This is a genomic window from Acidisoma sibiricum (assembly GCF_057837225.1).
In genome coordinates this window covers 973336-1084088 of sequence record NZ_CM174445.1, presented here as the reverse complement: position 1 = coordinate 1084088, position 110753 = coordinate 973336, and the positions used below count along the sequence as shown (strand labels likewise).

Sequence of the window (110753 nt, the reverse complement as noted above, 5' to 3'; positions counted from 1 at the left end):
AGCGCCCTGGCCCATACGGTCGATGTCAGTGACGCTGAGGCGGTTGAAGCCATGGCCGAGGCCTGCAACGCAGCTTTCGGTGATTGCACGCTCCTGGTCAATAATGCCGGCTTCGTGCAGGAGAGTCCGTTCGAGACCCTTTCCGTCGCCGACTGGGACCGCATGATCGCGGTCCATCTGCGCGGCACCTTTCTTTGCACGCGGGCGGTGATCGGCCCGATGCTGGCAGCGGGTGATGGCGTCATCATCAATATGGCGAGCCAGCTCGGCCAGATTGGCGGTATCGATCTCTGCCACTATGCCGCCGCCAAGGCAGGCATCATCGGCCTCACCAAATCCCTCGCCCGCGAGGTCAGCGCGCGCGGCGTGCGGGTGAATGCGGTGGCACCGGGACCGATCGCGACCGATCTCTCCATGGCCCTGTCGGAGGAGTGGCGCCGCAAGAAGACTTTGGAACTGCCGCTCGGACGCTTCGGCCAGCCGGAGGACGTAGCTGAGACCGTGGCCTTCCTCGCCTCGCCCGCCGCGCAAATCTATGTCGGCCAAACGCTCGGCCCCAATTCGGGAGATGTGATGCTGTGACGAAGACGGTTCTGATCACGGGCGGTGGCATCGGCATCGGCCGGGCCACGGCGCAGGCTTTCGGCCGCACCGGCGCGCATGTGCTGGTGACAGATGTGCTTGCGACCGAAGGTGAGGCAGTCGCCGCCAGCATTCGCGCGGCCGGTGGCAGCGCCAGCTTTCATTATCTCGACGTGAAGGATACCGCGGCGGTCGATGCGCTGTTCGCCCTGGCGGAAGACAAGCACGGCGGCGTCGATAGTGTCATCGCCAATGCCGGCATCGCCCATCGCGTGCCGCTGGACAAGATGACGGATGCCTTGTGGGATCATACGCTGGATATCGATCTCAAAGGCGTCATGCGCGTTTTTCGCCGGGCCGTCCCCGTCATGCGCGCGAAGGGCTCGGGCAGCATGGTGGCACTCTCCTCCATCATGGGCATTGCCTATGGCTGGGACGAGCATGTGCATTACTCCGCCGCCAAGGCAGGCGTGGTCGGTCTGGTGCGCGCCATGGCGGTGGAACTCGCCTCCCAAGGTATTCGCGTCAACGGCGTGGCACCCGGCTATATCCGCACGGCACAGCTTCTGTCCGAGGAACATTCGCTTGGTGCCGCAGGCGCCGAGCAGGCCCCCGCCTTCATCCCCATGGGCCGCCTTGGCGAGCCCGAGGATATCGCGGATGTCATTCTCTTCCTGGCGTCCGAGGCTGCCCGTTATGTGACCGGTCAAGTGATTGTGGCAGATGGCGGCCTGCTCGTCGGCCGCTACTGAATACCGCCAGAAACCGTCGATGAGCGAACAGAACGCGGCACGACCCAGACAAGAGAAAGAATGAGATCATGGCGAAGGACATTCTCTGCGGCTTCGGTATCGACGTCGATGCGGTGGCGGGCTGGCTCGGCTCCTATGGCGGCGAGGACAGCCCGGACGACATCAGCCGCGGTCTTTTCGCGGGTGAGGTCGGCAGCCCGCGTCTGCTCAAGATGTTCGACCGCATGGGCGTCAAGACCACCTGGTTCATCCCCGGACATTCGATCGAAACCTTCCCCGAGCAGATGAAGGCCGTGGCCGATGCCGGGCACGAGATCGGCATTCATGGCTATAGCCATGAAAATCCGATCGCGATGACGCGGGAGCAGGAACGCGCGGTGCTCGACAAAAGCATCGACCTCGTCGGCAAGCTCGCGGGCCGCGCGCCCACGGGCTATGTCGCCCCCTGGTGGGAGTTCAGCCCCGTCACCAATGAGTTGCTCATCGAGCGCGGCATCAAATACGACCACAGCCTGATGCATAACGACTTCCACCCCTATTACGTGCGGGTGGGCGATGAGTGGACCCGCATCGACTATTCCGCCCAGCCGGAAAGCTGGATGAAGCCGCTGAAGCGTGGCCAGGAGACCGGCCTCATCGAAATTCCGGCCAATTGGTATCTTGATGATCTGCCACCGATGATGTTCATCAAGAAGGCACCGAACAGCCATGGTTTCGTTAATCCGCGCGATATTGAGCAGATGTGGCGGGACCAGTTCGACTGGGTCTATCGCGAGATGGACTATGCGGTTTTCCCGATCACCATTCATCCTGACGTCTCCGGCCGGCCGCAGGTGCTGCTGATGCTGGAGCGGCTGTTCGCCTACATCAAGGGGCATGAGGGCGTGCGCTTCTGCACGATGGACGAAATGGCGGATGACTTCGCCCGCCGCTTCCCGCGCAAGGCCTGAACCATGTGCGGGCTCTGCGGCATCGTCGGCAATGCACCGCATTGGACGGACGGCGCACCCGCGCCGGCAGCCGCAGACACGCCCGCACGCCGCCGGGCGCGCACAGCCCGCGTCGCAGCCCTTCACCGCGTGCTGACACCACTGGGCCTGACTGTCAGCGACTGGCAGGCCCATGCCTATGTGGTGGCCACGCGGACCGGACGGCAGGAGATCGTGGACAGTATCCCCCATCTCTGGCAGGCGGCCGCGCGGCTGCGCGGCCAGGCCTGCGATCCGCTCGATCTGAGCTTGATCGCGCATCTCGAGGATGATCGGGATGGCTGAGCGTCTGCCCCTGCATCTGATCAGCGGCTTCCTCGGCAGCGGCAAGACAACGCTGCTGCGGCGCATGCTGGATATGCCGGCATTCGGCGACAGTGCTGTCCTTGTCAACGAAGTGGGCGAGATCGGCCTCGATCATCACCTTCTCCGCCATATCGACGGGGAGACGATTTTGCTGCGCAGCGGCTGCATCTGCTGCAGCATGCGCATCGATCTGGGCCAGGCGCTGCGCGACCTTTTGGACCGGCGGGACAGCGGTGCTATTCCACCCTTCAGCCGCGTCATCGTGGAAGCCACCGGCCTTGCCGATCCGGTGCCGATCCTCTCGACTGTGGTGACCGACCCGACGCTTCGCCATCACGTGCGTATCGGTCGCGTGGTGACCGTGGTCGATGCCGTGAACGCGTGCCTGCAATGGCGCGCGCAGCCGGAATTCGCGAAGCAGGTGGCGGTCGCGGACCGTATCCTGCTCAGCAAGACCGATCTCGCTGATCCCGATGCGGTGGCGGCCCTGCTGCCGCGGCTTGCCGCCATCAACCCGGGCGCCGACATCGCCACGCTCTCCGATCCTGATCTGGATATCGCGTCCCTCCTCACAGAACCGGTGGGAGAAGCCGCCCGGCAGCGAGAAGCGCTGGCCTGGACACGGCCGCCCGCCGCGCGCTTCACCGCCGATCGGCCGCATGCGGCTGCGGTGCAAAGCCTCTGCCTGGTCTTCGACCACGCGATTGACTGGGCACGCCTTGGCATCTGGCTCACCATGCTGCTCCATGCCCATGGCGAGCGCGTGTTGCGGGTCAAAGGCCTGCTCGCGGTGACAGGCACAGATCATCCGATTTTCATCAATGGTGTGCAGCACATCATGCATCCGCCGCTGCATCTGGATGCCTGGCCGGACGCTGATCGGCGCTCGCGCCTGGTCTTCATCATCCGCGACCTACAACCCGATCTGGTGGAACGGTCGGCGCGAGCCTTTCTCGCCCCCGCGGTCACCCCCGTTCCCGCCTTCGCCTGAGGGAGAATAGTGATGCCGAGCCTGCTCAATTGCGACATGGGAGAGTCCTACGGACTCTACAAGCTTGGCGATGATGCGGCGATGATGCCGCTGATCGATGTCGCCAATGTCGCCTGCGGCTTCCATGCCTCCGACTTCAACCATATGCGCGCCACCGTCAGGCTCGCGAAGCAGCATGGGGTGAAAGTCGGCGCCCATCCGTCCCTGCCGGACCGGCAGGGTTTCGGCCGTCGCGAGATGGCGATGAAGCGCGAGGAAATGGCCAATTGCCTCATCTACCAAATCGGCGCGCTGAAGGGTTTTCTGCAAGCGGAGGGCATGGAGCTGAACCATATCAAGCCGCATGGCTCGCTCTTCGGCATGGCCGGACGGCTGGAGCATATTGCCGACGCCGTCTGCGATGCCGCCGACGTCTTCAAGGTGCCGCTTTTCGGGATGCTCGGTACGCTGCACGAAACCGTCTATCCAGCCCGCGGCATTCCGTTCCTCGCCGAGTATTACGCCGATCTGGACTATGATGATGACGGACGACTGATCATTACCCAGGTGCATGACGCGGTGGACCCTGGGCAGGCCGCCGCCGGCTGTATCCGCGCCATCCGCGAAGGCCTCACCCGGTCGGTGGGCGGCCGCGATATCCGCGTCGGCGCTGAGACCATCTGCGTCCATTCCGATACGCCCAATGCGGTCGAGATCGCGCGCGCCGTGCGCGCCGCGATTAGGGTGGCGTGATGCGCAAACTGCTGATCGCCAACCGCGGCGAAATCGCAGCCCGCATCATCCGCGCGGCGGACAGCCTCGGCATCGCGACCGTCGCTGTCCATTCCGAGGCCGATGCCACTGCACTGCATGTCTCCCTGGCCGGTGAGACAGTCGCGATAGGCCCGTCCCGCCCGGCGCAGAGCTATCTGTCGGTCGAGGCGATCCTGGCCGCCGCGAAGCAGACGGGCGCGGATGCGGTGCATCCCGGCTATGGGTTCCTGGCGGAGAACGCGGCATTCGCGGCGGCAGCGGAAGCGGCGGGTCTGACCTTTGTCGGTCCCGCACCGGACCAGATTGCGCTGATGGGAGACAAGGCCCGGGCGCGGGAGGCGGCTGAGGCCGCCGGCGTGCCGGTTCTGCCCGCCAGCCGCCGCATCGCGCCTGGTGCGCTGGACGGGCTTGACGCGATGGCGGCAGCCGTCGGTTTCCCGCTTCTGGTCAAGGCCGTGGCCGGTGGCGGCGGCATTGGCATGCGCCTGGTGCCGAAGCCTGGCGATCTGACGGCCGCAGTCGAAGCGCTGCAATCCATGGCGGCGCGCGCCTTCGGCGACGGCACCGCCTATCTGGAGCGCTACGTCGCTGCCGCCCGCCATGTCGAGGTGCAGGTCTTCGGCTTCGGTGATGGCACGGCGATCCATCTGTTCGAGCGCGAATGCTCCATCCAGCGGCGCTTTCAGAAAATCGTTGAGGAAAGCCCCTCGCCGGGCATCTCAGCCGAGACGCGCGCCGCCATGTGCGCCGCGGCCCAGGCTTTGGCCGCGCGCGTGGGCTATCGCTCGGCCGGCACAATCGAATTTGTGGTGGATGACGAAACCGGCGCCTTCTACTTCCTGGAGATGAACACGCGCATTCAGGTCGAGCATCCGGTGACGGAGATGATCACCGGCGTCGATCTCGTCGCCGCCCAGCTCCGCCTTGCCCGCGGTGACGCGATGGACGATCTGCGCCCCGGCGTCGCCGCGCGCGGACACGCCATCGAATGCCGCCTCTGCGCCGAGAACCCCGACAAGATGTTCCTGCCCTCGCCGGGCCGCATCACGCGCCTCGCCTTTCCCGCCGCCCCCTTCTTGCGCATTGATGCCGGCGTACGCGAGGGCGATACCGTGACCGCGTTTTATGATAGCCTTCTCGCCAAGATCATCGTCCATGCCGAAACGCGAGCCGAGGCGATCGCCGCCATGACCGCGGCGCTCGACGGATTGATCATCGACGGCATTGTCACCAATCGCGATTTTCTCCGCCGCCTGATGGCGCATGCCGCCTTCCAGTCCGGTGAGACGCTGACCGGCTTCATCGACACCCACCGGGCGACGCTCTTCCCGCCCCAAACCGGAGAGACCGCGGCATGATCTACCCAGAGCCACGCTACCTGCCCGGCGGAGACCGCTACATCCTCGTCGAATTCGGCAATGAGATGAATCTCGAGCTGAATTTCATGGCCCAGGGCCTGGCCGCCGCCATTGCCGAGGCACGCATCACGGGCGTGATTGAGACCGCACCCTGCTTCGCCTCCATGCTGGTGCATTACGAGCCCGAGCTGATCGGCTTCGACGATCTGGTAGTGGAACTGGGCCGGCTGGTCGCCGGCCTCGGCCCTTCGGATGCGCTCGAACTCGACAGCCGCCTTTGGTATCTGCCAGCCGTCTATCTCGATCCTTGGACGCGTGCCTGCGTCGAGGATTACATCGCCAAGATCGCGCCCAAAACGCCGGACCCGGAACTGATGGTGGAGCTGAACGGGCTGCGCGACGTGGACGACTTCGTGCGCGTCCATTCCGGCACGGAATACTGGGTGGCTTCCTTGGGCTTCTGGCCGGGCCTGCCCTTCATGATGGCGCTCGACCCGCGCGCCAAGATGACGGCCCCCAAATACAACCCGCCGCGCACCTGGACGCCCGGTGGCGCCATCGGCCTCGGCGGCGCATCGACCGCGATCTACCCCGAGGCGCTGCCCGGCGGGTATCAGATTTTCGCGCGCACGCCGGTGCCGATCTGGGATCGTACCCAGCGCTTCAGCGCCTTTGAGGGATCGATCTGCCTGTTCCGTCCCGGGGACCGGGTGCGCTTCGTGCCCTGCACGGTCGCGGAGTTCGAGGCGATCGAGCGCGAAGTGGCGGACGGCACCTATCAATACAACATGGTGGGCTACGGGAAATTCTCCGTCGCCCTCTACAAGAGTTGGACCGCATCGCTCGGCGCCGGGAGGGGGTCATGAGTTTCACCGTCATCAAGCCGGGTCTCGAAACCTCGGTGCAGGACTGGCCGGGCCGCTACGGCTTCTGGAACCAGGGTTTTCCGCCCTCGGGGCCGATGGATAGCTGGTCCTTCCGCCTCGCCAATCTTCTTGTGGGCAATGCGCCCGGCGCGGCCGCGCTTGAATGCCAGTATATGGGCCCAACGCTGAGCTTCGCGCAGGAGACGGTCTTCGCCGTGACCGGCGCAGATATGCAGGCGAGCCTGGACGGCGTGCCGGTGCCGCTGTGGCAAAGCCAGCGCGCGGCACCGGGTCAGGTGCTCAGCATGGCCTTCGCCAAGCTCGGTACGCGCGCCTATATCGCCTTCGCGGGCGGCATTGCGGTGGAGCCCTGGCTCGGCTCCATGGCGACCTTCCATAAGGCAGGCATCGGCGGTGTCGGTGGCCACGCGCTCAAGGCCGGGCAGACCGTGCCACTCGGCACCCCCACGGCGAACGCCCGGCCCGGCCGCGCGGTTCTGACCGGCGCCCGGCCGGTGATTGCGACCGCAAGGCGATGGGAGATCGAGGTCGTGCCCGGCCCGAATGATGACTGGATCGATGGCGCCGGGCATGAGCGGTTCCTGTCGACCGACTGGAAGCTCTCCGGCAAGTCCGACCGGACCGGCTTCCGGCTCGATGGGCCGGACTGGAGCTTTACGGAGAAGGCCATCACCAAGGCGCCGGAACACGGCTCCCTCCCCTCCAATATCATCGACCAGGGCTATCCGCTGGGCGCGATTAACCTCGCCGGGCAGACGCCCATCATCCTGGTCAATGACGGGCCGTCCATGGGTGGCTTCATCAACCCCTATACCGTGCCGCAGGCCGCCTTCTGGAAACTTGCCCAGTCCAAGCCGGGCGAGATCTACCGTTTCAAATCAATCAGCGTGGCTGAGGCGCAGGCCATGGCCCGCCAGCTCGGCAGCATTTGCAGCGACGCCTCCATCACCGGCTGAGGAAAGAGACATGGCAACCGAAGTGCGCACCCAGACGGCGGGCAATATATGGAAGGTGCTGGTCGCACCGGGGGATGTGGTGGCGGAAGGCGACACCCTCTTCATCATGGAAGTGATGAAAATGGAGGTGCCGCATACGGCGCCGGAAGCCGGCACCATCACCGCCGTCCATATCGTCAACGACCAGGAAGGCCTGGACGCCGACGCGCCCGCCATCGATATCGGCTGAGGGACCGGGCCTAGCCCGCCGCATCGTCGCTCTCAGCCTGCTGCTGGAAGACTATGCCCACGCATAAGATCTTCCAGCGTCCCATCAGGCGTTATAAGGTGCCGGACGGTGCCGGAACGCCGGTCAAGACCTCACCTCCCTTCGGGAAAACGATCGCTGACCGTGTCACCAGGGCTGACGCGGTCTAGCAGGTCGCTGCAGACGTTTTGAACCGGCTGATGTCGTTGTTTCCAGCGGCGGTACGGCGTTCAAGCTGCGCCCGCACCCGGTCTATCTCCGGGCCCGCGATGACGAGCGGTGCATAGCCAAGTGCTGCCCAGAGCAGCTGGGCATCAGATTCCGCCGGCGCAAAGCGCGGATGGACCTGGATAACCGTGCCGCCATTGGCGAAGGCCGCACGCTGTCCGGTTTCAAGATAGGTTTCGGCGGGCAGGTTTTCAGCAAAGATCACGTCATGCTCGCCAAGCTCCACATGATAATAGGTAACATGCGGACGAGCCACCTGAACGATGCTGTCTCCGTTGATGAGGTATTTCACCGGGATGAGCACGCCTTCCAGGAATAGCGCATGATCGGGCGACAGATAGAGATCGCGCGCCGGCTGGCCTGGGCCGAAGGCATGGGCTGCAACCCGAATGGGCATAATGCTGGCGGGGGCTGGATGGCTGCTGCAATCGACAGCACGATAGCCGACCCATTGCACGGGCTTTGTGGTGCCATCAACTGTTATCACAAGATCGCCGGCAACGAGCGTTTCTACGGCGCGCTCGCCCGCGGGCGAGCGGATGCGGGTGCCTTCCGCGAAACAGGCGATAACCTTGAAACCGATCACGCCATCGGCGAGATCGAACATGACACTGACACCCCAGAAGGCGTTGAGGCCGGTATTGACGTAGCCGACCGTATTGCCAATCGCATTGCCGTCGGAGATCGAAGCCGTGCCAGCGCTCTCCTCCAAGGCCCAGCCGGAGGTGATCGTTCCATTCACAGTAATGCTGGCGGCGGAGAGAGTCAGACGAGATGCGTTATTGACCGAGGATATAACGGATGAATTGACGACGGTACCGCTATGGATTTCAGTTGTCGCTGCACCCGTATCAAAAACGTAGTCGGTTGGAACCTCTAAAGTGCCGCTGAGATAGGAGTTGACGATCAGCATGCCTTCGGCCAGCAATTCCTGGTAGCTCGTTTCGCCGGAGCCGGCGAAGGTATCGAGCCCGTTCGCGCCTTGCATGGCGATGATCGTGGTATAGCTTGCAATGTCATCGGCTGTCAGCCCAACCTGCAGTGAGCCAATACCGCCTGCACCATCGGTTGATTCATTACCGACGGTGACAGCGAATCCGTTGCTGGCGCTTGAGGGAAACTGAGACAGAATATTGTCGATGCCGCTTTCGGCGGAGCTGAGCCCGACACCAAAATCGCCGTAGAAATAGTCTTGCAGCGGCGCGCTGGTGACGATGCCGGTCGTGTCGCTGTTCCAGCTCGTGGGCGTAAAACCTTTCCCGCTCGGATCATCGGCGGAGCTGATCAGCCCGACATTGGAGCTGACACCCACGTCACTGCCAGAACTGGTCTGGAAGGTGATCGTGGTCGATACGGTCTGCGCCGTATAGGTATTGCCGCTTGTATAGTAGAATACCGACGGGTCGTTGCTGACCGTGGTATAGGACGACCACCAGGTCGGATTATAGACGGCGTAAAGGCCGGTGCCGCCGGTGTCGAATTCATACATCTTATAGGTAGCACCGCCATCCAGGCTCAGCTCGATACCAATCTTGTATTGGTCACCAAAATTCAGAACATAGAGCGGGATGTCATAGGTGGTCGTGCTGCCGGCGGAGGATGTTATGCCGCTGTCTGATGAAGATGAGTAGGAGACCTCAAGCCCGCCTGTTTTCGTACTCGAGAGGACGAAGCTACTTGTATAGCTTGAGTCTCCATCCAGAACGACTGTCGCCGTTTGCTCGATGCTGCCACCCGAGAGAATGCCCGAGACAACCAGCGTATGGCCGTTGATCAAGGCGTAGCTGGCGCTGCCGCCGGAGATCATGTCAAAGAACAGATGGTCCGACTGCGCAAAACCACTCACGGTCACCGCGCTTGTCGGCGAGGCGGCGAAATCGAGCGCCCCCTCGATACCGGAGAAGGTCACATCGCCTGTCAATGTGGCCGCTGCATCGACGATCAGCGTGCCGCCCGCTTCGATGACGCTGTCCCGCGCGGTGCCGCCCGATTCAACCTCCAGGCTGCCGTAATTCTCGATAACCGCACCGCTGATGACGCCTCCGGCCAGCACATAGGCGGATGCCCCGCTGCTGACCACGAGCCCATCGGCCTGTGTACCGCTATAGGCGCTGATGGTGTTGGAACCGGCCAGAATAACGACATTGCTGGATATAACGGTGCCGCCGCTGAGGATGGGTGCTGCCGCTTCCGCCGCCCCGGACAGAAGAATGAGCGTGCCGCCCGAACTGACGATATCGCCGCTGCCCAGAATGGCGCCGCTTTCAAGCAGGACGATACCGCCCTGACCAATGGTGTCGCCGGTGATCTCTCCGGCGATCGTCATCGTGCCGCCCTCAACCAGAACGGTGCCCTGGATCAGGCTTCCTGACAGAAGTCCGCCTGCGCTGGTATAGGCATTGACAGAGGGCGTACTGCTTTCGACAACGGCGTAGCTGCCGCTTTCAAGATCGGCATCTGTCAGTGTGCCGAAAACATAGGCATTGCCCTCGGGCGTGACCGTCACGCCCGCGGCCACACCGCCGAAATCGATATCGAGATTGCCACCAGCCAGCACCGTCACGCTGCTGACATGGCCAGGCACAGTCGCGATGCCGCTTGTGATATCGCCGTCCACCACAAGGTTGCCGCCGCTCTGCACCGTGATCCGGCTGGCCGAGCCCGCGGCATCGACAGTGACGAAACCTTGGTCGCCGATGCTGAGCGCGGACGCCATGCCGCCGGAAAAGACGTAGAGGGCGCCGCCATCGGTGACGGTCCCGGAAAGAGCGGAACCACCCGAGGAAACCGTCTCCACGGCATTGTCAATTGTGACACTGCTCGTCGTGCCACCGGAATAGACGCGCAGTTGCGCGCCGGAGGCGGCGATACCGCTGAAGACGCCCCCTTGCAGCACGAAGCCTTGCTCCTGCGCCCCCAAACTGCTCGAGTCGGCAATGACCGCGACCCCGGCACTGGCAGGCAATGCGGAGATGACGACAAGACCACTGGACAGGATTGTCCCCGAACCGGAGAGACCCGTCGTGGCGCCATCGACGGCGATGACAGTGCCGCCATGATCGACTTTGCCGCTGATACTGGCGCCCCCCAGGGCGACCACGACGCCACCGGAGCTGACCGTCAGCGCCTCGATCGTCGCACCGGAACTGGCCACCGCCCAGGCGCCGTCGCTCAGGGTGAGGCCCGAGACCAGGCCCTGATCCAATACCGCCACCAGGCCGCCATCGGCGGTGACATCCTCGGCCTCGCCGGAGGCAGAGACGAACAGCGTTCCACCCGCGGACAGGGTCGTCCTGATGGCAAGCGCGGCGGAACTGATCAGTTCCATGCCGCCGGATGAGATCATCGTGTCCAGCGTGGTGCCCGCAGATCTGACGATCTGCTGGGCATTGTCCGAGATCGTGTCGCTGGTGGCGGTGCCCGCCGAGGACACGAATTCATAGGAATGATCCGTGAGCGTGCCATGGCTTTCCTTGCCCTGAACGACAAGAATCGCGCCGGAAACAAGGCTATCGACAGCCGTTCCGCCGCTCATCACCACCAGAGAGCCGCCCGAGATGACAGTGGTGTGGCTTGCATAGCCGCGCTCGGCGACGATTTCCGTGCCCGCAAATCCAATTGTGGTGGAAAGGCTGGTGCCGCCGGCAGAAACAGTCAGCACAGCATCGGTGGAGAGCGTGAGACTTTCTGTCTTGCCGCTGTCAAAGACGGTCACGCTGACGCCCGATGTCAGCAGGTCGCTGGTCAGATCCCCACCGCGCAGCACAAAGACCTGCTCGTCGCTGGAGGACAGGGTCAGGGCAGACAGGCTGGAGCCGGATGTCGTTTCGACCCAGCCATTGGACCCCACGGCTGACAAGACCGCGACTCCGCGGCTGATCACACTGCCGGAAATATTGCTGCTGCCCGACTCGACGGCAAGGACAAACCCACCCTCTGCTACCGTTCCGCCGGCATTCCGCGGATCGCTCAAGATGAGAAGGCCACCACCTTCGACGGTGAAATGCTGAAGGCTCGTATCGTCCGCGGCCTGCAGCAAGCCGCCAGCTGAAATGGTTGCACCCGTGATCGCGCCGCCGGAATAGATGAATTCAGAACCACCGGAGGTGATCATCACGCCGCTCGCCACACCACCGCTGCTGATAGAAGCTGTGCCCGCTGAAGCGACGACGGTATTGTTTGCCGTTCCGCCCGCGAAGACGATCTGCTCCCCCCCGAAGGAGATCGTGCTGCTCTCATCCAGGCCAAGCACATACTCGCTACCAAGGATGGTCGCGGAGATAAGGGCGCCACCGTCCTCCACCGTGATCGTGTCGGCTGAGCCAATCACATTGCCAGATGAAACAACGCCGCTTTCAACAAAAAGCTTTGTCACGATTCGGCCCTCTACCTACGAGATGTCTCTGTATCCCATGACGTTTCGCTGCGCGAGTCCTATCATGTTTGTAACAACATCGACGCAGTTGTATCGAACACATCACCAGCGCCTGGATTTGCGTGATCTGTTTTGTTATCGATTTGATCTGTCGCGCCGCCGACGGCGATGGGCGCCGTCTGCCCCCCCCACCTTCGGCCCAGCCCGGCGTGAATGAGATGCCGTCGCCCGGCAGACAGAGTCCACGCTCGCCTGGCGGCCGGTGATCCTGTTTGAAGTGACAGAACATCTGCCGGTTGTGACGATGGTGTCCGGCCATCGCACCCTTGAAGGCGCTGCCGGTCCAGGCGTGCCTGATAGACGTTGGGGTCATGGATATTGGCCGGATCGTAAAGGTATCGGTGATCGAGACAGAAAACCCCGTCGGCTTGCCATCCCGTATCTTATAGCCAGCCTCCGGGTCGGCGCGGCTGACCTTGGTCTCCTTCTCCAGAGGCGGCCGGGCTTTCGGCGTCATCGGCGCCTTGCCATCGGCCGCCAGGTCAGCCTCAATTGCTTCGTTCTGCGCCACGCTTGTGTCGTTGAGACGCCGCCGCCGGTTATGGCTCAAGGTCGAGGCATCGCACACCGGGTCGCTCAGTCTGAGCCGGCGGGGCAGCTTCACTGGTTTTATTGCGCCCCAAGGTCGATTGCCGGATCAGGCGCCAGACGTTATGGATGCGAACGAGCATATTATTCCGATCATTTAACGATAAGTGGCTCTGGAACTCTATCGGCAAGGGGAAGACGCGGTGTCTGACGGATCGCAGGGCCTGATTGTTCCGATCTATTACAATTCACCGGCCAATCAGCTGGAGATTTATGTCTCGCTGAATGGCGGTCCGGCTGAACCCTATAGTTTCGATACCGGCGCCCCCAATCTCTTCGCGACCTATGGCAGCTGGTGGCCTGGCACTTCGGAGACGGATACGGAAGGCAGCTCTGTCTTCACCTTCGCGCAGGAACCAACATTTTATTACAATACAGTGACGACGTCGGTCACTTTGTCCGATGTCACCGGCGCCACCCTTGCCACTGCAACCAAGGTCAATGTCGCCCAAATCACCAATGTCGCCGTCTATGGCAATGGCGTGACTGCAGCACAGGACTATCAGAATTGGGCGCTGTCGATTCTCGGCACGCCAACCCTCTCCAACGGCACTTTCGGTGATTTCGGCGCCGGCCTGTACGGCACCTCGACCCTCGGCACGGTCCTCGCCCAGATTCCGGTCTCCTCCGGCCTGGAAGCCGGCTTCATTGTCGAGGCGCCGCAAAGCGATGCCACCCCGGGGGCGGTGATCGTCGGCCTGTCGGGCGCCACCATCGCCGCGTGGAAGGCCGATCCCGACACCATTACGCTGACCATGACCTCCTCCGGCACCTTGCCCAATCCAGATGGGACCACGGCCTGGTCAAGCTATGGCAAGGCGCAGGCAAGCGATACGGTGGTGACGCTGACCAGCGGGTCAGAGACGATCAGCTTCGATATCGGTCTGGTTGTCGATACCGATGGTGGCCTCAGCAATAATATCTATACAACCGGCGATATCAGCCTGCCCGGCTGGGCCACCGGCGTGCTGGACGGGATTGGGTATACGCTGTCCTCCGTCTCCTCTGGCGGCAGTTCCAGCACGGTCCTCTCCTATACGACCTCCAGCGGCGCCCTGTATTTGAGTGGTAAGACGGAGGTTCTGGGCACCAAGACATCGGACACCGACCGCGATAACCCCGGCTACAATCTCTTCCTGAGCTATACCGTGATGTTTGATGTCGCGGATGGGACGCTGCTGCTCCGCCCCATTACGCATGAGGTGGTCAGTGGCGGCGGCGCCATCGTCAGCGGTGGCTCAGCCCTCAGCCAGAGCGACACGCTGCTGGTGGATCAAGGTGGGACCGCGGTCTCCTTCACCCTCAGCAGCGTTGCGGTCGCGACCGTCTCCGGCGTGCTGGAAGAGAGTGTGCTGGATGGCGGCTATGCCGTCATTCTATCGGGTGGCCTCGCGCAGGGCGGTCGCGTCGAAAGCGGCGGCAGCGAACTCGTGTCCAGCGGCGGCAGCGCCGAGGGCGCCCTGCTCTCGGCGGGCGGTTGGCAGATCATTGAAACCGGCGGCCGCACGACCGCAACAACGGTGGCCAACGGCGGCACAGAGCTGGTCTCTTCGGGGGGCACCAGCCTCGGCGCCACGGTCAGCAGCGGCGGCGCGCTGCTGGTGGATGCCGGCGGCACCGCCTCGGGGAGCGTGTTGAGCGCCGGCGGTTATGAGATCATCTCCAGCGGCGGCACGGCGCTTGCCACCACGGTTTCCTCTGGGGGCACGCTCCTCCTGGCCGATGGGGTAGCCAGTGGCACCGTGCTCTCCGGGGGGTCTGTCATCTCTACCGGCGTTGTTGAGGTCTCCGGCAGCAGCGTGACAGCCGAGGGCAATACGCTCTCGGGTGCAAGTCTCGTCGCGGGCGATACCGGCTTCATTTTGAGCGGCGGCACGCTCAGCGATTCAACGCTCAGCGGCGGTTCCGTGATCATTTTCGGGGATGCCCAGGGCAATATCCTTTCGGGCAATGCGCAGGAACAGGTTTTCGGGCGGAGCGAGCAGGAAACCCTCGTCACCGCTCGCCAATCCGTCCATGCCGGCGGCACCGCTGTCAGCGCCAGCCTGGTCTCAGGCGCGGTGCAGGCGGTGCTCTCGGGCGGCCATGCCAGCGCCAGCCAGGTTTCAAGCGGCGGCTATCTCCTTCTCTCTCGCGGCGGGGAGAGTGAGGCCGCGGTGCTGAGCACCGGCGGCGGCGCCATTGTCGCCAGCGGCGGCACGGCGGACCAAACGATCGTGCTCTCCGGCGGTTTGGAAACCATCATGGCTCAGGGCTTGGCTTCAGCAAGCCAGATCAGCGCGGGCGGCGCCGAGGTCATTCTCGGCGGCACGGAAGCGGGCGGGCTGATCCGCGCCGGTGGTGCTGTGCTGGTCAGCACCGGCCTCTTCACGGGCGGCACCGTCGCAAGCGGTGGCTTGCTCGAGGTCGAAGGCGGTGGCGTGACGGAGAGCGGCACCATCGCCGCTGGCGGCTATGCCATCATCTCCGCGGGCGCGCTGGCCTCTGCCATCACGGTGGAGGAAGGCGGCGCGCTTATTCTGTTCGGTGGCAGCGAGTCAGGCATCACCGGTGCCGGATCGGTCATCTCCTCCGGCATAGTGCTTGAGACGTCGGGCGCCGCGGGTTTCGCGGTCAGTGTCTCGGGCGGCGGCCTTAGCGGTCTGGCGGTTGAGAGCGGCACGCAGGGCTTTGTGCTCGCCTCCACCACCATCAGCGATACCCATATCGAGGGCGGCATTCTCACCGTGGAAGGCGAGACCCTTTCAGGCCGCATCCTGGAGGGGGGCAGTGAAGTTATTCTCTCCGGCGGTGTCGCGAGCGGCATCTATGTCTCGGCCGGCGTGCAATCCATTCTGGCAGGCGGCCTGGCCTGGGGTACCATCCTTGGCAGCGCGGCCGGGTCTGGCAGTTCGGGCGGCTCCGGCAGTTCGGGAGGTTCCGGTGGCTCCGCCGGCACGGCGCTGGTGGGTTCCGGCGGCACCGCAATCTTTGCCAATATCGAGTCCGGGCTGCTTGTCGTCAGCTATGGCGGCCTTGCCTCCGGCACGGTCGTGCATGCCGGGTCGGATATCCTCATCTCCGGTGCCACCGCGGTTCTCACCCATATTGCGGGCGGCACCGAGGTGGTGAGCTATGGTGGCCAGTCCGAGGAAGCGGTCATCAATGGTGGTGAGCAGCTGGTGAGCTATGGCGGATTTACCTCAGACACCATTATCGACATCGGCTACCAGCTTATCAGCAATAACGGCATCGCCCGCGATACAATGATTTCCGGCGGCAGCCAGGTTGTGACCCAGGCTGGCATTGCGGGCCACACCACCATTCTGAGCGGCGGCACGCAGGTTGTGCAGGACTATGGCTCGGCGCTGGATACCACCATCTCCTCCGGCGGCACGCTGATCATCAGTGCCGGCGGCAGCGCGGTCAACAGTCTCGACTTTGCCGGCGATAGCGCGACGCTTGTGCTCGGCGGCAACACCGCCTCTGTCGCTGTCATCTCAGGCTTCACGGCAGGCGACAGCATTCTTCTCTCGGGCCTCACCTATACAAGCGCAGGTTCTGCCAGCTTCGCCGACGGCTCGCTGACCGTGGTTGAAAACGGCGATTCGGCGAGCCTGTCCTTTGCCGGTGACTATGCAAGCGCTGACTTCCTGCTGTCGGAGGCAGCCGGGGGGGCCGGCACGCTCATTTCCTTGGCCTGCTTCGCACAGGGCACGCGCATCATGACGGCGGCGGGGGACGTGGCGGTGGAAGATCTGCGCGCAGGAGATAGCGTGCGCACCGTGGCCGGCGACGATTGCCCCATCATCTGGCGCGGTGCGCGCCATGTGGATTGCACAGGCCATCCCGACCCGGCCAAGGTCTGGCCCGTCCGGGTAGCGGCAGGGGCCTTCGGCCCTGGCCTGCCCGTGCGCCCACTCTGGCTCTCCCCCGATCACGCGGTCTATGCCGAAGGGGTGCTCATTCCGATCAAGCATCTTATCAACGGCGCCAGCATCCGCCAGGACAAGGTTGCGCAGGTGACCTACCTCCATATCGAACTCGCCCAGCACGATGTCGTGCTGGCTGAGGGCCTGCCCGCCGAGACCTATCTCGACAGCGGGGACCGCCAGAGTTTCGCCGGCAGCGTGACCAGCCTTCACCCTGCCTGGGGCAGCGAGCACAGCGATGTCTCCCTCGTCTTCGACAGCCTGGGCTATGCGCCGCTCCGCGTCACCGGGCCAGAAGTGGAGCGCGTCCGCGCGGGGCTGGCGGCTCGGGCGAGCGAATCACCGCGTCATTTCACGGCGCCTGCAGTCATGCCGGCGATGAGGCGGCGCTGGAACAGAAAATAGACCAGGACAATGGGCACCAGGGTGATGACGGCGCCGGGCGGGAGCGGTATGCGGCGGCCGTACCCCCTCCCTCATTCCGCGGCGAGGGCGACGGCCTTGGCCTGCCAATGAGTCGTCACGGCGACGCCGCTGCGGCGGAAGAGCTGCGTCACTGGGCAGCGGCGTTCAACCTCGCTGCCGAAACGGGTGAACAGCTCCGGCGCGGCATCGGTCTCGACCGTCACATCCAAAGTCAGGCGCGTGAAATTGCTGACGCCCTCGGCGCCGGTCGCGAGCACCGTCGGGTCAAGCTTGGCATCCAGCGCTACGGTGAAATGGCCGAGCGACAGGCCCAGGTCCTTGGCCACGATCTGCGAGGTGACCTGCGTGCAGGAAGTCAGCGCGGACAGGGCATAGGCAAGCGGGCTAGGGGCGGAATCGGCGCCGCCGAAGGCCGGATGGGCATCGGCGCGGATGACATGCGGGCTGCCCTCCTCATGGATGGTCTGCGCGACGCCGGTGCCTTCGCCGGTCAGGCGGAAGGTAACGAGGGGAAGCGTGCTCATGGGGCGTTCCTGACGGTTGTGGTTCTGGGCTGGCCAGCCTAAAACGCAACCGCGACTCAACAAAGCGGAATCTTTGTTTTTACTATTTTAACAGGTGTTATCACCTTCCTCATCCACAATCCGCCACGCCCGGGTGAGCGGCGCGCCGGACGGGTCGATATCGGCCGTCGTGAGGCGGTCTCCGTCCCGCGCCGGCAGAAGGGACGCCCCTTCGCGATAGGGCAAGCTGGACCGAGCAATGACAAACCGGCCTTGCTCCATGGCGCCCAAAGCGATCTCGCAGTCGAGAAGATCCTGCGCGGCGGTCCTGTCCTGAGCCTCAGCCAGAAGATCGGCGAGCCTCGCGCCCTGCGGCAGAGAGACGCTGCGGGCGCGGGCAACCATGAAAGTGTCACCCACCACGACCAGCGCCCCCGCCACACCGGTTGTCTCCTCTACCAGGCTCAGCGCGGCTGACGCTTTGCCGGCCAGGTCATGATGCCAATGCTCGCGATAAGGACTGTCGCGCCCCTCCTCGATCATCATGCCGTCTTCCCGCCAGAGCCGCCCGGCGTCGGGCAGGGATGACGGCGGCTGAAAGTCAATGTCTCTTTCCCATTCAAAGAACTGTCCAGCCTGGATGAGACGTCCGGCGAAACCTTCCTGCGTCGCCATCCAGGCGAGATGGTCAGGCCCACAGTCCCGCAGACAGGCGATGCCCGCGAATGACGGACGGCCCCGGGGCTGGCGCAGATCCACGTATCGCGCCGCCCCCTGCAGCCAATGCACTTCGGTTGTGCGATCCTCCGACCCATCGGGCAGGCGGATAAGCGAGCGCCGCCATAGGCCGCCCAGCTGATCCAGGCGCATTACGCGACCGTGAAGCCATGCATGAAGGGGTCACGCGGATCGACGAAGATGGTGTTGATGCCGGTCATCCGCGCCCAGCCGGAAATGCTCGGGCGGATGGCCGCGAATTCGCCAACGCTGGCCAGGCTTTCGACACGCCCCTCGAACAGGCTGCCGATGATGCTTTCATGCACGAAGTCATCTCCCTCGCGCAGCTTGCCTTTGCCCGCGAGCTGCGCCATGCGCGCCGAGGTGCCGGTGCCGCAGGGTGACCGGTCAATCGCCTTCTCGCCATAGAAGACAGCGTTGCGGCCATGGGCGCGCGGATCGCGCGCAGCCCCCGTCCATTGCACATGGCGGATGCCGCTGATGGTGGCGTCCTCGGGATGGACCACATCGATCGCCTCATTGATCAGCACCCGCACGATGGGACTGAGGCGCAGAATCTCGCTCGCCGAGAGCGATTCAAGCCCGGCGAAATTCTTCTGCGGGTCGATGATGGCGTAGAAATTGCCGCCATAGGCGATATCGACGGCAATCTCCCCCAATCCCGGCACGTCGATCAAAATGCCTTCGGCCGCGAGATAGGAGGCGACGTTGTGGATGCGCACGCTATCGACGAAACGACCATTGCGCTTGTATTCGGCCACCACCCGGCCCGCCGGCGCATCCAGCGCCAGCTGGCCCTCCACCCGCGGGGTGGCCAGACCGTTTTCGATCGCCATGGTCACCGTGCCGATGGTGCCATGACCGCACATCGGCAGACATCCTGATGTCTCAATGAACAGAATGCCGATATCGCAATCGGCCCGCGTCGGCGGATAGAGAATGGAACCGCTCATCACATCATGGCCGCGCGGCTCAAACATCAGCGCCTTGCGCACCCAATCGAAGCGCGACAAAAAGTCCTGGCGCCGCTCGCTCATGCTGGCCCCCTGCAGCAGCGGACCGCCGCCCGAGACGAGGCGCACGGGATTGCCGCAGGTATGCCCGTCGAGACAGCTGAATGTATAGGTTTGGTCGGCGCTCATGGCTCAGTCCTCACTCAGATGGTCGCGCAGCGTGCGGCCCTTGTATTCGGTGCGGAAGCGCCCGCGGCGCTGCAGTTCCGGCACCAGAAGATCGACGATGCGGGTCAGGTCCGCCGGCACCGAGACGGTGTGGCCCAGCATGAAGCCGCCGCGGCTGCCGGTCGCCTCAAAGGCTTCTTCCAGGATATCCGCGACCTGTGCGGGTGACCCCGCAATCGTCTTGTCCCAGGCGGTCGCACTCTTGATGCCATGCTCGAAGAAGGTCTCGCGGGATATTTCGGTAGTCTCGCCGAGTTCGAGCCCCAGTTCATAGACGAAGCCGATAGGGGACGCATTGGCGGCGATGATCTTTTCCTGGATCTCGGCGAGCGTGAAGCGCTCCGGCAGCGTCGAAAAATCGTAGCCGTTATTATAGGACAGAAAAACGCCGACGGCTTCGGGCGGGATGGCCGTCAGCAGCCGGTCGCGCTGCGCCTGAGCTTCCGCTTCCGTCTCCGCCACCACGATCGGCGTCTGCCACAGAATGCCAACCTTTGCCGGGTCACGCCCGATATCGGTCAAAGCCTTATCCAGCGCCGCGCGATGCTTGACCTGCCGCGCCAGCGCCATATCGGGGCCGAAGACGTAATCGGCGACATAGGCGGAGGCCTGCACGCCGCGCGGCGATCCGCCGGCCTGAATCACGACGGGCCTTCCCTGGGGCGAGGGCGGTGTGTTCAGCGCGCCTTCAACCTTGAAGAATTTGCCGTCATGCTTGACGTGATGGACCTTCGCCGGATCGGTCACGCGGCCGGTCGCGAAATCCCACAGCATGCAGTCGGGCTCGGCGCTGTCCCACAGCTTGCGGCAGACATCGACGAATTCCTCCATCCGCTCATAGCGGCTGCTATGCTCCATCAATTCGTCGAAGCCGAAATTGGCGGCATCCGATTTGCGGGTCGAGGTGACGAGGTTCATGGCAATGCGCCCGCCGGTCACATGATCCAGCGAATTCATCAGCCGCGCCATGTAATAGGGATGCATGAAGGTGGAGGAATAGGTCAGGCCGAAGCCCAGGTGCCTGGTCACGCGGGACATCGCGACCATGATCGGGTTCAGGTCCTGCCGCGGCCAGCTGATGCCCCATTCGATGGCGCCATCGGGCTTGCCGTCCCAGGTATCGGGAATGCCTGTGCCGTCACCGGAAAAGACCATGTCCAGGCAACCGCGTTCCGCAATGCGGGCGATCTCCTCGAACATCTCGACATCGGGAAAGGTGCGATCAGGCCAGGCGCCCGGCATCCGCCAGCGGCCGCCCATATGCGAATAGGAGAAGTCGAAGCCAAGATGCATGCGGGCTTTGGCCAAACTGTCGTCTCCTGCGTCGCGGGCTTTGCAGCCTAGACAGGATCGGACGCCACGTCATCTCGTCAGGAAAATATCTTGCACGTCGCGCAGACAACAGGGGTGTCTGCCCGAGGGGGCTCGGCTGGCGCCATGGGCCATCACCGCATCCCGCCGCTGGCCGTAAGGCCAGCGCCTCTGAGCCCGTTCTCCGCGGGGCGATCAGGCGAGGCGGCGTCTGCAGCCCGCCCGATCGCCACAAGCCGGACAAGGCCCGCGACCCCGGAGGGTCGCCTTACGCTTCAGGCGGTCGTCTTAGCGGCGATAGGTGCCATTGATGATCGCCGGCAGGTCGCCACGGCTGAAGCCAAGCTCACCCAGTTCGGCGTCGGAATAGCTGTCCAGTTCGCGGGCCATCACCATGCGCTCAGCGCGTTCGGCGCGGCGTTCGGCGATGATCTGGCGGAGGGCGAAAACCTCACGCACGAAGGTCGTGACGCCGAGGAAGTCGAACGCGTCCTTGATGCCGCCGGGAGCGGTCTTCTGCTGCTGGAAATTGGAAACTGTCGTCATGGGAGCCTCCTGAGCTTTGTCCGTTGCTGCAGTGCACCATATCCAAGACAACGACGGATGTCTACCGAATAACGCCTGATATTCGCTCTAACGAACTTTATGGCTGCACTGCACCATATGCATGCATTTGTCTTATAGCGCGACAAATGTGTCTAAAGATCGGCCTTGCGTCCCCTTACGGAGGCCTTAGCCTGAGCGCGGCGCCCTTTCGGCGCTCTCAAACACGGAGCGGCAGCATGGCAACCTCAGACTCCAAGTTCGATCCCGATGATTTCGATGAAGAGGATGTCGAGAGCTATCTCGCCCTCGCCCGCGTCCACGGGGAAACCGCAGGCAGCGACGAATGGATTGTGGCGCTGGAAGATATCGTCCGCGTCGCCTGGCGGCTGATGTCGGAGGAGCAGAAGGAGACCTTCCGCGCGGAGCCCGAAATCCTGGCGCTGACCGATAATTTCGGCGATTTCGCCGACGACCAGAACGCCGATTTCTAAGGAGCCTCGCCTTGCCCCATGCTGAAACCGCCGGCCGCGCGATCGACGCCCTGCTGGACCGCGTCCTGGCCGAGCAGCGGTTGGTCGGTGCCGTTGTGCTCATCCATCAGGACGGCCGCCCCTTCTATAGCAAGGCGGTGGGCTTCGCCGACCGTGAGGCCGGGACGCCCATGCAGGCAGATACCGTTTTCCGGCTGGCCAGCATGACGAAGCCGATTGTCTCGGCCGCGGCCCTCGCCGCTGCCGAGGCCGGGCTCTTGTCGCTTGAAGATGACATCACCCGCTTCCTGCCCGATTTCCGGCCAAGAACGCCGGAAGGCGACGATGCGCGCATCACCGTCCGCCATCTGCTGACCCATACGTCCGGCCTCTCCTACGGGTTTCTGCAGCCGGGGGAGAGCGTCTATCACAAGGCGCAGATATCGGACGGGATCGACCGCCCTGGCATCGACTTGGCCGAAAACCTGCGCCGCCTGGCCAAGCTGCCGCTGAACTTCACCCCCGGCGCGGCCTGGCTCTATTCTCTAGGCACCGATGTGCTGGGCGCGGTGCTGGAAAAGGCGAGCGGTCAGTCTCTGCCCCAAGTGGTGCAGGATCGGATCACCCGTCCGCTCGGCATGGCGGATTCGGCCTTCCTGGCGCCCGCCCCTGAGCGTCTCGCGACACCCTATGCCGATCCGGCAGAGGCGGGCCGCGCACCGCGGCGCATGACCGAGCCTTTCGCACTGCCCCAGGCGGAGGCCGGCACGGTCTATTTCTCACCCGGCCGCGCAACGGACCCGAATGCCTATCCCTCAGGCGGCGCCGGCATGGTGGGCACGGCGGCGGATTACATCCGCTTCCTGGAGGCGATCCGCCTGGGCGGCGCGCCCATCCTGAGTGCTGATTCCGCGGCCGCCTTCATCGGCGATGCCATTCCGGGTCTCGATATCGATCTCGGCGATCCCGGCTGGGGCTTTGGTCTGGGTGTCTCGCATTTGCGCGATCCGGCGGCGGCGGCCACGCCGCAAAGTGCCGGCAGCTGGGCCTGGGGCGGCGTCTATGGCACGAGTTTCTGGGTCGATCCCGAGACGGGCATCAGCGCGGTGGCGCTCACCAATACATCCCTGGAAGGCTGCAACGGACTGTTCACCAAGGAAATCGTCGCCGCTGCCTATGCGGAGTGACGGTCCCATAAACGAAATGTGATGGGTCCCGGTTTCTGTCACATTTCGTGAGGCTCCCCATATCCGGTTTATCAGAGTTCTAAGGGAGTCAGGATATGACCAAAGCCATTCGTTTCGATTCTAGCCTGCTGCGCGCCGCCACGATCGGCCTCCTGCTCGCGGGCGCCACGCTCGGCCTCTCGGCCTGCAACACCGTCAATGGTGCCGGCAAGGACGTCTCCAGCGCGGGCGCCGCGACTTCGACCGCCGCGTCCTCGGTCCAGCAGAAGATGTAATCTGGCGTCACGCCAGACAAACCCGGCAAGCCGCAAGCTTGCCGGGTTTTTTTATGCCCTGAGCAGGCGCGTCAGCGCGATGGCGACCGTCGCCGTCGCCGCTCTGAGGTCAGCAAGCGCCAGATTCTCATCCGCGCGATGGCCGTTCGCCTCCAGCATGGTGCGGGGCCCGGCGCCATAGAGTACGGTCGGGATGCCGCGCTCGGTATAAAGCCGCGCATCGCAATAGATCGGCGTGCCCTCGGCGCCGATGGTCTCCCCCAGCACAATCTGAGCGGCTTCGGTCAGCGCCGCGACCAGACGCTCCTGGCCCGGCAGGCTTTCCATCGGGCGCACCACGAGGATCTGGGTCACATCGACGGTAATACCCGGCAAGCCAGCAGCAGCGGCGGCGATGAGGTCACGCAGTTCCTGTTCGACCGCGTCCGCGCGTTCCTCGGGGATCATGCGGCGGTCGATGCGGAAGCTCACCTTGTCCGGCACGACATTGGTATTGATGCCGCCGGAGATCAGCCCAACGTTGAGATTGGCGTGACCGATGCCCGGCACCGCCGAGACACGCTCGGCAAGGCCGCCACGGAAGGCATAAAGCGCGGTCAGAATCGTCGTCGTCGCCTGCAGCGCGTCATGCCCGGTTTCGGGCCGGGCGGCATGGGCCGACTTGCCGCGCACGGTCACGTCCAGATGCAGACAGCCGTTATGGGCGACCGTCACGTTATAGGCGAAGCCGGCGCTCAGCGCGTAGTCGGGCTTTGACAGGCCCTGCTCCATAATCCAGGCCGGCCCGATCAGCCCGCCGGTCTCCTCGTCATAGGTCAGATGCAGTTCCACGGTGCCGGCGAGTGGGGCGGCGACATCCTTCAGCGCCAGCAGCGCGAAGGCATAGGTCGCGAAATCGGATTTGGAGACGGCGGCCCCGCGACCATACATGCGGCCATCGTGAATCTCCGCGCCGTAAGGATCGGAACTCCAGCCCTCACCCGGCGCCACGACATCCCCATGGGCATTGAGTGCCACGACCGGGCCGGGACCGAAGCGATGGCGGATCAGGAGGTTGGTGGCGGAGATCATGCCCGTGGCGCGGACGATATCCTCGGGCACGGGATGGCGCTCTACCTCAAAACCCAGCGCCTCCAGCAAGGTCGCCGTCATGGCGGCATGGGGCGCGCAATCACCCGGCGGATTGTCGGATGGCGCGCGGACGAGGGCGGACAGGAACCCGACCTCCGCGTCGAAACGGCGGTCGACCGCCGCGCGGATCGCGGCGTCGGTGGTGGTTGCCACGGTCATGGCATCAGCCCCTGGGTTCTGACCAAACGTGCATAGATCCCGTCCTGCGCCAGCAGTTCGGCATGGGTGCCCCATTCCTGGGCGCGGCCCTCGGCCATGACGACGACCAGATCGGCGCTGCGCACGGTGGAGAGACGATGGGCGACGATGATGGTGGTGCGGCCGGCGCGCAGATGCGCGAGCGCCGACTGCACCGCCGCTTCGCTATCGGCATCCAGCGCGCTTGTCGCCTCATCCAGCAGCAGAATGCGGGGATTGCGGAGGAAGGCGCGGGCAAGGGCTACGCGCTGGCGCTGGCCGCCCGACAGCCGGTTACCGCTATGGCCGACGATGGTCTGGTCGCCTTCGGGCAGCGCCTGAATGAAATCGGCCGCGGCAGCCGCTTCGGCCGCGGCCAAAATCTCGGCCTCGGTCGCATCGGGCCGGCCCATGGCGATATTGGCCGCCACGGTATCGTCGAACAGCAGGGAATCCTGGCCGACATAGGCGATGGCATCGCGCAGCGTGCTCATTTTGGCCGCACGGATATCCATGCCATCGACCGTGATGACGCCCGATTCCACCTCATACAGCCGCGGGATCAAGGCGAGTGCCGTCGATTTGCCGGCGCCGGAGGCACCCACCAGGGCGACGGTCTGGCCCGGCGTGGCCTCGAAGCTCAGGCCCGTGAGACCGGCGCGGCCATCGGGGTAGGTGTAGCAGACATCGGTAAAGCGCAGCGCGCCCGGTCCGGCCGGCAGCGGTTGCGCGTCCGGGCGATCGGTAATGGCTGGCCGTTCGTCAGTGACGGAGAAGCAGCGGGCGAGACCGGCCAGCCCCTCCTGCACCGCCGCATTGAGCGAGCCGAGCGAGCGCAACGGGCGCGAGGCCAGCATCAGCGCCGCGACGAAGCCGGAGAAATTGCCGAGCGTCGCGGCCCCTGCGGCGGCGCGCCAGCCGACAAAGCCGATGACAAGGGCGACCGTGACCCCGCCCAGCACTTCCAGCACCGGATCGACACCGGAGCGGGTGCGCACCATGCGCAGCAGCGCGCGATACAGATGATCGAACATCTGATCGGCGCGGCGCCGCTCGGCCTCTTCCAGGCGATAGGCGCGCACGGTGCGGCTTTGGGCGAAGCTCTCATTGAGCATCATCGCCGTCTCACCCGTGCGTTCCTGCATATTGCCTGAGGCCCGGCGCACGCGCTTGCCGATGCGCTGCACCGGCACCGCCGCCAGAGGATAGAGTGCCAGGGCGAGCACGCTGAGCAGCCAGTCCATATAGAACATGGATGCGACGAGGCCCACGACCGTCATGGCGTCGGACACGCCGCTGACGGCGCGCGTCATCGCCTCGCGGATGGTCGCCGCATCGGTCGTGAAGCGGGCGGCGAGCTGGGCCGGCGCCTCGCGCTCCATCCGCTGCAGGTCGGAACTCACCAGATGGCTAAACATGCGGTTCTGCAGATCGCGGATGACGACAAGGACCAGATTCTGGGTCGCAACCGCCTGGCCGTATTGCACCGCCGCCTTGAAGCCGGTGACGATGAGCACGATGACCGGGATCTGATAGAGGATGCGCGGGTCCTTGCGCACGAACATGGTGAAGGCCTGGTCGATCACCGCCGGGTAAAGGGCGGTGGCACCAGCCACCAGCGCCGTCAGGATCGCGACGATAACCAGCCGCCCCTTGTAGATGTGCAGATGCTCGCGCCAGAGGCGCGCGACCAGGGCGCGGGTGGATTCGTCAGTCGGTAGGGTTTTCATGTCAGCGCGGCGTGTATCAAGAAGAGAGGCGCCCGACCACCCTTGCCAGTTCGGTCCGGCAGGCCTCTGCATCATCCGCGCAGCCACGGGCGATCCACCAGTCGCGCACAGCGCGCAAGGCCACGCCCAGCGCCGGGCCGGGTTGGAGCCCCAGCGCCAGGCCGTCCCGTCCTTGCAGCGGGAAGACCGGCGCTGCCATGGCCCGCAGGCGCGCCCTGAAAGCGCGCCCGGCCTCGCCCGGCTCGTGGCGCAGGAAGGACCGGCCGATGAGGATATCTTTCGATGTTTCCGCCAGAGCCTGGCGCAGCAGGGTGTCATCGGCATCGGCTGCCGGAAGCGTGCCGGAGAGAAATGCCGCCAATCTGTCACGCTCGGCATTGGAAAGTTTGAGCCGCCGTGCCGTCTGATCGGCCCTGGCCGCATCTGCAATCAGCGCCGCCAGCCGCAGCACCGGCTCGGCCGGCGCATCTGCCTGCGCCAGCCGGTCCAGCCGCGCGGCCCAGTCGGGGGCCGCTTCGGGCAGCAGCACCGGCAGCACACGGAGTTCGGCCATGAGCGCGAGACCCGGCCTGGGGTCCGCGACCGAGAGGATCTTCGCGGTTTCAGACCAGAGCCGTTCGGCCGAAAGCGTCGTGAGTTTCGGCGCGCCCGCAGCCAAAGCGCTGGCTGTCGCCTGATCCGGCGCTTCGCGTCCGTAGCGCAGAAAGAAGCGGAAAAACCGCAGGATGCGCAGGTAATCCTCGGCGATGCGCACCGCCGCGTCCCCCACGAAGCGCAGGCGTCCGGCCGCCAGATCCTCGGCGCCGCCGAAATAGTCGTACAGCGTGCCGTCCGGTGCCAGCGACATGGCGTTGATGGTGAAATCCCGCCGCGCCGCATCGACCGCGAAATCTTCCGTGAAGGCCACGACCGCATGGCGACCGTCCGTCTCGACATCCTGGCGGAGCGTCGTCACCTCAACCTGGCCGCCATCGGCGAGCGCGGTGACGGTGCCATGGGCAAGCCCCGTGGGGATGGCGCGCAGCCCGGCGGCGCGCAGCCGCGCAATCACCGTCTGCGGCAGAAAATCCGTTGCCACGTCCACGTCGCTGACCGCGCGGCCGGTCAGCAGATCGCGCACGGCGCCCCCCACGATGCGCGCCCCCGGCAGGGCCGCCAGCACCGCACGCACGCCGGGCAGGTCCAGCAAGGGAGACGGGTTCACATGAGCCATGCCCTGTTCAACATCCTCGGGCCAAAGGTGGGAAGCCGCTTTCGCCCGTTATCCGAAATCCCGCCATTTGGCCATTTTCGCGGGTCAGGCTAGAGCGAAGCCCGAGACCATCCCAAAGGGCGCCGGAAAGCGCTAGTCTGGGCCTGCTGGGACCAGGGTTTTGCCACGGAGTCCGTCTATGCCGACCGCGTCCATGCCGACCGCCGCCACGCCTATCGCCGATATTCTGACCGCCATGGCGGGCCGGCATGTCCTGGTCATCGGCGACGTGATGCTGGACCGCTTCGTCTATGGCCGCACGGAACGGGTCTCGCCGGAAGCGCCGTCGCTGATCCTGGCCGCCGACCGGCAGGAGCAGATGCTGGGCGGGGCGGCCAATGTGGCGGTGAATATCCTCAGCCTGGGCGGCATCTGCCACCTGGTGGGGCTATGCGGCACGGACCCGATCGCCGCTGAACTCGCAAGCGAACTGGAGCGCTTTCCGAATCTCACCGCCGATCTGGTGAAAGATTCCAGCCGCAGCACGACGCTGAAAGTCCGGCTCGTGAACCCGCAATACAATACCCACCTGCTGCGGCTGGACTGGGAAGTGACGACGCCGGCGGCGGGCGACATCCTGGCGGCACTGACCGCGCGCGCGGTCGCCGCCGTCGCGACGGCCGAGGTCGTGATCTTCTCCGACTATCTGAAGGGCGTGCTGCAGCCGTCCTTGATGCAGGCGGTCGCGGCCGCAGCCGCGACGCGGGGTATTCCCGTCATCGTCGATCCGAAGGGGCAGGATTTCACCCGCTACCGGGGTGCGACCATCATCGCCCCCAACCTGCACGAACTGTCACTCGGGGTCGGCCGCACGGTGCCACAGGACGATGCCGCGGTCGCCGCGGCGGCGGATGAGGTCAGCCGCATCTCCGGCGCGCCCGCGATCGTCGTCAAGCGCAGCCAGGGCGGCGTGCAGCTGGTGGAGCAGGGCCGCACCACCGGCCGCTACCAGACACTGGCGCGGCGGGTCACGGATGTCTCGGGCGCGGGCGATACGCTGGTCGCGGCCCTCGCCATGGCGCTGGCCGCCGGCGGCAGCCCCGAGATTGCAACCCGCATCGCCAATGCCGCCGCCGGTGTCGCCGTCGCCAAGAAGGGGACGGCGGCGGCCACGACCGAGGAACTGGCCGAACTGCTGCTGCACCGGCATGAACACCGCATCTCGCCCAAGATCTTCGGCTCAATCTCCGCCTTGCAGCAGCAGGCCGCTGCCTGGCAGGAGGAGGGGCTGTCCATCGGCTTCACCAATGGCTGTTTCGACCTGCTCCATCCCGGCCATATCTGGTCGCTGACGGAAGCCCGCAGCCGGGTCGACCGGCTGGTGCTGGCGCTGAATTCGGATGCCTCGGTCAAGCGGCTGAAAGGCCCCAGCCGGCCGGTGCAGAACGAGACCGCGCGCCTGACGGTTGCCGCCGCGCTGGAAGCGGTCGATGCCGTCATCCTGTTCGATACCGATACGCCGCTGGATCTGATCCTGGCGCTGAAGCCCAATGTTCTGCTCAAGGGCGGCGACTATGTCCTGGATACGGTGGTCGGCCGGCATGAGGTGGAAGCCTATGGCGGGCGCGTGGAAATCATCCCCTATATGCCCAATACCAGCACGACGGAGATGATCCAGCGCATGAGCCTGGCCGAGGCCGAGAAGACCGGCATCGGCACCGGCAGCGTCCTGCCTAGCCTCGCCGAAGGCTGACAGTGCCGGTTTCAGCTCCCTCTCTGGCCTTGGGCGCCGCGGCCGAGGCAGGCCTTGCCTGGCTGCGCGACAGTGCCTGGCCCTTTTGGCTGGCGCATGGCATCGACCGCCGGAACGACGGCACGGCGATCGGCTTTCATGAATTCCTTTCGCTCGACGATCTTCGCTGTGTGGCCGAATACCGGCGCCTGCGCGTGGTGACGCGCCAGACGTTCGTTTTTGCGGAGGCGCTGGCCGCCGGCATGGTCGAGGCGGAAGAGGCCGTCACGCTCGGCCTGCAGTATCTGCGTACCCATGCCTTCGATGCGGCGGGCGGCTATCACTGGCGCTTCGACCTGCGCGGCGGCGTGCTGGATGCGAAGCGGGATCTGTACGATCATGCCTTCGTGCTGCTCGCCCTATCGACCGCCATGAAGGTGCGGCCGGACCCCGTGCTGCGGGCGGAAGCGCTGGCGCTGGACGATTATCTGCACCGCGCCTTTCCGCACCCTGCCGGCGGCTATGGCGAAAGCCTGCCCGCCAGCCTGCCGCGACGGCAGAATCCGCATATGCATCTGCTGGAAGCCTGCCTCGCCGCGTCCGAAGCCTTTCCTGATGGTCCCTTCCTGGACCGCGCCGAGGGCATCGTCGCTCTGTTCCTGGTCCGCATGTTCCAGACCGCGGAAGGGGCGCTGCCGGAATATTTCGATGACGGTCTGGTGCCGCATCGCGAGCATGGCCGCTTTGCGGTCGAGCCCGGCCATCACAGCGAATGGGTCTGGCTGCTGGACTGGTACGCGCGCCGGCGGGCGGCCGTGGGCCGGGCCGCCTTGCCGGCAGTCGCCACCGCCATCGGCAGTTTGAACCGCTTTGTCGACCGTTTCGGCATCCATCCCGAAACCGGTGCCCTGGTCGATGTGCTGTGGAGCGACGGCAGCCTGTCCTCTGCCCGGCAGCGGCTATGGCCGCAGACCGAACGGCTGAAGGCCGAAATTCTCCGCCCCGATGCGTCGCCCGCCCGTATCCTCAAGGCCTTTGCCGTGCTGCAGGATTACATCGCCCCCGCCCCGAAAGGCCTGTGGCGGGAGCAGCGCGAGGCGGACGGCACCTTCAGCCTGATGCCGGCCCCGGCCAGCAGTCTTTATCACCTGACCTCGGCCTATACCGTCGCGGCCAGAATGCTCAGGAGTATGCCCGCATGATTGTAGTGACCGGTGGGGCGGGCTTTATCGGCTCGAATATCGTCGCGGCACTGAACGATGCCGGCCGGCGGGACGTGGTGGTCTGCGACCTGCTGCGGGCGGAGGGCAAGTGGCTGAACCTGCGCAAGCGCATCGTGCAGGATATCGTGCCGCCGGATGAGCTGTTCGACTGGCTGGACGGGCGCACCGATATCGAGGCCGTCATCCATATGGGGGCCAATTCCTCCACCCTGGTGACGAACGGCGATGATGTCGCAAAGCGCAACTTCCGTTTCTCGCTGAAGCTTCTCGACTGGTGTACCGCGCAGGAGGTGAAGTTCATCTATGCCTCCTCGGCCGCGACCTATGGCGACGGGATGGAAGGGTTTGAGGACAGTATCGACCTGCCCTATCTGCAGACGCTGCGGCCGCTGAACCTCTATGGCTGGAGCAAGCATCTGTTCGATCAGGTCGTGGCCACACGGCTGGAGGAGGGCAAGACACTGCCCCCCGTCTGCGCCGGGCTGAAATTCTTCAACGTCTTCGGACCCAATGAATATCACAAGGGTCCGATGATGAGCCTGGTCTCCAAATACTTTCCGGCGATCAAGCGGGGCGAGACCATCGACCTCTTCCGCAGCTATAAGCCCGAATACAAGGACGGCGAGCAGCTGCGCGACTTCGTTTATGTCCATGACATCACGGACACGATTCTGTGGCTGCTGGACGGCTACAGCGGCACGCAGCTGTTCAACCTCGGCAGCGGGCGCGCACGCAGCTTCATTGACCTTGTCGGCTCAATCTTCGATGCGCTGGCACTGGACCGCAAGATCCGCTTTGTCGAGATGCCGGAGGCGATGCGCCCGCGCTATCAGTATTTCACGGAAGCCAATGCGGCGCGTCTGCACGAGGCTGGCTACAATAGACCAGGCACCGAGCTGGAAGCCGCCGTGGGTCATTTCGTGAAGACCTATCTCGATACGGCGGACATGTATCGGTGATTGGTCAAACCTGACAGCTGGTGTGGGGCCCTCATGGTCAGGTCCCCAGGACGTGCCCATGGCTGTCCGGTTTGAACGCCCCTATCGTCATCGCCTGGCTTGACCCGGCGATCCAGGTTTGGGCGCCCACAGGACTGGATGCCCGGCACGGGGGCCGGGCATGACGAGTTTGGTTGCGGGAGGAGCGGGCGGCTCAGCCGACGCCGAGCAGTTCGACATCGAAGAGCAGCGTGGCATTCGGCGGGATGACGCCCCCGGCGCCGCGCGCGCCATAGCCGTGCTGGGGGGCCAGGCGCAGCGTGCGACGGCCGCCGACGCGCATGGTGGCGACACCCAGATCCCAGCCGGAAATCACCTGCTGCACGCCGAGCGTGAACTGGAAGGGCGCGCCGCGATCCCGCGAGCTGTCGAACTTCTTGCCCTGCTCGCCGTCATTGTCCAGCCAGCCGGTGTAATGGACCGTGACCTTCTGACCCTGGACCGGCTGCGCGCCTTCACCCACGACCTCGTCGCGATAGCTCAGGCCCGGATGCATGGTCATGAATTCGTCTGCCATGGTCGACTCTCCTTGGAACTCGGTCACGGCCTGTGCCGCGCCTTGGGTGTGAGGTATGTCCGCCAGCCCTGCCAGACAATGGGCTTCGGCGAAAGGGTGTCAGCCGCCACGCAGCATGGCCGCAGCCTGCGCGACGGCGGCGCGCAGGCTGGCCGCATTCGCCTGGCCGGTGCCGGCGATTTCAAAGGCTGTGCCGTGATCGACGCTGGTGCGGATGAAGGGCAGGCCGACCGTAATATTCACGCCCTCGTCGAGGCCGAGATATTTCACTGGGATCAGCCCCTGATCATGATACTGCGCGACGACGACGTCGAATTCGCCCATGCGCGCGCGCATGAAGACGGTGTCGCCCGAGAGCGGACCTGAAACCGCAATGCCTTCCTGCTGCGCGATGACGACGGCGGGCGCGATGATGGCGTCATCCTCGGCGCCGAACATGCCGCCCTCGCCTGCATGCGGATTGAGCCCGGCCACCGCGATGCGCGGACGCACGATGCCGAATTGCAATCCGGCGCGGTGGGCGAGGCGGATGGCACGCAGCTCATTCTCAACGGTGACCATGCGCACCGCCTCGACAAGCGGCACATGGATGCTGACGAGAAGTACGCGCAGCTCCTGATTCGCCAACATCATCGCGTAATCGGTCGTCCCGGCGCGGCTCGCGAGGATTTCGGTATGGCCCGGATAGTCGATGCCCGCTTCATGCATCGCCATCTTGTTAATCGGCGCGGTGACGATGGCCGCAATCTCGCCCGCCTGCACGGCGGTGATGGCGCGGTCGATATAGGCATAGGCGGCCGCACCGGCCCGCGCGTCGATGCGGCCAAAGGGCAGGTCACCGGGCAGGGCCGTCACCGGCACGACCTCGATCCGGCCGGCGCCGCCCTGAACGAGACCGGCATGGGCGATTTCAACGATCTCGACCGGGGCACGCAAAAGAGACGCCGCGCGACGCAGAATGGACGTATCGCCGAAGACGACGGCCGGGTGAGGCAGACCTTCGGCAAGGAGCTTCACCACGATCTCGGGCCCGATCCCGGCCGGATCGCCCATCGTGATGCCCATCGGCGGCTGCGTCATGCACATGATTCCCCTGCGGCCTGCGCTTCCCCTAGACCCTCGCCGCTCGTGTACAAAGCCTCGGACGACAGATTTCGACGCATGAGAGGATCGCGCGCGGTATGGAGACGGAGCAGACGGCCGTGACCGCCCTGGCGCAGGCCATGGAATCGACAGGCTTCGCCCAGGCTCAGGCCGATGCGATGCAGATGATCCTGCAAACCCAGGGGCTGACCGATTGGGCCAGTTTCGCGGAAAGCTGGGACGATCTCGGCCTTGATGGTTTCATGGCCGATGGCGGGCGTTATCGCCGCCGCCGCTTCGCGGCTTTCGCGGTCAACCCGGCCGGCGGGCCGAACGCCATTCGCCGCAAACCGCATCAGCCGCATTACCAGAGCCGCGACTATAACGCGCTGAATGGCGGCATCGCGCGCTGGTTCGATCCGGTCACCGACACCATCGCGCACCATCCGGCAACGACCGCCGTGCTGCGCTTCTGCAACGGGCTCTTCACCCGCCTGACGCCGCCGGATCTGCGTCCCACGACCTGGCATGTGGAGATGCATCAGTTCCGCATCGAGGCGCAGCCGGGCTCCGCAGGCCAGCCGACGCCCGAAGGGCTGCATCGCGATGGCGTGGACTGGGTTCTGGTGCTGCTGGTGCGGCGGGAGAATGTCGCCGAGGGCGAGACCAGCATCACCAATCTGGAAAAGCAGCTGATGTCCCGCTTTACGCTCGCGCAGCCGATGGATGCGGCGCTCGTCGACGACAGCCGCGTCTATCACGGCGTCACCGCCGTGCATCCGCTGGATACGGCCAGGCCCGCCTTCCGCGACGTGCTGGTCATCACCTTCCGCCGCGAATAGTTTTCCGCCCACCCCTCCCCGAGACAAAGACGCCATGGCCAAGCTGAGTGTGAACCTGAACAAGATTGCCTTGCTCAGAAACTCCCGCCATACCGGGGTGCCGGATGTCGTGCATTTCGCGCAAGCGGCACACGATGCCGGCGCCCATGGCCTGACCGTCCATCCCCGCCCGGATGAGCGCCATATCCGCCGCACGGATGTGTTCGCGCTCGACCGGCTGATGCGTCCCTGGCGCCCGGCATTCGAGTTCAATATCGAAGGCTATCCCGAGCCGCGGCTGATGGATCTGGTGGCCGAGATCAGGCCCGAGCAATGCACCCTGGTGCCGGATGCGCCAGGCGCCTTCACCTCCGACGAGGGCTGGAAGCTGGACCCCGATCAGATGGCCGTCGCCCGCCCGGCCATTCAGCAGCTGCGTGCCATCGGCAGCCGCGCCATCCTGTTCGTCGATCCCAACCCTGACGTCGTCGGCCGCGCGATCGACGCTGGGGCGGACGGGATCGAGATCTATACCGGCGGCTATGCCCATGCTTTCCGCGCGGGGCAGCACGACGCGATCCTCGCCGCCTGTGCCGAGACCTGTACCGCCGCGCGGGCCGCGGGCCTCGCCGTCAATGTCGGCCACGACCTCAATCTCGACAATCTGCCGCCGTTGGTGGCCGCGCTGCCGGGCCTCGCCGAAGCCTCTATCGGGCATGAGCTGACCTCCGACGCGCTAATTTTCGGCTGGGCGGAAGCGATCCGCCGCTATGTGGCGGCGCTGGCGGGGTGAACGCGCGCAGCCGCTTTCTGGAGCCGCGTTCCGAGAGAGTGTAACACCTCCCTGGACAGGTAGTTTTGATACGTTATAACATATCAAACCTACCAACCAGAGGATGATCATGGCACCGGCGACACGGCATCTGCCACGGCACATGCGAACAGGATCTGTGCGGCTCGGGCTGGCGCTGACCGCCCTCATGACGGCGAGCCTCGGCCTCGCCCCGCCTGCGCACGCGGTCGCCCCCATCCAGGCCGTCGGCATCGAGAACGAATATGCCGATGTTATCGGCCAGATCGGCGGCGACTACGTCCATGTCACCGCGATCATGACGGACCCCAATACCGATCCGCATGCCTTTGAGGTCAGCCCGCGTATCGCGGCCGCCATCGCGGGCGCTGATCTGATCGTGGAAAATGGCCTCGGCTACGATTCCTGGGCCGATAAGATGATCACGGCTGCGCCCAAATCCGGGCGCGCCGTCATCAATGTGCAGCAGCTGCGCGGCCTGCCCGATGACACGGCGAACCCGCATCTGTGGTACGATCCGGCCACCATGCCGACGGTGGCAAAAGCCATCGCCGCGAAACTCTCAGCGCTGGACCCGGCGCATGCGGATTACTTCGCCCAGCGCGAAACGGCTTTCGAGAGCAGCCTGCAACCCTGGTTCGCGGCCCTGGCCGATTTCAAGGCGAGATATCCGGGCGTGGCCGTGGCGGTGACCGAGCCTGTCGGCGACTACATGCTGCAGGCGGCCGGCGCCAGGATCGGAACGCCCTGGGCGCTGGAAGCGGCCATTATGAATGATACCGACCCCGCGCCCCAGGATGTCAGCCAGCAGAACGCCCTTCTCAGGACCAATGCGGTTAAGGTGTTCCTCTATAATCAGCAGGTGACCGATCCGCTGACACAGTCCTTTCTGGAACTGGCGCATGCCAAAGGCATCCCCGTCGTCGGCGTCTATGAAACCATGCCGGTGCCGGGCTACAGCTACCAAAGCTGGATGCTGGCCGAGGTGATGGCGCTGACCAAAGCCGTTGCGGACAAGACATCCACCGAAAGCCTTCTTCCCACTTCATCGAACTAGACCGGACGGCGATGCATACAATGACGGAAACGCTGAGCCTGTCGCAGCTGAGCGTCTCCTTTCCTGGCCGCCAGGTGCTGCAGGAGGTGAGCTTCTCGCTCGCCCCCGGTGAGATCTGCGGACTGATCGGATCGAATGGTTCCGGCAAGACAACCTTGCTGCGGACCATTCTGGGCCTGCAGGCGGCGACCAGCGGCCGCGTCCATATCCACGGCGCCGTGGGCTATGTGCCGCAAAAAATCGCCTTCGACATGGATATGCCGCTGCGCGCGCGGGACGTAGTGGGGCTGGGGCTGGACGGCAACCGCTTCGGCCTGCCGCTGCCGTCGCGCGCCCGCCGCCGTCAGGTGGAGGCCATGCTGGAGGCGGTCGGCGCGCAGGCCTTCGCTGATCAGCGCATCGGCGATCTGTCGGGCGGCCAGCAGCAGCGCGTGCTGATTGCCCATGCCATGATCCGCCGCCCGCGCCTGCTGCTGCTGGATGAGCCGCTGGCCAATCTCGACGTGCGGGCGGTCGCCGATATCGTCGGCCTGCTCGACCGTTTCGCCCGCGATGAGGGCGTGACCGTGCTGGTCTCGGCCCATGACATGAATCCGCTGCTGTCGGTCATGGACCGCATCGTCTATCTGGCCCAGGGCCGGGCCGCGACGGGCAAGACGGAGGAGGTCGTGCGCACGGAGGTGCTGAGCCGCCTTTACGGCCATCATATCGATGTCATCCGGGTCCATGGCCGCGTGGTGGTGATCGCGGCGGGTGCGGCGGATGAGATTCCCATCGCGCTCGAAAAGCATCCCGTCCATGTCTGCGAAATTCCCTGAGACCGCGATGGATCTTCTTACCCTCGTTTTCGCGCCTGGTTTTTTTGCGAGCGCCCCGGTGCAGACGGCGCTCATCATCGGCAGTGCGGCGGCTGTCGTCTCGGCCCTCATCGGCGTCTTCACCGTGCTGCGCGGTCAGTCTTTCGCGGGCCATGCCCTGGCCGATATCAGCAGCGCCGGCGGGTCGGTCGCCTTTCTGCTGGGCATCAGCGCGCTGTGGGGGTTTCTCGGCGTCGCGGTTCTGGCCGCGGGCGCCCTGGAACTGGCGGGCCTGCGCCGCGCGAAGGAGCGTGACCTTGTCACCGGCATCGTGCTGGGCGCCGGGCTTGGCCTGACGGCCCTGCTGCTGCATCTCGATAACGGCATGCGGAGTTCGGGTGGGGCGGCGATCTCGGTCATGTTCGGATCGATCTTCGCGGTGCCGCAATCGCTCATCCCGCCCATGCTGGGCATCAGCGTGCTGGCCATTGCGGTCATGGGCCTGGTCTACCGGCCGCTGCTGCTCACCTCGCTCGACCCCGCCCTTGCCGCAGCCCAAGGCGTACGCGTGCATGCCATCGGCTTGCTGCATCTGCTGGTCCTGTCGCTGGCCGTGACCCTCTCGGCCATGACGATCGGCGCGATCCTCTCCACCGCCCTGCTCATCGGGCCGGCGGCCGCCGCGGTGCAGCTCGCCCGCCGGCCGGGGCCCGCGCTGATCCTGGCAAGCCTGTTCGGACTGCTGGCGACCTGGGGCGGCGTGCTGCTCGCCTATGACAGCTATAGCTGGACGCCGGGCCACGCCTGGCCAGTAAGTTTCTTCATCACCAGCCTGGTCTGCCTGATCTATGCCCTGGCCCGGCTGTGGGCGCGGCAGTCGCGCCTGCCCGTGACCAGCCCCGTTCAGGCCTGACGCCGATGTTCGCGAGCTACATGATCAACGGCTGGATCATGGCGACGATCGTCGCAGTCGTGGCCGGCGCGGTCGGGCTTTTCGTCGTGCTGCGGGGCATGAGCTTCGCGGCCCATGCCTTGCCGCTGGGCGCCTTTCCCGGTGCGGCGGCGGCCAATCTCATCGGCATCAACGAGCTGTGGGGGCTGATCGGCTTTTCCGGCCTCGGCGTCATCGGCATCACGCAGCTCGCCCAGCGGCAGCGGCGGGATGTGGCGACGGCGCTGGTGCTGATGGCGCTGCTCGGCCTCGGCACGCTGTTCCTCAGCCTGTCGGGCCATTACGCCCAGGGCGTCTATGCCCTGCTGTTCGGCCAGCTGATCAGCGTGAGCGCGGCTGAGATCTGGCCGGTTCTGGCACTCGGCCTTATCATTCTCATCGTCATCGCGGCCGGCTTGCGGCCCTTGCTGCTCAGCACGCTATCGGCGGATCTGGCGACCACGCACGGCATCTCAGCGCGGCGGGCCGATTTCGCCTTTCTGCTTGTGGTGGGTGCGGCGACCGCCATCGCGCTGCCGGTGGTGGGCGCGCTGCTGGTCTTCAGTCTGATGGTGGGACCGGGGGCCGCTGCCCGCAGCCTGACGGACCGGCCTGCAACCGCCCTGCTGCTCTCAATCGCGCTCGCCCTTGTCACCGTCTGGGCCGCTATTGCGGCGGCCTTTGTCACCGACTGGCCGATCGGCTTCTTCGTCGGCCTGCTGGCGGCCGTGCTGTTTGCCCTCTCACAACTGGCCCGCCGGTGGCGCTCTGCCCACAGGCGCCGCTGAGCCGCCAAAGGTTTTGGCTCACATTTCACCAAGAATCGGTTGCTCGACAGGCCAATTCGTGAGCCTTCCCATTCTGCGTGATGTGGAGTGGAAGATTCTCATGGCTCGGCTGTCGATCGGTGACCGCGTATCGGATCTCAGTGGCGCGCGTGAGGGCAGGATCGTCGAGATTGACGGCGGCACCGCCTATGTCATGCAGCCCAACGGCGTCGAGATCGAGTTTCCGCTCGACCGGCTGAAGCCATACGAGGCAGACGACGCAAAATCGGCCCAGAGCGGCCCCGGACAGCACAATGTCCAGACGCTCAATTTCGTCCAGCGCCGGCTGCTGGCCTCTGTCCCCGACACTATCCGCCAGGCCGTGGCGCAGAGCTATGACAAGGCGACCGAGGTCGGCAGCCGTCAGGCCTTCGCCGATCTGCCCGACGACAAGAAGCTTGAAACCATCCGCATTTATCTGCCCTCCCTGCCGCGGCATATACTCAGCCCGCATTTGAAGCTGGTGGTCGCCTTTCGCGATCTCGCAAAGGACACCGCGCCGCCGCGGCGCAAGTCCTAGAAACGACCCGGCCGGAACGGCGTCGGGTCGATTGCTGGCGGGCGCCCGCAGAGCAGGTCAGCCACCAGCCGCCCGGTGCCAGCCGATTGCGTGAGTCCGAGATGGCCATGGCCGAAGGCATACAGGATGCGCGGCGAGGCCCGCGACGGCCCGATCACCGGCAGGCTGTCCGGCAGGGACGGGCGGAAACCCATCCAGGGCTGGCCGCCCTCGGCCGATAGGCCGGGCAGGAAGCGCATCGCCTTGCGCAGCATCGCCTCCGACCGCGCGAAATTCGGCGCCAAGTCAAGCCCGCCCAGTTCCACCGCACCGCCGACGCGCAGGCCCGTGGTCAGCGGCGTGATGACGAAGCCATGGCCGCCGAAGATGAGCTGGCGCCGCAGATCGAAGGAGCCCAGCGGCAGGGTTGTGTTGTAGCCGCGCTCCGTCTCCAGCGGCAGGCGGTCGCCCAAGGGATCGGTCAAACGGCGCGACCAGGCACCCGTCGCGACCAGGATCTGCCTGGCCTCAAGGCTGCGTCCATCGGCCAGAACGGCTCGTACCCCCGCCTCCGCCGGCGCGAGCCGGGAGACGTCGCCTTGCAGAAACAACGCGCCCCGGCTTTGCACATGCTCGGCCAGGCGCCGGGCAAAGATGAACGGGTCGCTCACCGTTCGCCAGCCGGGCACGAAAGTGCCCGCGACGAATTGCGGCGCCAGACCCGGCTGCAAGGTTTCCAGCGTCGCACCGCGGACATGGTCGAAGGCGATGCCCGCCTGCGCCCTATGCGCCCAACCGGGCAGCGATTCCGCAAACTCCCGCTCGCTTTCATAAAGCTCCAGGGAGCCATCGCGGTGGATAAGATCGCCCAGACCGCTTGCCGCGATCATGGCTTCCATCTCGACCTCCGCGAGTCCCATCATGGAAACCTGCGCCGCAATGCTGGCGGCAATGCGGTCTGCCCAGCCGGCGCGCCAGAAGCGCAGCAGCCACGGCGCGATCGTCCAGGCATAGGCCGGGGGAATGGACAGCGGCCCGAGCGGGTCCATCAGCCATTGCGGCACGCGGCGGATCTTGCCCGAGGTCGCGAGCGGCAGGATGTCGGAGAAGGCGAGCGCCCCGGCATTGCCGGAACTGGTTGCGCGGGCAACGCCCCCGCGCTCGATCAGCGTCACCTGACGCCCGGCCTGCTGCAGCTTCTGGGCGGCGGCAAGCGCGATGATGCCCGCACCGACGATCAGAACATCAGCCGGCTGCTGCGGCATGGCCGCCGCGAACATCGTGTCATCCGCTTGATCGCGCATCTCCAGCTCTCTCACCGCCTGGTCTCTCTCAATCTCTGCGCGAGGTCGAGCAGAATGGCGGCCGTCGCGCCCCAGATATAGTGATCATCATGCGGCCAGACCCAGATATCCCGCCAGTCGCCGGTTTTCAGCTTCATGCGCTGGTGCCTGGGCTGGGCCGGATCAAGCAGGACCGACAGCGGCAGGGTCAGCAGTTCGGCCACTTCATCCGCGGCCGGCCGCAGATCAACCCCCGGTGCGACAAGGCCGACGATGGGGGTGACCAGAAATCCCGTTCCGGTTTCATGGACCGACAGGCGGCCAATGACATCGACTGCGGCAGGCGGCAGGGCGATCTCCTCCCAGGCCTCGCGCAAAGCCGCGGCTTCAGGCCCGGCATCGTCAGGATCAATCCGCCCGCCGGGAAAGCTGACCTGCCCACCATGATGGCGCAGGTGATCCGCGCGCCGGGTGAGCAGGATGCGGGGGGCCGGCTGCAGGATGATCGGCACCAGCACCGCCGCCGCCAGGCCATGTTCGGCGCGGGCGGCCGTCTCCCGGCGTTCCGCCATGGTCACCGGACGGGCGAGCGCCTCCCGCAGCTCGGCTTCCGTCATGCCGTCATGCCTCGTCGTTGGGCATTTCCCCGAGCGGAAAGAACACCCCCGAACTCCACACGCCCAGCATCATGCGGCCGCGCACGGGCTGCGGTTCGGCGAGCGCCGCCAGTTCATAGAAGACCGGCCGGCTGATGCGCGCCTCGATCGGATGCGCGCCATTGCCCGAGCGCAGGCGGACATAGGGTTTGGGGTCGCCGCCGCCCTCGTCGTTGAAGCGCAGCGGATGATCCAGATCGACCGTCACCATCTCATCCGTATTGGTGCGGAAGGTCACGATCTGGGCGCTGTCGCAGCCGGTCCAATCCATCTCGACGACCACGAAAGGCGCATCCTCGACCACGATGCGGCCGCGCTCAGCCGGCGTCTCCAGCCAGAAGCTGCCATCCGCCTCCCGCTTCAGCACGCTCGCGAACAGGCAGACAAGTTCCTTGCGGCCGATCGCCGTGCCTTTGTACAGCCAGGTGCCGTCGCGCTTGATGATGAAGGGCAGCTCGCCGCATTCGGCCGGCGGGCGCCGCTTCTTCGGCACCGGGGCGTTCAGGATTTCGGCCATGGTGGCACGGTCCGGCAGGGCCAGCTCGATCCCGGCCACGCGGGCAGCCGCCCCCATGTCCTGGCCGCCTATCTCCTGGCCAGCGCCCGCATGGCCTTGCTCTTTCATTCCTTTCGCCTCGCCAGACACAGCCATACTCCGCGATTCCCGCTCTGCCTCGTCACGGAAGCGTTTGCGGGCATTCCCCACCATCTTCCTCAGCCGGCTTCGCCTCAAGATCAAATATAGATAGGGTCTTTCGATCTGTGAGGTCACCATCCTCGTGGACAGCGACGACAGCCAAGGAACACCATGCTTTTTGAAATGGGACGCCCCAACGGCCTAGGCAATGAGGCGGATGAGATTCTGGCACAGGCCGATGCGCTGGGCGCCCGCCTGGCGGCGCTGCGGGCCGAAATCGGCCTCATCATTTTCGGCCAGACCGAGGTCGTCGATCTCGCTTTGACCGGCATCCTGTCCGGCGGCCATGTTCTGCTGGTCGGCGTTCCGGGCCTCGGCAAGACGCGGCTGGTCGATACGCTGGGCCGCACGCTGGGGCTGGAGACGAAGCGCGTGCAGTTCACGCCCGATCTCATGCCCGCCGATATCCTGGGCAGCGAAGTGCTGGACGAGGCGGCCGAGAGCGGGCGCCGCGCCTTCCGCTTTCTGCCAGGCCCCGTCTTCTGCCAGCTGCTGATGGCCGATGAGATCAACCGCGCCAGCCCGCGCACGCAATCCGCCCTGCTGCAGGCGATGCAGGAAGGCCATGTCGCCGTGGCCGGGCATGACCGGCCGCTGCCCCGACCCTTCCATGTTCTGGCGACGCAAAATCCGATCGAGCAGGAAGGCACCTATCCGTTGCCGGAAGCGCAGCTGGACCGGTTTCTGCTGCAGATCGACCTGCGTTACCCCTCGCGGGAGGATGAGCGCGCCATGCTGCTGGCGACCACCGGCACCACTGCCCGCGAAGCCGTGGCCGTGCTGACGGCCGCGGAATTGATGGCCGCGCAAAATCTGGTCCGCGCCATGCCGATCGGCAATGCGGTGGTGGATGCCATCGTCAATCTGGTGCGCGACGGGCGGCCGGACGGATCGGGTCTTGGCCTGGTGCGGGACCATATCGCCTGGGGTCCGGGCCCGCGCGCGGCCCAGGCGCTGATGCTTGCGACCCGCGCCCGCGCCCTGCTGGACGGACGCCTGTCCCCCAGCCTGACCGATATCGCGGCCCTTGCCCCCTCCGTGCTGCGCCACCGCATGGCGCTCTCCTTCGGCGCCCGCGCCGAGGGCGTGACGCTGGACGCCGTCATCGACGCGATGGTCGCCCGCATTGGCGCCTAGTTCTCCCCAGAACCGCGGATCGTTGAAAGCCGAAGCGCTCGGCCAGACACTGCCGCCGCTGCTGCTGGCCGCCGAGCGGGTGGCGACGACCGTTGCCCAGGGCGTGCACGGCCGCCGGCGGACGGGCCGGGGCGACAGTTTCTGGCAATACCGCGCCTTCGCCGAGGGTGATTCGGCCGATCGCATCGACTGGCGGCAGAGCGGACGCTCCGACCGGCTATTCGTGCGGGAGACGGAATGGGAAGCGGCGCAGACGGCCTATCTGTGGGTCGCCGATGGCGCCGCCATGCGCTGGCATTCGCCGGGGGCAACGCCGAAGCGGGAGCGCGCGGTGCTGCTCGCCCTCGCCCTCGCCGCCCTGCTGCTGCGCGGGGGCGAATACGTCCGCCTGCTGGGGGCCGCCGCCCACCCGGCCTCCGGCCGCGCCGCCCTGCCCACCATTGCCGCGCTTCTCGATCAGCCCGAGATCCGGGAACAGCCGCTGCCGCCAAGGCTGCCGATCCCGCGCCATGCCCATGTCATTCTGATCGGCGATTTTCTGGAGCCGCTCGACCGCGTGCAGGCGGCCGTCACCGGTTTTGCGTCCCTGCCCGTCACCGGTCATATCCTGCAAATCCTCGACCCTGCCGAGGCCGAGCTGCCCTTTCGCGGCCGGGTGCGGTTTCAGGGTCTGGGGGCCGCCGCTCAGGCCGGCGGGCCCCAGACCGCCAGCATCCTGGTGCCGAAAGTCGAAAACATTCGCGCCGCCTATCAGCAGCGGCTGCAGGCGCAGATCGCGGGTCTGGGCGCCATCGCGGCGGCGGCCGGCTGGAAGGCCGGGCTGCACCGCACCGACCATGCGCCGAATGCCGCCCTGCTCGCGCTCTATGAGGCTTTGGCCAACCGATGATCTTTGCCGAGCCCTGGCTGCTGCTCGCCTTTCTGGTTCTGCCTTTGCTGTGGTGGCTGCTGCGGGCCAGCCCCCCGGCGCCGCGCATGCAAAGCTTTCCCGCGCTGCGCCTGCTCGCCGACCTCTCGGAAACAAGCGAATCCCCCGAGCGGACGCCGCCCTGGCTGATGGCGCTGCGTATCCTGGCGCTGGCCTGTCTCATCCTGGGCCTTGCCAATCCTGTCCTCAATCCGCGGCGCCCGATGGCTGGCGGCGGACCGCTGCTGATCGTGCTCGACAATGGCTGGGCGGCGGCAGGCGACTGGGCTGACCGCACGGCCACCGCGCGCGCCGCGATCCAGGCGGCCGAGCGGGAGGATCGCCCCGTGGCACTGCTGACGACCGCAGCCGAGGTTGATGGCCGCCTGCCCGCCATTGCTGGGCCGATGACGGCCCGTGACGCGATGTCCCGGCTGGCTGCGGCCGCGCCGCAGCCCTGGACGCCGGATCGGGCGGCCGATACCCGCGCTATGGACAATTGGCACCACGCGGGCAGTTCTGTTCTTTTTATTGATGACGGCGTCACCGCGCCCAGCGGCGAAGCCGCGTTCCGGTCGGCCCTCGCCCGCGCCGGCAGCGTTACCGACGCGCGGGCTTTAGCCGCCGCCCCACTCCTGCAGCAGCCTGGCGAGACCGACGGCGCCCTGGTCGTGCGCCTGGCCGCGGTGCCGCAGCCGGTCGCGCGTCCTTTCGCGGTGCTCGCCGAAGGCAGCGACGGCCGCATTCTCAACCGCATCGCCCTGACCCTCGCGGCCGGGCAGACACAAACGGCAGCCCCGCTCGGCCTGCCGACGATGCTGGCCAATAGCGTGACCAAGCTGCGCCTGGCCGGCCCGCCCAGCGCCGGCGGCACGCTGCTGCTGGACCGGCAGTGGCGGCATCGGATCGTGGGTCTGGCCTCAACGGCGGGCGCCGGTTCCGATGCCCCATTGGTGGGGCCGCTCTTCTACCTCAACCGCGCGCTGGGCCCCGATGTCGCTATCCGCCGCGGCAGCTTGACGGAACTGCTTAGCCAGCCGCTCTCGGTCCTCATCCTCAGCGACCGGCCGCTGACCTCCCCGGACGAGGTCGCGGCGGTGACGCGCTTCGTTCGCCAGGGCGGGCTTCTCATCCGCTTCGGCGGCCCCTTGACCGGCGAGACCGCCGACACGCTGCTGCCCGTGCGTTTGCTGCGGCAGGATCGCAGCCTGGGCGGAGCGCTCTCCTGGAACAAGCCGGAACCGCTCGCGGCCTTTGCGGCCACCAGTCCCTTTTCCGGCCTGCCCGTGCCGAAGGATGTCTCTGTCAGCCGCCAGCTTCTGGCCGATCCCGCCTCGCTGAGCACGGTCAATGTGTGGGCGACGCTGGCCGACGGCACGCCGCTGGTATCCTCCGCGCCCTTGGGCCAGGGGCGCATCGTGCTGTTTCACGTGACTGCCGATGCCGACTGGTCCAGCCTGCCGCTGTCGGGCCTGTTTCCGGGGATGCTGGACCGCCTGGTCCATCTGGCGAGTGGCACCGGTGACGGCGACCCGAAGGCGCGCCTTGCCCCTTATGCGGTGATGAACGGTTTTGGCGAGATGACTCCGCCGAGTGCCGCCGCCAGCACGGTGGCGGCGGATCAGATCGGGACGATCACGCCATCGCCCAAGGCCCCGCCGGGCCTCTACGGCACAGCGGGTGACCGCCGTGCGCTCAATCTTGGTCCCAGCCTGCCCATGCCGGCTGCAGCCGCACCCGTTTCCGGCGCGACCGCGGCTGGCCTGTCCGGCCGGCTGGACGAACGCGATCTGGGGCCGGCGCTGACCGCGCTGGCGGTGGCGCTGCTGATCATCGACCTTTTGGCCAGTCTGTGGGTGCGCGGAGCGCTACGCTGGCGCAGGCGCGGGAAAGTCATGGCGGGGCTGGTTGTGCTGGCCTGCCTCAGCCTCGGGCCGATCGTGCCGGCACAGGCTGCAGCCCCCGTACCACCCGCGGCACTGCAGACCTCCCTCGCCTATGTCATCACCGGCAATGACAGCACCGACCGGCTATCGCGCGACGGCCTGTCCAGCCTGTCGGATTTCGTCAGCAGCCGCTCGGCCGCCATCCTGGGTCCGCCCGTGGGCGTCGTGCCGGGCCGGGACGATCTCAGCCTCTATCCGCTGCTCTATTGGCCGATCCTGCCCGGCGGTACCGCGCCCAGGGGTGCGGCCACCGCGGCGCTGAACCAGTTCATGGAAAACGGCGGCATCATTCTCATCGACACCGAAGGCAGCGATCTGGGCAGCACAGGGTCAGGCGCGGGCTTGCAGCCGGGCGCCACACAAGCGCTGCGGCAGGCGGTGGCGGGGCTCGATATCCCCGCGCTAACACCGCTGACGCCGCGCCACGTTCTGGCCCATAGCTTCTATCTGCTGCGCGACTTCCCCGGCCGCTATGACGGCGCGCCGATCTGGGTGACGGAAGCCCCGGAAGCCAGCAATGACGGCGTCAGCCCGGTCATCATCGGCGCCAATGACTGGGCCGCCGCCTGGGACATGAACCAGGACGGCAGCTTTCCCTACAGCACGATTCCCGGCAGCGATCAGCAGCGCCTTTATGCCTATCGCTTCGGCATGAATCTGGTGATGTATGCCCTCAGCGGCACCTACAAGGGTGACCAGGTCCATGTCCCCGCCATTCTGGAGCGGCTGGGCCAATGAACGGCATCTCCACCGTCGTCGGCGCGATGCTCACGCCGGCGCTGCCGCCATGGCTGCTGATCACGCTCGGCATCGCCGGGCTGCTGGCGCTGGTGCCCGCCTTCCTCAACCGCACGCCCGGCCGCTGGTGGCGCCTGCTGCTGCTGGCTTTGCTGCTGGGCTGGCTGAGCGGGCCGAAGCTGGTGCGCCAGCAATGGCGGGCGCGGCCCGATATCGCCCTCCTTGTTGTCGATCACAGCGGGTCCGAGACGATCCGCGACCGCATGGCGCAGATCGACGCCGCCCGCGCTGCCGTTTCACGTGAAGCGCAGGCCATCCCCGGTCTCGAATTGCGCACCGTCACGGTGCCGGAAATGGGCAGCCAGGGCACGCAGCTGTTCTCGGCCATCAATACCGCGCTCGGCGATATTCCGCCCGACCAGCTGGCCGGGGTGGTGGCCCTCAGCGACGGCGAGACTGCCGATATCCCGGCCAAACCGGGCTTTACCGCGCCCTTCCACCTGCTGCTGCCCGCGCAGGGGGAAGAAACCGACCGCCGGCTGCGGCTGATCGACGCACCGCGCTACGGCGTCATCGGCAGCACGGTGACGCTGCGCTATGAGGTGGAAGATCTGGGTCCAGCGCCGGCCGGGGGCCAGGCTACCGTCAGCGTCATGCGCGACGGGGCCGCGGTCTCGGCCAGTACCGTGCCCGTCGGGCAGGTGCAAAGCCTGACCCTGGCCGTCAAGCGCGAAGGCCCGTCCGTCATCGTGCTGCGCGCCTCGGGTCTCGACGGCGAAGCCTCGCTCATCAACAACCAGCAGATCGTGACCGTCAACGGCGTGCGCGACCGCCTGCGCGTGCTGCTCATTTCCGGCCAGCCCGACCCCGGAGAACGCGCCTGGCGGCGGCTTCTGAAATCCGATCCAGCGGTCGATCTGGTGCATTTCACCATCCTGCGGCCACCGGACAAGGACGATCTGACGCCGCTCGACCAGCTTGCTTTGATCGCCTTCCCCGAGCGGGAGCTGTTCGAGCAGAAGATTGCCAATTTCGACCTCATCATTCTGGATCGCTTCCAGAACCAGGGCATCCTGCCGCCCGCCTATCTCGGCAATATCGCCCGCTATGTGCGGCAGGGGGGCGCCTTGCTGCTGGAGGCGGGACCGGAATTCGCGGGTGTCGGCTCGATCGCCCATAGCGATCTCGGCAGCATCCTGCCGGCCCAGCCGGTCGCGAGCGGCCCGGCCGACCAGACGCTGATCGGCCTGCCCGCGACCTTCGGCCAGCCGGTGGCGAGCGGCGCCGGCATTGCCATCGCGCCCTTCCGGCCCGCGCTGACCGATATGGGACTGCGCCACCCGGTGACGGCCGACCTGCCGGGGGTTGCGGGCTCCACCACGCCGGACTGGGGCAAGTGGTACCGGCTGATCGACACGACCGATATCCACGGCCAGGTGCTGATGACCGGGGCGGCCGGCAAGCCGCTGCTGGTTCTGGACCATGTCGGAGAGGGCCGGGTCGGCCTGCTGCTGTCGGACCAGATCTGGCTCTGGGCGCGCGATCATGACGGCGGCGGCCCGCAGGCCGAGCTGCTGCGCCGGGTGGCCCATTGGCTGATGAAGGAACCCGCGCTGGACGAGAACCGGCTGAGTGCGGCCATGGCCGACGGCCGGCTGCTGGTCGATGAACGGCAGTTGCAGGCCGGCCCGCCGCCCAGCGTGACCATCACCGGGCCGGACGGGCAGAGCCAGACGGAAAGCCTGACCGCACGCGGCCCCGGCCATGCCGTGCTCGACAGGCCGGCCGCCGCCCCGGGCCTGTGGACGGTCTCGGACGGCACGCGCACGGCCTATGCCGCATCCGACCTGGCGGACCCGCCCGAATGGACCGATCTGCGCGCGACGGCCACCAAAGCCGCGGATGTCATCGCCGATACGCAAGGCAGCGCGCATTTCCTGGGCGCCGGCGGCACGCCGGGCCTGCGTCTGGTGGATGGGGCCGACACGCCGGGGGGCACGGACTGGATCGGCCTGCGGCGCAACCACGCCCATGTCACCACCGGGATCGCGCTGACGCCCTTGCTGCCGGGCTGGGCCGCCTTGCCGCTGCTGCTGTTGGTTCTTCTCCTGGCCTGGCGCCGGGAAGGGCGCTGAATACCCGCGCTCGATTGGTCATGACTTTTGGCGAGATCTGTGATATACGCATGAACCATGTTGAAAAACGAGGCCGTTATCACGCGGGCCGCACCGCCAGCGTGGAGGCGTGCCGTTATATCCGTCGTCCTTGAACCCGTGTCAGGCTGCGGCTTTTGCAGCCGTTTTGTTGTGACGCGCCCGGTTGAGTCCGACTTTATTTCGCGGAAGGCTTGAGCCCATGAATGCCTCTTCTCCCGAAGCATCCGATACCGTGATGCCGGAGGACGCTACCGCTACGACCTCGACGACGACCGCGGCGACTTCGCCCGTTCCGGCCCATGGTGCGCCCGTCGCGCCCAAGCCGGTGCCCAGCGGCAAGCCGGAAACCTTCGCCGAAGGCGACTACGTGGTCTATCCGACGCATGGCGTCGGCAAGGTCGAGCGGATCGCGACGGAAGAGATCGCCGGCCATAAGCTGGAACTGATCCACATCACCTTCGAGGAAAACCGAATGACGCTGCGGGTGCCGGTGGCCAAGGCCCGCACCGCCGGCCTGCGCAAGCTGGCCACCCGCAAGCTGTTCGACGACGCGCTGGCCGTGCTGAAGGGCCGCGCCCGCGTCAAGCGCACCATGTGGTCGCGCCGGGCGCAGGAATACGAAGCGAAGATCAATTCCGGCGACCCGCTGGCGATCGCCGAAGTGGTGCGCGACCTGCATCGCAATTCCGGCCAGCCGGACCAGAGCTTCAGCGAGCGCCAGATCTATGAGGCGGCGATGGACCGCCTGGCGGCCGAGCTGGCGGCGCTGGACCGCACCGACAAGCTGACGGCAGCCCAGAAGCTGAACGATTTCCTCAAAACCCTCTGAGGATCGTCAAATCCAAAAAAGGCGGGAGACCCCAAGGTCTCCCGCCTTTTTTGTACCCGTTACCCGGCCTTTCGGCCGGGCTGGGCGCGCGGTTAGTTGTTGTTCCGGTTGCCCATGATCTGCAGCATCATCATGAACAGGTTGATGAAGTTCAGGTAGAGCGCGAGCGCGTCATAGACGCTGCGCTTGCCGGCCGTCTCAGCGTCATAGCCATAGCCGTACTGGATGTAGTCGGCCTTGATGCGCTGCGTGTCATAGGCCGTCAGACCCGTGAACACGAGCACGCCGATGATGCTGATGCCGAGCTGCATGGCGCTCGAATGCACGAACATATTCACCACGCTGGCGATGATGATGCCGAACAGGCCCATGATCATGAAGCTGCCCATGCCGGTGAGGTCACGCTTGGTGACATAGCCCCAGGCACTGGTGGCCGCGAAAGTGGCCGCGCAGACGAAGAACACCGAGACGATGGAGGTCTGGGTGAAGATCAGGAAGATATTCGTCAGGCTTGCGCCCATCACCGCCGCGAAGACCCAGAAGATGGCCTGTGCCGCCTGGCGGGAGAGTTTGTTGACGCCGAAGCTAAGCACCATGACGAAGACCAGAGGCGCGAACATCAGCAGATAGGCGAGCGGGGACGGACGATGCACCAGGAAGCCCTGGGCGCTTTGCACCTGCGGATACAGAAGATTGATCGCATCCGTATTGGCGATGCCGTACGCGACGATGCCCGTCAGCAGCAGACCGGACGCCATCCAATTGAAGACGCGCAGCATATAGGCGCGCAGGCCGGCATCGATAACCGCTGCCGACGTGGCAGCCGAAGCGCCACGATAGGTTCGGAAGTCGGGACCAAAAGCCATTGTCGGAAAATCCTTTTAACACCGTGCGATACGGCTGGCCCTATTGTGGCGGCTTCGCGCAGGCGATCAAGCTAATTCCATTATACATTTTCGCAACAATTGCCGCGCGGAGGGACGCAAACACCCGCCCCTACGCAAAAGCCAGCCTGACGCTCGGTCAGACTGGCTTTTCAGGCGCGGCGCTGCACATCAGGTCTCAGAAAAGTGCCGGATCAACCAGCCGCATTCGACTGAAAGCGGGCCAGCTGCTGGTGCATGGCGTCCAGCAGAGGCTGGATCTGTCCACCATGCTGGGAAATGACGCCCGCGTAATCATTGCGCTCCGTCAGACGCAGGCTGGTGCCCTCAGCGATGATATCGATGATCTTGGGCTGGCCGCCGATCGTCGCCACCACCCACTGCACCTGCGCTGCCGGCTTGCCCGGCACCAGCACGTTGGTATCGACGACGATACCCGAATCACGCTGCACCGCCTGGCCCACGCTGAACTTTGCCCCCTGGAAGGTACTGGCCTGGCCGGTGACGGCGTAGACCAGCAGCTGCCGGAAGGTCTGCATATAATCCTGCTGCTGAGCCGGCGTCGCCACGCGCCAGTAGCGGCCGAGCACGAAGCGGGCGACGCCATCGACATCGACCGCGCCGCGTACCAGCTGCTGCATCGCCGTCTGCTTCTGCGCCTCACTCTGGGAGGAGTTGATGACATCGAGGAGCTGCGACGCCGTGCTCTGGATCAGGCCACGGGCCTGCGACACATCATCGGCCCGCGCCTGAGCGGTCATGCCCACGCAGCTTGCAAGCAGCAGGGCGGTCGCGAAGAAAGTCATCACTCTACGGCGGCGGATGCGCATATTCGTCTCCGAGTCCTTGAAGCTCATTCCGGTCTTAGTTCTGGGAAGATGTGGTTGCCGCCGGCTGCGGATACCAGGCCGGGATCGTATGGCGGTTATCATCGCGCGCGGCCTGAATGGCAGCCTCACGATGCTGGCGGTAAAGGCTTCTGAAGGTAGCATAGGGGTCCAGCGCCATGCGCTTGACCTCGTCGATCGGCTTCAGGAGATCGGCCCGCGTATTGACGATGGTCACGGCCGTCCGGGCATAGCCAAGGTCGGTCACGATCGCCCCCTGGCCGACCCAGAAGAACGGGTCTGAGACGATACCGACGCCAAAGCCCGCGGCGTCACGCGGATCGGATGGGCCCAGGACCGGCAGATAGAGGAAGGGGCCGGTGCCCACCCCCCAAAGCGCGAGGGTAATGCCGAAATCGGCCTCATGCGCCGGATAGCCCATGCCATTCGCGATATCGAAGATACCGGCGACGCCGACCGTGGAGTTCACCACGAAGCGCACCAGACTGTCGCCGGCGCGGCGGGATTTGGCTTCCAGAATGTCATTGAAGAAGACCACCGGCGTATGGAGGTTATCCAGGACATTGCCGATGTGATTGCGCACCGTGCGCGGCACGACATAGGCATAGCCCTGGGCCACCGGCTTCAGGCCATAGGTGTCGAGCGCGTTGTTCACCGCATAGAGCTTGCGATTCATGGGCTCCAGCGGATCGTCGTTCTGCCTGTAAGCCGCCAATGCTTCCGGGTCGGAAGCCGGCGGCTTGGTCGCGCAGCCCGCGAGGCCCGTTAGCAGAACAGCCGCCATCAACCCAGCGGCCCAGATCCTCGATGTCACGCAACAGCCCCCTCAAAAACAGCAGTCAAACCACGTATCACGTCATCTCGTTCGGAAGAGACCTAAAGCATAATGGCCGCGACGCAAACTCTGCCTGACCGTTCGGTCAGGCCCCGACCCCGGCCGCCGTCGCCCAAGTGCGCCTAAGGTCAGCGCGGTCTTGCACGAACCGCACGAGACTGCCACGGAGAGATACCGTATAAGATTGATGTCCCGCACGGCGAGTCTGCACGCATGAATATCCCGCTCAACCCCCGACATTCCCTGCTGGACAGCGCGGGCACGGCGCGCCCGGCCCTGGAACGCTGGCTGAGCGGCCCCCGCTTCGGCGCCCTGCCGCTTCCCGAGGGCGGCAGCCCGGCCCCGGCTTTGTCCTTTGAATTCTTCCCGCCCAAGACCGAGGCGCTGGAAAGCCAGCTGTGGACCTGCATCCGCCGGCTGGAGACGCTGGCACCCCGGTTTGTCTCCGTGACCTACGGCGCCGGCGGCAGCACGCGGGAGCGCACACACGCAACTGTGATCCGGCTGGTGCGCGAAACCGGCCTGATCCCGGCCGCCCATCTCACCTGCATGGGCGCGACCCGGGGCGAAATCGACGAGATCGCGGCGCGCTACTGGGACAGCGGCGTGCGCCATATCGTGGCGCTGCGCGGCGACCTGCCGCCGGGACAGGCGGATGTCGGCACAGACGGCTATCAAAGCGCGCTGGAACTGGTGGAAGGGCTGAAACGGGTCGCCGATTTTGAGATCAGCGTCGCGGCCTACCCGGAAGTTCATCCCCGTGCCGCCTCGCCCGCGGCCGATCTCGACAATCTCAAGCGCAAGCTGGATGCCGGCGCGACCCGCGCCATCACCCAGGCCTTCTTCGACAGCGCGACCTATCTGCGCTTCCTCGACAAGTGCCTGGCCGCCGGCATTACCGCACCGATCGTGCCCGGCATCCTGCCGGTGACGAATTTTGCCCAGGCGAAGAAGTTCAGCGAACTCTGCGGCACCGTCATTCCCGATTGGATGGCCCATATGTTCGCGGGACTGGACGAAGACCCCGAGACCCGCCGCATGGTCTCCCTGGTGCTGGCGGCCGAGCAGGTGCGCCTGCTGCAGGCCAATGGCGTCGACGAATTCCACTTCTACACGCTCAACCGCCCGGACCTGACCTATGCCATCGCCCATATTCTGGGCGTGCGCCCGGCCGTGCCCGGGACCGCGCCGGAGGAGCATTCGGCCGCGTGAGTGACTATCTCAACCGGCTGAATTCCGAACAACGCGCGGCGGTCGAGGCTCTGGACGGGCCGCTGCTGGTGCTGGCCGGCGCCGGCACCGGCAAGACCCGGGTGCTGACCACCCGCTTCGCCCATATTCTGATGTCGGGACGCGCGGGGCCGGGCCAGGTTCTGTCCGTCACCTTCACCAACAAGGCCGCGCGCGAGATGCAGGAGCGCATCGGCAGCATCCTCGGCCAGCCGGTGGCCGGGCTATGGCTCGGCACGTTCCACTCTCTCTGCGCCCGCATGCTGCGCCGGCACGCGGCCCTCGTCGGGCTGGAATCAAATTTCTCCATCCTCGATACCGACGATCAGCTGCGGCTGCTGAAACAGCTGATGGTGGCCGAGGGCATCGACATCAAGCGCTGGCAGCCGCAGGGGCTGATGGCCATCATCCAGCGCTGGAAGGATCGTGGCCTCACGCCCGACCGCATTACCGCAGCCGAGGACAGTGATTTCGCGGCCGGGCGCGCGCAGGAGATCTATGCCGCCTATCAGGCGCGGCTGCGCAGCCTGAACGCCGCCGATTTCGGTGACCTGCTGCTGCACGTGGCCGAGATTTTGCGCACGCACCCGGATGTGCTGGCGCAATACCATCGCATGTTCCGCTACATTCTGGTCGACGAATATCAGGATACCAACCTGGTCCAGTATCTGTGGCTGCGGCTTCTCGCGCAGTCGCACCAGAACATCTGCTGCGTCGGCGACGATGATCAGTCAATTTATTCCTGGCGCGGCGCGGAAGTTGAAAACATCCTGCGCTTCGAGAAGGATTTTCCTGGTGCGCGCATTGTGCGGCTGGAAGCGAACTACCGGTCAACCAAGCAGATCCTGGGCGCGGCCTCGGCGCTGATCGCGCATAATGAAGGCCGGCTCGGCAAGACCCTGCGCGCCGGCCGCAATGAGGCGGACGGCGAGAAGGTGCAGGTTCTGGGCCTGTGGGATTCGGAAGAAGAAGCCCGCATGGTCGGCAGCCGCATCGAGGAGCTGCGCCGCGACGGGCACAAGATGGCGGAAATCGCCGTGCTGGTAAGGGCAGGCTTCCAGACCCGCGCCTTCGAGGAGCGGCTGATCACCATCGGCGTGCCCTATCGCATCGTCGGCGGCCAGCGCTTCTATGAGCGGGCGGAAATCCGCGACGCCATCGCCTATCTGCGGCTCATCGCGCAGCCATCGGACGATCTCGCCTTCGAGCGTATCGTCAATCTGCCGCGGCGCGGCGTGGGCGATGCCGCCTTGCGCAACCTTCATTTGCATGCCCGCACCCATGGCGTGCCCCTGATGCTGGCCGCCGGCCAGATGATCGCCAGTGGCGCGATCAAGGGCAAAGTCTGCGACAGCCTGACAGAATTGCTGAACGGCTTTGCCCATTGGCGGGAGGTTTTGGCCAGCGAAGGCCATGTCGTGACAGCCGACACCATGCTGGACGAAAGCGGCTACGCTGCCATGTGGAAGGCCGACAAATCCCCCGAAGCACCAGGGCGTGTCGACAACCTCAAGGAACTGGTGCGCGCGCTAGCGGATTTCGAGAGCCTGGCCGGCTTCCTCGATCATGTCGCCCTGGTCATGGAGAATGAGGACAGCACGGAAACCGATCGCGTCAGCCTGATGACGCTGCATGGTGCCAAGGGCCTGGAATTCGACACGGTCTTTCTGCCCGGCTGGGAGGAGGGATTGTTCCCCAGCCAGCGCTCGATGGATGAGAGCGGGCTGAAGGGACTGGAGGAGGAGCGGCGCCTCGCCTATGTCGGCATCACCCGCGCGCGGCTCCGCGCCATCATCAGCCATGCCGCCAATCGCCGCATCTATGCCAATTGGCAGTCGAGCGTGCCGAGCCGCTTCATCGAGGAATTGCCGTCCGAGCATGTCACGCAGAGCGGCGCCGCACGGGCCGAGCGCCTGCAGCGGCTGACCGCCCCGCCGGTCTTCTCCGGCGCCTTCGCGCTGAACGCGACGCGCCCCCGGCCGTCTCCCGGCACCTGGGAACAGCCCGCGCGGCCGCCCCGGCAGGAGAGCATTCCGGTCGGTGCGCGCGTCTTCCACCAGAAGTTCGGCTACGGCACCGTGCTCGCCGTGGATGACAACCGTCTCGATATTTCCTTCGAGAAAAGCGGCGAAAAGCGCGTGCTGGATACGTTCGTCGAACGCGCCTGATATCTGACCGAGAAAGACCCTGCGATGGCCCGCCGCGCGACCCCGCTCGAAACCGTCTCCCTGCTTGTGCCGGAAGAGGCTCTCCCCTTCTACGAGCAGGCGCTGCTCAGCATCTGCCCGACCGTCGGCTTCTTCCGCGATGAGGATGAGGGCCCCTGGCGGCTGGAGGCGGTCAAGCCGGTGGGCGACCGTGACGATGAACTGGCAACCAACCTGATGCTGGCGGCGGCCCTGTCCGGCTACGATATCCCGCTGGAGCGCCAGGCGACCGAAGCCGACGGCTGGCTTGCCCGCAATCTGGAGCAGTTCCCCGAGCTGTTGATCGGTCAGCGCTTCGCCATACGCGGCACGCATGAGACGGCGCCACCGGTCCGTGGGCGGCTGACGTTGACCGTCGATGCCGGCCTCGCCTTCGGCAGCGGCGAGCATGGCTCCACCCGCGGCTGTCTGCGGGCGCTGGAACATATCGCCCACCGCAAGCCGCGCGCCATTCTCGATCTCGGCACGGGCTCGGGCATTCTCGCCATGGCCGCCGCCAAATTGCTGCACCGGCCGGTGATCGCGACCGATATCGACCCCTGGTCCGTCCGCGTCACGCAGCAGAATGCGGCCCTCAACGGGGTCGCAAAACTCATCCGCCCGGCGCTGGCCGATGGCTGGAAGACGCGGGCGACCAGCGTGGGCGCCCCCTATGATCTGGTCTTCGCCAATATTCTGGCCCGCCCGCTCTGCGCCATGTCCTATGCGCTGGCGCAGCATCTGAAACCCGGCGGCTATGCGATCCTCGCCGGCTTGCTGGCGACGCAGGAACGCATGGTTCTGGCCGCCCATCGCCGCCAGGGTCTGGTGCTCGACACCCGCTTCCCGGAAGGACAGTGGACCGCCCTGCTGCTGCGCAAGCCCTGATGGCGCTGCCCAGCCACGGCCGTTACGATTACGCGCCCATCACGCAGCGGCCGGTCTATGACTGGCCGAACGGCACCAGGCTCGCAGTCTATCTCGGCCTCAATCTGGAACATTTCGCCTTCGGCGAAGGCCTGGGCGCGGAACTTGCCCCCGGCGGGCCGCAGCCCGATGTCCTGAACTATGCCTGGCGCGACTATGGCAATCGCGTTGGCGTCTGGCGGCTGCTGGATCTGTTCGAGGCGCTGGCGCTGCCCGCGACCGTGCTGCTCAACAGCAGCATCTATGACTACTGCCCCGAGATCGTGGCGCCCTTCCGCGCGCGGGGCGATGAGATCGCCGGGCACGGGCGCAGCAATGCCGAGCGCCAGAGCATTCTGAGCGAAACGGATGAGGCAAGGCTGATTGCTGAGACAACGGCGGCGATCCGCCAGCATGAAGGCTGCGCGCCCCAAGGCTGGCTCAGCCCCTGGATCGCGGAAAGCACGGTCACGCCCGATCTGCTAGCGGAAGCCGGCTACGGCTATACGCTGAACTGGTGCCATGACGATCAGCCCGGCTGGATGCGCACGCGCGGCGGCGGCCGCCTGCTCTCGGTGCCCTATCCGCAGGAGCTAAACGACATTCCGGCGATCGTCGCGCGCAAGATCGAGGCCGCGACCTTCGCGGACATGATCATCGACCAGTTCGATGAAATGCGGGACCAGGCGCGGTCGCAGCCTTTGGTGATGGGCATCGCGCTTCACCCCTATATCGTCGGCCAGCCGTTCCGGCTGCGGCAGTTGCGCCGGGCGCTGGCCCATATCGCGGCGGCGCGGGACGATATCTATCTGTGCCGCGCGGGCGATATCGCGGCCCATGCGGTCACTCAGCTGCCACCGGCGTGAGCCGCCGCGGCTTTCACCCAGCAGATATGAAAAAGGGCAGATCCCTGCGGACCTGCCCTTTTAAACCCGCAGCGGCGCCGGCATTAGCGGGCGTCGCGGTTGGCCATCGAAAAGACCGAGCGGATTTCGCTGCGATTGAGGCCGATATCGGCGAGTTCGCGGTCGCTCAGGCGATCCAGTTCGTTGATCACGGCGTTGCGGCGGCTGACATCGCGCAGCCAGCGGCCGACGCGGCCAACCGAACCCAGAAGGCTGGAGCTGGAGGCAGCGCCATGCGTCGCGCGGCCGGTGGAAGAGGTGTTGATGAAGGCGTTCATCGGAGTATGTCCTTGGCTGAAGAAGGCCTTCCTGGTTTGTGGGGGCCATTCGTTGAACGGCGATATAGCAAGTTTGCGCTGCAGCATGATGCGGCAAGAAGCTCGATCTGACATGCAACGGAAGCATGATCACGCTAAGGTTATGACTACAGCACATATCTTTTCACGGAACCTTCGTCATGCTGTCATTTTTTGATCGTCTTTCGCGCTTACGCGACAATTTCGCCTCTGACGGCATCGACGGCGTGCTGGTCCCCCGCTCTGACGAGCATTTGGGCGAATATGTGCCGGCCTGCGCCGAACGCCTGGCCTGGCTGACGGGGTTTACCGGCAGTGCGGGCCTTGCCATCGCGCTGCGCGACGCCGCCGCCATTTTCATCGACGGGCGCTATGTCCTGCAGGTGCGCGATGAGGTTGACGGCGCGCTGTGGGACTATCGCCATATCACCGACGAGCCGCCGGCAGACTGGCTGCGCGACAAGGCCCCGGCAGGCGCCCGTATCGGCTACGATCCGCTGCTGATCGCCGAAGACGCGCTGGACCGCATCGCCCGCGCCGCACCCGCCGTCACCTTCGTGCCGCTGGCGGCAAACCCGGTCGATCGCATCTGGACGGACCGGCCGGCCGCGCCGCTCGGCGCCGTCACGGCCTACCCGGAAGAGCTGGCCGGCAAAACCGCCGCTGAGAAGCGCGCCGAAATCGCCACGCTTCTGAAGGAGGCCGGTGAGGATGCAGCGGTTATCACCGATCCGCCCTCGATCAACTGGCTGCTCAATATCCGCGGCGCCGATGTGCCCTTCGCGCCGATCGCACTCGGCTTTCTCATCCTCCGCGCGGATGCCACCGCGACCCTGTTCATGGCGCCGGAAAAGCTCGACGCAGACATCCGCGCCCGTCTTGGCAATCACGTGACGGTCGAGACACGGGATGCGCTGGCAGCAGGGCTGGATACGCTGGCGGGCAAGCGGGTGCGCGTCGATTCCAGCGCGTCACCCGTCTGGTTCGCGCAGCGCCTGCAGGCCGCCGGCGCCGAGGTGACGGCAGGCGCCGACCCCTGCGCCTTGCCCAAAGCCTGCAAGAACCCGGTGGAACAGGCGGGCGCCCGCGTGGCCCAGGCGCGCGACGCCATTGCCCTCTGCCGCTTCCTGCACTGGCTGTCGATTCAGGCCCCGACGGGCACGCAGACCGAGCTTTCGGCCGCCCAGGCCCTGCTTGATTTCCGCGCCGCCCTGCCGGAATTCAAGGAGGAGAGCTTCCCGGCCATTTCCGGCGCCGGCGAACATGCCGCCATCATGCATTACCGCGTCTCGGCGGAAAGCGACCGCGCCATTCAGCCGAACGAGGTCTATCTGATCGATTCCGGCGCCCAGTTTCTGGACGGCACCACGGATGTGACTCGCACCATCTGGACCGGGCCGGAGGCCGCGCCCGATCTGCTGCGAGAGCGCTTCACCCGCGTGCTACAGGGCCATATCGGCATCGCGACGCTGCGCTTCCCCGAGGGGCTGACGGGCGCGCATGTCGATGGTTTCGCGCGCCAGGCGCTATGGCAGGCAGGGCTCGATTTCGATCACGGCACCGGCCATGGCGTCGGCGCCTTTCTGTCCGTGCATGAAGGGCCGGTATCGCTGTCGCGCAATACCCGCCCCATTCCGCTCAAAGCGGGAATGCTGCTCTCCAACGAACCCGGATACTATCTGCCCGGCGCATACGGTATTCGCCTGGAAAACCTGCTGATCGTGCAAGCGTCCGCGGCGCGGCCCGACGGCGTGAAGCCTTTCCTGGAGTTTGAGACCATCACCTGGGCTCCCTTCGATCGCGCGCTGATCGCGCCGGACCTGCTGACCACGGCCGAGCGCCAGTGGCTGGACGATTATCATGCGCGGGTTGTGGCCGTGGTCGGGCCGCATCTGACCGGTGCCGCCGCTGCCTGGCTGCAAACAGCCTGCGCGCCGCTGTAGCCCCAGTTTTGCCAACCATCCTTCAAGTCCTGCCCTCTCTCGACAGCGGTGGCGTCGAAAGAGGCACGGTGGAAATCGTCGAGGCTCTGGTCGCCCAGGGCCATAAGGCGCTGGTTGCGAGCCAGGGCGGCCGACTGGTGGCCGCCATTGAGCGCGCGGGCGGTGAGCATGTGACGCTGCCGCTGAAAACCAAGAACCCCTGGGCGATGTACCGCCACGGCGCGGCGCTGGCGCAGCTCATCCGCGACCGGAAGGTCGATCTGATCCATGCCCGCTCCCGCGCGCCGGCCTGGTCGGTGCTGCGGGCCAGCCGGCTGACCGGCGTGCCCTTCATCACCACCTATCACGGCGCCTATTCCGATACCTCGCGCGCCAAGCGCCTTTACAACAGCGTGATGGTGCGCGGCGCGCTGGTGATTGCCGCCAGCGGCTTCATCGCGAACCTGATCCAGCAGCAGCATGGCGTGCCGGCCGAGCGCATCCGCCTCATCCCGCGCGGAGTCGATCCGCTGGTCTTCGACCCCGCCGCCCAGCTCGGCCTGCGCGTGGCGAAGCTCGCGACCGCCTGGGGCCTGTCGGAACAGGCGAAGGTTGTGCTGCTGCCCGCGCGCATTTCCCGCTGGAAGGGGCAGAGCGTGCTGATCGCGGCCCTCGCCGAACTCGGCCGCGCCGACGTCGTCGCCGTCTTCGTGGGGTCAGACCAGGGCCGGCACACCTATGTGCGCGCATTGCTGGACCAGGCGGCCGCCCTTGGGGTCACCGCGCAGATCAAGTTTTCCGGTCATTGCGCGGATATGCCGGCTGCGCTGATGCTGGCCGATGTTGTTGTCAGCGCATCGACTGAGCCCGAGGCCTTCGGCCGCGCGGTGATCGAGGCCCAGGCGATGGAGCGCGTCGTCATCGCGGCCGACCATGGCGGTGCCGCGGAAACGGTGGAGCATGGCGAGACCGGGATTCTGGTGCCGCCCGGCGATGTTGCCGCGCTGACGGAGGCGCTGCGGGCGACCTTCGATGCGTCACCGGCGGACCGGCAGGCAATGGGCGAACGCGCCCGCGCCTCCGTGCTCGCGCATTACACCATCGGCGTTCTGCAAGACGCCACCTTGGGCGTTTACGAGGAAGTTCTGGCCCAACGCATGCGGTAGGGATGCCGCTTTGACCGCACATCAGGACTCCAGCCGAAACCCTTCGCCGTCGGCGACCACGCGCAGGAAGCCGTCGATATGGCCGCCGCCGACGCGCAAGCCTGCGGCCGCGGCATAGGCCAGAACCTTCCGGCGGCTTTGCCAGGCCAGATCCCGGTCGGTGTCGTAGAACAGCCCGACGCGCGGATCGCGCGGCTGGACATCCGCGATATGGAGGGCATCGCCCCAGAGCAGAATGTCGCCCTCCGCTGTGGCGAAACGGTAGCCGGTATGGCCCGGCGTATGACCGGGCAACGGCAGCGCGGTGATACCGGGATGCGCCTCCTCGCCGTCGAAGACATCAATGCGGCCGGCATAGACAGCCAGGAGCCTGGCCGCGATGTCGAAGGCAGCCCGCCGACCCTCGGGCATCGCGGCGCGCGCCGCGTCATCCGTAAAAAAGGCGAGGTCAGCCGCGGGGACGGAAATGCGGGCGCGCGGGAAATAGGCTGCCTCGTCCGCGAACAGGCCAAGCGCATGATCGCCATGGATATGCGTGAGGATCACACGATCGACGCTCTCGGGCGCCATGCCCCCGGCGGCGAGAGCCGCGCGGGCATGGCCGAGAGCAGGGCCCCAGGCTGGGCCAGTGCCGGCGTCAACGAGAATGACCTCCGCGTCCCGGCGCAGCAGGAAGCAATTGACCGGGACGACCGTCCCTGCCCCCGCCTTCTCCGCCCGGATATGGGCCCCCTTGGCCTCATCCCCGACATAGAGAAACATCGCCGCCGGGATCTCAAAAATACCGTCGAGCAGCCGCGTGATGGTGAACATCAGACCTCTTCAGGCTCATCCCGGAAATAGGGCTCAACCAGGCCGTTCATTTTCATCGTCAGCGGATTGCCATGACGATCGACCGACTTGCCGACCGAAAGCCGCACCCAGCCCTCGCTGACGCAATATTCTTCGACATTGGTCTTCTCGACGCCCTTGAAGCGAATGCCGACGCCACGCTGCAGCGCGGCCTCGTCAAAAAAGGGGCTTTTCGGATTGACGGAAAGACGATCGGGCGGCGTGTCAGTCATGGGTCGGGCCTTTGGAAGAAAGCGAAGACAAGCGGTGGATGGGCAGACGACTCACAGGCCCTTCTCAGCGAGATAGGCTTTGAAAGCATCGGCATAGTCGGGATGCCAGCGCGACAGCGGCGGCCGGTTCTCGGTGATATCCCCGGCGGCCCATAGCATGCGGGCATTATCGAGATCGCGGCTGACGTCATTGTCCGGGCAGAGGATATAGAAATCTCCTGCCGCGATACGGTCCGCCATGAAGGACACGACCTGTTCGGAGGTCCAGGCGCCGGCCGGCTTTTCGGTGGCACCACCAGCGCGGGTCAGACCGGTATAGGTGAAGCCCGGAATCAGAAGATGGGCCTGAACCTGGCACCCGGGCTGGCTGCGCAGATCATGGGCCAGCGCCTCGGTCACCACTTTCACGCCCGCCTTGGAGACGTTGTAGGCGGTATTGCCCGGCGGACAGGTGATGCCCTGCTTGGACCCCGTATTGACGATGATCGCGGGCTTGCCTTGGGCGATCATCGCGGGCGCGAATGCCTGGACACCATGGATGACGCCCCAGAGATTGACACCGATAATGCCGTCCCAGACGGCCGGATCACCGAACAGCTGGCCGGGACCTTCACGCCCGGCATTGTTCATCAGGAAATCGACCGCGCCGAAACGCTCATAGGCGCTGGTCTGCAGCCGCTCCACCGCCTCGCGCCGGCTGACATCGGTGGGCACGGCCAGGACCTCGACCTTGTATTGCCCGGCCAGACGGTCGGACGCCTGCAGCAGCGCCGCCTCATTCACATCAGCCAGGACCAGCTTCATGCCATGGGCCGCGCAGAAATCGGCGGTGGCAATGCCAATGCCGCTCGCGGCCCCGGTGATGACGGCGACCTGGCCGGGCTGAAAGACGGTTGAGAAAACTGAATTCGATTGGGTCATGCTGGTGTCCCTGTTCCGGTTGCAGGCCGAAATCTTCTACCGCAGATCGACCGGTCCGCCGATGCCGGCGGCCATCACATAGAAGAAGGGCGCCGAACCAGGTTCGACGCCCTTCTGACATCCAAGTCCACGATCGCCGATTACGCGGCGGGCGCGGCTTCCGGCGTTTCGCCGATGATCTCGACGCGGCCACCGGCCGCCTCGATCGCGGCCACCGCAGAAGCGGAGGCGCCGGAGACGGAGACGGTCAGCGCGCGGGTCACCGCGCCACGGCCCAGCAGGCGAACGCCCGAGACCTTGGCATGGCTGACGACGCCGGTCGCGAAGAGGGTCTCTTCGGTGATCGTCTGGCTGCCGTCGAGCACGCCCGCCTTCACCGCATGCTCGAGCAGGTCGAGATTCAGCGGCGCATAGACTTTGCGCGAGATATTGCGGAAACCGCGCTTCGGCAGACGACGATAGATCGGGAGCTGACCGCCCTCGAACCCGTTCAGCGCCACGCCTTCACGCGCCTTCTGACCTTTGACGCCTTTGCCAGAGGTCTTGCCCTTGCCGGAGCCGATACCGCGGCCAAGCCGCTTCGACTTCGGACGCGCGCCGGCATTATCGCGCAGTTCATTGAGCTTCATGGTTTCAATCCTCAAGGTCTGACCGAAGTCAGACCTTTTCCTCAACCTTCACCAGATGGGCGACCTTACGGATCATGCCGCGCACGGAAGGAGTATCCTCCAACTCGCGCACACGGCCGATCTTGTTAAGGCCGAGACCGATCAACGTCGCCTGCTGGCCGGGCTTCTGCCCGTTGCCAGAGGTGATCTGCTTCACAATAACGGTGCGATCAGACGGCATCGGCGACCTCCGCGGTCTCGCGCTTGCCCAGAATATCCGACACCTTCTTGCCACGACGGGCGGCGACGGAGCGGGGGCTTGCGCAGTTCTGCAAGGCGTCGAACGTCGCCTTGATCATGTTATGCGGGTTGCGGCTGCCCATAGACTTCGCGACGACGTCGCCAATCCCAAGGGTTTCCAGCACCGCACGCATCGGGCCACCGGCGATGATACCCGTGCCGGCCGGGGCCGAGCGCAGGATAACCGCACCAGCGCCGTAGTGACCCAGCGCATCGTGATGCAGGGTCCGGCCTTCCTTCATCGGCACGCGAATCAGGTTACGCTTCGCCCGTTCCGTCGCCTTGCGGATCGCTTCCGGCACTTCACGCGCCTTGCCGGCGCCGAAGCCGACGCGGCCTTTCTGGTCACCCACCACCACCAGAGCGGCGAAGGCGAACCGACGGCCACCCTTCACCACTTTGGCGACGCGGTTGATGGTCACCAGCTTGTCGATGAACTCGTCACTGTGTTCGCGGTCACGCTCACGTCCGCCGCGGCCACCACCTTCTCTCGGTTCCCGTGCCATTGCTTCGTTCCCCTTAGAAGGCCAGACCGCCCTCACGGGCGGCATCGGCCAGAGCTTTGACGCGACCGTGGTAGAGATAGGACCCACGATCGAACACAACTTCCTTCACGCCAGCGGCAAGAGCGCGTTCGGCGACGAGCTTGCCCACAGCGGTCGCAGCGTCGGTATCGGCACCGGTCTTGAGATCCTTGCGGAGTTCGAGATCGATGGAGGACGCGGCGGCGAGCGTACGGCCCGCCACATCGTCGATGACCTGCGCATAGATGTGCTTGCTGGAACGAAACACCGACAGCCGGACCCGGCCACCGGACTTCTGGCGCAGCTGGAAGCGCAGACGCTCCCGCCGACGCACCCGGAGATCCTGGTTCGCGCTCATTACTTCTTCTTACCTTCTTTACGGCGGATGGTCTCGTCGATGTATTTCACGCCCTTGCCCTTATAGGGCTCCGGCGGACGCTTCGACCGAATTTCGGCAGCAACCTGGCCGACCAGCCGTTTGTCCACACCCTCGACCTTGATCATCGTCGGCTTCTCGCAGGTGATCTTGATCCCTTCCGGGATCGGATAGACCACATCATGCGAATAGCCGAGGTTGATCACCAGGTTCGGACCCTGAACGGCGGCACGATAACCGGTGCCGGTCACTTCCATGGTCTTCGAGAATCCCGTGGACACGCCTTTGACCATATTGGCGACGAGGGCACGGGTGGTGCCCCACATCATGCGGGCGGGCGCAGCCTTGGTCTTCGGCGCAACCGAGACATGGCCATCGGCCACACTTGTTTCGACGAGTTCGGCGCTCAGCGGCAGCGTGAGCGTGCCCAGCTTGCCCTTCGCCGTCAGGATGTTATTGGCGATAGCCACATCAACCCCAGAGGGGATGGTGACCGGATATTTACCTACGCGCGACATTCCCCAGCCCCCCTTAGAAGACCCGGCAGAGGACTTCGCCGCCAACATTGGCAGCGCGAGCCTCCTGATCGCTCATCACGCCACGCGGCGTGGAGAGGATGGAGACGCCGAGACCGCTATAGACCCGCGGCAGCTCCTTGATCTTCGAATAAACGCGACGGCCCGGACGGGAGACGCGAGTGATCTCCTTGATGACCGGCTGGCCCTCGTTATACTTCAGCTCGATGCGAAGCTGAGCGACACCCGGACGAAGCTCTTCGGTTGAAAAGCCGCGGATATAGCCTTCACGCTTCAGCACATCGAGAACATTGGCGCGCAACCGAGAGCTGGGCGCGACGCAAACAGTGTGATTGGCTCGCTGCGCATTACGAATGCGCGTGAGCATATCCCCTAAGGGATCTGACATCGACATAGGTGATCCCTTTCCTTACCAGCTCGCTTTAACCATGCCGGGGATCTGCCCGGCGCTGGCAAGGTCCCGCAACGCGATACGGCAGAGGCGGAACTTGCGATAGTTGGCGCGGGAGCGACCCGTCAGCTCGCAACGCAGACGCACGCGCGTGGCCGAGCCATTGCGCGGCAGCTGCGCCAGTTTCACAGACGCCTCGAACCGGTCTTCCACGGGGATGCTGCGATCGGAAACAACCGATTTCAGCGCCTCACGCTTGGCCTTATCACGAGCGGTCATCCGCATACGCTTGGCATTGCGGTTGACCTGGGAAGTTTTGGCCATCCTATTTTACCCTCCGGAACCTATCGGCCGACCGCCTTGCGGAGGCCGTGGTTTTCCAAATCTCGACTTGTTAAGCTCAGTTCGCGAAGGGAAGCTCGAAGCCCTTAAGCAGGGCCTTGGCTTCCGCATCGGTCGTCGCAGTCGTCACGAAGACGATGTCCATGCCCCGGATCGCGTCTACCTTGTCGTAGACGATTTCCGGGAAAATGATCTGCTCCTTCACGCCCATAGCAAAGTTGCCACGGCCGTCGAAACCCTTGCCGGTAATGCCGCGAAAGTCGCGGACACGCGGCAGCGCGATCGTCACCAGACGATCGAGGAATTCGTACATCCGGGCAGAGCGCAGCGTGACCTTGCAACCAATCGGCAGACCCTTGCGGATCTTGAAGCCCGCGATCGCCTTTTTGGCAACCGTCTTGACCGGCTTCTGGCCGCTGATCAGCGTCATTTCGCCATAGGCGGCTTCCAGCTTCTTCTGGTCGGCCGCTGCTTCGCCCACGCCCATGTTCAGGACGATCTTTTCCAGACGCGGCAGCTGCATGGTGTTCTTGTAGTTGAACTCCTCCTGCAGCTTGGCCCGGACAACGTTATTATAATGTGCCTGCAGACGCGGCAGTGCGTTAGCTTCGCTCACCCTCTAGCCTCCTCAGCTTTCGATGAGAGCGCCGGTCTTCTTGGCAACACGGACCTTGCGGCCGTCTTCCAGAATCCGGAACCCCACCCGGGTCGGCTGATCGCTTTTGGGGTCGATCAGCTTCAAATTAGACAGATCGATCGCACGCTCACGCCGCACGAGACCACCCTGCTCACCCATACGGGTGGGCTTCTGGTGCTTCACGACGACAGCGACACCTTCGACGACGGCACGGTTCAGCTTCGGCAGAACCTGCGTCACTTCACCGCGCTTGCCCTTGTCAGAGCCGGAGATGACGAGAACGCGGTCGCCCTTACGAATACGCGCGGCCATGATCAGATCACCTCCGGCGCGAGGCTGATGATCTTCATGAACTTGCGGGCGCGCAGCTCGCGCACGACGGGCCCGAAGATACGCGTGCCGATCGGCTCGTTCTGCTTGTTGATCAGAACGGCGGCATTGCGGTCGAAGCGGATGGCGCTGCCATCGGCCCGGCGCACCGGATAGGACGTGCGAACGATCACCGCCTGATGAACGTCGCCCTTTTTGACCTTACCCCGAGGAATCGCGTCCTTGACGGCAACCACGATCACGTCGCCGACGGAAGCGGTCTTACGCTTCGAGCCACCGATGACCTTGATGCACTGAACGCGACGCGCGCCGGAATTATCGGCGACATCGAGATTGGTTTCGGGATGAATCACTTACTCTATCCCCTCTTAGGCCTGAGCCGAAGCGGCAGGCGCTTCAGTGATTTCGATCGGAGCGGACAGGTTCACACCATTCCGCTCGATCACCAGCCAGGCCTTGCGCTTGCTGATCGGAGGACATTCCTCGATCCGCACCATGTCGCCCGGCTTGCACGTATTGAGTTCGTCGTGCGCAGCATAACGCTTCGAACGGCGAATGAACTTCTTGTAGAGCGGATGCATGACGCGACGTTCGACCAGGACCGTTACGGTCTTGTCCATTTTATCGCTCACCACCCGCCCTGACAGGACGCGCTTAGACATCGCCCTTATCTCCTCAGGCTTTGGCGGAAGCGCGTGAGCGCTCCGCAATAATGGTTTTCACACGAGCGATCTCACGTCGCACAACACGCACGCGCCCGACACTCTCGGACTGGCCCGTAGCACGCTGGAACCGAAGGTTGAACTGCTCACGACGCAGGTCTACCAATTGGGCTTCCAGCTCATCCGCGGTCTTCGCGCGAATGTCGGTCGCAGACTTATTGGCCATAATCACGCCTCCCCGATACGGGTGACGAATTTGGTCTTGATCGGCAGCTTGGCGGCCCCGAGCGTCAGCGCTTCCTGCGCGATCTCGTTGGAGACGCCATCGATCTCGAACATGATGCGGCCAGGCTTGACCCGAGCCACCCAGAACTCGGGATTGCCTTTACCGGAGCCCATGCGGACTTCGGCGGGCTTCTGAGACACCGGAACATCCGGGAAAATCCTGATCCACACGCGGCCGGCGCGCTTCATGTGACGCGTGATCGCCCGGCGAGCGGATTCGATCTGACGCGCGGTGATGCGCTCGGGCTCCAGGGCCTTGAGGCCGAAAGCACCGAAGGTCAGCTGCGTGTTACCCTTGGCGAGGCCGTGGATACGGCCCTTATGCGCCTTGCGGTATTTTGTGCGCTTGGGAGAAAGCATTGTCCGTGTCCAATCCTTACCGCTGCGGCGCCTGTTCGGCGGCCTTGCGGTCCTGTGCCATCGGATCTTGGGTCAGGATCTCACCTTTGAAGATCCAGACCTTCACACCGCAGGTCCCATAAGTCGTCTTCGCCGTAGCAACACCATAATCAATGTCAGCGCGCAGCGTATGCAGCGGCACGCGGCCTTCACGGTACCATTCCATCCGCGCGATTTCGGCGCCGCCGAGACGGCCGCCGCAATTGATGCGGATGCCCTGGGCGCCAAGGCGCATGGCAGACTGAACGGCACGCTTCATGGCGCGGCGGAAAGCCACGCGGCGCTCCAGCTGCTGCGCGATATTCTCGGCAACCAGCGTCGCGTCGATCTCAGGCTTGCGGATCTCCATGATATTCAAGGAGACTTCGGCCTTCGCCATGTTGGTCAGGTCCTTACGCAGAACCTCGATATCCTGGCCCTTCTTGCCGATCACCACGCCGGGGCGGGCGGCATAGATGGTCACGCGCGGCTTCTTCGCCGGACGCTCGATCACCACGCGGGACACGCCCGCGCCGGAGAGCTTCTTGCGAAGATGCGCGCGCAGCTTCAGATCCTCATGAAGCAGCTTCGCGTAGTCCTTACCGGCGTACCAGCGGCTCTCCCAGGTACGGTTGATGCCGAGGCGAAGGCCGATCGGATTGACTTTATGACCCATGTTACACGGCCTCCTGCTCAGGCGTCGCGACAGCTTCCTGCGCACGCTCGGCAACGACGATCTTCAAGTGGCTGAACCACTTCTCGACGCGGGCGGCGCGGCCACGGCCACGCGCATGGAAGCGGCGCATGACGATGGAACGGCCAACCTCAGCCTTGGTCACCACCAGACGATCGACGTCGAGCTGATGGTTGTTCTCGGCATTGGCAATGGCGCTCTGCAAAGCCTTGCGGACGTCGTTCGCGATGCGGCGCTTGCTGAAGGTCAGCTGCGCCACGGCGACGGCCGCGGGCTTGTTGCGGATCAGAGCGGCGACAAGGTTTAGCTTACGCGGGCTGACGCGAAGATTGCTTATCAGCGCCTGCGCTTCGGTCTCTCCAAGAGACCGGGGATGTTTCGGCTTGCTCATCGATCAGCCCCGCTTCGCCTTCTTGTCGGCCGAATGGCCGGTGAAGGTCCGTGTCGGCGAAAATTCGCCGAACTTGTGCCCCACCATATTCTCGTTGACCTGGACGGGCAGGAATTTGTGCCCGTTGTAGACGCCGAAGGTGAGCCCAATGAACTGGGGCAGAATCGTGGACCGGCGGGACCAGATCTTGATGATTTCGTTGCGGCCGGAGGCGCGTGCCGCCTCGGCCTTGTTCAGGAGGTACCCGTCTACAAACGGGCCTTTCCAAACGGAGCGTGACATGGACTCAGCCCTTGCTCTTGTTGCGCCGGCGGATGATCAACTTGTCCGTCCGCTTGTTAACGCGCGTCTTGTAACCCTTGGTCGGCTTGCCCCACGGCGTCACCGGATGACGTCCGCCCGAGGTCCGGCCTTCACCACCGCCATGGGGGTGATCGACCGGGTTCATGACGACGCCGCGGTTATGCGGGCGACGTCCAAGCCAGCGGGAACGACCAGCCTTGCCGATGTGGATGTTCGAGTTGTCCGGGTTGGACACGGCACCAATCGTGGCCATGCACTCAGCGCGGACGACGCGCAGCTCACCCGACATCAACTTGATCTGGGCATAGCCGGCATCCTTGCCGACGAGCTGAGCGAAGGTCCCGGCGGAGCGCGCGACTTTGGCACCCGCACCCGGCTTCATCTCGATATTATGAATGATCGTGCCGACCGGGATCGCCGCGAGCGTCATCGCATTGCCCGGCTTGATGTCGGCGCGCAGGCCGGAAACGACCTGGTCACCCACAGCCAAACGCTGCGGCGCAATGATATACGCAAGTTCACCGTCCTGATACTTGATCAGGGCGATGAAGGCCGTACGGTTCGGGTCATACTCGAGCCGCTCGACCGTACCCGGCACGTCATACTTGCGACGCTTGAAGTCGACGATGCGGTAGCTCTGCTTATGTCCACCGCCCCGGAAACGCACCGTGGTGTGGCCATGATTGTTGCGGCCGCCGGACGAGGTCTTGCCGACCGTCAGTCCCTTAACCGGCTTGCCCTTCCACAGACCTTCGCGGGACACCATGACGGTGCCGCGGAGGCTCGGGGTGACGGGATTAAATTGCTTCAGCGCCATGATCTATCCCCAAGAGCCTTAGGTAAGGCTCGTCGTGAAGTCGATCGACTGGCCGTCGGCCAACTGAACGATCGCCTTCTTGACATCCGCACGCTGGCCAGGACGGCCACGGAACCGCTTCGTCTTGCCCTTCGTGACCAGGGTGTTCACACCCAGAACCTTCACGCCGAACAGGGTCTCTACCGCCGTCTTGATCGCCGGCTTCGTGGCGTCGAGCGACACCCGAAACGAGACCTGATTGCGCTCACCAAGGGCTGTCGCCTTTTCGGTGATCACCGGGCTGCGGATGACCTCGTAGATCGCCTCGCGGGACATTTTCTCAGCGCGCTTGCGCGCATTGAAACCGGGGGTGCTCATGCTGCGATCTCCGCCGCGACGGCGGCCTTGTCAGCCAGGCGCGCCGTCAGACCTTCCAAACCGGCCGAGGTCACGACCAGCAGCTCATGGCGCAGAATGTCGAGGACATTGGCGCCGACCGTCGGCAGCACGTCCACGCCGATCAGGTTGCGGCTGGCGCGCAGGAAACCCGCGTCCACATCCGCATCGATGAACAGAGCGGAGGTCCAGCCCAGCGCCCGCAGCTTGGTCGCGAGATCCTTGGTCTTCTCAACGCCGGCCGCGGCATCGATCACCACCAGCTTGCCTTCGGCCTGCTTCTGAGACAGGGCGGAGATCAGGCCGAGGCGACGCACCTTTTTCGGCAGGTCATAGCCATGGTCGCGCACGACCGGACCGTGCACGATGCCACCGGTGCGATACTGCGGCGAACGCAGGCTGCCCTGACGGGCGTTACCCGTGCCCTTCTGGCGGAACGGCTTCTTGGTCGTGCCCGAAACCTCGGACATGCCCTTCACCTTGTGGTTGCCGGAGCGGCGACGCGCCTGCTGCCAATGCACCACACGCGCCATGATATCGGCGCGCGGGGCGGTGCCGAAAATCTCGTCAGCCAGCTCCACGGAGCCGGCCGAGCCATTATCAAGAGTTTTAATATCGATCTGCATGTCGCAATCCTCAGCCCACCAGCGCGGCGGGATAGGCAGCGTCCGCAGGCCGCGCACGCTTAATCGCGTCACGCAGCAGCACATAGCCACCAACGGCACCCGGAATAGCGCCCTTCACCATAACCAGCCCGCGCTCGACATCGATGCCCGCGACCTCAAGGTTGAGGGTCGTGATGCGCTCGCCACCGAGGTGACCCGCCATCTTCTTATTCTTAAAGGTCTTGCCGGGGTCCTGACGGTTACCCGTCGAACCAAGGCTACGATGGCTGACGGACACGCCATGGCTTGCTTCCAAGCCGGCGAAGTTCCAGCGCTTCATGCCACCGGCGAAGCCCTTACCCTTAGAGATGCCAGCGGCATCCACTTTCTGCCCGACCGAGAAATGGGCCGCGGAGATCACGGAACCCGGTTCGAGGAGAGCATCCTCGGCCACGCGGAATTCAACAATCTTCTTCGCAGGCTCAACCTTGGTCTTGGCGAAATGGCCACGATTCGGCTGGCTGACGTTCTTCACCTTGGCAAGCCCGAAGCCCAGCTGGACAGCGGTATAGCCATTCGACTCTTGCGTACGGGTGGACACCACCCGCACCTGGTCGAGGTGCAGAACAGTGACGGGAACATGGCTCCCATCATCTTTGAAAAGCCGAGACATGCCCAGCTTCTTGGCGATCACTCCGGTGCGCATAGAGGCGGTCTTTCCAGGCTCAGATCTTGATCTCGACATCGACGCCCGACGCAAGGTCGAGCTTCATGAGCGCATCCACCGTCTGCGGTGTCGGCTCAACGATATCGAGAAGGCGACGATGGGTCCGAATCTCGAACTGCTCGCGGCTCTTCTTATCAACATGGGGGGAACGGTTCACAGTGAACCGTTCAATGTGCGTGGGCAACGGGATCGGGCCGCGAACCCGGGCACCTGTACGCTTCGCCGTGTTCACGATCTCCTTGGTGCTCGCATCGAGCACGCGGTGATCATACGCCTTCAGGCGAATGCGGATGTTTTGATTGTCCATCGTCAGGCTTCCAGTTTCGCGGCTTCAATCTCTTCCTAGCGCGGTCTTACGCGGTCACACTCGCAACCACGCCGGCGCCGACGGTGCGGCCACCTTCGCGGATCGCGAAACGCAGACCGTCATCCATGGCGATCGGCGCAATCAGCTCAACATCCATCGACACGTTGTCGCCGGGCATCACCATTTCCGTGCCCTCGGGCAGGGAGACGACGCCGGTCACGTCCGTGGTGCGGAAGTAGAACTGCGGGCGGTAGTTGGTGAAGAACGGCGTGTGACGGCCACCCTCTTCCTTCGTCAGAATATAGGCTTCGGCCTTGAACTTGGTGTGCGGCGTGATGGAGCCGGGAGCTGCCAGAACCTGGCCGCGCTCGACGTCTTCACGCTTCGTGCCACGCAGCAGCGCGCCGATGTTGTCGCCGGCCTCGCCCTGATCGAGCAGCTTGCGGAACATCTCAACGCCCGTGCAGATGGTCTTCACGGTGTTCTTGATGCCGACGATTTCGACATCGTCGCCAACCTTCAGGATGCCGCGCTCGATACGGCCGGTGACGACGGTGCCACGGCCAGAGATCGAGAACACGTCTTCAATCGGCATCAGGAACGGCAGGTTACGCGGGCGTTCCGGCTGCGGGATGTAGCTGTCGACCGTCTCCATCAGCTTCAGGATGGCCTGCTCGCCGATTTCGGGGGTCTTGTCCTCGAGAGCGGCCAGAGCGGAACCCTGGGTGATGGGGATGTCGTCGCCCGGGAACTGGTAGGACGAGAGAAGTTCACGAACTTCCATCTCCACAAGCTCCAGCAGCTCGGGATCGTCGACCATGTCGACCTTGTTCATGAACACCACCAGCGCCGGCACGCCAACCTGGCGGGCGAGCAGAATGTGCTCACGCGTCTGCGGCATCGGGCCGTCGGCAGCGGACACGACCAGGATCGCGCCGTCCATCTGGGCAGCACCCGTGATCATGTTCTTCACGTAGTCAGCATGGCCAGGGCAATCGACATGCGCGTAGTGACGCGCCTTGGTCTCGTACTCGACATGCGCGGTCGAGATCGTGATGCCACGGGCGCGCTCTTCCGGCGCCTTGTCGATCTGGTCGTAGGCGGTGAAGGTCGCGCCACCGGACTTTGCCAGCACTTTCGTGATGGCCGCCGTTAGCGAGGTCTTCCCATGGTCAACGTGACCAATGGTGCCGATGTTGCAGTGAGGCTTGTTACGCTCAAATTTGGCCTTAGCCATCGTCTTCTCTCCGTGAGCCGACTTGCTACCGACGTGTCAGGCTGAACTAATGTTACCAGCGATAGTGGCTGAAAGCCTTATTGGCTTCGGCCATACGATGGGTATCTTCACGCTTCTTCACGGCGGCGCCGCGATTGTTGACCGCATCCAACAGCTCGTTGGACAGACGGTCTTCAAGAGTGTGCTCGCCGCGCTTGCGGGCGGAGTCGATGATCCAGCGGATCGCCAGAGCCTGGCGACGCTCGCTGCGGACTTCGACGGGCACCTGATAGGTGGCACCGCCAACGCGACGCGACCGCACCTCGACGGTGGGCTTCACATTGTCCAGCGCCTCGTGGAACATGCGCACGGGATCGGCGCCATTGCCGCCACGACGCTTCAACGTATCCAGAGCACCATAGACGATGCTTTCCGCGGTGGACTTCTTGCCGTCATACATCAGCACGTTCATGAAACGCGTGATGACGACGTCGCCGAACTTCGCGTCCGGGAGAATTTCGCGCTTAACCGCGCGGTGACGACGACTCATGAACTAGACCCTCTTACTTCGGACGCTTCGCGCCATACAGCGACCGGCGCTGACGACGCTTGGCGATACCCTGAGTGTCGAGCACGCCACGCAGGATGTGATAGCGAACACCGGGAAGATCCTTCACGCGGCCGCCGCGGATCAGGACGACGCTGTGCTCCTGAAGGTTATGACCTTCACCCGGAATATAGCTCACAACTTCGTAGCCGTTCGTGAGGCGCACCTTCGCCACCTTACGAAGCGCCGAGTTCGGCTTCTTCGGCGTGGTGGTATAGACACGCGTGCAGACACCGCGCTTCTGAGGGCATCCCTGCAGAGCCGGCACCTTATTGCGCGCCTTGTTGGGTTCGCGCCCCTTAGCAATCAACTGGTTGATCGTCGGCATAGACCTCGTTTCCGATCTTCACATCCCACAGGGCCAACCCCCATTCGCACAAAAGCCCGCAAGGCAAGGCATCCTCCTTGCACGCGGTCAGTGTCCTTGCCACGGTCTGAGCCCGAACCTAGGGTCCTGGCGGCTCCGCAGCAGCGGTAATTCGAATGGTGGCTTGAACCCAAACACTCAGTCTGGGGTCCGGCCGAGGGCGCGATACCTACGGGCCGGGGTCCTTTGAGTCAAGCACGCAACGGGCATTCAAGTGCGCAATTGCCCCCGCCTTCCGGGGAGGTGATATGCATCGGTACCGCACCACCCCGGGAGGGCCACGGCCATCTCCCATCGAGCGCCGCCGCTCTGCCCCTATCGCCAAGACCTTAGGTTATTGGCAATACACGGAACTGCGCCGCCTTGCCCGTCACCGTAAGATTAAGGAGTGGAGCATATGGCCCCCTCAGATGCTGCCGCGGACACCCCCGCCGCCGATGCCGGTGCCAGCACCCCGCCGCGTCTTCCCAATATGTTGGCCCATATCAGCATGCTGGGCGATGTAACCGGCGTCGATGGCGCCTGGCTGGGCGAGCCCGGCAGCCCCCATGCCATCGAAGCGCTGCTGCTCGCGCCGGCCGCCGCGGGCCCGCCGCACCTCAACCCCGCGCCAGAATACCAGATGCTCTATAGCTCCGGCCTGATGACGCCCTGGACTCCGGCCGGTCAGCCTTGCGGCAGCCGCAGCTACGGCCTGGCGGCAATGGGCATCCGCTTCCGTCTGAGCGCCGAGACCGCGTCCTTCTTCGACTGCCGCTATGATGTCGCCTTCACCGACGGCAGCCGGATGGATGACATCGCCGAAACCGAATTCGCGCGCGCGCCGCAGGGCGCTTACGTGGCTGCGCTCCGCCTGCGCATCACCCAGCGGCCCCCAACCCCGCTGATCGTCCTGAACGACCTCGACACGGCCCAGCCGCTGCCCTGGGTGCCGCTGGGCGGGCCTGACACCCCCTACCTGCGCCTTTGCCTGCTGTCGCCGGCCTTCGCCACGACGCCGCCCGCGATTCGCAACGGCGCGCTGATCCCGGCCGAGCCCTGGGACGCCATGAATGTCTCCTTCCGGCGCAGGGTCTTCCCCGGCCGGACTGTGACGCTGCGGGAAATCGAGGATGCGACGATCGTGTCGCCCGGCCTGGTCTTCGACCGCGACCTCCACCATGTGCCGACGGCCGATCAGAGGCCGACCACGGCGGAGATCGCCACGGCCCGCGTCGCGGCCGAGGCGGCCCGCCGCGCCGGGGACAGCGGTCCAGGTGCGGCGCGGCACATATCCGGCCTCAGCGTCTTCTGCCGGACGCTGGCGCCTGCCAATTATGGTCACCTGCTGGTCGAGGCGCTGAGCCGCGCCTGGCTGGCGGGCAAGGTGCTGGCCTGGCGGCAGCCGACCTATATCCTGCAGGCGACGCCGCTCGCTTCCCTGTTTCAGGAAGCGCTGCGCGCCGTCGGCGTGGAGGCCGCGCCAGCGGTGCTGAACGGGCCGCCGATTCGCTGCGAAGCGCTGGTGATGGTCGACGGATTGACGGAGCACGGCATCTATCAGTCCCCCCTCTGCCTTGAGGCGCTGCGGAGCATGGCCGCAGCCGTTCCCGCAGCCCCGCCGGAAAGGCTGTTCGTCCGCCGCCGGGCCACCAAGCGCCCGCTGCTGAACGAAGAGTCGATCGAGGCGACCCTGCGGGAGCACGGCTTCGTGGTGGTCGATCCCGGCACGATGCCGCTCACGGCGCAGATCGCCCTTTTTAAGGGGGCGTCACTGGTGGTGGGTGCTCTTGGCGCAGCGCTGAGCAATATCGCCTTCTGCAGCCCCGGAACGCGCGTCGTGGCCCTGACCTCGCAAAGCTTTCCCGACACCTTCTTCTGGTTCCTCGCCCAGCATGGCGGGCTCTCCTATGAAGAGGTGCGGGGCCAGGACGCGATCGCGGCCCCGATCGCCGAGATGCCCTGGGACGCGGGCTTCACGCTGCCGGAGGCGGATCTCGCCTATCTCGCGGCGCTGTAGCGGCCAAGCCTGACGGAACGCGGGACGGGGGGGGGGCGGCGGTACGCGCCGCGCTGCGTGCTGCCGACAGCATGCGTGCCCCCCCTCACTGTATCCGCATGCGCGCCCGCCACGGCCGATCCCCGCGCCGGCTCGGGCGCGCATGCGCCGCTGGCCATGCTGCGGAATGCCGATCAAAGAGAACGGACGGATCACGCCACCGCGACAGGCCGACCGGGATTTCCCTATCGTTGCTTAAAAGAACCGATACAAGCTTATATTCTGATCACACAACCAATAATAATGCCTTTTGGTGAAAGCAAACCACATCTGCGCGATCTAACGTGCATCGCCATCATATCATTCATAACAAGACTTCAAAATGTGTGACAACTTCGCAACATGCCTGGATATATCTATGCTCTTTGTGTTGCAGTTAAGTCGCTCCGGGGCTAATCGAGCTATTAGCTTCGTTGAGCGTTTCGTGAGCTGCTGACTTTCAGCGGGCGGAAACGAAAGTAAGCTGATTAGGAGATAAAAATGCGGAAATTGCTGTTAGGCTGTGCGGCAACGCTCACCGGTATGATTGGCTATGCGGGCCTCGATGGGGCTCATGCCCAGACGGCGGCGACCAATCTTTCCCCCGGCCAGGTCACGGTTCGTCTGAATGGACGAGTCAACTGGTATGCCGGCATTGAGTCATCATCGCTCGATAGCACCAGCTCGACCGGTCAGAAGACCTCAACCGACAGCTTCCTCGGCTATATGCGTCTCTATCCGGGCTTCGACGGCGTCGCCGCGAACGGCCTGCATTATGGTGCCGCCGCCGAAATCCGCATGAACAGCGGCAGCTCGGCCAGCAGCGAAACCCTCTATGTCTTCCAGGCTTACGGCTATCTCGGCCTGCCGCAGCTCGGCCAGGTCAGCTTCGGCCAGCAGAACGGCCCCGCGGTGCTCTTTGAAACCGGCTTCTTTGAAGGCTTCAACGACGGCGGCTGGAATGGCGATATCGAAGGCATGGTCCCTTCGGCCGCGAACCCCGTCTATCCGTTCCCGGACAGCGGCTCGTCCTATAATCAGGCGACCGACAAGATCGTCTATCTGTCCCCGACGATCTCCGGCTTCCAGTTCGCCGTGGGCTTCACGCCCAATCAGACGGCTGAGAACTACAGCCCGGCCTTGACCTCCTCGGCCACGCCGATCGCCGGCGGCGAGGCGCGTAACCTGATCGATGTCGGTGGCCAGTACACCCAGACCTTCGGCCCGTTCGGCCTGCAGGTCGGCGCCGACTACACCACGGCCGGCCAGGTCGCGAATACCGGCGATGCCGAAGGCGTCACCGGCTACAAGAACATGAGCATCTTCACCGGCGGCGCGACGGCCACCATTGGCGGCCTGACCTTCGGCGGCAATGCGGTGACCGGCGCCTTCAACATGGCCGACGGCTTCACCTTCCAGCTGGAGCCCGATGGCGGCAGCAAGGCGATCGGCTTCCTCGGCGGCGCGCAATATGCCCTGGGTCCGGTCGTGTTCGGTGCCAGCTACTACCACTTCACCCAGACCGGTGACCTGCCCGGCGGCATCGACTCCGGCTCGGGCGCCACCATCACCTCCGCGGGCCTGACCACCGGCCAGCAGCAGAATACCGGTGTCGCCGTTGGTGCCACCTATACCCTGGTGCCCGGCGTCAATCTCTTCGCCGATTACCTCTATGGCACGCGCCAGCAGGGCGGCTACGACTTCCAGACCGGCAATGCCGGTACCGAGCATAACAACACCCAGGCTCAGCTCTTCGGCGTCGGCACCCAGATCCAGTGGTAATGACCTGAAAGCGGTCGAAGGGACGGCATCGCCGCCCCTTCGACACTGGCAGACAAAAAAGCCGGATCACGCAGCAGCGTGGTCCGGCTTTTTTCGTCTAGAGCCGCGGCCGGCCTATTCGGCCGGCGCGACGAGGGCTGCGGAATCCTGGGCGACCCGGCCCTTCGCGATCACGATATGGCGGTCATGCAGCTTCGCCACCGACTCGCGATGCGCGATCGAGATCAGCGTCGTGCTGGGCAGACGCTGCCGCAGCAGGGCGTAGAGAGCCGTCTCGGCTTCAGGGTCGAGATTGGCCGTCGCCTCGTCCAAAAAGAGCCAGTCGGGTTTGACCAGCAGCGCCCGCACGACAGCCAGCCGCTGCTGCTCGCCCCCGGACAGCACCTGCGCCCAGCCGCGCTTCTCTTCAAGTTCGGGCAGGAGATGCGCGAGGCCGCAGGCCGTCATGACCTCGGCCAGCACGTCATCGGCCACCGATGCCGGATCGAGCGGATAGGTCGCGATCCGCCGCAAGGTGCCGAGCGGCATATAGGGCCGCTGCGGCAGGAACAGGCTGCGCGCCGCCGGCAGGGTGATGCGGCCCTTGGCATAGGGCCAAATCCCCGCGAGTTCCCGGAACAAGGTCGATTTGCCCGAGCCGGAAGCCCCGGTGATGATGATGGACTGACCGGGAACTGCCCGGAAGGTCGCATGTTCCAGCAGAGGCTGGCCGTTCGGCAGGCACAGGCTGACATCCTCCAGCACCAGATCCGGGCCATCCTGCTGCCGCACCGCGCCATCCGGCAGTTTCACATGGGCCTCCTCGATCGACCGGCGGAAGGTGCCCAGACGTTCGACGGTCGCACTCCAGGACGCGATATTGGAGTAGTTCGACACCAGCCAGGAGAGTGCGGATTGCACCTGGCCGAAGGCGTCGCTGATCCGGGTGAGGACGCCGAGGGCGATCAGGCCCGAGAAATAGCGCGGTGCGGCCACCACGATGGGAAAGATATTGGCAATCTGGCCATAGGCCGTCGTCAGCATATTCAGGCTTTTGGTCCGGCGCATGATCGCCCACCAATTGCCGACGACGAAACGGAAGCGGTGCGCCAGCTCGCCGCGCTCTTCGACCTCGCCATTATACAGCGCGACCCCTTCGGTATTCTCGCGCAGACGCATCAGCGCGAAGCGGAAATCGGCTTCGACCTTCTGCTGATTGAAGGTGAGCCGCACCAGGGGACGTCCGACCAGATGGGTGAACAGGCTGCCGACGACGGCATAGATCAGTGCGACCCAGACCATATAGCCGTGGATGGTGACGCCGAGGATGGTGATGGACCCCGAAAGCACCCACAGAATGCCGAGGAAGCTGAACAGCGTGACCACATTCGACATCAGGTCCAGGCCGAGACTGAGCGTGCTGGTGACGAAATTGCCGATATCTTCGCTGATCCGCTGATCGGGGTTATCGGTGCCGTCGACGTCCAGCTTGGAGGTCAGGCTCATCCGGTAATAGGTGCGGTCGCCGATCCAGTCGTCGAGATAGCGCGAGGTCAGCCAGCGGCGCCAGCGGATCTGCAGCCATTGGCTGAGATAGGTCGCATAGACCGCGACCAGGATATAGACCACCGCGATGCTGCAAAAACCTGGCAGAAAACCGTGCGGCGTCTTTTTGTAAAGGAAGATCAGCTGGGTGAAGGACTGCCAGTCGCGCGACTGGATGGCGTCGAAAAACGCCCCGTTCCAGAAGTTCAGGACCACCGTCATGCCGACCAGCGACAGATTCAGGGCGATGGTCGAGAGCAGCAGAAGAATGGCGCTCCACTTTTCCTCGGAGCGGAAATAGGGGGCGGACAGATACCAGGCATCCCGCAGCACGGGACCCACGCGGCGCATCGTCTGGCGCATTTTTTGATCCTATCGGCTGTCGGGACGCGGGCGGATCACGGGCTCTGTTTGAGCCGGAGCCGGATAACACCCTTCATCGTAGCCGGGTCGATGGGCTTGCCATGGCGCAGGATCTCGATGCGGCCCTGGTCTGCCAGGCGGCGGGCGGCCGCGCGGATATGCTTCAGGACCGGGCGCCATTCTTCGGACAGCGACATCGCGACATCCGTCGGCGTGATGGATTTGCCGTCTTCGGCCTTTCCTACCATCAGCATGATGGCGGCCTCGTAGCTGTTGACCGCCTTTTCTGCGCCGGCCTGTGCGGCAGCGTCCGCCGTCTCGGCCTGACCGTTCAACTCATTCATGACTGCGAAAAGGTCCCCGTCTGCGTGCAAAGGCGGACCTAACCACGCGCGCCTTAGACAGTCACGGGCTGGCAGATGTCTTTTACGTTAGAGAAGGCCGCCCGTGGCCGCTCTGCGGCGACTGGCCTGTGCGGCCGGCTGTGGGACCGGCCGCGTTGCGGCAGCCGCACCTCCCGCCGGTGGACCATCGCCCGGCAACCGGCATTCCAGCGCCGATACTCGATACCGCTTTGAAACGACGGCCAATTCCCCCAGAAAACTGGCGCCGTTCACGGCGCGGTAAGACATTGCGCCTAACCTCCGTCGGCTTTGATCGCTCGTAACCAGGAAGACGGGGCTGCATCCTCAATCTCCAGCAAGCCAAGCGGCGTCTGCGGGGACTCCAGATCGGCGCGCGCAAGCCGAACTGAGGAAAGCCGTGACACGCGACGCCCCCGTTCTTGATTTCCAACCGCGCCACGGCATTCGCACGGGCGAGCTTTTCGCGGTCGAAGCCATTTTGCGCTGGCCGATCCGGCGCGTCGGCGCCGCCATCAGCGGCGGGCTGGCTCTGCCCTCGGGCGCCGATCGCAGCCTGCTGCGCAGTCTGAGTGGTCTGGTACTGCAAACCGCCTGCGCCGAAGCGGTCACCTGGCAACGTCCCGACATCCGTCTGTCCGTCAAGCTTCTCGGGCCGCATCTCAGCAGCGAAGACCTATGCCTTCAGGTCTGCGCGGCCCTGGAGGAAAGCGGACTGCCGCCGGAACGCCTGGAACTCGCGATCCCCGAGCAGCTGGCGTTTGCGCTCGACGACGACGCGGCCTCGGCCTTCGCCGGCTTGCGCGACATCGGCGTCAATCTGCTGCTGGATGAGTTCGGCCATGCCTTTGCCAGCCTGGTCGCGTTGCGGGACCTGCCGCTGACGGCCCTCAAATTCGACCGGCTGATGCTGCGTGGCCTGCCGACAGATCCCGACGCCCTGGCCGTGACCCGCGCCGTGGTGGAGACCTCCCATGCGATCGGGCTCTCGGTCTGCGCGGATGGCGTCGATCTCGACAGCCAGCGCATGACGCTGGAGCACCTCGGCATGGATGAGGGTCAGGGCACGGTCTTCAGCCCGCCTTTGCCGCCGCAGGACATGCGTTTCTACCTGCAGCGGTAACGTCTGGCGTCAGCTGCGTCGGCGGGTGAGGCAGATAACCACGATCACGACGCAGAGCAGCGCGTAGAGACAATCCATCGCGGTGAAGGACAGAGGCAGGCCGGGGATCAGAAAGTTGGGCGCGTCGCAGGGCTTGGCCGGCGTCGCCGGCAGATTGGCCATCAGCGTACTGAGATTGCCCTTGAAGATATTGGCCGCACTGCATGCGGGCAGGGGACTGGGCCAGAACTTCTGCTCGACGCCGACATGCAGGCCCGCCACGCCGACATCGGCGAGAAAGGCGAGCGCACCCAGCCACAGCACCGCCCGTCGCGCCGGCGGCGGCAGGATAAGGCCCAGCAGCCCGATCACGATGGCGAGGCGATAAGGCCAGCGTTCCCAGTAACAGAGATCGCAGGGCGCCATGCCCAAACCGTATTGCGCGCCATAGGCGACCGCCAGCGGCAAAGCGCCCAGCAGCAGGATGGTGCAGGCGATCGCGCGGTCCTGAGAAAGGGTCATGCCGTCTTATGAAACGGCAATCATCAGCTGCCAACTCCGCGGCCGGGAGAGCGCCCTTTCATAATCCGCTTGGTTTTGGGATGCTTTCGGGCGATACGCTGCCGGCATTCATGATGAACCATTCCTCAGCTCTGCATTCATGACAGCCATCCTCGTTTTCGTGACGGCAGCGCTGCGGCATCCCATCCTGCAGGCGCTGTCGGTCATTGGCGCGACCTTCATCCTTGAAGATGCGGCAACGGTGGTGACCGCCATCCAGGTTCAGGCCGGCTCCATCCCGCTCGAACTCGGTCTCGGCTCGCTCTATATCGGCATCGTTCTTGGCGATATGGGGCTGTATGGCCTGGGGCGGCTCGCCGCCATCATTCCGTGGATGGAGCGATTTATTCCACCGCGCAGACGCGATATAGGAAGAGATTGGCTGAATAGCCGTCTTGCGAAAGTTATCCTTATCAGCCGCTTCTTGCCTGGGCTACGTCTCCCCACTTATACAACATGTGGCTTTCTGGGCGCGTCCTTCCTCATCTTCACGATGACGGCGATCGTCGCGACTCTGGTCTGGACCAGCCTGCTCTTCAGCATCTCTATGAAGCTCGGGCATTACATTCTGGCTTATCTGGGCGCCTGGCACTGGGCCGGCGTTGCAGTGCTGTGCGTAGTGCTCCTGGTCGCCAGCCGTCTGGTCGCCCGGCAGTTGAGAGGAAAAGAGACGACGTGAGCGATATTCAGCTAGCTTCGACGCCTCTGGCCCGGCTGCGCCGGTCCTCAGCTCAAGCCTCGGCCGCGCGTTCCGAACGCATTACGTCTTTCTTTGAATTCTGGCCGGGTTGGATTGCCTATACGCCGGTCGTGCTGCAATGGATCGGCCTTGGCATCCGCTACGGCAATCCGATCCTGGCGACCGCCGCCAATCCCACCATCGAAGCCGGCGGCCTCTGCGGGGAATCGAAACAGTCGATCCTTGATCAGATCAGCGGGCCGTCACGCGACTGGATTGCGCCCTACACGGTCTGCACGACCGGCGCCTATGCCGAGTCCGACGATCTGGGCATCGCCGAGGCCGCGATGCGGGTGGAGAACCTGACCTATCCCGTCGTCGTAAAGCCCGATATCGGCTGTAACGGCACGGGCGTCTGTCTGGTCGACAATCGCGCCGACCTCGCCCGTTATCTCGCCGCCTTCCCGCGTTTGACCCGCTTCATGCTGCAGGCCCTTATTCCGCATGAAGGCGAAGCCGGGGTCTTCTATATCCGCCGCCCGGATGAGGCGACCGGCACCATCACCTCCCTCACCCTCAAATCCTCTCCCGTCGTCACCGGCGATGGCCAGTCCAATCTGCGGGATCTGATCATGGCGGACCCGCGCTGCGCCCAGGTGCCGCATCTCTATCTGCCGCGCCTCGCCTCCCGCCTGCACGAAGTTCCGGCGCCGGGCGAGCGGGTAAAGCTGGTCTTCGTCGGCAACCATTGCAAAGGCTCCACCTTCAAGAATGGCGCCAAGCTGATCTCCCGCGAACTGACCGAGCGGATCGACGCCATCGCCCGCTCGATCCCGAACTTTCATTTCGGCCGCTTCGATATCCGCTATGAGGACGCCGCCGGCCTGCGCGCAGGCGACGGCTTCCGCATCATCGAAATCAACGGGGTCGGCTCTGAAGCGACCCATATCTGGGACCCGCAGACGACGCTGCGCGAGGCCTATTCCGCCCAGTTCTTCCACTACCGCTCGGCCTTCGAGATCGCGGCGGCCAACCGCGCCGCCGGTCACAAGCCGACCGGTTTCTTCACCCTGCTGCGCATGTGGCGGACCCAGAAGCGGCTGCTGGCTTCCTACCCCGCCAACGACTGATCACCCGATATGACCGCGCCTGCCAAAATCCGGCGCCTGCGGGCGGACCGGCTGCTTGTCGATCGCGGCCTGGTGGACAGCCTGACCCGCGCCCAGGCGGTGATCATGGCGGGACAGGCCTATCTCGACACTCGCCGCATCGAGAAGGCCGGCGATCTGATCCCTGAAAGCGGCACACTCAGCCTGAAGGGCCAGGATCATCCTTGGGTCTCCCGCGGCGGGCTGAAGCTCGCCCACGGCCTTGCCCATTTCGGCTACGCGGCGGCAGGACGACAGGCGATCGACATCGGCGCCTCTACCGGTGGTTTTACCGATGTGCTGCTGAGCCAGGGTGCCGTGCGCGTCCATGCCGTCGACGTCGGGCACGGGCAGCTTGCCTGGAAGCTGCGCAGCGACAGCCGCGTCGTCGTGATGGAAAAGACCAATGCCCGCCTGCTGACCGCCGATCAGGTGCCCGGCCCGGTCGGTGCGCTGGTCTGCGACGCAAGCTTCATCGGCTTGCGGTCCGTGCTGCCGGCACCGCTGGCTCTTTGCGCACCGGGCGCCTGGGCGATCGCACTGATCAAGCCACAGTTTGAGGCGCAGCGTGCCGAGATCGGCCCGAAGGGCGTGATCACCGATCCCGCCGTGCGGGCGCGTTACTGCGCCGAAATCGAGACCTGGTGGAAAGCCCTGCCGGGATGGACAGTGGATGGAATCGTCGAAAGCCCGATCACCGGCCCCGAGGGCAACCACGAATACCTCATCGGCGCGCGCTTTCAGCCCGCAGGCTGATCGGCCTCGGCCCCGTCGTCCGCGAAGCTGCAGGACGAAATGTCATCGAGCAGGGACCAGACGCGATGCGGTTCCAGGGTCGCGGTCGGATCGTTCAAGATCCGGTCCAGCTCTGCGAGTTTCCAGCCGGTCGACCGCTGCATCATCCCCATCTATCCGCCTCCAAGCCTGAAGGCCAGATGACCTTCACCGCAAGGTGACAGATGGGAAAATATGCCGCCAAGTCCAGAATTGGACGGTCAACGATTGCGTGTAGTCCGGCGGTTCAGATCGAGGACAGGATGGCCGGCGCCAGCGCGCCGATCTTCGCGGCCGGATGGGCGGGGTTGCGGAAGCGCAGCTCCCCTTCCGCGGCGGCATCCGGGCCGGCCAGGCCGAACATTTCCATCCGGCTGTAGCAGGTCACCGCCACCACATGCGCAGCCTCGTCGGCCGTCAGGAAGTGGCGGGCGGCCCCTTCCAGTTCCAGACTGTCCATCAGGCCACGCCATTCCGGCCGGTCGATATCCTCGACGAAAATGGACAGGATGGCCGGGCGCGCGCCCGACACCCGCTCAGGCGCGATGCGGCCCAGAACGCTGCGCAGCAAACCGGCCACCTGATTGCGCCGGCCGGCGCGGGCCGCCATGGCCCAGATACCCTCGGCACAGGCCGAAACGGAGAGATGCGCCTCAGGTCCGAATTCCTGCCGCAAGCGGCCCATCAGGTTTTCGACCGACGCGCTATTGCCGGAGAGCACCAGCGGCTCGACCCGCAATACGGCCGTCTGGTCCTGATCCAGCCGGGCACCCGACTGCAGCATGGCGAAAATCCGCTCATGCAGCTGCGCCTGCATGGCGCTGTCCTTGTCCTGCAGGCCGCCAGCCAGCGTCATTTTGAGCAGATAGCGGCCCGGACGCGCGGCGAGCCAAGGCTTCATCTGGCCTTCGACGCGGTCGCAGAGTTCGGCCCATGCAAAACGATGCACGTCACGCCCGGCCTCAGCCGACATCGTTTCGCAAATGCATTCAACCTCGGCGCCGTCGCGGCGGAGCAGCAGATCATACTGCGCCTCCTCTTCCAGCCCGTCATAGGTCACGGTGAAACCGCGCGCCTGCTGCAGCGACGCGGTGCGAAAGAGATGAAGGATATCGGCCAGCCTTCCGTCATCCTGCAGCGCTGCCTGCAGACGGGATTGCAGGCGCGCCCGCCCGCCCACAGTGAACCCACGCGCCGACTCCACGAGGCTCGCGAGGATCGCGTGCAGGCGCTGCTCAGCGACCGACGGTGCAGGACCCGCCGCCATACCGGCCAAGGCACTGTCCCGGCCGCGCATGCGCTCGATCGCCAGTTCAAACGCATGGCGCTGCTTGAGCATGCCGCCCACCCGGTTCGCGGCCGCGGCGCGCGCCGCAATATCGGCAATCCGCGCGGCCCAGAGGTCTGGCCCTGCAAACAGAATGAACTGGTCGATCACCGGCAGGGCCGCGACCGGAAAGTCCTGGGTCGCTAGCTTGAGGCTCTCGGGCGAAAGGGTTTGGGTCATGCGGCAGCGATACGCGATGCCGTCGCAAGCCTCAATGAACCCAGGAAACACAGAGTTGTGAGATCGAAACTTTAGGTCCGATGGTGGCCGTTTTGCGCACGGTCGCGCAGCAGGTGATCGGCCAATACGCAGGCCATCATCGCCTCTCCCACCGGCACGGCGCGAATGCCGACGCAAGGGTCATGGCGCCCGCGGGTGGAGACCTCGGTCTCTGCGCCCGCTTCATCGACCGAGCGGCGCGGTGCCAGAATCGAGCTTGTCGGCTTCACCGCAAAGCGCACGACCACCGGCTGGCCGGAGGAAATGCCGCCCAGAATGCCACCCGCATGATTGGACAGGAAAGCGATGCTGCCATCGGCATTCATGCGCATCTCATCGGCATTGTCTTCGCCGCGCAAAGCAGCGGCGGCAAAACCGTCACCGATTTCGACGCCCTTGACGGCATTGATGCTCATCATCGCCGATGCGAGATCGGCATCGAGCTTGCCGTAGATCGGCGCGCCGAAGCCGGCCGGCACCCCTTCGGCGACGATCTCGCAGACCGCGCCAATAGACGATCCTTCCTTGCGAATCTGCAATAATGTCTCTTCCCAGGCGATGGCGGTCTGCGCGTCCGGGCAGAAGAAGGCGTTCTGCTCGACCACATCCCAGTTCCAGCGTGCAGGCTCGATTCGATGGGCGCCCATCTGCACCATCGCACCACGAATGACGACGCCCGCACCGAGCACCTTCCGCGCAACCGCGCCGGCCGCGACCCGCATCGCGGTTTCCCGCGCCGAGGAGCGGCCACCCCCGCGATAGTCGCGAAGTCCGTATTTCAGATGATAGGTGACGTCGGCATGCCCTGGCCGAAAGCTGCGGGCGATATTGCTGTAATCCTTCGAGCGCTGATCGACATTGTCTATCATCAGCCCGATCGGCGTGCCCGTCGTCACACCCTCGAACACGCCCGACAGGATGCGGACCTGGTCAGGCTCCTGCCGCTGCGTCGTGAAGCTGGACTGGCCGGGGCGGCGCCGGTCCAGATAGGGCTGGATATCGGCCTCGGTCAGGGCCAGGCCGGGCGGGCAGCCGTCGATCACGCATCCGATCGCGGGACCATGGCTTTCGCCCCAGGTCGTCACACGGAAGAGATGACCGAAACTGTTGTGAGACACGCGCGAATTCCGCCCGGAGACTGGTTCAGGTGAGGATGGTGGCGATATCGGGGGCCGCCGGATTCTTCATGCCGACGACATGATAGCCGCAATCGACGTGATGCACCTCACCCGTCACGCCGGCGCTGAGACTGGACAGAAGATAAAGGCCCGAGCCGCCGACATCTTCGGTCGTGACATTGCGGGCGAGCGGCGCATTCAGCTCGTTCCATTTCAGGATATAGCGGAAATCGCCGATGCCGCTGGCGGCCAAAGTCTTGATCGGGCCCGCGCTGATGGCGTTGACGCGGATATTCCGCTCGCCGAGATCAGCCGCCAGATAGCGAACTGAGGCTTCCAAAGCCGCCTTGGCCACACCCATCACGTTATAGTGAGGCATGACGCGCTCGGCGCCCAGATAGGTGAGCGTCAGCAGCGACCCACCGTCCGACATGATGGCCGCCGCTCGCTGCGACACGGCAACGAAGCTGTAACAGGAAATATCCATCGCCTGCAGGAAGGCGGTGCGCGGCGTATCCAGATAGCGCCCGCGCAGATAGGCCTTGTCCGCCCAGCCGATCGCATGGACCAGGAAGTCGATCTTGCCCCAGCGCTTTTCGACTTCGGCGAAGGCGGCATCGATGCTGGCCTCGTCGGCGACGTCGCAGGGCAGCACGATATCGGCGCCGATGCTCTCGGCCAGCGGACGGACGCGCTTCTCGAGCGCTTCGCCCTGATAGGTGAAGGCGATTTCCGCCCCCTGTGCCGCGCAGGCGGCGGCGATGCCCCAGGCGATGGAGCGGTCATTGGCCACACCCATCACCACGCCGCGCTTACCGGCCATGAGCGTGCCTTTGGGCGGCTGGGTGACCGAGGCTTGTTGAGACATGCGGAACCTCATTCAGGACTAGGACAGCGACGAACGGCCAGGATAAGGCCCCGGACAAAGCCTGAGTGCAATGACCGGGGCGCGACCCCGCCTCCTGACACAGCCGGGGGGGAACCGACAAGGGGACGCTGCTCTGCACGCTGTGGTGCCATCACCCTGGCTCGCTTGGCCAAGCCGGCCGGCAAGGCCAGAATGGGGGAGCAAAAATTAAGGACAGCGCCGTATCATGACAGTCGCGCCATTGCCGGAGAATGATCCCTTCCGCCTGCTGACCGATTGGCTGACGGAAGCCAGGCGGACCGAAATCGCCGATGCCAATGCCATGACGCTGGCAACGGCCGGGCAGGACGGCCAGCCCGACGCCCGCATCGTGCTGCTCAAAAGCCATGATGAGCGCGGGCTCGTCTTCTATACCAATTACGAAAGCCGCAAGGCGCAGGAACTGGACGAAAATCCGCGTGCCTGCCTCAATTTTCACTGGAAGAGCCTGCAGCGTCAGGTGCGGGTGCATGGCCGCGTCGAGAAGGTCGAGCCGGTCGAGGCGGACGCCTATTTCGCCTCCCGCCCGCGCCTGTCCAAAATCGGCGCCTGGGCGTCAGACCAGTCCCGCCCGCTGGCCGACCGCTCCGTTCTGGAAGAGCGGCTGAAAGCGGCCGAGGCCCGCTTCCCTGACAATGACGTGCCGCGACCGCCCCATTGGTCCGGCTTCCGGCTGGTACCCGAGCGATTCGAATTCTGGCGCGAAATGCCGTATCGTCTGCATGATCGGCTTGTCCTCACCCGCACGGGTGAGACCGGTTCCTGGGAGCCGAGCCGCCTTTTTCCCTGAGCGCGACTTTCCTTCGGCGCCACGATACGACAATAGAGACACCGAGACGGAAACGGACTGATCCTCATGCCGCTGCGCAAGATTATCCTGCTTCTCAATGAAACTGCGGCGGGGAAAGCCGCCCTGGATGCGGCGCTCGACGCCGCGCAGATCTGGCAGGCTCATCTGACGGTCCTGCATGTCCGTGTCGATGCGCGTGATGTGGCGCCGCTCGCCGGCGAAGGCCTGTCCGGCGCCATGATCGAAGACATGATGGTCGCGACCGAGAAAGAGAGCGCGGTGCGCGCCCATGACGTGCGCGTGCTGTTCGAGCAGGCCGTCCGCGCCCATGGCGTCATGATCGGCGAGCCGCGGCCCCATGCCGGCATGGCCACCGCCAATTTCGTCTCCGTCGCCGGGCGCGAGGAAGAGATCATCGCCCAGCAGGCGCGTCTCGCGGACCTCACCGTCATTCCGCACCCAGAAGCCGGGCAGGACGTTTCCTCCTCCGACGCGCTGCATGCGGTGCTGTTCGACTCCGGCCGGCCGGTGCTGCTGGCGCCGGCAGTGGCGCCACGGACGCTGGGACAGCGCATTTGCGTCGGCTGGAACGGCACCGCCGAATCCTCGGGCGCCGTGCAGGCTGGCCTGCCCTGGATGCAGAAAGCGCAGAGCGTGCGCATCCTGACCTCGGAGGATTATCAGCGCCGGGGACCGGGTGCGGCCGATCTTGCCGCCTATCTGGCCCTGCATGACGTCTCGGCCGAGGTCGCGACCTTCCGGGCCATCGACAAATCGGTGGGTGCCGGCCTGCTGGCCGCGGCCCGCGAATTCGGCGCCGATCTGCTGACCATGGGTGCCTATTCCCATTCCCGCCTGCGCCAGCTCATCCTGGGCGGCGTGACCCGGCATGTTCTGGAACATGCCGATCTGCCCGTGCTGATGAGCCGCTGATCCGTCCGGCCGCGGCCCGCGGCGCGGTCAGGCTTCCAGCCTGAAGATCGTCACCGGCCGCTCCCGCGTATCCTCAAGTTCCAGGGTGGTCGGCACCATCATCCGCTCGATCACCTCCATGCCCTCGCGCGGCAGATAGGCCCGGCCGGGATCGGCGATCCAGACCTCAGCGCCCGCTGCCACCATGGCGCGCAGCCAGGGCAGGATATGACCGGTCATCGGCGCCTCGTAACAGACGTCACCACACAGGATGAGGTCCCAACGGCAGGCGTCGCCTACCACGTCACGCGTTTCCGCCATTACGCTGACACCGTTTGCGGCAGCATTGATGCGGGTCGCGGCAATCGCCAGCGGATCGATCTCAGCCGCCTCGACGGAGGCCGCGCCCGCACGGGCGCAGGCGATGGCGGCCAGGCCGCAGCCGGAAGCGAAATCCAGCACGCGCCGGCCGGCGACAAGGGCGGGCCGATCCAGGATGACGCGGGCCAGCGCCTGACTGCCCGGCCAGGCAAAGGCCCAGAAGGGCGGCTCGATTCCGGTCTCATGCAGCCAGGCCTCGGTCGCCTGCCAGATGGGCGTGATTTCGGTCGCGAGATAGAGCGGGATTTCCGGCACGATGGTGGCCGCCGACAGCGCGGTATGCTGGCGCAGGAAGGCTTCCGCATCCGCGACCGGCATCAGATCCGCCCCAGGATAAAGGCCAGAGCCACGGTCAGACCAACCCATTTGTTGCTCTTGAACAGAGCGAGGCACAGCCGGGGATTATTGACGTCGAGCCCCGTCACCTGCCGCGCCAGCAGCCAGGCCGGCAGGATGAGCACGAGCAGAAACCACAGCGACAGATGCGCCATGAGACCCGCTGCGACCAGCAGCACCACCGTCAGCCCGTAGCAGACAGCTAGGAACGGCACCGAGGTTGCCGCGAAAAGCCGGGCGGTGGAGCGGACGCCGACCAGCGCGTCATCCTCCCGGTCCTGATGGGCATAGATCGTGTCATAGCCCAGAATCCAAAAGAAGACGCCGGCATAGAGGGCGAGGGCCGCGCCATCGAAATGGCCGGTGGCGGCGACATAGCCCAGCGGCGCGCCGAAGCCGAAGGTGATGCCGAGCATGGCCTGCGGCCACCAGGTGACACGCTTGGCGGCGGGGTAAAGCGCCACCAGAATCAGCGAGGAAGCCCCCAGGAGCTGCGCCGCATGGTTGAGGCTGAGCAGAATGGCAAGGCCGATGGCCAGCAGCAGCAGCAGGAAGGCCGCCGCCTGCCGCATCGAGAGCGCGCCCGAGGCGAGCGGCCGCCCGGCCGTGCGTTCCACCATGCGATCGATCTTGCGGTCCCACATGTCGTTCACCACGCAGCCGGCGCTGCGCATGACGACAGAGCCGAGGCCGAAGAGAATGATCAGGCGGATGGTCTGGCCCCAGGGGGCGCGCGGCAGCAGAATGCTCCACAGACCCGGCAGGAACAGCAGCCAGGCGCCGATCGGCCGGTCCAGCCTTGCCAGGATGACATAGGGGACGAGGCCGTCAGGCAGCTTGCCGACCCAGCCGTCACGCTCGATATCTGTATGCGCCGTCATGACAGATCCATCCGTCCCATCCGATGCCCCGGCCGATGCCGGGTCCATTCGTCTTTACGTCCCGGCCGATCTGGCGGCGGGCGTCTCTGTCCTATTGGACGAAGGCCAATCGCGCTACCTCAGCGCTGTCATGCGCCGGACAGCCGGGGATTCGGTGCGGCTGTTCAACGGCCGCGACGGCGATTGGCGGGCCGTCATCCGCGAGACGGCCAAGCGCGGCGCGCGGCTGGAAGTGCTGACGCTGCTGCGGCCCCAGGCGCCGGAACCCGATCTGTGGCTGCTGCTGTCCATCATCAAGCGCGAGGCGATGGAATGGGCGGTAGAGAAAGCGACCGAACTTGGCGCCAGCGCCATCCTGCCTGTCATCACCCAGCGCAGCCAGCCCAGCCGGCCCAATCCTGAGCGGCTGCGGGCGATCGCGACCGAAGCCGCCGAGCAATGCGAGCGGCTGACGGTGCCCGTGATCCATGCCCCCCAGGCGCTTGACGCCGTGCTGCGGCAATGGCCCAATGCGCGGCCGTTATTCGCCGCTATCGAGCGGGCAGAAACGGCACCGCCGCCGCCGCAGACAGGCTCTGCGTCCGCCCTTCTGATCGGGCCGGAAGGCGGCTTTCATCCCCGGGAGCTTGACGCCATGCGTCGGCTTCCCTTTCTTGTGGCTGCGTCGCTCGGCCCCCGCATTCTGCGGGCAGAGACCGCGGCCATCGTGGGTCTCGCCTTGCTGCAGCGCCCATAGCTTTCTGGAACAACGACGCTTGAGCGGAACAGCCGATGTCTAACCCCGGCGAGGGCGACCTCACCCCTATCGATGGCCTCAGCCAGCTTGCCAGCTATTTCGATGCAGGCTGCAAGCCGGCGGAGAAGTTTCGCATCGGCACGGAGCATGAGAAATTCGGCTTCCGCCGCGACGATTTCTCTCCGCCGCCTTATGAGCCCGGCGGTATCCGCGCCATGCTGGAAGGCATCGGCGCCGACGGCTGGTCCCCGATTCTGGACCAGGGCCAGCCCATCGGGCTGACGCGGGACGGCGCCTCGGTCTCTCTGGAGCCCGCCGGCCAGTTCGAGCTGTCGGGCGGCCTGTGCCGCACGCTGCATGAGACGCAGGCCGAGCTTGACGCCCATCTGGCGGAAGTCCGCGCCGTCGCCGGGCCGCTCGGCCTGGGTTTCGCGCCGCTCGGCTTCCATCCGCTGGCGACCCGCGACGCCATGCCCTGGATGCCGAAGGGCCGCTACGCCATCATGCGCCGCTATATGCCGCTGGTCGGCACGCGCGGGCTGGATATGATGACCCGCACCTGCACGGTGCAGGTCAATCTCGATTTCGGCAGCGAAGCCGATATGGTGCGCAAGCTGCGCGTCAGCCTGGCCCTGCAATCCTTCGGGACCGCGCTTTTCGCCAATTCGCCCTTCTATGAGGGCCGCCCGAACGGCGCGCTGTCCAACCGCGCGCTGGTCTGGACCGATACCGACAATGCCCGCTCCGGCATTCCGGCGGTGGTGTTCGAGGATGGGTTCGGCTTTGAGCGCTTCGCCGATTTCGCCCTCGATGTGCCGATGTATTTCGTCTATCGCGACGGCCATTACATCGATACGGCCGGCGCCTCCTTCCGGGATTTCATGGCCGGCCGCCTGCCGGGTCTGGAAGGCCAGCGCCCGACCATGGGCGACTTCGCCGACCATCTGACCACGCTGTTCACCGATGTCCGTCTCAAGCGGTTTCTGGAAATGCGCGGCGCGGATGCGGGTTCTCCCGCCATGATGACCGCCTTCTCGGCCTTCTGGGTTGGGCTGCTGTATGATGATGCGGCGCTGACAGCGTCGGAAGATCTGGTGCGCGGCCTGTCTGCCGCCGACCTCATGGTGACGCGGGCCGCCGTGCCGACACAGGGGCTGGACGCGCCCTGGCGCCAGGGCCGCCTGCGCGATCTTGTCAAACCCCTGGTCGCCATCGCCGAAGGCGGTCTCGCGTCCCGTGGCCTGACCAATGCGGCAGGCGAGGACGAGCGGATCTATCTGGAACCGCTGCGCGACATCGCGGCCGGCGGCCCCACCCAAGCCGAGCATTGGCTCGCGCGGTTTAACGGCGCCTGGGGTGGCGACGTGCGGCCCATTTTCAACGAGGCCGCGATCTGAGCGACAGTTCCAACATCTTCGATCGCGCGGCGGTCCGTCGCCATCGCGCCCGCGCCGCGCGCACGGTGGCGGACGTGGCGCCTGTTCTGGAAGATGTCGCCGACCGGCTGCTGGACCGGGTGACGGAAACCACACGGCATTTTACCGCGGCGCTCGATATCGGTGGCCGCGGCGTCATCGCGCCGCGCCTCCGCGCCCTGGGCATTCCCACCATCGCCATGGACCTGTCAGCCGAGATGGCTGCGGTGAGCGGCGCGCCTTATCTGGCAGGCGACGAGGAACTGCTGCCCTTCGGACCGGGCAGTTTCGATCTGGTCGTCGCCAATCTCTCGCTGCATTGGGTGAATGATCTGCCGGGCGCGCTGATTCAGATCCGCCGGGCGATGCGGCCTGACGGGCTGCTGCTGGCCAGCCTGCCGCTGCTGGGCACGCTGGATGAGCTGCGCCGTGCTTTGACCGAGGCTGAGGCGGAGCTGAGTGGCGGTGTCAGCCCCCGCATCTCACCCTTCCCCGAATTGCGGGATTGCGCCGGGCTGCTGCAGCGCGCGGGCTTTTCATCGCCCGTCGCCGATCAGGATGAGATCGAGCTGCTCTATGCCAATCCGCTCGCCTTGCTGCGGGATCTGCAGGCGGCCGGGGAGCGCAATGCCATCCGCGAGCGCAGCCACAGGCCCGCACCGGCCGCCTTGTTCCCTTCCGCGCTGATGCGCATGCCGGTGACGCCGGAAGGCCGTCTGCGCGTGACGCTGAAGCTGGGCATGATGACGGCCTGGTCGACCCCGGGCGCAGTGCCGCCGGGTTAGGCTTCGGCCTGCGCCACCGGCGGCAGCCCTGCGAGAGCGCGCCAGCCGGCCTCGTCCAGCACGGTCAGGCCAAGGGCCGCGGCCTTCTTTGCCTTCGAGCCGGCATCCGCCCCGGCCACCACGAAATCGGTGTTTTTGGAGACACTGTCCGTCACGCGCGCGCCCAGCGCCTCGGCCCGCGCCTTGGCCTCCGGCCGGGTCATGCTCTCCATGCCGCCGGTGAAGACGATGGTCTTGCCGGCGAGCGGACTATCGGGCCCGGCCTGCGCCGCGTCCTCAATCGTCAGGACATCAGCCAGCGCATCCAGCACCGCGATATTGCGTTCCTCGGCGAAGAACTCGACCAGTTCCTCGGCGACCGCCGGGCCGATGCCGATGATGCTACCCAGCGCCAGCCTCTCATCCGAGCCGACCATGCGGGCGGCCAGCATCTGTTCGCGCCAATGGGCAAAACTGCCATAGTGGCGCGCGAGCAGCTTGGCGTTCGTCTCGCCGATGCGGCGGATGCCCAAAGCGTAGATGAAGCGCGCCAGCGGGATCGTCCGCCGCGCCTCAATCGCGCGGATGAGGTTGCGGGCCGACAGTTCCCCCCAGCCTTCGCGCTGGGCGATGGCCGGCTCGTGCTCGGCCAGGGTGAAGATATCGACCGGAGTCTTGAGAAGACCATCGGCAAAAAACTCGGCAACCGTCTTGTCGCCGAGGCCTTCGATGTCGAAAGCCCCGCGGGAGACGAAATGGATCAGCCGCTCCACCTGCTGGGCCGGGCAGACCAGGCCTCCTGTGCAGCGGCGCACGACCTCACCGGGCGGCCGCAGCGCGAGCGACCCGCAGACCGGACAGGTCTCCGGCGGCATCCAGGCTTCTGCGCCCTCCGGCCGCTTTTCCGCCAGGCTGCCCAGAATTTGCGGAATCACATCGCCCGCGCGTTGCAGCATCACCGTGTCACCGACGCGGATATCCTTGCGCGCGATCTCATCCTCATTATGCAGCGTGGCCCGGCTGACGAGCACGCCGCCGACATTGACGGGATCGAGTTCGGCGACGGGCGTCAGCGCGCCGGTGCGGCCGACCTGGATATTGATCTGGCGCAGGATGGTGACGGCCTGCTCGGCCGGAAATTTCCAGGCGATCGCCCAGCGCGGCGCACGGCCGACAAAACCCAGGCGCCGCTGCAGGGTGACATCGTCCAGCTTGTAGACGACACCATCGATATCATAGGGCAGTTCGGCCCGGCCAAGACCGATCTCGCTTTGGAACGCTTCTGCCTCTGTGCCGCCATGCACGACGCGGCGCAGCGGGTTGACCTGGAAACCCCATTCCTCCAGCCGTTCCAGAAAATGCCAGTGACTATCGGCAATTTCCTCGCTCGCCTCACCGGCCGCATAGGCGAAGAAGCTGAGCGGACGGGACGCGGTGATGCGCGCATCGAGCTGGCGCAGACTGCCGGCCGCGGCATTGCGCGGATTGGCGAAGATCTTGTCGCCTGCCCCTTCCTGCGCCGCGTTCAGCGCCAGGAAATCGGCTTTCGTCATCAAGACCTCGCCGCGGATTTCCATCTTCGCGGGCGCCGGTCCGTGCAGATTTTGCGGCACGGTTTTGAGCGTGCGGATATTCTCCGTCACCAGCTCCCCCTCGAATCCATCACCACGCGTAGCGGCGGCAACCAAGGCACCGTTCTCGTAGGTGATGGACAGCGAAAGCCCGTCGAGCTTGGGTTCCGCGACAAAGCGCAGACCCGCCTCGTCCTTGAGACCCAGAAAGCGGCGGATACGGGCCTCAAACTCGACGAAATCCTCCGCTCCGAACGCATTGTCGAGCGAGAGCATCGGAATGCCGTGCGGCCATTTGCGGAAACCCGCGGCCGGCGCCGCGCCCACCTTGTCAACGGGCGAAGCAACCTCGCCGAGCGCGGGATGGGCCGCCAAAATCTCATTATGGCGGCGGCGCCAGCCGTCATAGTCGGCGTCCGTCACCTCGGGTGCGTCGTTCTGATGATAGGCGATATCGGCCGCCGCAATTCGGGCAACGAGATCAGCGAGTTCCGCCTTCAGCGCTGCATCCACGGTCCCGGCCGTTTTCGGTTTCCGGCTCATGCCGCGTTCCCCAATAGGCTATCGGCCGCCGCCCGCGCGGCCTCCGTCACTTCTTCGCCCGCCAGCATGCGGGCCACTTCCTCGCGCCGCGCCTCACCGGTCAGCGGTTCGACGCGGGTGGCGCTGCGACCACCATCGACCGCCTTGGCGACACGCAGATGCGCATTGCCGCGCGCGGCCACCTGCGGGCTGTGGGTGACCGTCAGCAGCTGAATATCCTGGGCGAGGCGGGCCAGCCGTTCCCCCACGGCCGCCGCCGTCGCGCCACCGATGCCCGAATCGACCTCGTCGAAAATCAGCGTCCCGACCGGCGAGCCACGGCTCAGCACCAGTTTCAGCGCCAGCATGAGGCGCGACAGCTCGCCGCCCGAAGCGATGCGGTCGATCGCCCCCGGAATCTGGCCGGGATTGGTCGCAATGAGGAACTGAACCTGCTCCACCCCGCGGGCGGACCATGCGGATTCCGCGAGTTCGGTGATGTCCACGACAAAGCGCGTCTTATCCAGCCGCAGCGGCGGCAGCTCGGCCATGATGGCCGCCTGCAATGCCTTTGCGGCCTTCAGGCGCGCGACCGTGAGATGCTTGGCCGCCGCGATGAAGGCCAGGCGATCGGCGGCCGCCGCCGCTTCCAGCTCGGTTAGCTGGGCCGAGCCGGTATCGAGGGCCGCCAGGCGGTCGGCCAGCCGGTCCCGTAGCGCAGGCAGGTCTGCGACGGTGACGCTATGCTTGCGCGCGGCGGCGCGCAGCGCAAACAGACGCTCCTCCGCCCGTTCCAGCTCACGCGGATCGTCCTCCACCTCCTGCGACAGGCGGGAGAGCAGGGTTTCGGCCTCGGCGAGCGCTTCCTCGGCGCGGTCGATAGCCGCGAGCGCCGGGGTCAGCGGATTGTCCTGTTCGGCCTCGGCCGAGAGGCTGCTGGGCAGCAGGCGCTGCAGGCTGCGCGCGGCGGCACGCAAAGCGGCACCCGGACCGGGATTGCGGCGTTCGCGCGGCGCGATTTCGGAGAGTGCGGCCGTGATCGCCTCGGCCCGGCGGGCCGCCTGCTGCATGGCATGGCGGGCCTGGGCCAGCGCCTCCTCCTCGCCCGGCTCGGCCCGGAGGTCGGTCAGTTCGCCCACGGCATGGCGCAGCCATTCCTCATCCCGCTGGGCGGCGGCCATCGCCTGACGGGCCTTGTCGAGCGCGGCCAGACGGTCGCGCCAGCGCCGCCAGGTAGAGACGACAGCATCCGAGACCGCATGATCGACGCCGAAGGTATCCAGCAGCGGACCATGGGCGGTGGGATCGGCCAGGCCGATCTGATCATGCTGGCCCTGCACCTCAACCAGGAGGGCGGCCAGGCGGCGCAGCAGCCCGGCGCTGACGGGCTGATCATTGACGAAAGCGCGGGAGCGGCCGTCGCGATTGACGACGCGGCGAATGACGATTTCCTCCTCCGCCTCCAGCCCCTGCTCCATCAGCAGGCCGAAAGCGGGGTGGGTCAGCTCGGGCGTGAAGAAGGCGGTGACGCTCGCCTGATCCTGGCCGGAGCGGACGAGACCGCTATCGGCGCGAGCACCCAGCGCCAGGCCCAGACTGTCGAGCAGGATGGATTTGCCGGCGCCGGTCTCGCCGGTCAGGACCGTCAGGCCCTGGCCGAAACTGAGATCGAGACGGTCGATCAGCACCACATCGCGGATGGAAAGCGCACTCAGCATGGCGCCTATCCAGCCACAGGACGGGGGTTTAGAACAGCCAGCCGAAGAACCCGCCGGAGGATTTGGGCGGCGGCGTGGTGGTCGGCGCTGTGCTCACGCTGCCGGTCGCATTGGTCGTTTCCGCGTCCGACGCGGCCGCATTCTCAGCGCCGGTCTTGCGCGCAATGACACCCTGCGAGGCAAGGGCCGAATAGGCATTCTTGTACCAGGTGCTGCCAGGGTAGTTATAGGCGAGCACTGCGGCCGTACGCCGCGCTTCATCCGTCATGCCGAGCTTGAGATAGACTTCGGTCAGGCGTTCCAGCGCTTCCGCGGTGTGATTGGTCGTCTGGTAGTTGTTGATGACGACCTGATAGCGGCCGATGGCGGCGGCATAGAGATGCTGCTTCTCATACCATTTGCCGACCACCATCTCATGCCCGGCGAGCTGATCTTCGCCAAGATCAATCTTGAGCTGCGCATCGCGGGCATAGGCGCTGTTGGGGAAGCGGTTGACGACTTCCTGCAGGGCCGTGATCGCGTCCGTGGTCGTTGCCTGGTCACGCTGCACATCCGCGATCTGCTCGTAATAGCAGAGCGAGCGCAGGTAATAGGCATAGGCGATGTCGCGGTCGGCCGGATGAAGGTCGATATAGCGGTTCAGCGCGCTGATGGCGTCGCTGTAGTGGCTGCGCAGATATTCGGCATAGCCATGCATGAGCTGCGCATTCGTCGCCCAGGGCGAATAGGGCGTGTTCTGCTCGATATCGTTGAAGTCGTTTACGGCCGATTGATAGTCCTGTTTCTGAATGGCGTTGATGCCATTGTTATAGACCACCTCGGGCGGCAGCTGCGCGTTGCGGGCTGAAATCTGGCTCGCAGTCGGGCCAGAATTGAACAACCCGCAGCCGGACAGAGCCGGGGCGAGGATCAGGACGATCGGAAGAATCCGGCGGTGCTGTGACATTGTCGGCGACTTATACCATTCCATGGCTTGCGCGAAGACCCTTAACGCCTTGGGACGGACGCCGCTACCGGCTGCCGCCGGGAACCCAGGTGACTTCCCGGCCCGAACCGGCATTCAAGGCGCGACTGAGCACAAAAAGATGGTCCGAGAGACGGTTGAGATAGCGGAGTGCAAGGGGATTGACCGGCTCCTGTGCCGCAAGGGCGACGGCCAGCCGTTCGGCGCGGCGCACGATGGTGCGCGCCAGATGGGCGTATGCCGCGGCCGGCATGCCGCCCGGCAGCACGAAGCTGGTCAGCGGAGGCAGGCTCGCATTCATGGCCTCGACCTCGGCCTCCAGGCGCAGAATGGAGCCCTCCTCCATGCGCAGGCGGCGGCGCTCGGACGGGTCACTGTCTTCAGGCGCGCAAAGATCGGCGCCAAGGTCGAACAGATCGTTCTGGATTCGGGCAAGCATAGCGTCTTCCGCTGGCTGGCCCGTCGTATGCAGACGGATCAGGCCGATCGTGGCATTGGCTTCATCCACCGTGCCGAAGGCCTCCACGCGCAGCGTATCCTTGCGCACCCGCGTGCCGGTGCCGAGCGAGGTCATGCCGTCATCGCCACCGCGGGTCACTATCCGGTCGATTCTGATCGTCATGCGCTCTCGGCCTCGATGCTCGTTCCACCCAAACAGGTGCAGGCCCCGATAGCCCGGCCCGGCGCCGGTGTCACGGGCGGTCGCCATCAATTACGCTGCAGACGGCGCATCGGCCTTCCAAAAACCTGCATTGTCTCGGTGCAAAAGCAGAGCTATGTGCAGTGCAGCATGGATGTGTCCGTTCCCGAACAGTCGGTTTTGAGCGGTGCCCCAACCGGGGCCGGACCGCTGGCCTGCTATCGCTACGCGGTCGCCCAACAGCAGATCGTGGCGGACCCTGCCCAGGCGGCGGCGGTTGAGCGGCTGCAGGCGCTATGGATCAAGCTCCGTCACTACGACCCGCCGGCGCGGCTTGCCCGCAAATCCCTGATCGGCCGCTTCCTGCGCCGCAAGCCGGTGGATGAAGCGCCGGGCAGCCAGATCAACGGCCTCTATCTCGTCGGCGAAGTCGGACGCGGCAAGTCCATGCTGATGGACATGTTTTTCGAGACCTCGGACGTGCCGCGCCGCCGGCGCATCCACTTTCACGCCTTCATGCAGGAAGCCCACGCCCGGGTCTTCGCCTGGAAGCAGGAAAACCCCGACGGCCAGGACCCGATCCCGCCGCTGGCCGACCGCATCGCCGATGAAGCGATTCTGCTCTGCTTCGACGAGTTTCAGATCAACGATATCGCCGACGCCATCCTGCTCGGCCGCCTGTTCGAGGCGCTGTTCGAGCGCGGCGTCATTGTCGTCGCGACCTCCAATACCGTGCCGGACGACCTGTTTCGCGGTCAGCCGGGGCGCGATGCCTTTCTGCCCTTCATCGCCGTGCTGAAGCAGCATCTGGACGTGCTGGTGCTGGAAGCACAGCGGGACTACCGGCGCCTGCGGCCGAATACCGACGATACCTGGCATGTCCCGCCCGGTCCCGCGTCGCGCGCCCTGCTGGACGCCGCCTTCGCGGAGCTGAGCCACGAGGCGCCGGTGAAGCCGGAGCAGCTGCATGTGATGGGCCGCGTACTGCCGGTGCCGCAGGCAGCCAGCGGCGTGGCACGGTTCAGCTTCGCCGAACTTTGCGCCCGCAATCTGGGCGCCGGCGACTATCTGGCGATCGCGACCCATTTTCAGGCCGTGGTGCTGGACGATATTCCGCTGCTGACGCCCGACAACCATAATGAGGCGCGGCGCTTCATCAATCTGATCGACAATCTGTACGATCATCGCGTGAAGCTGATCGCGTCTGCCGCCGCCATGCCGGATTCGCTCTATCCCAGCGGCGAGGGTGCCAAAGCCTTCGAGCGGACGGCGTCACGGCTGATGGAAATGCGCACCGAGGCCTATTTCGCCCTCGCCCACCTTACCTGACGCCTGATCGCCGGCCGAATTTAGGCGCGAAGGCCCTGGGGCACACGGGCGCCCTTGAATCCTCTGGATTTTGCGGCCGATTTGCGCGGCGCCAGCGGCACCAGATTGTTCAGGAACATGGTGGTCGCCGCCGACCAGGAGAAACGCTCGGCGAAGCGGCGGCAGGCCGAACGGTCGGCCGTCAGCGCCCCGAGTGCGGCAATGCGCAGATCCTCGTCCAGCCGGCCCACGGCGGGCTCGACACCGCCGAGGATGTCGCGCGGCCCCGGCACCGGATAGGCGGCGACCGGCGTGCCGCAGGCCAGCGCTTCCAGCATCACCAGGCCGAAGGTGTCCGTTTTGCTCGGGAAGACGAAAACATCGGCTGACGCATAGGCCCGCGTCAGGGCCACGCCCGACAGCATGCCAGTGAAGCGCGCCTCCGGGTGGCGGCGCTCCAGCCCGGCGCGATCCGGCCCGTCACCCACGACCAGCTTGGAGCCGGGCAGGTCGAGCGCCAGGAAGGCCTCGATATTTTTCTCGACCGCCAGCCGCCCGGCATAGAGGAACACTGGCCGGACCAGCCCTTCCGTCTCCTGCCGCAGCTCCGGCGTGAAGCCTGCGGTGTCCACGCCCCGCGTCCAATGGCAGACATTGGCGAAGCCGCGCCCCGACAATTCCTTGATCAGGCTCGGCGTCGCCGCCATCACCGCAGAGCCTGCGCCATGGAAGGAGCGTATCCAGCGATAGACCATACGTTCCGTCCAGGCCCGCGGAAAGGGCAGCCGGGCCGCGACATATTCCGGGAAGCGGGTATGGAAGGACGTGGTGAAGGCATAGCGCTCGGCCCGCGCCCAGCGACGGGCGGAGAGGCCGAGCGGCCCCTCGGTCGCGATATGCAGCGCGTCCGGCTTGAACTGGCGCAGCATCTTATGCAGCCGCTGGCCCGGCAGCAGCGCCAGACGGATTTCCGGGTAGAAGGGGCAAGGCAGGGTGCGGAAACGGTCAGGCCCGAAAACCTCGACCTCTATTCCCCGGCCGCGCAGCTCCTGCACCAGCTGACCCAGACTGCGGACCACGCCATTGACCTGCGGATGCCAGGCATCCGAGATGATGGCGACGCGTTGCGGCCAGCCGGTCATGCCGGGATCGGCGCGGCCGGCAGCGGCGCGTCAGGCAGCGCCGGCTGGGACACCGCCGCGGCGCGGGCGGGTGCCGCCGCGCGCTGGCTCTGGCGCAGCACACTCGGCCAGTCGATCAGCTCGAACCGGCCGTCATGATGTTCGACTAGCGCCGTGCAGCTTTCCACCCAGTCACCGGTATTGAAGTAGCGGGTCTCGCCGATCATGCGCATTTCGGCATGATGGATATGGCCGCACACCACACCGTCCATCTCGCGGTTGCGGGCTTCCTGGGAGAGGGCGACCTCGAAACTGTCGATGAACTTTACCGCTTCCTTCACCTGGCGCTTCAGCCAGGCGGAGAGCGACCAGTAGGGGTAGCCGAAATGGCGACGGCCCCAGTTGAACCAGCGGTTGGCGACCAGCGCCACGGTATAGGCATGGTCGCCGAGATGGGCGAGGAACTTGGCGTAGCGGACGACACTGTCGAAGGCATCGCCATGGATGACGAGCAGCTTTTCGCCGGTGGCGGTCGTATGAATGGCTTCTTCCATCAGCTTGATGCCGGCGATTTCCAGGCCCAGCGGCAGCCAGGCGCGCACCATCTCGTCATGGTTGCCGGGGATATAGATGACTTCCGTGCCATGTTTCGCGTGGCGCAGGATGGTGCGCAGCAGGGCGTCATGGTGGCGGTCCCAGAACCAGGATTTGCGCAGCCGCCAGCCGTCGATGATATCGCCGACCAGATACAGCTGTTCGCAGCTGGCATTGGCCAGAAAGTCATTCAGCATCGCGGGCTGACTGCCCTTGGTGCCAAGATGCACGTCGGACACGAAGACCGCGCGGTATAGCGGCGCCTTCGGCGATTGGGCCTGATCCCGCAGCGGGCGGGTGCCGATATCGTAAGGCATGTCGTTCATGGCGCGACTCGCGATCGATTGTCTGAACGCGCATCGACTAATCCGTCAGGCCGTCACGCCCTAGTGACACTTGGATGAACCCCTCAAAACGTCATAATTCCTGCCCAAATACTAAAATATCGGCTGAGGGCCGCCTGTTACGCTTTGGCTTGGTCGCGCGTATAGTGAACGAAGCCGCAAAGGATCACCGCCGGCATGACCAGCCGCCGCTTTCTGTTTATCGAGCCGGGCGCCTGGGTCCGTCATCCTGGCTGCCCGCAATGGGGGCTGGGCCAGGTGCAATCGGTGGTGAATGACCGCATTACGGTGAATTTTGAGGATGCCGGCAAGGTGCTGATCAATGCCAGCGTCGTCAGCCTCGAACTGGTGGATGACTGATGGCAAGCCTCGCCCAGCCTTTGATCGATCCTTTCGGCCGCGCGATTTCCTATCTCCGCATCTCGGTGACCGACCGCTGCGACCTGCGCTGCGTCTATTGCATGCAGGAAAACATGACCTTCCTGCCGCGCGAGGAGCTGCTAACCTTTGAGGAGCTGGAACGGCTGGGTCGGATCTTCATCCGTCTTGGCACCACCAAGCTGCGCATCACCGGCGGCGAGCCGCTGGTCCGCCGCGACGTCATGCGGCTGATCGCCTCGCTCGGCCAGGATATCGGGCCTCAGGGGCTGCAGGAACTGACGCTGACCACCAATGCCAGCCAGCTCGGCCGCCATGCTGAAGCGCTGGTCGCTGCCGGCATGCGGCGCATCAATGTCAGCCTCGATACGCTCAACCCGGATCGCTTCCGCGCTATCACGCGCGGCGGCCGGCTGGAGCAGACGCTGGCCGGACTCATGGCGGCCAAGGCCGCCGGGCTCCGCATCAAGATCAATACCGTGGCACTGCGTGGCGTGAACGAGGACGATATCGACGACCTCATCGCCTGGTGCGGCGCGCAGGGCTTCGACCTCTGCCTGATCGAGACCATGCCGCTGGGAGAAACCGGGGAGAACAGGGTCGAGCAGTATCTGCCGCTCACCCTTCTGCGGCCGAAGCTGGACCAGCGCTGGACGCTGACGCGCGAGCTGGAGCCCGAGACGGCAATGGCGGGAATCGCACCGGGGCCGGCGCGGTATTGGCGGATTGCGGAAACGGGGGGGCGGATCGGCTTCATCACGCCGCTGACGGAGCATTTTTGCGACAGCTGCAACCGCGTACGGCTAACCTGCACGGGCACGCTGTTTCTATGCCTGGGGCAGGAGGAGTCCGCCGATTTGCGGACGCCACTCCGGGCGGGCGCCAGCGACCACGACATGGAAACGCTGATTCGCGCAGCGATCGCGCGCAAGCCACACCGCCACGATTTCATGATCGGGGCTGACGCGCCCCAAAAACAGCTAGCCCGCCACATGAGTGTGACGGGCGGCTGATAGCGCTCAGTTCGTCTCAGACCATACCTCTGCCACCGGCAGAGGTATCAGACCGGTCGGAAATCAGACGGCTGCGGCAGCGGCAGTCTTGCGGGCGGCAGCGCGCTCCAGGCGACGCTTGATCACCTTCGCCTCAGCCGGTAGGCGGCTGGTCGGGGTGGTGAGCAGGAAATTGTCGATCCCGCCATTGTGCTCGATCGTGCGCAGACCGCGAGCGGTCACGCGCAGGGTGATCGGGGCACCCAGGATGTCAGACATCACGGACGCATCCTGAATATTGGGCAGGAAGCGGCGGCGGGTCTTGTTATTGGCGTGGCTGACATTGTTGCCAGACATCACGCCCTTACCGGTGATTTCGCAGCGACGGGACATTGGAACCTCGACACATCAAACGGGTCTCACCACGCAAAAGGCAGGAGCGCGGCATCCCGACGGAGGCGGGCTTATGGCGAAAGCAGCGCCGAGCGTCAAGCAGCCCGGCCCGATTCTTCTCGCCCGCAGAATAGGGGTCAGGCATGCCCCTGTGCGGGCGGATGCGAAAGCTCGGCCATTTCGCCCGATTCCACGCTGGCCCGCGCCTGATCGAGCACAGCCAGTACGGCGGCCGGCGGCAGGCTGCTGGACAGCATGCCGAGCGCGCCGCCGAGCAGGGCGGAGGCGATCGAAATGGGATCAATCTTCTCTTTGGTCATATATTCGATCGCCTGATCGACGACCGCACCAGCATGGCGCAGATTGGGATTGGCTGCTGCCATGCTTTCAAAATTCGGGTCGCTCATTCGGTTACTTCCTTTGTCGCCTGGGGAGAGGCCTGGCCCGGCCTGGCCAGCGGGCCCTGACCGATATCGGAGGGGAGGTCGTCAGCGGCCGCACGCTCGGCGGCGGCAGCCTCTTCCTGCTCGGCCTGTGCCGCCCACATCTTGGCATAGATGCCGCCACGGGCGAGCAAATTCCAGTGGCTGCCGCGTTCAGCGATCTGCCCCTGTTCGAGCACCAGGATCTCATCAGCGTCGACCACCGTGGACAGACGATGCGCGATGGTGAGCGTCGTGCGGTTGCGGGCAATGGCCCGCAGCGCCGCCTGGATTTCCTGCTCGGTGCGGGTGTCGAGTGCGCTGGTCGCCTCATCCAGGATCAGGATGGCCGGGTTCTTCAGCAATGTGCGGGCAATGGCGACGCGCTGCTTTTCCCCGCCCGACAGTTTCAACCCACGCTCGCCGACCTTGGTCTCGTAGCCCAGCGGCAGAGATTTGATGAACTCGTCCAACTGGGCGAGGTGGGCTGCTTCCTCAACCTCGGCCGCCGTCGCGTCGGGCCGGCCATAGGCGATGTTGTAGCGGATGGTGTCGTTGAACAGGACGGTGTCCTGCGGCACCACGCCGATGGCGGCCCGGATGCTGGCCTGGGTCAGATCGCGCAGGTCCTGGCCGTCGATGCGGATGCTGCCGGAATTGGAGTCGTAGAAGCGGAACAGCAGCCGCGTCAGGGTGGATTTGCCAGCGCCTGTAGGCCCGACCACGGCCAGATTGCCGCCGGGCGGAATGGCGAAGCTGACGCCCTTCAGGATCTCGCGGTTCGGGTTGTAGCCGAAATGCACATCCTCGAAGGTCAGCGCGGCGGTGCGGCCCTGCGTCACCAGCGCATGCGCGCCAGGCTTGTCGGCAATCTCGGCGCCCACGCGCATCAGCCGGAACAGATGCTCGGTATCGACCAGACCCTGCTTCACTTCACGGTAGACGAAGCCCAGGAAATTCAGCGGCGTATAGAGCTGCATGAGATAGGTATTGGCCAGCACGAAGCGGCCGACCGTCATATGCCCCGATGCCACGCCCCGCGCCGACAGCAGCATGATGGCCGCCAGGGCCAGGGCGATGATGACCGACTGCCCGACGTTCAGAAAATTGAGCGTGACCTGCGAGCGCACGGCCGCGCGCTCGTATTTCTCGAGCGCCTTATCGAAACGCCGGATCTCCAGCGCCTCATTGCCGAAATATTTTACCGTCTCGTAGTTCAGCAGGCTGTCCACCGCTTTGGTCTGCGCGTCGGCATCGGAATCATTCATCAGCCGGCGGTAGCGGACCCGGTAATTGGTGAAGATGAGCGTAAAACCGACATAGAGCGCGACGGCGATCAGGGTCGTCGCCGCATAGCGCCAGTCGAAGATGCGCCACATGATGGCGGTGACTAGCAGCAGCTCGAACAGCGTCGGCACGATGTTGAAGACGGCGAAGCGCAGCACCTGCTCGATACCATTGGTGCCGCGGTCAATAGCGCGGGACAGGCCACCGGTATGGCGATCCAGATGGAAGCGCAGCGACAGACGGTGGAGATGCTCGAATGTCTGCAGCGCGATACGGCGCACGGCGCGCTGCTGCACGGCGGCGAAGACCGCATCGCGCAATTCGGCAAATGCGCCCGAGGCGATGCGCAGCAGGCAATAGCCGAGAATCAGGGCGATGGGGACGGTGATGGCGGCGCTGGCCGCACCATTGCCCAGCGCGTGTGCGCCCTTCGGCGCCAGGTGATCCACCGCCCGGCTGTAGAAGATCGGGATATAGACGGTCGCGATCTTGGCTAGGATGAGGAGGACGACAGCCGCCACCACCCGCATGCGGGCCATGGTATCGCCCGGCGGCCAGAGGTAGGGAAGAAGCATCCGAAGCGTGTGGGCGGTCGTAGCCGTTACAGCGGCTGCCGCCGCACCCTCACCAACGGGATTTGAAGTCGGGGCAGAAGCCATTCGCTCGATGTGGCATGCCCCCTTCTCATTGCAAAGGCTTCTTGCGCATGGCTGACACTGGACCCGATTCATTCCTGCGTCATATCCAATCCGCCCACAACGCGGTCCTGCCAGGGGACCGGCTGGCCTTTCGCATCGGCGACCTCGCGCTGGGCTGGCTGAAGCCGGATTTTGCCAGCGCCTTCGCCCAGCAGGCCGGTCTCACGCCCGATGCCGCAGGCGCCGTGACGCTGCCCAGCGCCCGTGCGGCTGAGCTTCCCGGGATCGCCCGGGCCATGGGTGAGGCCGGCTGGTTTCGCCTGCGCGGCGAAATGTTCGACGTTCGCGCCGACGAGGAAGGCCCGGCCATCACCATGCTGGATCGCGGGGCCGTGCCGTCCTTCGGCGTCGTCTCCCACGGCGTCCATTGCAACGGGCTGGTGGAGCGGGCCGACGGGCTGCATGTCTGGGTCGCCCGCCGCTCCGCGACCAAGCTGCTTGACCCCGACAAGCTCGACCATATCGTCGCCGGCGGCGTTGCCGCCGGGATGGATGCCGATGAGACCATGATCAAGGAAGCGGGCGAGGAAGCGGGCGTGCCGCCGACGCTCGCCGCCCGCGCGCAGCGCGTCGGTCAACTGCGCTACGACATGGAGCGGCCCGAAGGGCTGCGGCGCGACCTGATCTATTGCTATGACCTTGTCCTGCCTGAAGATTTCATTCCCGTGCCGAGCGACGGCGAGGTGGAAAGCTTCGCGCTGTGGCCGATCGGGCAGGTTGTGGAAACCGTGCGCGGCACCGATCAGTTCAAGTTCAATGTGAGCCTTGTGCTGATCGACCTTTTCCTGCGGCGCGGCCTAATCACGCCGCCGGACGCCGCTCACGCTTTGCGACAGGCTTTGCATCAGCCATCGCGAAGCACTGCACAAAAACTTTTAAATTCAGAAACTTAGAGCGTAACACTGGGCAACAATCCTTGACTGGAAGTTGCCCTTAATGAATGCTTTCTTGCACCCAGATTACTGAGGGGCGGCTTTGCGCCTCTTTGGATGAACTGGGGATTGAAGGCATGGATGGATTGCCGGGATATTATACTGAGACGGCAGTCCCTGCTGCATCCCGCACGATCCGTAACCCGATCGACTGCTGCGGCGTTGGCCTGCATAGCGGTCGCGAGACTAAGCTGGCTTTGCTGCCGGCACCCGCCGGCACTGGCATCGTCTTTCGCCGCACCGATGTCGGCATCGACATTCCGGCCACGTTCGACCGCGTGCTCGACACCCGGCTTTGCACCAAGCTGACGTCTGCGGAACGGCCGGATGTCTCGGTCGGCACCATCGAACATATCATGGCGGCGCTGGCCGCGCTCGCGATCGACAATATCATCGTCACGGTGGACGGGCCGGAAGTGCCGATCCTGGACGGCTCCGCCGCGCCCTTCCTGTTCCTGCTCGACTGCGCCGGTATCGTGGACCTCGACACTCCGCGCGAGATGATCGAAATCCTGCGCACCGTCACGGTCACCGACAAGGGTGCGACCGCCACATTCGAGCCGCTGCCGCCGGGTGTCAGCCGGGTTGGCCTTGATCTATCGGTCTCGATCGATTTCGCAGCGGGCGCCATCGGCAGCCAGTCGCTCGAACTGCGCCTGACCGAGGCGAGTTTCCGCCAGGAAATCGCCCGCGCGCGCACCTTCGCCCAGGCGCAGGAGATTGATCAGCTGCGCGCGGCCGGGCTTGCCCTCGGCGGCAGCCTGGACAATGCCGTGCTGATCGACGGCGACGATGTCGTGAACCCCGCCGGACTGCGCATGTCGCACGAATTCGTCCGCCACAAGGTGCTGGACGCGGTCGGCGATCTGTCTCTGGCCGGCGCCGCGCTGATCGGCCGTTTCACGGGTGAGCGCTCGGGCCATCGCACCAACAACCTGCTGCTGCGCGCGCTGTTCGCCGACCCGACCGCCTTCCGCCGCGTGACCGCCGGCGGCATGCTCAGCCGGGGCTATGGCGGCGCCATGCAGATGCCGCTCGGCATCGCCGCCGCGGCGGCCTGACACCGCCGGAATTGTCCCGCGGGGCAAGCCAACAATTCCTTAATCCAGCTGACACCGGAAACGACTTCTCAATCCGGCCTGGCAGTGCCACATCCAGGCTCATGAACCGTCGTATTCTTCTCGCCAGCCTGCCCGCCCTCGCGCTCATGCTCGCGTCGCTGCCGTGGAGCGCCGCACAGGCGCAGCTGGCGGCCAGCCCGCCCTCCACGCCGCAGGATCAGGCCGATATCGCGGCCGTGGAGACCTATCTCAACAGCGTCAAGTCGCTGGAGGCGCGCTTCCTGCAGGTCGATGCCAGTGGCAATTCCATCGGCGGCAATGTCTGGATGATGCGGCCCGGCCGCATGCGGTTTGAATACGATCCGCCGGACAAGATGCTGCTCGTCGCCGGCCACGGCCTGCTGGTCTATTACGATCCGGCGGTGAAGCAGACCACGAATATCTTCCTGTCCTCGACGCCGCTCGGCCTGCTGCTGCAGGACAATCTGAAACTCTCGGGCGATGTCACCGTCACCGGCATCGCGCGCGCCAAGGGGCAGATTCAGCTGACCCTGATCCGCACCGGCAAGGACGGCGCGGGCGCGATCACCCTGATCTTCGCGACCGATCCGATGACGCTGCGCAGCTGGATCATCACCGATGCCCAGGGGCGGCATACCCAGATCAGCCTCTATAACGTGAAATATGGCGGCAACTATCCGAACAGCATGTTCACTTTCGTGGGTCCGCAGTTCGAGCACTGACCTGAAGTCGGCCAACTGCGGTTAGCCAGACGCGCGCAAAATCCCATGTTGCGGTGCGGCAAAAGCCTGTAGGACAGGCAGCTTCGGCAGAGTTCTGCCTTTCCCTTTGTCCGGCGCACCCTGTCCTATGATCCAGATTGACGGTCTTGTCTTCAACGCCTGGGGACGCCGCTTCTTCGACCGCGCCACCGTCACCCTGCCGGTCAATGCCAAGGTCGGCCTCGTCGGGCGCAACGGCGTCGGCAAATCGACCCTGTTCAAGCTCATCCTCGGCTCGCTGCAACCCGATAGCGGCGAAATCGGCATCCCCAAGACCGCGCGCGTCGCGGCGGTGGACCAGGAACATGCGGCAACCCCGATATCGCTGCTCGACACGATCCTCGCCGCCGATGTCGAACGGGACGCGCTTTATGCCGAACTGGAAACCGCCGCGCCCGAGCGGATGGGCGATATCTACGGCCGGCTGAGCGAGATCGACGCGGATCGCGCCCCCGCCCGCGCGGGTGAAATTCTGGGTGGTCTCGGCTTTTC

At 65.2% G+C, this 110753-nt stretch carries 116 protein-coding genes and 1 pseudogene (2 of these 117 only partly in view); 53 read left to right on the top strand and 64 right to left on the bottom strand.

The window, feature by feature from the left end; all coding sequences use genetic code 11:
* The 10 genes from AC3G7M_RS05245 to AC3G7M_RS05200 all read left to right on the top strand — a co-directional run.
* A protein-coding gene (locus AC3G7M_RS05245) for an SDR family NAD(P)-dependent oxidoreductase (RefSeq protein WP_489214653.1) crosses the window boundary here: on the top strand, window positions 1-582 show its 3' portion. Its footprint begins 159 nt before the window's first position; 582 of the gene's 741 nt are visible here — the last part of the coding sequence; the start codon falls outside the window, past its left edge; it ends in the stop codon at window positions 580-582.
* Window positions 579-1334 carry an SDR family NAD(P)-dependent oxidoreductase gene (locus AC3G7M_RS05240; RefSeq protein WP_489214652.1) on the top strand — a complete coding sequence of 252 codons (756 nt, stop codon included), beginning with the start codon at window positions 579-581 and terminating at the stop codon, window positions 1332-1334. The genes AC3G7M_RS05245 and AC3G7M_RS05240 overlap by 4 nt, the downstream gene beginning before the upstream one ends.
* Before the next feature lie 68 nt (window positions 1335-1402).
* Window positions 1403-2284, top strand: a complete 882-nt coding sequence (locus AC3G7M_RS05235) for a polysaccharide deacetylase family protein (RefSeq protein WP_489214651.1) — start codon at window positions 1403-1405, stop codon at window positions 2282-2284.
* Between the two features lie 3 nt (window positions 2285-2287).
* Entirely contained in the window at window positions 2288-2608 is a 321-nt protein-coding gene (locus AC3G7M_RS05230; protein WP_489214650.1) for a hypothetical protein, read from the top strand.
* The gene (locus AC3G7M_RS05225; RefSeq protein WP_489214649.1) at window positions 2601-3620 is read left to right on the top strand and encodes a CobW family GTP-binding protein; all 1020 of its coding nucleotides are present in this window, start codon (window positions 2601-2603) and stop codon (window positions 3618-3620) included. Before AC3G7M_RS05230 ends, AC3G7M_RS05225 begins: the two co-directional genes overlap by 8 nt.
* A 12-nt stretch (window positions 3621-3632) precedes the next feature.
* Entirely contained in the window at window positions 3633-4352 is a 720-nt protein-coding gene (gene pxpA / locus AC3G7M_RS05220; protein ID WP_489214648.1) for a 5-oxoprolinase subunit PxpA, read from the top strand.
* Entirely contained in the window at window positions 4352-5731 is a 1380-nt protein-coding gene (locus AC3G7M_RS05215) for an acetyl-CoA carboxylase biotin carboxylase subunit (protein WP_489214647.1), read from the top strand. Before pxpA ends, AC3G7M_RS05215 begins: the two co-directional genes overlap by 1 nt.
* A complete protein-coding gene (locus AC3G7M_RS05210; RefSeq protein ID WP_489214646.1) occupies window positions 5728-6597 on the top strand; it encodes a 5-oxoprolinase subunit B family protein in 870 nt (289 codons plus the stop codon). Before AC3G7M_RS05215 ends, AC3G7M_RS05210 begins: the two co-directional genes overlap by 4 nt.
* Entirely contained in the window at window positions 6594-7574 is a 981-nt protein-coding gene (locus tag AC3G7M_RS05205) for a 5-oxoprolinase subunit C family protein (RefSeq protein WP_489214645.1), read from the top strand. The genes AC3G7M_RS05210 and AC3G7M_RS05205 overlap by 4 nt, the downstream gene beginning before the upstream one ends.
* Window positions 7575-7584: 10 nt before the next feature.
* Window positions 7585-7803, top strand: coding sequence for an acyl-CoA carboxylase biotin carboxyl carrier protein subunit (locus AC3G7M_RS05200; protein ID WP_489214644.1), 219 nt, complete (start codon window positions 7585-7587; stop codon window positions 7801-7803).
* A gap of 184 nt (window positions 7804-7987) precedes the next feature.
* Here the strand turns inward: AC3G7M_RS05200 and AC3G7M_RS05195 are convergent, their stop codons facing one another.
* Together AC3G7M_RS05195 and AC3G7M_RS05190 are read right to left on the bottom strand one after the other, a co-directional pair.
* A complete protein-coding gene (locus AC3G7M_RS05195) occupies window positions 7988-12424 on the bottom strand; it encodes a Hint domain-containing protein (protein WP_489214643.1) in 4437 nt (1478 codons plus the stop codon).
* Between the two features lie 332 nt (window positions 12425-12756).
* Window positions 12757-13070, bottom strand: a pseudogene (locus AC3G7M_RS05190) (IS5/IS1182 family transposase); the annotation flags it as partial.
* A 145-nt stretch (window positions 13071-13215) separates the two neighbouring features.
* Between AC3G7M_RS05190 and AC3G7M_RS05185 the strand changes: the two are divergent.
* Entirely contained in the window at window positions 13216-17388 is a 4173-nt protein-coding gene (locus AC3G7M_RS05185; protein ID WP_489214642.1) for a Hint domain-containing protein, read from the top strand.
* 71 nt (window positions 17389-17459) lie between these two features.
* Here AC3G7M_RS05185 and AC3G7M_RS05180 read toward each other — a convergent pair whose 3' ends face one another.
* The 5 genes from AC3G7M_RS05180 to AC3G7M_RS05160 form a co-directional block, all read right to left on the bottom strand.
* On the bottom strand, window positions 17460-17933 hold the full coding sequence (locus AC3G7M_RS05180) for an OsmC family protein (RefSeq protein WP_489214641.1): 474 nt from the start codon (window positions 17931-17933) through the stop codon (window positions 17460-17462).
* An 87-nt stretch (window positions 17934-18020) separates the two neighbouring features.
* Window positions 18021-18782, bottom strand: coding sequence for a hypothetical protein (locus AC3G7M_RS05175; RefSeq protein ID WP_489214640.1), 762 nt, complete (start codon window positions 18780-18782; stop codon window positions 18021-18023).
* A complete protein-coding gene (locus AC3G7M_RS05170) occupies window positions 18782-19792 on the bottom strand; it encodes a 4-hydroxyproline epimerase (RefSeq protein ID WP_489214639.1) in 1011 nt (336 codons plus the stop codon). Before AC3G7M_RS05170 ends, AC3G7M_RS05175 begins: the two co-directional genes overlap by 1 nt.
* Before the next feature lie 3 nt (window positions 19793-19795).
* Window positions 19796-21139 (bottom strand): NtaA/DmoA family FMN-dependent monooxygenase, encoded by a 1344-nt coding sequence (locus AC3G7M_RS05165; protein ID WP_489214638.1) that lies wholly within the window; start codon window positions 21137-21139, stop codon window positions 19796-19798.
* Window positions 21140-21430: 291 nt separating this feature from the next.
* The gene (locus AC3G7M_RS05160) at window positions 21431-21688 is read right to left on the bottom strand and encodes a hypothetical protein (protein ID WP_489214637.1); all 258 of its coding nucleotides are present in this window, start codon (window positions 21686-21688) and stop codon (window positions 21431-21433) included.
* 236 nt (window positions 21689-21924) lie between these two features.
* Here AC3G7M_RS05160 and AC3G7M_RS05155 point away from each other — a divergent pair, with 236 nt between their 5' ends.
* The 3 genes from AC3G7M_RS05155 to AC3G7M_RS05145 all read left to right on the top strand — a co-directional run bounded on the left by AC3G7M_RS05155 (window position 21925) and on the right by AC3G7M_RS05145 (window position 23620).
* Window positions 21925-22179: a hypothetical protein gene (locus AC3G7M_RS05155; RefSeq protein ID WP_489214636.1), complete on the top strand. Its 255-nt coding sequence runs from the start codon at window positions 21925-21927 to the stop codon at window positions 22177-22179.
* A gap of 11 nt (window positions 22180-22190) precedes the next feature.
* Complete coding sequence (locus AC3G7M_RS05150) at window positions 22191-23345, top strand: serine hydrolase domain-containing protein (RefSeq protein ID WP_489214635.1); 1155 nt, start codon at window positions 22191-22193, stop codon at window positions 23343-23345.
* A gap of 95 nt (window positions 23346-23440) precedes the next feature.
* A complete protein-coding gene (locus AC3G7M_RS05145) occupies window positions 23441-23620 on the top strand; it encodes an entericidin (RefSeq protein ID WP_489214634.1) in 180 nt (59 codons plus the stop codon).
* Window positions 23621-23671: 51 nt separating this feature from the next.
* Here AC3G7M_RS05145 and AC3G7M_RS05140 read toward each other — a convergent pair whose 3' ends face one another.
* From AC3G7M_RS05140 to AC3G7M_RS05130, 3 genes are read right to left on the bottom strand one after another with little or no spacing between them, the layout of a single operon-like run.
* Complete coding sequence (locus AC3G7M_RS05140) at window positions 23672-24910, bottom strand: ArgE/DapE family deacylase (protein ID WP_489214633.1); 1239 nt, start codon at window positions 24908-24910, stop codon at window positions 23672-23674.
* Complete coding sequence (locus tag AC3G7M_RS05135; RefSeq protein WP_489214632.1) at window positions 24907-26658, bottom strand: ABC transporter ATP-binding protein; 1752 nt, start codon at window positions 26656-26658, stop codon at window positions 24907-24909. The genes AC3G7M_RS05140 and AC3G7M_RS05135 overlap by 4 nt, the downstream gene beginning before the upstream one ends.
* A gap of 16 nt (window positions 26659-26674) precedes the next feature.
* A complete protein-coding gene (locus tag AC3G7M_RS05130; protein ID WP_489214631.1) occupies window positions 26675-27871 on the bottom strand; it encodes a CCA tRNA nucleotidyltransferase in 1197 nt (398 codons plus the stop codon).
* A 178-nt stretch (window positions 27872-28049) separates the two neighbouring features.
* Between AC3G7M_RS05130 and AC3G7M_RS05125 the strand changes: the two genes are divergently transcribed.
* Genes AC3G7M_RS05125 through rfaD form a run of 3 tightly spaced genes read left to right on the top strand, consistent with a single transcriptional unit; the run spans window position 28050 to window position 31764 of the window.
* Window positions 28050-29603 carry a PfkB family carbohydrate kinase gene (locus AC3G7M_RS05125; RefSeq protein WP_489214630.1) on the top strand — a complete coding sequence of 518 codons (1554 nt, stop codon included), beginning with the start codon at window positions 28050-28052 and terminating at the stop codon, window positions 29601-29603.
* 2 nt (window positions 29604-29605) lie between these two features.
* A complete protein-coding gene (locus AC3G7M_RS05120; RefSeq protein ID WP_489214629.1) occupies window positions 29606-30784 on the top strand; it encodes an AGE family epimerase/isomerase in 1179 nt (392 codons plus the stop codon).
* On the top strand, window positions 30781-31764 hold the full coding sequence (gene rfaD / locus AC3G7M_RS05115) for an ADP-glyceromanno-heptose 6-epimerase (RefSeq protein ID WP_489214628.1): 984 nt from the start codon (window positions 30781-30783) through the stop codon (window positions 31762-31764). Before AC3G7M_RS05120 ends, rfaD begins: the two co-directional genes overlap by 4 nt.
* 193 nt (window positions 31765-31957) lie before the next feature.
* Here the strand turns inward: rfaD and AC3G7M_RS05110 are convergent, their stop codons facing one another.
* Window positions 31958-32320: an FKBP-type peptidyl-prolyl cis-trans isomerase gene (locus AC3G7M_RS05110; protein ID WP_489214627.1), complete on the bottom strand. Its 363-nt coding sequence runs from the start codon at window positions 32318-32320 to the stop codon at window positions 31958-31960.
* Between the two features lie 99 nt (window positions 32321-32419).
* Entirely contained in the window at window positions 32420-33400 is a 981-nt protein-coding gene (gene pdxA, locus AC3G7M_RS05105) for a 4-hydroxythreonine-4-phosphate dehydrogenase PdxA (protein WP_489214626.1), read from the bottom strand.
* A gap of 101 nt (window positions 33401-33501) precedes the next feature.
* Between pdxA and AC3G7M_RS05100 the strand changes: the two genes are divergently transcribed.
* From AC3G7M_RS05100 to AC3G7M_RS05070, 7 genes are all read left to right on the top strand, one after another.
* A complete protein-coding gene (locus AC3G7M_RS05100) occupies window positions 33502-34245 on the top strand; it encodes a 2OG-Fe dioxygenase family protein (protein WP_489214625.1) in 744 nt (247 codons plus the stop codon).
* Window positions 34246-34279: 34 nt separating this feature from the next.
* Entirely contained in the window at window positions 34280-35017 is a 738-nt protein-coding gene (locus tag AC3G7M_RS05095) for a pyridoxine 5'-phosphate synthase (RefSeq protein WP_489214624.1), read from the top strand.
* A gap of 109 nt (window positions 35018-35126) precedes the next feature.
* Entirely contained in the window at window positions 35127-36092 is a 966-nt protein-coding gene (locus AC3G7M_RS05090; protein ID WP_489214623.1) for a metal ABC transporter solute-binding protein, Zn/Mn family, read from the top strand.
* Between the two features lie 20 nt (window positions 36093-36112).
* On the top strand, window positions 36113-36910 hold the full coding sequence (locus AC3G7M_RS05085) for a metal ABC transporter ATP-binding protein (protein ID WP_489214622.1): 798 nt from the start codon (window positions 36113-36115) through the stop codon (window positions 36908-36910).
* Window positions 36891-37802: a metal ABC transporter permease gene (locus tag AC3G7M_RS05080; protein WP_489214621.1), complete on the top strand. Its 912-nt coding sequence runs from the start codon at window positions 36891-36893 to the stop codon at window positions 37800-37802. The genes AC3G7M_RS05085 and AC3G7M_RS05080 overlap by 20 nt, the downstream gene beginning before the upstream one ends.
* Before the next feature lie 5 nt (window positions 37803-37807).
* Window positions 37808-38608 carry a metal ABC transporter permease gene (locus AC3G7M_RS05075; RefSeq protein WP_489214620.1) on the top strand — a complete coding sequence of 267 codons (801 nt, stop codon included), beginning with the start codon at window positions 37808-37810 and terminating at the stop codon, window positions 38606-38608.
* 100 nt (window positions 38609-38708) lie between these two features.
* Window positions 38709-39167 carry a hypothetical protein gene (locus AC3G7M_RS05070; protein ID WP_489214619.1) on the top strand — a complete coding sequence of 153 codons (459 nt, stop codon included), beginning with the start codon at window positions 38709-38711 and terminating at the stop codon, window positions 39165-39167.
* Here AC3G7M_RS05070 and AC3G7M_RS05065 read toward each other — a convergent pair.
* Genes AC3G7M_RS05065 through AC3G7M_RS05055 form a run of 3 tightly spaced genes read right to left on the bottom strand, consistent with a single transcriptional unit; the run spans window position 39164 to window position 41710 of the window.
* A complete protein-coding gene (locus tag AC3G7M_RS05065; RefSeq protein ID WP_489214618.1) occupies window positions 39164-40450 on the bottom strand; it encodes an NAD(P)/FAD-dependent oxidoreductase in 1287 nt (428 codons plus the stop codon). The two genes, AC3G7M_RS05070 and AC3G7M_RS05065, sit on opposite strands and share 4 nt — an antisense overlap.
* 11 nt (window positions 40451-40461) lie before the next feature.
* On the bottom strand, window positions 40462-41046 hold the full coding sequence (locus AC3G7M_RS05060) for a CoA pyrophosphatase (RefSeq protein ID WP_489214617.1): 585 nt from the start codon (window positions 41044-41046) through the stop codon (window positions 40462-40464).
* A 4-nt stretch (window positions 41047-41050) separates the two neighbouring features.
* Window positions 41051-41710: a DUF1285 domain-containing protein gene (locus AC3G7M_RS05055; RefSeq protein ID WP_489214616.1), complete on the bottom strand. Its 660-nt coding sequence runs from the start codon at window positions 41708-41710 to the stop codon at window positions 41051-41053.
* A gap of 183 nt (window positions 41711-41893) precedes the next feature.
* Here AC3G7M_RS05055 and AC3G7M_RS05050 point away from each other — a divergent pair, with 183 nt between their 5' ends.
* The 5 genes from AC3G7M_RS05050 (at window position 41894) to AC3G7M_RS05030 (ending at window position 49495) form a co-directional block, all read left to right on the top strand.
* Window positions 41894-42919 (top strand): AAA family ATPase, encoded by a 1026-nt coding sequence (locus AC3G7M_RS05050; protein ID WP_489214615.1) that lies wholly within the window; start codon window positions 41894-41896, stop codon window positions 42917-42919.
* Between the two features lie 22 nt (window positions 42920-42941).
* On the top strand, window positions 42942-43808 hold the full coding sequence (locus tag AC3G7M_RS05045) for a DUF58 domain-containing protein (RefSeq protein WP_489214614.1): 867 nt from the start codon (window positions 42942-42944) through the stop codon (window positions 43806-43808).
* On the top strand, window positions 43805-46510 hold the full coding sequence (locus AC3G7M_RS05040) for a DUF4159 domain-containing protein (RefSeq protein WP_489214613.1): 2706 nt from the start codon (window positions 43805-43807) through the stop codon (window positions 46508-46510). The genes AC3G7M_RS05045 and AC3G7M_RS05040 overlap by 4 nt, the downstream gene beginning before the upstream one ends.
* A complete protein-coding gene (locus tag AC3G7M_RS05035; RefSeq protein WP_489214612.1) occupies window positions 46507-48645 on the top strand; it encodes a hypothetical protein in 2139 nt (712 codons plus the stop codon). The genes AC3G7M_RS05040 and AC3G7M_RS05035 overlap by 4 nt, the downstream gene beginning before the upstream one ends.
* A gap of 220 nt (window positions 48646-48865) precedes the next feature.
* The gene (locus tag AC3G7M_RS05030) at window positions 48866-49495 is read left to right on the top strand and encodes a CarD family transcriptional regulator (protein WP_489214611.1); all 630 of its coding nucleotides are present in this window, start codon (window positions 48866-48868) and stop codon (window positions 49493-49495) included.
* A gap of 92 nt (window positions 49496-49587) precedes the next feature.
* Here AC3G7M_RS05030 and AC3G7M_RS05025 read toward each other — a convergent pair whose 3' ends face one another.
* The 3 genes from AC3G7M_RS05025 to AC3G7M_RS05015 form a co-directional block, all read right to left on the bottom strand.
* The gene (locus tag AC3G7M_RS05025) at window positions 49588-50361 is read right to left on the bottom strand and encodes a Bax inhibitor-1/YccA family protein (RefSeq protein WP_489214610.1); all 774 of its coding nucleotides are present in this window, start codon (window positions 50359-50361) and stop codon (window positions 49588-49590) included.
* A 212-nt stretch (window positions 50362-50573) separates the two neighbouring features.
* On the bottom strand, window positions 50574-51236 hold the full coding sequence (locus AC3G7M_RS05020; protein ID WP_489214609.1) for an MlaC/ttg2D family ABC transporter substrate-binding protein: 663 nt from the start codon (window positions 51234-51236) through the stop codon (window positions 50574-50576).
* A 7-nt stretch (window positions 51237-51243) separates the two neighbouring features.
* Window positions 51244-52041: an MlaA family lipoprotein gene (locus AC3G7M_RS05015; RefSeq protein WP_489214608.1), complete on the bottom strand. Its 798-nt coding sequence runs from the start codon at window positions 52039-52041 to the stop codon at window positions 51244-51246.
* A gap of 234 nt (window positions 52042-52275) precedes the next feature.
* Here AC3G7M_RS05015 and metF point away from each other — a divergent pair, with 234 nt between their 5' ends.
* From metF to AC3G7M_RS04995, 4 genes are read left to right on the top strand one after another with little or no spacing between them, the layout of a single operon-like run.
* On the top strand, window positions 52276-53274 hold the full coding sequence (gene metF, locus AC3G7M_RS05010; RefSeq protein WP_489214607.1) for a methylenetetrahydrofolate reductase [NAD(P)H]: 999 nt from the start codon (window positions 52276-52278) through the stop codon (window positions 53272-53274).
* The gene (locus AC3G7M_RS05005; protein ID WP_489214606.1) at window positions 53271-55460 is read left to right on the top strand and encodes an ATP-dependent helicase; all 2190 of its coding nucleotides are present in this window, start codon (window positions 53271-53273) and stop codon (window positions 55458-55460) included. Before metF ends, AC3G7M_RS05005 begins: the two co-directional genes overlap by 4 nt.
* 24 nt (window positions 55461-55484) lie before the next feature.
* Window positions 55485-56366, top strand: coding sequence for a 50S ribosomal protein L11 methyltransferase (locus tag AC3G7M_RS05000; protein WP_489214605.1), 882 nt, complete (start codon window positions 55485-55487; stop codon window positions 56364-56366).
* The gene (locus AC3G7M_RS04995) at window positions 56336-57250 is read left to right on the top strand and encodes a polysaccharide deacetylase family protein (RefSeq protein WP_489214604.1); all 915 of its coding nucleotides are present in this window, start codon (window positions 56336-56338) and stop codon (window positions 57248-57250) included. Before AC3G7M_RS05000 ends, AC3G7M_RS04995 begins: the two co-directional genes overlap by 31 nt.
* Before the next feature lie 83 nt (window positions 57251-57333).
* On the opposite strand, the gene AC3G7M_RS04990 is transcribed toward AC3G7M_RS04995, so the two are convergent.
* Window positions 57334-57567, bottom strand: a complete 234-nt coding sequence (locus AC3G7M_RS04990; protein ID WP_489214603.1) for a DUF1127 domain-containing protein — start codon at window positions 57565-57567, stop codon at window positions 57334-57336.
* A 179-nt stretch (window positions 57568-57746) separates the two neighbouring features.
* Here AC3G7M_RS04990 and AC3G7M_RS04985 point away from each other — a divergent pair, with 179 nt between their 5' ends.
* Both AC3G7M_RS04985 and AC3G7M_RS04980 read left to right on the top strand, forming a co-directional pair.
* A complete protein-coding gene (locus AC3G7M_RS04985) occupies window positions 57747-59528 on the top strand; it encodes an aminopeptidase P family protein (RefSeq protein WP_489214602.1) in 1782 nt (593 codons plus the stop codon).
* Window positions 59529-59596: 68 nt separating this feature from the next.
* Window positions 59597-60673, top strand: coding sequence for a glycosyltransferase family 4 protein (locus AC3G7M_RS04980; RefSeq protein ID WP_489214601.1), 1077 nt, complete (start codon window positions 59597-59599; stop codon window positions 60671-60673).
* 21 nt (window positions 60674-60694) lie between these two features.
* Here the strand turns inward: AC3G7M_RS04980 and AC3G7M_RS04975 are convergent, their stop codons facing one another.
* From AC3G7M_RS04975 to rpsL, 27 genes are all read right to left on the bottom strand, one after another.
* A complete protein-coding gene (locus AC3G7M_RS04975; RefSeq protein ID WP_489214600.1) occupies window positions 60695-61486 on the bottom strand; it encodes an MBL fold metallo-hydrolase in 792 nt (263 codons plus the stop codon).
* Window positions 61486-61737: a DUF3297 family protein gene (locus AC3G7M_RS04970; protein WP_489214599.1), complete on the bottom strand. Its 252-nt coding sequence runs from the start codon at window positions 61735-61737 to the stop codon at window positions 61486-61488. Before AC3G7M_RS04970 ends, AC3G7M_RS04975 begins: the two co-directional genes overlap by 1 nt.
* A gap of 51 nt (window positions 61738-61788) precedes the next feature.
* A complete protein-coding gene (locus AC3G7M_RS04965) occupies window positions 61789-62658 on the bottom strand; it encodes an SDR family NAD(P)-dependent oxidoreductase (protein ID WP_489214598.1) in 870 nt (289 codons plus the stop codon).
* A 140-nt stretch (window positions 62659-62798) separates the two neighbouring features.
* Entirely contained in the window at window positions 62799-63287 is a 489-nt protein-coding gene (rplO, locus tag AC3G7M_RS04960; protein WP_489214597.1) for a 50S ribosomal protein L15, read from the bottom strand.
* 28 nt (window positions 63288-63315) lie between these two features.
* On the bottom strand, window positions 63316-63507 hold the full coding sequence (gene rpmD / locus AC3G7M_RS04955; RefSeq protein WP_227307406.1) for a 50S ribosomal protein L30: 192 nt from the start codon (window positions 63505-63507) through the stop codon (window positions 63316-63318).
* Entirely contained in the window at window positions 63497-64072 is a 576-nt protein-coding gene (gene rpsE, locus AC3G7M_RS04950; protein ID WP_489214596.1) for a 30S ribosomal protein S5, read from the bottom strand. The genes rpmD and rpsE overlap by 11 nt, the downstream gene beginning before the upstream one ends.
* A 13-nt stretch (window positions 64073-64085) precedes the next feature.
* Complete coding sequence (gene rplR / locus AC3G7M_RS04945; RefSeq protein ID WP_489214595.1) at window positions 64086-64448, bottom strand: 50S ribosomal protein L18; 363 nt, start codon at window positions 64446-64448, stop codon at window positions 64086-64088.
* Complete coding sequence (gene rplF, locus AC3G7M_RS04940) at window positions 64448-64984, bottom strand: 50S ribosomal protein L6 (protein WP_489215964.1); 537 nt, start codon at window positions 64982-64984, stop codon at window positions 64448-64450. Before rplF ends, rplR begins: the two co-directional genes overlap by 1 nt.
* Before the next feature lie 13 nt (window positions 64985-64997).
* Window positions 64998-65396 carry a 30S ribosomal protein S8 gene (rpsH, locus tag AC3G7M_RS04935; protein ID WP_227307410.1) on the bottom strand — a complete coding sequence of 133 codons (399 nt, stop codon included), beginning with the start codon at window positions 65394-65396 and terminating at the stop codon, window positions 64998-65000.
* A 15-nt stretch (window positions 65397-65411) separates the two neighbouring features.
* Complete coding sequence (gene rpsN, locus AC3G7M_RS04930; RefSeq protein WP_489214594.1) at window positions 65412-65717, bottom strand: 30S ribosomal protein S14; 306 nt, start codon at window positions 65715-65717, stop codon at window positions 65412-65414.
* A 76-nt stretch (window positions 65718-65793) separates the two neighbouring features.
* The gene (gene rplE / locus AC3G7M_RS04925; protein WP_489214593.1) at window positions 65794-66351 is read right to left on the bottom strand and encodes a 50S ribosomal protein L5; all 558 of its coding nucleotides are present in this window, start codon (window positions 66349-66351) and stop codon (window positions 65794-65796) included.
* Between the two features lie 12 nt (window positions 66352-66363).
* Window positions 66364-66684, bottom strand: coding sequence for a 50S ribosomal protein L24 (gene rplX / locus AC3G7M_RS04920; protein WP_489214592.1), 321 nt, complete (start codon window positions 66682-66684; stop codon window positions 66364-66366).
* Window positions 66685-66686: 2 nt separating this feature from the next.
* Complete coding sequence (rplN, locus tag AC3G7M_RS04915) at window positions 66687-67055, bottom strand: 50S ribosomal protein L14 (RefSeq protein ID WP_227307413.1); 369 nt, start codon at window positions 67053-67055, stop codon at window positions 66687-66689.
* Window positions 67056-67070: 15 nt separating this feature from the next.
* Window positions 67071-67364 (bottom strand): 30S ribosomal protein S17, encoded by a 294-nt coding sequence (gene rpsQ, locus AC3G7M_RS04910; RefSeq protein ID WP_489214591.1) that lies wholly within the window; start codon window positions 67362-67364, stop codon window positions 67071-67073.
* Between the two features lie 13 nt (window positions 67365-67377).
* Complete coding sequence (gene rpmC / locus AC3G7M_RS04905) at window positions 67378-67590, bottom strand: 50S ribosomal protein L29 (protein WP_227321224.1); 213 nt, start codon at window positions 67588-67590, stop codon at window positions 67378-67380.
* A gap of 2 nt (window positions 67591-67592) precedes the next feature.
* Window positions 67593-68009, bottom strand: a complete 417-nt coding sequence (gene rplP, locus AC3G7M_RS04900) for a 50S ribosomal protein L16 (RefSeq protein WP_489214590.1) — start codon at window positions 68007-68009, stop codon at window positions 67593-67595.
* 16 nt (window positions 68010-68025) lie between these two features.
* The gene (gene rpsC, locus AC3G7M_RS04895) at window positions 68026-68703 is read right to left on the bottom strand and encodes a 30S ribosomal protein S3 (RefSeq protein WP_489214589.1); all 678 of its coding nucleotides are present in this window, start codon (window positions 68701-68703) and stop codon (window positions 68026-68028) included.
* A gap of 1 nt (window position 68704) precedes the next feature.
* Window positions 68705-69112, bottom strand: a complete 408-nt coding sequence (gene rplV, locus AC3G7M_RS04890) for a 50S ribosomal protein L22 (protein ID WP_489214588.1) — start codon at window positions 69110-69112, stop codon at window positions 68705-68707.
* 3 nt (window positions 69113-69115) lie between these two features.
* Window positions 69116-69394, bottom strand: a complete 279-nt coding sequence (gene rpsS, locus AC3G7M_RS04885) for a 30S ribosomal protein S19 (RefSeq protein WP_227307419.1) — start codon at window positions 69392-69394, stop codon at window positions 69116-69118.
* Between the two features lie 4 nt (window positions 69395-69398).
* On the bottom strand, window positions 69399-70232 hold the full coding sequence (rplB, locus tag AC3G7M_RS04880; protein WP_489214587.1) for a 50S ribosomal protein L2: 834 nt from the start codon (window positions 70230-70232) through the stop codon (window positions 69399-69401).
* 18 nt (window positions 70233-70250) lie between these two features.
* Window positions 70251-70547 carry a 50S ribosomal protein L23 gene (locus AC3G7M_RS04875; RefSeq protein WP_489215962.1) on the bottom strand — a complete coding sequence of 99 codons (297 nt, stop codon included), beginning with the start codon at window positions 70545-70547 and terminating at the stop codon, window positions 70251-70253.
* A gap of 38 nt (window positions 70548-70585) precedes the next feature.
* Window positions 70586-71233: a 50S ribosomal protein L4 gene (gene rplD, locus AC3G7M_RS04870; RefSeq protein WP_489214586.1), complete on the bottom strand. Its 648-nt coding sequence runs from the start codon at window positions 71231-71233 to the stop codon at window positions 70586-70588.
* A gap of 10 nt (window positions 71234-71243) precedes the next feature.
* Entirely contained in the window at window positions 71244-71918 is a 675-nt protein-coding gene (rplC, locus tag AC3G7M_RS04865; protein WP_489214585.1) for a 50S ribosomal protein L3, read from the bottom strand.
* A gap of 19 nt (window positions 71919-71937) precedes the next feature.
* Complete coding sequence (gene rpsJ, locus AC3G7M_RS04860; protein ID WP_227307423.1) at window positions 71938-72246, bottom strand: 30S ribosomal protein S10; 309 nt, start codon at window positions 72244-72246, stop codon at window positions 71938-71940.
* A 46-nt stretch (window positions 72247-72292) separates the two neighbouring features.
* A complete protein-coding gene (gene tuf / locus AC3G7M_RS04855) occupies window positions 72293-73483 on the bottom strand; it encodes an elongation factor Tu (RefSeq protein ID WP_489214584.1) in 1191 nt (396 codons plus the stop codon).
* 52 nt (window positions 73484-73535) lie between these two features.
* Window positions 73536-74012, bottom strand: coding sequence for a 30S ribosomal protein S7 (gene rpsG, locus AC3G7M_RS04850; protein ID WP_489214583.1), 477 nt, complete (start codon window positions 74010-74012; stop codon window positions 73536-73538).
* A 13-nt stretch (window positions 74013-74025) separates the two neighbouring features.
* A complete protein-coding gene (gene rpsL / locus AC3G7M_RS04845) occupies window positions 74026-74397 on the bottom strand; it encodes a 30S ribosomal protein S12 (protein ID WP_011631258.1) in 372 nt (123 codons plus the stop codon).
* Between the two features lie 436 nt (window positions 74398-74833).
* Here rpsL and AC3G7M_RS04840 point away from each other — a divergent pair, with 436 nt between their 5' ends.
* Complete coding sequence (locus tag AC3G7M_RS04840) at window positions 74834-76435, top strand: glycosyltransferase family 61 protein (protein ID WP_489214582.1); 1602 nt, start codon at window positions 74834-74836, stop codon at window positions 76433-76435.
* A gap of 519 nt (window positions 76436-76954) precedes the next feature.
* A complete protein-coding gene (locus AC3G7M_RS04835; RefSeq protein WP_489214581.1) occupies window positions 76955-78235 on the top strand; it encodes a porin in 1281 nt (426 codons plus the stop codon).
* 114 nt (window positions 78236-78349) lie between these two features.
* On the opposite strand, the gene AC3G7M_RS04830 is transcribed toward AC3G7M_RS04835, so the two are convergent.
* Window positions 78350-80122: an ABC transporter ATP-binding protein/permease gene (locus AC3G7M_RS04830; protein WP_489214580.1), complete on the bottom strand. Its 1773-nt coding sequence runs from the start codon at window positions 80120-80122 to the stop codon at window positions 78350-78352.
* Window positions 80123-80157: 35 nt separating this feature from the next.
* Window positions 80158-80466, bottom strand: coding sequence for a DUF3253 domain-containing protein (locus AC3G7M_RS04825; protein ID WP_489214579.1), 309 nt, complete (start codon window positions 80464-80466; stop codon window positions 80158-80160).
* A gap of 418 nt (window positions 80467-80884) precedes the next feature.
* On the opposite strand from AC3G7M_RS04825, the gene AC3G7M_RS04820 reads away from it, so the two are divergent.
* The gene (locus AC3G7M_RS04820) at window positions 80885-81607 is read left to right on the top strand and encodes an EAL domain-containing protein (protein WP_489214578.1); all 723 of its coding nucleotides are present in this window, start codon (window positions 80885-80887) and stop codon (window positions 81605-81607) included.
* Between the two features lie 9 nt (window positions 81608-81616).
* Here the strand turns inward: AC3G7M_RS04820 and AC3G7M_RS04815 are convergent, their stop codons facing one another.
* Window positions 81617-82108, bottom strand: coding sequence for a disulfide bond formation protein B (locus AC3G7M_RS04815; RefSeq protein WP_489214577.1), 492 nt, complete (start codon window positions 82106-82108; stop codon window positions 81617-81619).
* Between the two features lie 139 nt (window positions 82109-82247).
* Here AC3G7M_RS04815 and AC3G7M_RS04810 point away from each other — a divergent pair, with 139 nt between their 5' ends.
* From AC3G7M_RS04810 to AC3G7M_RS04800, 3 genes are read left to right on the top strand one after another with little or no spacing between them, the layout of a single operon-like run.
* Entirely contained in the window at window positions 82248-82826 is a 579-nt protein-coding gene (locus tag AC3G7M_RS04810; protein WP_489214576.1) for a DedA family protein, read from the top strand.
* Window positions 82823-83956 carry a D-alanine--D-alanine ligase gene (locus AC3G7M_RS04805; RefSeq protein ID WP_489214575.1) on the top strand — a complete coding sequence of 378 codons (1134 nt, stop codon included), beginning with the start codon at window positions 82823-82825 and terminating at the stop codon, window positions 83954-83956. Before AC3G7M_RS04810 ends, AC3G7M_RS04805 begins: the two co-directional genes overlap by 4 nt.
* Window positions 83957-83983: 27 nt before the next feature.
* Window positions 83984-84730, top strand: coding sequence for a TlyA family RNA methyltransferase (locus tag AC3G7M_RS04800; protein ID WP_489215960.1), 747 nt, complete (start codon window positions 83984-83986; stop codon window positions 84728-84730).
* On the opposite strand, the gene AC3G7M_RS04795 is transcribed toward AC3G7M_RS04800, so the two are convergent.
* The 4 genes from AC3G7M_RS04795 to fabI form a co-directional block, all read right to left on the bottom strand.
* A complete protein-coding gene (locus tag AC3G7M_RS04795) occupies window positions 84715-84876 on the bottom strand; it encodes a peptide chain release factor 1 (protein ID WP_489214574.1) in 162 nt (53 codons plus the stop codon). The two genes, AC3G7M_RS04800 and AC3G7M_RS04795, sit on opposite strands and share 16 nt — an antisense overlap.
* A 119-nt stretch (window positions 84877-84995) precedes the next feature.
* Window positions 84996-86255 carry a hypothetical protein gene (locus AC3G7M_RS04790; protein WP_489214573.1) on the bottom strand — a complete coding sequence of 420 codons (1260 nt, stop codon included), beginning with the start codon at window positions 86253-86255 and terminating at the stop codon, window positions 84996-84998.
* Window positions 86256-86326: 71 nt separating this feature from the next.
* Window positions 86327-87412: a chorismate synthase gene (gene aroC / locus AC3G7M_RS04785; protein WP_489214572.1), complete on the bottom strand. Its 1086-nt coding sequence runs from the start codon at window positions 87410-87412 to the stop codon at window positions 86327-86329.
* A gap of 25 nt (window positions 87413-87437) precedes the next feature.
* On the bottom strand, window positions 87438-88280 hold the full coding sequence (gene fabI, locus AC3G7M_RS04780) for an enoyl-ACP reductase FabI (RefSeq protein WP_489214571.1): 843 nt from the start codon (window positions 88278-88280) through the stop codon (window positions 87438-87440).
* 226 nt (window positions 88281-88506) lie between these two features.
* On the opposite strand from fabI, the gene pdxH reads away from it, so the two are divergent.
* Window positions 88507-89109 carry a pyridoxamine 5'-phosphate oxidase gene (gene pdxH / locus AC3G7M_RS04775; RefSeq protein ID WP_489214570.1) on the top strand — a complete coding sequence of 201 codons (603 nt, stop codon included), beginning with the start codon at window positions 88507-88509 and terminating at the stop codon, window positions 89107-89109.
* 66 nt (window positions 89110-89175) lie between these two features.
* Window positions 89176-90042 carry a universal stress protein gene (locus AC3G7M_RS04770; RefSeq protein WP_489214569.1) on the top strand — a complete coding sequence of 289 codons (867 nt, stop codon included), beginning with the start codon at window positions 89176-89178 and terminating at the stop codon, window positions 90040-90042.
* A 27-nt stretch (window positions 90043-90069) separates the two neighbouring features.
* Here AC3G7M_RS04770 and AC3G7M_RS04765 read toward each other — a convergent pair whose 3' ends face one another.
* Window positions 90070-90720, bottom strand: a complete 651-nt coding sequence (locus AC3G7M_RS04765; RefSeq protein ID WP_489214568.1) for a class I SAM-dependent methyltransferase — start codon at window positions 90718-90720, stop codon at window positions 90070-90072.
* Window positions 90720-91619 carry a 4-hydroxybenzoate octaprenyltransferase gene (gene ubiA, locus AC3G7M_RS04760; protein ID WP_489214567.1) on the bottom strand — a complete coding sequence of 300 codons (900 nt, stop codon included), beginning with the start codon at window positions 91617-91619 and terminating at the stop codon, window positions 90720-90722. Before ubiA ends, AC3G7M_RS04765 begins: the two co-directional genes overlap by 1 nt.
* On the opposite strand from ubiA, the gene AC3G7M_RS04755 reads away from it, so the two are divergent.
* From AC3G7M_RS04755 to AC3G7M_RS04745, 3 genes are all read left to right on the top strand, one after another.
* Window positions 91618-92355, top strand: coding sequence for a 16S rRNA (uracil(1498)-N(3))-methyltransferase (locus AC3G7M_RS04755; RefSeq protein ID WP_489214566.1), 738 nt, complete (start codon window positions 91618-91620; stop codon window positions 92353-92355). The two genes, ubiA and AC3G7M_RS04755, sit on opposite strands and share 2 nt — an antisense overlap.
* 35 nt (window positions 92356-92390) lie before the next feature.
* The gene (locus AC3G7M_RS04750) at window positions 92391-93752 is read left to right on the top strand and encodes a glutamate--cysteine ligase (RefSeq protein WP_489214565.1); all 1362 of its coding nucleotides are present in this window, start codon (window positions 92391-92393) and stop codon (window positions 93750-93752) included.
* 74 nt (window positions 93753-93826) lie between these two features.
* Window positions 93827-94555, top strand: coding sequence for a methyltransferase domain-containing protein (locus tag AC3G7M_RS04745; RefSeq protein WP_489214564.1), 729 nt, complete (start codon window positions 93827-93829; stop codon window positions 94553-94555).
* Here the strand turns inward: AC3G7M_RS04745 and ligA are convergent.
* The 4 genes from ligA to AC3G7M_RS04725 form a co-directional block, all read right to left on the bottom strand.
* The gene (gene ligA / locus AC3G7M_RS04740; protein WP_489214563.1) at window positions 94552-96648 is read right to left on the bottom strand and encodes an NAD-dependent DNA ligase LigA; all 2097 of its coding nucleotides are present in this window, start codon (window positions 96646-96648) and stop codon (window positions 94552-94554) included. The genes AC3G7M_RS04745 and ligA overlap by 4 nt on opposite strands.
* A complete protein-coding gene (gene recN / locus AC3G7M_RS04735; protein ID WP_489214562.1) occupies window positions 96645-98345 on the bottom strand; it encodes a DNA repair protein RecN in 1701 nt (566 codons plus the stop codon). The genes ligA and recN overlap by 4 nt, the downstream gene beginning before the upstream one ends.
* A gap of 28 nt (window positions 98346-98373) precedes the next feature.
* Complete coding sequence (locus AC3G7M_RS04730; protein ID WP_489214561.1) at window positions 98374-99291, bottom strand: outer membrane protein assembly factor BamD; 918 nt, start codon at window positions 99289-99291, stop codon at window positions 98374-98376.
* Window positions 99292-99355: 64 nt separating this feature from the next.
* The gene (locus AC3G7M_RS04725; RefSeq protein WP_489214560.1) at window positions 99356-99931 is read right to left on the bottom strand and encodes a cob(I)yrinic acid a,c-diamide adenosyltransferase; all 576 of its coding nucleotides are present in this window, start codon (window positions 99929-99931) and stop codon (window positions 99356-99358) included.
* A 168-nt stretch (window positions 99932-100099) separates the two neighbouring features.
* On the opposite strand from AC3G7M_RS04725, the gene zapE reads away from it, so the two are divergent.
* Complete coding sequence (gene zapE, locus AC3G7M_RS04720; protein ID WP_489214559.1) at window positions 100100-101278, top strand: cell division protein ZapE; 1179 nt, start codon at window positions 100100-100102, stop codon at window positions 101276-101278.
* A gap of 20 nt (window positions 101279-101298) precedes the next feature.
* Here the strand turns inward: zapE and AC3G7M_RS04715 are convergent, their stop codons facing one another.
* Complete coding sequence (locus AC3G7M_RS04715; RefSeq protein WP_489214558.1) at window positions 101299-102399, bottom strand: glycosyltransferase family 4 protein; 1101 nt, start codon at window positions 102397-102399, stop codon at window positions 101299-101301.
* Complete coding sequence (locus tag AC3G7M_RS04710; RefSeq protein WP_489214557.1) at window positions 102396-103298, bottom strand: UDP-2,3-diacylglucosamine diphosphatase; 903 nt, start codon at window positions 103296-103298, stop codon at window positions 102396-102398. Before AC3G7M_RS04710 ends, AC3G7M_RS04715 begins: the two co-directional genes overlap by 4 nt.
* 195 nt (window positions 103299-103493) lie before the next feature.
* Between AC3G7M_RS04710 and AC3G7M_RS04705 the strand changes: the two genes are divergently transcribed.
* On the top strand, window positions 103494-103676 hold the full coding sequence (locus AC3G7M_RS04705; RefSeq protein ID WP_489214556.1) for a DUF3553 domain-containing protein: 183 nt from the start codon (window positions 103494-103496) through the stop codon (window positions 103674-103676).
* Window positions 103676-104707, top strand: coding sequence for a GTP 3',8-cyclase MoaA (moaA, locus tag AC3G7M_RS04700; protein WP_489214555.1), 1032 nt, complete (start codon window positions 103676-103678; stop codon window positions 104705-104707). Before AC3G7M_RS04705 ends, moaA begins: the two co-directional genes overlap by 1 nt.
* A gap of 63 nt (window positions 104708-104770) precedes the next feature.
* Here the strand turns inward: moaA and rpmB are convergent, their stop codons facing one another.
* From rpmB to AC3G7M_RS04685, 3 genes are all read right to left on the bottom strand, one after another.
* Window positions 104771-105079: a 50S ribosomal protein L28 gene (gene rpmB / locus AC3G7M_RS04695; RefSeq protein WP_489214554.1), complete on the bottom strand. Its 309-nt coding sequence runs from the start codon at window positions 105077-105079 to the stop codon at window positions 104771-104773.
* 137 nt (window positions 105080-105216) lie between these two features.
* Window positions 105217-105486 carry a hypothetical protein gene (locus AC3G7M_RS04690; RefSeq protein ID WP_489214553.1) on the bottom strand — a complete coding sequence of 90 codons (270 nt, stop codon included), beginning with the start codon at window positions 105484-105486 and terminating at the stop codon, window positions 105217-105219.
* Window positions 105483-107363: an ABCB family ABC transporter ATP-binding protein/permease gene (locus tag AC3G7M_RS04685; protein WP_489214552.1), complete on the bottom strand. Its 1881-nt coding sequence runs from the start codon at window positions 107361-107363 to the stop codon at window positions 105483-105485. Before AC3G7M_RS04685 ends, AC3G7M_RS04690 begins: the two co-directional genes overlap by 4 nt.
* A 131-nt stretch (window positions 107364-107494) precedes the next feature.
* On the opposite strand from AC3G7M_RS04685, the gene AC3G7M_RS04680 reads away from it, so the two are divergent.
* From AC3G7M_RS04680 to AC3G7M_RS04665, 4 genes are all read left to right on the top strand, one after another.
* Window positions 107495-108379 carry an NUDIX hydrolase gene (locus tag AC3G7M_RS04680; protein ID WP_489214551.1) on the top strand — a complete coding sequence of 295 codons (885 nt, stop codon included), beginning with the start codon at window positions 107495-107497 and terminating at the stop codon, window positions 108377-108379.
* Window positions 108380-108495: 116 nt separating this feature from the next.
* Window positions 108496-109479 carry a UDP-3-O-acyl-N-acetylglucosamine deacetylase gene (gene lpxC / locus AC3G7M_RS04675; protein WP_489214550.1) on the top strand — a complete coding sequence of 328 codons (984 nt, stop codon included), beginning with the start codon at window positions 108496-108498 and terminating at the stop codon, window positions 109477-109479.
* A 101-nt stretch (window positions 109480-109580) separates the two neighbouring features.
* On the top strand, window positions 109581-110222 hold the full coding sequence (locus AC3G7M_RS04670) for a LolA family protein (protein WP_489214549.1): 642 nt from the start codon (window positions 109581-109583) through the stop codon (window positions 110220-110222).
* Between the two features lie 127 nt (window positions 110223-110349).
* A protein-coding gene (locus tag AC3G7M_RS04665; protein ID WP_489214548.1) for an ABC-F family ATP-binding cassette domain-containing protein crosses the window boundary here: on the top strand, window positions 110350-110753 show its 5' end (the start). The gene runs 1222 nt beyond the window's last position; the window shows 404 of its 1626 coding nt (coding positions 1-404); it begins with the start codon at window positions 110350-110352; its stop codon lies beyond the right edge, outside the window.

Excerpts from the sequence above, each read along its gene's own strand:
- rpsJ (WP_227307423.1), bottom strand. The coding sequence starts at position 72,246 with ATGGACAATCAAAACATCCGCATTCGCCTGAAGGCGTATGATCACCGC.
- AC3G7M_RS05200 (WP_489214644.1), top strand. The coding sequence starts at position 7,585 with ATGGCAACCGAAGTGCGCACCCAGACGGCGGGCAATATATGGAAGGTG.
- AC3G7M_RS04810 (WP_489214576.1), top strand. The coding sequence starts at position 82,248 with ATGACAGCCATCCTCGTTTTCGTGACGGCAGCGCTGCGGCATCCCATC.
- rpmB (WP_489214554.1), bottom strand. The coding sequence starts at position 105,079 with ATGTCCCGTCGCTGCGAAATCACCGGTAAGGGCGTGATGTCTGGCAAC.
- AC3G7M_RS04770 (WP_489214569.1), top strand. The coding sequence starts at position 89,176 with ATGCCGCTGCGCAAGATTATCCTGCTTCTCAATGAAACTGCGGCGGGG.
- AC3G7M_RS04680 (WP_489214551.1), top strand. The coding sequence starts at position 107,495 with ATGGCTGACACTGGACCCGATTCATTCCTGCGTCATATCCAATCCGCC.
- rplV (WP_489214588.1), bottom strand. The coding sequence starts at position 69,112 with ATGAGCAAGCCGAAACATCCCCGGTCTCTTGGAGAGACCGAAGCGCAG.
- AC3G7M_RS05095 (WP_489214624.1), top strand. The coding sequence starts at position 34,280 with ATGGCCAAGCTGAGTGTGAACCTGAACAAGATTGCCTTGCTCAGAAAC.
- rpsS (WP_227307419.1), bottom strand. The coding sequence starts at position 69,394 with ATGTCACGCTCCGTTTGGAAAGGCCCGTTTGTAGACGGGTACCTCCTG.
- rplR (WP_489214595.1), bottom strand. The coding sequence starts at position 64,448 with ATGAGCGCGAACCAGGATCTCCGGGTGCGTCGGCGGGAGCGTCTGCGC.
- rfaD (WP_489214628.1), top strand. The coding sequence starts at position 30,781 with ATGATTGTAGTGACCGGTGGGGCGGGCTTTATCGGCTCGAATATCGTC.
- AC3G7M_RS04750 (WP_489214565.1), top strand. The coding sequence starts at position 92,391 with ATGTCTAACCCCGGCGAGGGCGACCTCACCCCTATCGATGGCCTCAGC.
- rpsG (WP_489214583.1), bottom strand. The coding sequence starts at position 74,012 with ATGAGTCGTCGTCACCGCGCGGTTAAGCGCGAAATTCTCCCGGACGCG.
- AC3G7M_RS05235 (WP_489214651.1), top strand. The coding sequence starts at position 1,403 with ATGGCGAAGGACATTCTCTGCGGCTTCGGTATCGACGTCGATGCGGTG.
- AC3G7M_RS05125 (WP_489214630.1), top strand. The coding sequence starts at position 28,050 with ATGCCGACCGCGTCCATGCCGACCGCCGCCACGCCTATCGCCGATATT.
- rplC (WP_489214585.1), bottom strand. The coding sequence starts at position 71,918 with ATGCGCACCGGAGTGATCGCCAAGAAGCTGGGCATGTCTCGGCTTTTC.
- AC3G7M_RS04875 (WP_489215962.1), bottom strand. The coding sequence starts at position 70,547 with ATGTCCCGCGAGGCGATCTACGAGGTCATCCGCAGCCCGGTGATCACC.
- AC3G7M_RS05035 (WP_489214612.1), top strand. The coding sequence starts at position 46,507 with ATGAACGGCATCTCCACCGTCGTCGGCGCGATGCTCACGCCGGCGCTG.
- pxpA (WP_489214648.1), top strand. The coding sequence starts at position 3,633 with ATGCCGAGCCTGCTCAATTGCGACATGGGAGAGTCCTACGGACTCTAC.
- rpsN (WP_489214594.1), bottom strand. The coding sequence starts at position 65,717 with ATGGCCAAAACTTCCCAGGTCAACCGCAATGCCAAGCGTATGCGGATG.
- ligA (WP_489214563.1), bottom strand. The coding sequence starts at position 96,648 with ATGAGCCGGAAACCGAAAACGGCCGGGACCGTGGATGCAGCGCTGAAG.
- AC3G7M_RS05030 (WP_489214611.1), top strand. The coding sequence starts at position 48,866 with ATGAATGCCTCTTCTCCCGAAGCATCCGATACCGTGATGCCGGAGGAC.
- zapE (WP_489214559.1), top strand. The coding sequence starts at position 100,100 with ATGGATGTGTCCGTTCCCGAACAGTCGGTTTTGAGCGGTGCCCCAACC.
- AC3G7M_RS05085 (WP_489214622.1), top strand. The coding sequence starts at position 36,113 with ATGACGGAAACGCTGAGCCTGTCGCAGCTGAGCGTCTCCTTTCCTGGC.
- rpsL (WP_011631258.1), bottom strand. The coding sequence starts at position 74,397 with ATGCCGACGATCAACCAGTTGATTGCTAAGGGGCGCGAACCCAACAAG.
- ubiA (WP_489214567.1), bottom strand. The coding sequence starts at position 91,619 with ATGACGGCGCATACAGATATCGAGCGTGACGGCTGGGTCGGCAAGCTG.
- AC3G7M_RS04690 (WP_489214553.1), bottom strand. The coding sequence starts at position 105,486 with ATGAGCGACCCGAATTTTGAAAGCATGGCAGCAGCCAATCCCAATCTG.
- AC3G7M_RS04765 (WP_489214568.1), bottom strand. The coding sequence starts at position 90,720 with ATGCCGGTCGCGGATGCGGAAGCCTTCCTGCGCCAGCATACCGCGCTG.
- AC3G7M_RS04965 (WP_489214598.1), bottom strand. The coding sequence starts at position 62,658 with ATGACCCAATCGAATTCAGTTTTCTCAACCGTCTTTCAGCCCGGCCAG.
- AC3G7M_RS04795 (WP_489214574.1), bottom strand. The coding sequence starts at position 84,876 with ATGATGCAGCGGTCGACCGGCTGGAAACTCGCAGAGCTGGACCGGATC.
- AC3G7M_RS05205 (WP_489214645.1), top strand. The coding sequence starts at position 6,594 with ATGAGTTTCACCGTCATCAAGCCGGGTCTCGAAACCTCGGTGCAGGAC.
- AC3G7M_RS04685 (WP_489214552.1), bottom strand. The coding sequence starts at position 107,363 with ATGCTTCTTCCCTACCTCTGGCCGCCGGGCGATACCATGGCCCGCATG.
- rpsE (WP_489214596.1), bottom strand. The coding sequence starts at position 64,072 with ATGGCACGGGAACCGAGAGAAGGTGGTGGCCGCGGCGGACGTGAGCGT.
- AC3G7M_RS05100 (WP_489214625.1), top strand. The coding sequence starts at position 33,502 with ATGGAGACGGAGCAGACGGCCGTGACCGCCCTGGCGCAGGCCATGGAA.
- rplP (WP_489214590.1), bottom strand. The coding sequence starts at position 68,009 with ATGCTTTCTCCCAAGCGCACAAAATACCGCAAGGCGCATAAGGGCCGT.
- rpsH (WP_227307410.1), bottom strand. The coding sequence starts at position 65,396 with ATGTCGATGTCAGATCCCTTAGGGGATATGCTCACGCGCATTCGTAAT.
- rpsQ (WP_489214591.1), bottom strand. The coding sequence starts at position 67,364 with ATGTCTAAGCGCGTCCTGTCAGGGCGGGTGGTGAGCGATAAAATGGAC.
- AC3G7M_RS05025 (WP_489214610.1), bottom strand. The coding sequence starts at position 50,361 with ATGGCTTTTGGTCCCGACTTCCGAACCTATCGTGGCGCTTCGGCTGCC.
- AC3G7M_RS05180 (WP_489214641.1), bottom strand. The coding sequence starts at position 17,933 with ATGAGCACGCTTCCCCTCGTTACCTTCCGCCTGACCGGCGAAGGCACC.
- AC3G7M_RS05000 (WP_489214605.1), top strand. The coding sequence starts at position 55,485 with ATGGCCCGCCGCGCGACCCCGCTCGAAACCGTCTCCCTGCTTGTGCCG.
- AC3G7M_RS05070 (WP_489214619.1), top strand. The coding sequence starts at position 38,709 with ATGGCTCGGCTGTCGATCGGTGACCGCGTATCGGATCTCAGTGGCGCG.
- moaA (WP_489214555.1), top strand. The coding sequence starts at position 103,676 with ATGGCAAGCCTCGCCCAGCCTTTGATCGATCCTTTCGGCCGCGCGATT.
- AC3G7M_RS05170 (WP_489214639.1), bottom strand. The coding sequence starts at position 19,792 with ATGAGCGCCGACCAAACCTATACATTCAGCTGTCTCGACGGGCATACC.
- AC3G7M_RS04830 (WP_489214580.1), bottom strand. The coding sequence starts at position 80,122 with ATGCGCCAGACGATGCGCCGCGTGGGTCCCGTGCTGCGGGATGCCTGG.
- AC3G7M_RS04715 (WP_489214558.1), bottom strand. The coding sequence starts at position 102,399 with ATGACCGGCTGGCCGCAACGCGTCGCCATCATCTCGGATGCCTGGCAT.
- rpsC (WP_489214589.1), bottom strand. The coding sequence starts at position 68,703 with ATGGGTCATAAAGTCAATCCGATCGGCCTTCGCCTCGGCATCAACCGT.
- AC3G7M_RS05145 (WP_489214634.1), top strand. The coding sequence starts at position 23,441 with ATGACCAAAGCCATTCGTTTCGATTCTAGCCTGCTGCGCGCCGCCACG.
- AC3G7M_RS05040 (WP_489214613.1), top strand. The coding sequence starts at position 43,805 with ATGATCTTTGCCGAGCCCTGGCTGCTGCTCGCCTTTCTGGTTCTGCCT.
- AC3G7M_RS04975 (WP_489214600.1), bottom strand. The coding sequence starts at position 61,486 with ATGTTCACCATCACGCGGCTGCTCGACGGTATTTTTGAGATCCCGGCG.
- tuf (WP_489214584.1), bottom strand. The coding sequence starts at position 73,483 with ATGGCTAAGGCCAAATTTGAGCGTAACAAGCCTCACTGCAACATCGGC.
- AC3G7M_RS05230 (WP_489214650.1), top strand. The coding sequence starts at position 2,288 with ATGTGCGGGCTCTGCGGCATCGTCGGCAATGCACCGCATTGGACGGAC.
- AC3G7M_RS04990 (WP_489214603.1), bottom strand. The coding sequence starts at position 57,567 with ATGAACGCCTTCATCAACACCTCTTCCACCGGCCGCGCGACGCATGGC.
- fabI (WP_489214571.1), bottom strand. The coding sequence starts at position 88,280 with ATGTCTCAACAAGCCTCGGTCACCCAGCCGCCCAAAGGCACGCTCATG.
- metF (WP_489214607.1), top strand. The coding sequence starts at position 52,276 with ATGAATATCCCGCTCAACCCCCGACATTCCCTGCTGGACAGCGCGGGC.
- AC3G7M_RS04985 (WP_489214602.1), top strand. The coding sequence starts at position 57,747 with ATGCTGTCATTTTTTGATCGTCTTTCGCGCTTACGCGACAATTTCGCC.
- AC3G7M_RS05215 (WP_489214647.1), top strand. The coding sequence starts at position 4,352 with ATGCGCAAACTGCTGATCGCCAACCGCGGCGAAATCGCAGCCCGCATC.
- AC3G7M_RS05050 (WP_489214615.1), top strand. The coding sequence starts at position 41,894 with ATGCTTTTTGAAATGGGACGCCCCAACGGCCTAGGCAATGAGGCGGAT.
- AC3G7M_RS05075 (WP_489214620.1), top strand. The coding sequence starts at position 37,808 with ATGTTCGCGAGCTACATGATCAACGGCTGGATCATGGCGACGATCGTC.
- AC3G7M_RS05210 (WP_489214646.1), top strand. The coding sequence starts at position 5,728 with ATGATCTACCCAGAGCCACGCTACCTGCCCGGCGGAGACCGCTACATC.
- AC3G7M_RS04815 (WP_489214577.1), bottom strand. The coding sequence starts at position 82,108 with ATGACCCTTTCTCAGGACCGCGCGATCGCCTGCACCATCCTGCTGCTG.
- rplF (WP_489215964.1), bottom strand. The coding sequence starts at position 64,984 with ATGTCGCGCGTAGGTAAATATCCGGTCACCATCCCCTCTGGGGTTGAT.
- rplO (WP_489214597.1), bottom strand. The coding sequence starts at position 63,287 with ATGAAGCTCAATGAACTGCGCGATAATGCCGGCGCGCGTCCGAAGTCG.
- AC3G7M_RS05160 (WP_489214637.1), bottom strand. The coding sequence starts at position 21,688 with ATGACGACAGTTTCCAATTTCCAGCAGCAGAAGACCGCTCCCGGCGGC.
- AC3G7M_RS04755 (WP_489214566.1), top strand. The coding sequence starts at position 91,618 with ATGACAGATCCATCCGTCCCATCCGATGCCCCGGCCGATGCCGGGTCC.
- rplX (WP_489214592.1), bottom strand. The coding sequence starts at position 66,684 with ATGGCCGCGCGTATTCGTAAGGGCGACCGCGTTCTCGTCATCTCCGGC.
- AC3G7M_RS04710 (WP_489214557.1), bottom strand. The coding sequence starts at position 103,298 with ATGAACGACATGCCTTACGATATCGGCACCCGCCCGCTGCGGGATCAG.
- AC3G7M_RS05155 (WP_489214636.1), top strand. The coding sequence starts at position 21,925 with ATGGCAACCTCAGACTCCAAGTTCGATCCCGATGATTTCGATGAAGAG.
- rplD (WP_489214586.1), bottom strand. The coding sequence starts at position 71,233 with ATGCAGATCGATATTAAAACTCTTGATAATGGCTCGGCCGGCTCCGTG.
- AC3G7M_RS04835 (WP_489214581.1), top strand. The coding sequence starts at position 76,955 with ATGCGGAAATTGCTGTTAGGCTGTGCGGCAACGCTCACCGGTATGATT.
- AC3G7M_RS05065 (WP_489214618.1), bottom strand. The coding sequence starts at position 40,450 with ATGCGCGATCAAGCGGATGACACGATGTTCGCGGCGGCCATGCCGCAG.
- AC3G7M_RS04825 (WP_489214579.1), bottom strand. The coding sequence starts at position 80,466 with ATGAATGAGTTGAACGGTCAGGCCGAGACGGCGGACGCTGCCGCACAG.
- AC3G7M_RS05225 (WP_489214649.1), top strand. The coding sequence starts at position 2,601 with ATGGCTGAGCGTCTGCCCCTGCATCTGATCAGCGGCTTCCTCGGCAGC.
- AC3G7M_RS05130 (WP_489214631.1), bottom strand. The coding sequence starts at position 27,871 with ATGGCTCATGTGAACCCGTCTCCCTTGCTGGACCTGCCCGGCGTGCGT.
- AC3G7M_RS05135 (WP_489214632.1), bottom strand. The coding sequence starts at position 26,658 with ATGAAAACCCTACCGACTGACGAATCCACCCGCGCCCTGGTCGCGCGC.
- AC3G7M_RS04705 (WP_489214556.1), top strand. The coding sequence starts at position 103,494 with ATGACCAGCCGCCGCTTTCTGTTTATCGAGCCGGGCGCCTGGGTCCGT.
- AC3G7M_RS04730 (WP_489214561.1), bottom strand. The coding sequence starts at position 99,291 with ATGTCACAGCACCGCCGGATTCTTCCGATCGTCCTGATCCTCGCCCCG.
- AC3G7M_RS04970 (WP_489214599.1), bottom strand. The coding sequence starts at position 61,737 with ATGACTGACACGCCGCCCGATCGTCTTTCCGTCAATCCGAAAAGCCCC.
- AC3G7M_RS05175 (WP_489214640.1), bottom strand. The coding sequence starts at position 18,782 with ATGCGCCTGGATCAGCTGGGCGGCCTATGGCGGCGCTCGCTTATCCGC.
- AC3G7M_RS05060 (WP_489214617.1), bottom strand. The coding sequence starts at position 41,046 with ATGACGGAAGCCGAGCTGCGGGAGGCGCTCGCCCGTCCGGTGACCATG.
- rpmC (WP_227321224.1), bottom strand. The coding sequence starts at position 67,590 with ATGGCCAATAAGTCTGCGACCGACATTCGCGCGAAGACCGCGGATGAG.
- pdxH (WP_489214570.1), top strand. The coding sequence starts at position 88,507 with ATGACAGTCGCGCCATTGCCGGAGAATGATCCCTTCCGCCTGCTGACC.
- rplB (WP_489214587.1), bottom strand. The coding sequence starts at position 70,232 with ATGGCGCTGAAGCAATTTAATCCCGTCACCCCGAGCCTCCGCGGCACC.
- AC3G7M_RS04790 (WP_489214573.1), bottom strand. The coding sequence starts at position 86,255 with ATGACCCAAACCCTTTCGCCCGAGAGCCTCAAGCTAGCGACCCAGGAC.
- AC3G7M_RS04840 (WP_489214582.1), top strand. The coding sequence starts at position 74,834 with ATGGCCCCCTCAGATGCTGCCGCGGACACCCCCGCCGCCGATGCCGGT.
- rpmD (WP_227307406.1), bottom strand. The coding sequence starts at position 63,507 with ATGCCGTCTGATCGCACCGTTATTGTGAAGCAGATCACCTCTGGCAAC.
- AC3G7M_RS05080 (WP_489214621.1), top strand. The coding sequence starts at position 36,891 with ATGTCTGCGAAATTCCCTGAGACCGCGATGGATCTTCTTACCCTCGTT.
- AC3G7M_RS04725 (WP_489214560.1), bottom strand. The coding sequence starts at position 99,931 with ATGACGATCAGAATCGACCGGATAGTGACCCGCGGTGGCGATGACGGC.
- lpxC (WP_489214550.1), top strand. The coding sequence starts at position 108,496 with ATGGATGGATTGCCGGGATATTATACTGAGACGGCAGTCCCTGCTGCA.
- AC3G7M_RS05020 (WP_489214609.1), bottom strand. The coding sequence starts at position 51,236 with ATGAGCTTCAAGGACTCGGAGACGAATATGCGCATCCGCCGCCGTAGA.
- pdxA (WP_489214626.1), bottom strand. The coding sequence starts at position 33,400 with ATGACGCAGCCGCCGATGGGCATCACGATGGGCGATCCGGCCGGGATC.
- AC3G7M_RS05140 (WP_489214633.1), bottom strand. The coding sequence starts at position 24,910 with ATGACCGTGGCAACCACCACCGACGCCGCGATCCGCGCGGCGGTCGAC.
- AC3G7M_RS05090 (WP_489214623.1), top strand. The coding sequence starts at position 35,127 with ATGGCACCGGCGACACGGCATCTGCCACGGCACATGCGAACAGGATCT.
- AC3G7M_RS05055 (WP_489214616.1), bottom strand. The coding sequence starts at position 41,710 with ATGAAAGAGCAAGGCCATGCGGGCGCTGGCCAGGAGATAGGCGGCCAG.
- AC3G7M_RS05110 (WP_489214627.1), bottom strand. The coding sequence starts at position 32,320 with ATGGCAGACGAATTCATGACCATGCATCCGGGCCTGAGCTATCGCGAC.
- recN (WP_489214562.1), bottom strand. The coding sequence starts at position 98,345 with ATGCTGAGTGCGCTTTCCATCCGCGATGTGGTGCTGATCGACCGTCTC.
- AC3G7M_RS04670 (WP_489214549.1), top strand. The coding sequence starts at position 109,581 with ATGAACCGTCGTATTCTTCTCGCCAGCCTGCCCGCCCTCGCGCTCATG.